The following is a 115343-nucleotide window of genomic DNA, read 5'->3' as shown; positions in this document are numbered from 1 at the left end:
GGATGTACTGCCTGCTAATATTTGTTGGTGTGCTCATTATTTTGTCTACCTTATTTACAAAACAGCACGCCTTTGTAGATGTGGTAGCAGGTGTCGTACTAGGAAGCTTCCTCTATGCAGCCATGCACTATGTATTTGAATCACGTGAGCAAAAGATTACTGTGCAAGCCGGCGTATAATCTATAACAACAAAAGCAGACTGTGGCTTCTTCAGTCTGCTTTTCTCTATGTAAGAGGAGATTTTCAAATTGGCATATTTTAAAACACTCTTACTAGTCTTTAAGATTGTGGTACAGTCATGTCGCCAGGTTTAATGCGACCTGTTTTTTTCAAAATCATATACAGTATATAAGAAACAGCTACTGGAATTACGATATAAGTAATCATCATCGCTGGAACAACGCTCAATCCTTTGCTTGAAATCAAATTAATTGGTGCGATTAAAGAACTAAGTCCAAGACCTGCAATTTCTTTCCCTGCTGTGATTTGGAAGACAAGCGCTGATACAGGACCTACAATCGCACTCGCAACAACAGTTGGTACAAGAATCATTGGATTTCTAGTGATATTCGGAAGTTGCACTTTCGGTGTACAAAGAGCTTGCGCTAAAATACCGCCTAAATTATTTTCTTTCGCAGAAATAACAGCGAATCCAATAAATTGAGCGACGCATCCTGCAAGTGCCGCACCGCCTGCCACACCATCTAAGCTAAGTGCAATTGCTAGAGCTGCTGATGACGCTGGAGACATTAATAACAACCCCCAAACAACTGCAAGTACAATAGACGCGATAAACGGGTTACCAGCTGAGCTATCTTTAATAAATTCCCCAACTGTATTTAAGACAGGCGTAATATTTTGAGATAACCAAATACCGACTAAACCTGAACCTAATATTGACGCAAACGGAACGAGCATCATATCTAAAGCTGTTTTTCCGCTTAACCGTTTACCGATATAAATCGCTAGCGTCGCTGTTAATAACGCACCGATTGGTTCGCCAGTTTTAATCATTAAACCGGCTGTAGTAATCGAAATCGCTCCAGCTCCAATCGTTCCTGCAACCATCGCTGAGAAAATGACAAGTCCATTTGCTCCGAGCATAAAAGCAATCCCTGCTCCAATTGCCGGCGCCATAAGTGATTTCGCAACAATTCCGATTGTAATTAACGTTGGAATATCGCCAATTCTTCCTATATTCTCAATCAGTAGGCCAATTCCAAGAGATACGAAAATACCTTGTGCAATTCCTGCAGACCCTTTAAATATACGAGGCATGATATATTCCTTCATCTGTTTTACCTTCATCTAATCTAGCAACCAATTATTTTCATATAGTCACGTAAAATATCATTTGATTGTGCAAATTGACTTTCTTCAGCTTCTGTTAAGCTCAGCTCAACAATCTCTTTTACACCATCTCTTGTTATGATAGCTGGGACACCTGTACAAATTTCATACTCACCATATTCACCATCTAGAATTGTTGATACAGCCATAACACGATAATCATCATTAAAAATAGAACGTGCAATATAAGCTAAGGAGTTCCCGGTGCCGTAATAAGTTGTTCCTTTTCGTTTAGAAATTTCTAAACCCGCTTTTGCAGTTTGTTCAACAATCGAATCTAAATCAATATCTGCAAATCGTTCTTTTTGCTCTTCTAAAATTTGGAGAATTGGTTTTCCGCCAACTGTTACGTGAGACCAAGCAACCATTTGTGAATCGCCATGTTGTCCTAATGAGTAACCGTGAATGCTACGCGGGTCCACCTCAAATATTTCAGACAAAATTGTTCGTAAGCGAGAAGAATCTAAAGATGTTCCAGTACCAATCACACGGTTTCTCGGAAGACCGGATAGCTTCCAAACTTGGTAAGTCATAATATCAACTGGATTAGAGGCAATTAAGAAAATACCTTGAAATCCGCTGTTCATAACCTCTGATACGACACTTTCCATAATTTTCGCACCTACTCTTAAAGTATCAAGACGACTTTGTCCTGGTTTTGGAGTAGGTCCTGCTGTAACAATAACAATATCCATATCCTTACAGTCTTCATAAGTTCCTGCATATACTTTTGTTCTTGTATTTGTAAAATTCATGCAGTGTGACAAATCCATTGCTTCGCCAACTGCCCGTTCATGATTAATATCAATTAACACTAATTCTTCACAGATTCCTTGATTCACAATAGAATACGCACAGCTAGATCCAACTAACCCAGTACCTATAATTGCAACTTTTCTTGTACTTCTATTCATGATGATCTCCCCTGCTTCCTAATATAGCCTTCTTTGTTTTATATAACTCACACGTTTTATTATAGAAGCTTTTACCATAGAAACCATGTACAACTTGTGAAAAGTATCACAAATAATATAGACATTTTATGTCCCTTTGCACATAATTCCGACAAAGTTCCGAATGTTTTATTTTCACAAAAAAAGCGGGTAACGTCTCGATTACGTTATCCGCTTTGAAATATTTCTGTTTTTATCTCGCTATTTGCGGGCCGTATTACTGCCCGTAAAAGCCCAATTGATGAGGGCTGATAATCAGCGGGCGATGAAGATAACCCCCACTGATTAAAGTTTCACTTTATTGTGCATTCAATTGACTTTTTAACTGCTGTACAACCATTGGATTTGCTGCAGCCGCTGGTTGATAATAGCCTTTTTGCATCGCATATTCATATAAATTACGTTGTCTTACTTCATCTTGATTACGAATTTGAATTAACGTTTGATGTAATTGTTCGTTATTCGCTTGCGCAATGTAATTTGCATAACCCGTTAAACTTGCATTTAACCCGGCTAAGTAATCGTTCACCATATCTTTTTCATTCATATTCTCTGCACTCCTATCCTAGAAACGACATTAATCGCTGTTTCGTATTTTGTGCATCTTGCACATCTTTTTGTAACATTTGCTTCAGCTGCGGGTCCGTACATGTCTGTGCATACTCTTGTAATTTGTTAATAACTGTTGCATGCCCGCCAATCAGATGACGCAAATTTTCTACTTCAAGTTCAGTTAAATTTTGCATTGTGACGACCTTCCTTTCTTTGTTCATTCACGATTTAGTATTTATTTCTTTTGAAATTGTATGCACGAAAAAACCTTAGAATCGCTTCTAAGGTTTTATCCTTTCATCACATACAGTCCTTTAATAAATGTTTCCAATAATAACTGTAAACTCACATCTAAATCCAGCGGCAACCCAAATCCGCCTTGTTGTTCAATTGACGCAAATCCGTGACAAATACTTCTTAGTCCGCGCGTCGCATGAAGTACATTCTCTCCTTCTAAGCCGTATTGCTGTAAAACCCGAAGACAAAGCTCTACAATTCCGTCTCCTGCTTGTTGCACTTCTTCATCCCGTAAAAAAGTTGCTTCATACAATCCAGGATGTTTTCGGACAAATGATACGTACGCTTCTCCTAATGCATGAATTGCTTCGTCCATACTTTTATCCTCAACCGCCTCTTTCAGTGCCCCGTGTAGCTGCTTTATTCCGTAAATACCAAGATGCTTTCGGACATCTTGTAACCCTTCCACATGATTGTATAGAGAAGGAGAACGTATTCCCAGCCTTTGCGATAATGACGCTAATGTTACTTCTTGTATGCCATTTGTATCTGCGATTTCTGCCGCTGTGACTACAATTTTCTGTAATGTAAGTCCGATTCTCGGTGACATAAATTAACCCTCTTTCATACTTTCTATATTTCGCTTTGCTTCCTCAATGGCACAGTCTATTGCAGCGCCTGGATTATTTATCATTTTTCCATGCCCTGCCGCGAGTAAGGAAGGCTCATATTCTCTTAGCCTTTCTGCACTCTGTAATGCTACTTCTTTACTCCACGTTGCCATTGCAGGAAACGGAAACCAAAATTTCATTTGTCCCGAAACAGCTGTGCCCCCTCTTGTTTGAAATACATCTCCCACAATAAGAGCGTTATTTCGCGTATCAAGAAACGACATGGAGCCTGGTGTATGTCCAGGTGTCATAATCGCAAGAAGCGATCCAATTCGGTCTCCATCCTCTAATAAAACATCTGGTCTCGTCTTCACCTTTTTAGGTACACCGCCCTTTATCGGCGTATTCGGTTCATCTCTTTGTAATGTCGTATCTCCTTCTAACAGCCTTGCGTCCCGCTTAGAAATATAAACTGGAACATCAGGAAGTACTTCTTTTAATGCGTCTAGTGCACCGATGTGATCATCATGCGCATGCGTTAATACAATATTAGTAATTGGTTTCCCTATTTTCTCAGCCGCTTGTAAGATGCCTTTTGCGCTATATGGCAAAGCCGCATCAATTAAAGTTAAACCATCTTCTTCCTCTACAAAATAACAATTCACAGGAAACACTCTTGGTAAAAATGACAATTGATATACTGTTTTTTCGTGCATCATTCTCATATTTCCAACTCCCTCCCCAAAAACTAACGGTATTAGTTTCATTATACTAATAGCATTAGTTTTTGTCACTGAAAATTCCATTTTTGTGCAAAAAAAGAAGTAGCCGTTTTATATTAAGTAGTTCCGATAACGTGAAGAAACATTAGAAATAGCATTGTAAATCAAGGAGAAAAGTCGTACAGGTTTTATTCTCGTTTTTTATTTTTATATAAGATTTTATTGAGTTTTAACATGCTGATATTGGCTATTGTCACACAAAAATTTCAGGTGTAATTTTTGTTGTTATTTGAGGTTTTAAGGGGGTGAAAATCCGAAAAATAAGGTAATTTATGTTAAAATAATTATGGAGGTTATGATGTTGCTTAATTTAATTAAAGGGCAGGTTTGTGGTAAAAACTAAATTAGTAATTGATTTATGAGAGGGCTGTTGTTTTTGAAATATTACCTATTACTAGCAACTAATATTACATTGTTGATAACGTTTTTTGTTGATGTGTTTAATGATTGGAATAGTGTATGTGGAATAATAGGTTTCTTTTGTCCATTTGTTTCTGCTTTTTCACTTAGTTATATGATGGCTAAAGATTGGAAAAATGATATTCATATAAAGATTAATGTTATTGGTCAGACATTAGTAGGTTTTATTTCAGTTGGATACATAGCATTTATATTTTTTATTCTTTAATTTCTCTTTATACAACTATCGAGTGCGTCAATATATTGTCAAACGCGAAAGAAAGAGCTGCCTCAAAGGCAGCTCCTTCTTATTTATTAAACTGTATAACGCTCATCCTCTAACACTTTCGCTGCAATTTCACGTTTCTTCGGAATAACGTTAATTGGTGTGTGACGTGTTAGCTTACGAAGTGCAGATAACATCATGCGCAGCATATCGCCATTTTCAACAGCGATAATTGTTTCTTTTGCATCTGCTTCGATTTGGTTGAATGCTTCTTGGCAAAATACTTCTGTGTAAAGAACTTTTTGTTTGTTCTTCTCAAGGCCAGTTACTTTGATTGCTTTTTCTGTACGAAGAACAGCTGATTCCATTGCGTATAAGTTATTTACGATATCCGCAATGTTCACAAGAACTTCTTGTTCTTTGTCTAAGCCTTTACCGTATTTTTGAGCAGCTAAACCAGCAACCATTAAGCCAATTTTCTTCGCATTTTTCACTAAATGTTTTTGAAGCGCTAATGGCTCATCGCCTACTTCTTCTGGCATCATCATCATTAACTGTTCTTGTAATTTTTGTGCTTCTTGTAAAAGTGGTAATTCACCTTTCATTGCTTTACGCAAGAACGTACCTGGTACGATTAAGCGGTTAATTTCGTTCGTACCTTCGAAAATACGGTTAATACGAGAGTCGCGGTACATTCTTTCAATCTCGTACTCTGCCATAAATCCGTAACCACCATGGATTTGGACACCTTCATCCACTACGTAATCTAATACTTCAGAACCGAATACTTTGTTTAAAGAGCACTCAATTGCATATTCAGCAATAGAAGCTGCAACAGCTTTTCCGTCTTTTACTTCTTCTTCCGATAATGTGCTCATACGGCTTTCAAATAAACCAACTGTACGATATACAGAGCTTTCAGCTGCATAAATTTTCGCTGCCATATTTGCAAGTTTCTCTTGAATTAATGGGAAGCGAGCAATTGGTTGTTTAAATTGTTGACGCTGATTTGCATATTGCGCTGAAATTTCTAACGCACGTTTTGAAGAACCAACTGTACCAACACCTAATTTATAGCGACCAATATTTAAAATGTTAAAGGCAATAACATGACCTTTACCAATTTCACCAAGTACATTTTCTTTCGGTACTAATGCATCTTCTAAAATTAATGTACGAGTAGAAGAACATTTAATACCCATTTTCTTTTCTTCCGGGCCTGTAGATACACCTGGGTATTCTCTCTCTACGATAAACGCTGAGAAATGTTCGCCATCTACTTTCGCATATACAACGAATACATCAGCGAAAGCAGAGTTTGTAATCCATTGTTTCTCACCGTTTAATACGTAGTGTGTACCTTCCGCATTTAAGCGAGCCGTTGTTTTTGCGCCTAATGCATCAGATCCAGAACCTGGCTCTGTTAATGCGTATGCAGCTAACTTTTCACCTGTTGCTAACGCAGGTAAATATTTTTTCTTTTGCTCTTCGTTACCGAATAATACGATTGGTAACGATCCAATCCCAACGTGAGCACCGTGTGTAATTGCAAAGCCGCCTGCAAGAGAAAACTTCTCTGAGATTAATGCAGAACTAATTTTATCAAGACCAATACCGCCGTACTCTTCCGGTACATCAGCACCTAATAAACCAAGCTCGCCAGCTTCTTTTAATAAGCGAACAGAGCGATCAAACTCATGTTTCTCTAAATATTCAAGCTCTGGTAATACTTCATTTACAATAAAATCTTCTGTCGTTTTCGCAATTAATTTATGCTCATCGCTATAATCTTCCGGCGTAAATACTTGCTCGATTGTAATATCATCAATTAAAAAGCTACCGCCTTTTACTGCACTTCCTACTGTTTTTTCCATGAAAAATTCCTCCTTCATATTTTCATAGGCTGCTTCTCTTGTTATAAGAGAAGCTAGCCTTCTTTTTTTGCATACCCTCTTTATTTATCTAAGTCCGTTTTTATATTATCTAGTTCCAGCGGCTAAAACAGTCGGTGGCTTCGCGTCTTCCGCCGAGGCAAAAAGCTCCTCTTTGTCAGAAGCTCCATCCCCCCTCCTGTTCTGAGCGAGCCGCTTCCACTTTTATTACAGTAGTTCAAACACTCCAGCAGCACCCATTCCGCCGCCGATACACATTGTTACGATACCGAATTGTTCGTTGCGGCGTTTCATCTCATGAATAAGAGATAATGTTAATTTTGATCCTGTACAGCCAAGTGGATGTCCAAGGGCAATCGCTCCGCCGTTTACGTTTACTTTTTCTTCATCTAGTCCAAGTTCGCGAATAACTTGGATGGATTGCGATGCAAATGCTTCATTTAGTTCAAATAAGCCAATATCAGATAACTCTAAGCCCGCTAATTTTAATGCTTTCGGAATCGCTGCAATTGGACCAATTCCCATTACTTCTGGCGGTACACCAGCTACTGCGAAGGAGCGGAATTTCGCCAGCGGCTGTAATCCGTCGCTTACTGCTTTTTCACGATCCATTAGTAATACTGCCGCTGCGCCGTCACTCATTTGTGAGGAGTTACCAGCAGTTACAGTTCCGCGCACATTAAATGCTGGACGCAGTTTCCCAAGTACATCTAACGTCGTATCTGCTCTTACGCCTTCATCTTGTGAGAACAAAATAGTCTCTTCTTGCAGCTTGTTATTTGCCCCAACAGTGCGAAGCGTTACATCAACAGACACTGTTTCATCTGCAAATTTCCCTTCTGCTAATGCTTTTGCCGCACGCTGATGGCTTCTTACTGCAAATGCATCTTGCTCCTCACGGGAAATACCATACTTTACAGCAACTTGTTCTGCAGTATGTCCCATGCCCATATAATATTCCGGAGCCGCTTCAACAAGGCGGCTATTCGGACGAACAACGTGCCCCATCATCGGCACTAAACTCATTGATTCAGCGCCGCCTGATAATACTGCCTCTGAATGACCAAGCATAATGCGCTCTGCACCGTAAGCGATACTTTGCAGACCTGAAGAACAGTAACGGTTAATGGTAATAGCCGGAACGTCATAAGAAAGCCCTGCTAACCCGCCGATATTACGTGCCATATTTAAACCTTGCTCTGCTTCTGGCATCGCACAGCCAAAAATTAAATCGTCAATTGGACCGTCATAGTTATTTGCACGTTTTAACGTTTCTTTTACAACTAATGCTCCTAAGTCATCAGGACGCACTGTATTTAATGATCCTCTCTTCGCTTTCCCGATAGGCGTTCTTGCCCCTGCAACAATAACAGCTTCTCTCATGAACAATCTTCCTCCTTAGTTACGTAATGGTTTTCCTTTTACAAGCATGTGCTGCATTCTTGCTTGTGATTTCATTTCGCTCACTAAACTAATAAACGCCTCGCGTTCAATATCTAATAAATATTGCTCATCCACTTCTGTTCCGTATGGGACTTTTCCGCCAGCAATGACATATGCGAGTTTTTTCGCAATGTGCAGATCATACTCGGAAATGTAGCCAGATAAATGCATTGCTTCTGCTCCAAGCGCAAGCGTTGCATATCCTGTTTCCCCAACAACTGGAATCTTTTTACGAATTGGTGCTTTATAGCCTGCTTCATATAAAGTAAGTGCTTTTTGTTTTGCATCGTATAGTAAGTGATCACCATTGACGCTAATGCCATCTTTATCGCCTAAGAAGTTATGAGAGACTGCTTCTTGCGCAGATGTTGAAACTTTCGCCATCGCTACTGATTCAAACACTTTGTTTGCGACTTTTTGCAGATCAAACTCAACACCATTTGCCATTTTGTTTAGATGCTTAATGTATAGCTCTTTGTTACCGCCTCCGCCAGGGATTAAACCAACACCAACTTCTACTAGTCCCATATACGTTTCACTAGAAGCTTGAATGCTAGCTGCTGGTAAGCAAACTTCTGTACCGCCGCCAAGTGTCATACCGTAAGGCGCTGCCACAACTGGTTTTGAGCAGTACTTAATTTTCATCATTGCATCTTGGAAACTTTTCACAACCCACTCAATTTCAAAGTAGTTGTCGTCTTGTGCTTCCATTAAGATCATCGCAAGGTTTGCACCTACGCAGAAGTTTTTCGATTGGTTTCCAATAACAAGCCCTTTATAATTCTTCTCTACTTCATCAACAGCGTAGTTAATCATTTGCGTAATATCCATACCAATCGCATTGCTCTTAGAATGGAACTCTAAGCAAAGAACGCCATCTCCTAAGTCAATTAAGCTTGCACCGCTATTTTTCTTTAGTACGCCATTTTTCTCTTTCAATTGTTTTAGAGAAATTGCTTTTTTATTACGAACGATTTGTTTGTACTCACCGTTATCATAGTAATAACTCTCGCCATTATCTTGTTTATAAAATGATGTAACACCGTTCTCAATCATTTCTTTTACCCAATTTGGAACAACTTGACCGTTCTCTTCCATCTTCTGAACGGACTTCGCAACACCAATTGCATCCCAAATTTCAAACGGACCTTGCTCCCAGCCGAAGCCCCACTTCATCGCATTATCAATTGCAACAATATCATCAGCAATTTCTTTCGTAAGCTTTGCTGCGTATAGAAGAGTCGGTGTAATAATGTTCCATAACAATTCACCAGCGCGGTCTTTTGCATATACAAGCGCTTTCAATTTATTCGCTAATCCTTTTTCTTGTTTACTTATCTCAACAGAAGCTGCCTTTAATTTTTTACGTGCTTCGTATTCCATCGTTTCAGGATTTAACTCTAAAATCTCTTTTCCTTGTTTTAAGAAGAAGCCTTGACCTGTTTTACTTCCAAGCCATTTTCTTTCTAACATGTCATGCATGAATGCTGGTACTTTAAAGACTTCGCGCTCTTCTTCTTGTACATTTTCATATACGTTATTTGCAACGTGAACAAATGTATCTAATCCGACAACATCTAATGTACGGAACGTTGCACTTTTTGGACGACCAATTAACGGACCTGTTACAGAATCTACCTCTCCAACGCTATAACCGCGTTTTACCATTTCTTGCAGCGTTACAAGCAGTCCGTACGTACCAATGCGGTTTCCAATAAAGTTTGGTGTGTCTTTTGCAACCACAACACCTTTGCCTAGTACATCTTCGCCAAATAGTTTCATGAATTCTAACACATGTGAATCTGTATCTTTTGTTGGTATAATCTCAAGAAGTTTTAAATAACGTGGTGGGTTAAAAAAGTGCGTTCCTAGGAAATGTTTTTTGAAGTCATCTGAACGCCCTTCGATCATCTTTTCAACGGAAATACCCGATGTATTTGAGCTCACAATAGAACCTGGTTTACGAACAGCTTCTACCTTTTCAAATACTTTCTTTTTAACATCTAAATTTTCAACAACAACCTCAATAATCCAATCAACATCAGCAAGGCGTTCCATGTCATCTTCCATATTGCCCGCCTCAATTAATGCTAAGTTTCCTTTTACTGTAAGAGGAGCTGGTTTTTGCTTTAACAACTTTTGCAACGCTCCGTTGCTGAAACGATTTCGTACACTTTTATGTTCTAATGTAAGTCCCTTCGCTTCTTCTTCCTTCGTCAGCGATGGTGGTACAATATCAAGCAATAATGTCGGTATACCGATGTTAGCTAAATGTGCAGCAATCCCAGAACCCATTACACCAGAACCAAGAACTGCAGCCTTTTTAATTTGGAACATCCAATTCTCCCCCTTATTCTTGAATGAACGCTCATTCAATTTTTCGACAAACGTCGCAATCTATGAATGAGCCTCTACTAATAAATATATGCTAACGTTTAAATTTTCGCAATATATTTAAAAATAAAATTTTCTGAACTTATTTCTTTTTTCATATTTTGGACATGATATGTAGTGAACTTCCTTTCTTAAAACACTTGATCAAACGGAGGCATAACTTATGGCTAAAATTAAAAAAAATCCATCAAAAGCAGGTATTAGTTCAACAAGCGTAACAGGAAATGCTGGCCCAGTTGATCGCGGCATCGAAAAAGGCCGCCAAGGAAATAATCAGCAATATAAGAAACACAATATGGGTGAAAAATAATAGTACAACTATAGGCAGCGAACATGGCATAATGAAAAATGAGCTATATCGCTGTCTATTTCATACATAAAAGAGGGTACATAATGAAACGAACCATTACACTACTTGTTATTTCAGCTACATTATTTATTGCAATGATTTTTTCTTTATATGCGCATAGGCAAATAGTTAAGGCCAATCAGCCTGATATATCTGGAAAGTACGGCGTGACGATTGATGCAAAAACAGGAGACATTTTATACGGAAAACGTGAACATGATCGTTCCTATCCAGCGAGTGTAACGAAAATGATGACCACTCTCCTTTTGCTGGAAAATGTAAAAGAAGATGAAGAAATTACTGTGACAGAATATGCGATAAAAACAGAAAACCAAAGCAAAAAAATTACACTGCATGCCGGAGAAAAATTAAAGCGTGATGAAGCATTAAAGCTCATGCTTGTCATTAGTGCCGATCCAATTGCCGAATCGATTGCAGAGCATATCGCCGGTTCCAAAGAAAAGTTTGCAAAAATGATGAATGAACGAGCAAAACAACTGGGAGCAACACATACAACGTTTAAAAATGCAAGCGGAGCTGATGCGCTTAGTAATAAAATTTCACCATACGATTTGGCACTTATTACAAAAGAAGCATTAAAATATCCAATAGTGTTGCAAGATATGAATACCATTCATACAACAGTGCACACATCTATGCAAACGAAAAAGATCGCAAACTATGGACGTGAGGAATTGTACGCTGATCCACATGCGATTGGAAGTAAAAGTGGTCTTTCAGCATTAGCAGAATATACGGTCGTTACAATAGATGAAAAAGACGGGAAAAGAGTGATTACCGTTGTCCTCTCTACTGGCCGCAAAACAGTTTATCCCGATGCCAAAAAGATGGCAGAATATGCTTTTGAGCAATTAAAATAACCAAGGAAGTTTACACTTCCTTGGTTATTTTTTAACCATTCCTTTTAATACGAATGCTACGTTAGCTGGACGTTCTGCTAAGCGGCGCATGAAATAGCCGTACCAGTCGTTTCCATATGGTACATATACACGCATTTTATATCCTTCTTTCACAAGCTCAAGTTGACGCTCTGTGCGAATGCCGTATAACATTTGGAATTCAAACTGATCACGCGGAATGTTGTATTCTTCAGCAAGTTTTTTTGTATATTCAATAATTGCATCATCATGTGAAGCGACTGCTGTATAATTGCCATTTAATAAGTGCGTTTTAATAATTTTTTTATAATTTTCATCTACATCTTTCTTTTCTGGAAATGCAACTTCCTCGGGCTCTTTATATGCCCCTTTTACAAGACGTAAATTTGGCGTATACGCATTCAAATCATCTATATCTTTCTCTGTACGATATAAATATGCTTGAATTACTGTACCAACATTGTCATATTCTTCTTTTAACTTCTTGAAGATATCAATTGTTTTTCCGCAACGTGAATAGTCTTCCATATCAATTGTTACAAACACACCGTTTTCTTTCGCTGCGTCTAAAATACGGCGCATATTATTCATAACTAAATTTTCTGAAATGTCTAGACCCATAGATGTCATTTTTAATGAAAGCTGAGAATTTAGCTTTTCACGGCCAATTGCACGAATTGCTTCAATCGATTCATCCGCCATCTCATTTGCCTCTGCTTCGTTATCAACAAATTCCCCCAAATAGTCGATCGTAACACAAAGGTTTTGTTTGTTTAAATCTTTAATGGCAGCTACCGCTAAGTCAATTGTTTCTCCCGCAACAAAGCGCCCTGCTCCAAAACGTAAGCCGTACTTTTTCGCTAGTTTTGTTAGCGCTTTATTTTTTGATAAAAACAAAAAAGAATTACGCATTAATTGTTCCATGTCTTTCACCCCTATGACTGTACTTTGTCTGTTTTTTACCCCTCTTCTAAATTATATCACTGTTTAAAATTATTTGATACAAATAATTATTTAGATAATTAACATAATAATACGAGAATGTTTGCACATCCGAATTCTAAAAGGAAAAATCATATAAAAAATTTTTCGACATCCCGAAATGTTAAGAGATGAAAAGCCAGTTACATCTCTCAGCAGTAAATTCGACAAATGTTTTGAGTCTCTTATCCTATATCCAAGACGAAAGTATCACTTCTATATCATATGACACATGAACATTATATAAAAATAATTCATGGGCATTATCGATTTCTCCCCGCATGTGACAAAAAAAGCCCTGACCACTTCTCCGCACGGCCAGGTACTTCATCTAAAAAGAAAGATTTTTTATATAAATCCATTCTAATTTTTCGTCATCTTCATCTAACTCCAGCGGCTATGCAGAATACCGTATGACCGCTACTTGCTTTCTCCTTTTGGTTTAAACCTTGCAGGCCCTGACCGCTTCGATGCTCTCGCCCGTCTAAAAAGAAAGAGGATTTTTATGTCGATTTTTTAATTTGTATTTATATCGTTTTTCTTTTTCACTTCTTTTGTCTATGCTCGTCATTCAACCTTTTGATTTCTCCAATTAACTGTATCATCTCTTCTTTCGCATCCGGATACGTTTCATTCCAATGCTTTACTAGAGCTGGCATCGTTTTAGCGACATACGAATATAACGCCCACTTCTCAACCTTTTGCTTGTATTCTTCATTGCTCTCTCCTAATAAGAGCTCTGTATACTTCTCTAACAAACCATCAAACTGTTCTTGAAATTTTTCGCTCATCCCTCTTATCCCTCCTTCATGTTTCTTTATAGTTGATGATAAACAAATATCCTATCCTTCGTCAAAAAAGAAGCAGCCTAATATAACTGCTTCCCTCACACTTTATAACTTCGATTGTACAGATTGTAACTTCTTCTCCATTGAGCTGACTTTATCACGGCGATCATCAACGCGAATATTTGTTGCTACGCGGCCTGCACCTTTAGAAAACGGAACTTCATGCATTTGTTGAATGACTTCAAATAATACCGGAAGTTCTCCTTCAATAATTGTATTCATTGGCGTTAATTGATACTTGACGCGATCTGCATTTTTCTCAAGTACTTTTTGTATTTCTGCTACATATTCACTTACACTTGTATTACCTGTTCCAACTGGAATAATGGTAACATCAACAATTGCCATATTTGTTCACCTCTTCTATAGATTCTTTACTATTGTACAAGATTTTTTTCCTCTTTAAAAATATATCGGCGATTCGACATAGAAAATAGCTGCCGGGAAAATCCCGACAGCTTGAATCTCTATTTGTCTATTTTAAATTGTTCTACTACCTTTTCTAAATCGTTCATTTCCACTGTTAATTGCTTCATCGTTCCAGATACTTTTTCTAGATGAGCTACTTGCGTTTCTGTTGCTGCATTCACTTCTTCTGATACAGCTGCACTCTCCTGACTCGTTTCGGCGATAGTTTGCATAACTTGTGTAATGTCTTTCTGTTCATGTCCAATCTTTTGTACTTCTGTGGAAATTCTCTCAACAGAAGTAATGATTGTATTTACAACAGAAATAACAATTCGGAATGATTGTTCCGCATCTTTCGTTACATGATCTTGCACGTTAGCGATATCTTTTAAATTCCCAATCACTTCTACGACGCGAGCGACTTCTTGTTGCACCTCTGCAATAATAGAAGCAATGTCGCCAGTCGCTTCTTTGGACTGTTCTGCTAATTTTCGTACTTCTTCCGCAACAACAGCAAAACCTTTTCCTTGTTCCCCTGCACGCGCTGCTTCAATAGAAGCATTTAATGCTAATAAATTTGTTTGATCAGAAATTCCTTTAATGAGCTCAACGACATTTTGAATAGACTGTACACTATGGTCAAGTTTCTCAGCTGCTGTTTCTGTTTCCGACACAATCGAAGAGGATTCCTTTCTTGTATCCACTAAACGTTGCATCGTCTGTAAACCCCTTTGCGACGCTTGTTCCGCCTGACTTGTTACCTCTTTTATAGAAGTTACTGAGCCATTTACTTGTCCTACAGACTGTTCCATATTTTCTAGCTGCCCTGAAATTTCCTCCACACTATTCGCTAATGTTGACGCACCGCCCGTCACATCATCCATCGCACTAGAAACTTCCTTACTTGAAGCAACAGTCTCATTTGTTAAATAATGCAAGTTATCCGCTGACTGTTGCACTGATGATACGTTATGTTTAATACGGCTAACCATTTCATTCATTTGTCCAACCATATCGTTAAAGTGCTTTGTGAGTACACCCACTTCATCGTTCGTTTGCACTTTCATTTGTAGCGTTAAGTCTCCTTCCGCTACTTCTTGCACTTGATTCGTTAATGATTGAAGTGGTCTTATTAACCTTCTTGCAAAGAAATAGGATACAACAATTGCAGCAAGTACACCTACACACCCTAACCCTATAACCATATTTCTTATTGTTGCTAATAAACTATCCACTTCTTCTTTCGGATAGACAATTCCAATTTTCCATGGCATAGATCTCATTAGCTGGCTGTATGCAATGACATCTTTCCCTTTTAACTTAGTTACAACAAAATCATTTCTATCTTGTTTTAAACTTTGAATCAGTGGTTCTTTTGACACATCTTTTCCAACTTTATCTGGATACACTATTCCCATGTTTTTATCATTTACAACAAACATTTCTCCGCCATAGTTGTACTGGATGTTATGAAGTAGCTTTTGAATTGTGCCTAATGACACATCCATTGCTACAACACCAAGTACTTCTGAACCATCTGGAGATAAAAGTGCTTTCGAAACACCAACACTTAATTTTCCTGTTGTAATTTCATATTGCGGCTGTCCCCAATGTACGCTTTTCGTATCACTTAAAGCGGTCTTATACCATGCTCTTGTTGTTGGGTCATATCCTTCTGGTATTTTTCCACCATCCGCAAGATTCGCACTTAATGTCTGCTTATCTTTCGTGCCAATATAAAGGTCTAAAATATCTGGGTGATTATTTTTAAACTCTAAAAAATCCTTCGTTATCACCGATTCTTCTTCTAGTGTAACCCCGTCTTGTAGCATTTTAACAATTGCTCCACTACTAGAATAGTATTTCATATCCTCCCCAATACCATTAATAAACTCATTCATTTGTTCTGTTAACAAATCCATCGTATTATGAGAATATTGATCAAGGATACGAGACTCTTTCGCTTTTTCTAACTGATATACAGTTGTCCCAAAAATAGCAAACATCATGGAAATAAGTACTGAAAATACAACTGTTACTTTCCAACGTAAACTTCTCATAACTCTTACTCCCCCTAGCCCCTTCTTCATTAATTCCACAAGCTTATATATTATTATATTAGGAATATGTGATATTTGTAAAACGTTAATCTTCTATCTTCTTATTTAAATTTTCATACAACCATTTCTATGCCCCATTACAATAACAGTACTTGTATTCCAAAGAAGAGTTCTTTATTCTTAAGACACAAGAATTTTTCGTTCGGGAGGAATTATGTTACAGAGATTCGGTTTTTCACAATATGAAAGTCAAGCATACGAAGTTCTCGTTTCAAGCGAAGAACCGCTTGATGCAACGAGCATCGTCAAGTATTCTGGTGTTCCGAAAGCAAAGATATATGAAATATTAGTACGCCTTGTCGACAAAGGCATGGTGATGGATTCTGTTTCGGAAAAGAAAAAGCTATATACGGCTCTGCCGCTACAGCTTGCCATTGAAAAATTAACGGCAGAATTCCAAGCAAATGTTGAAGAATTACAAAACAACGTATCGAAAAAAAGATTTACAGATGACCGTGTATGGAGCTTAAAAGTACAATCTTCTATTCACGCGCAAAGTAAACAACTTGTGCAAAGCGCGAAGAAATCCATTCGTATGTCTGCGTGGAATGATACATTTCTAGAGTATGTGCCGATTCTAGAAGAAAAGAAAAAACACGGTGTTGAGATAGAAGCACTTGTTGTAGGAAACCTTGATACATCATTAGAAAACATCCATCTTCTCATCCCAACAGAAGAGCACCATGCACTTGAACGCTTTTTACTCATCATTATTGATGATCGTGAAATTTTATTTGCGGGCACTGAGCAAAACTCATGGCAAGCAATGAAAACAATGTCCCAGCCATTCGTTAAATTTTTCACAGAATTTTTCTATCATGACGTTGCCCTTGCAAAAATTACCGAGAAACATCATGATTTATTTATGAATGACGAAGAAATCCGAAACCTCTTAATGAAACTGCGCTATTAAAAAACGGACATGTATCCCTACTCATGTCCGTTCTTCATTTTGCTTCTTAATATCCGATAATAATGAAATGATTTGCTCATTTTGTTTTATTTGTTCTTCTGAGTTTATATAAATAAACCGAATCTAGCGAAATACAAAAACAAGCACAAATATAGGGAGTATCGTAAATAGAAAACCAATGATAGATGGCACCATCCTAATTTCCATCTCCCTTTGTTTCAAACATCACACGTGGTAGAAATAGGCACTGCCCGCTTCCATACACAGCCAGATGCTCTCGTCCCCCCATTTTTACATTTCGCACCCTCTTCCCATATCCTTGCACAAAAAAATAGACACCTTCAAAAGATGCCTATTTTCAAAACCCTATTTATCCACTTACTTTTTATTTAAATACCAATACACTGGTAATCCTGTTAACACAATACCAATTGACCAGAAACAACTAATTGGATCATTAATAATTGCACTTCCGATTACAAATAGTGATCCTAAAATTGCTAATGCTGGTACGATTGGATATAAAGGTACACTATATTCACGTTTTTGTCCTGCATTACGCTTTCTTAAAATGAACACTCCGATAAATGTCATAACATAGAAAATATAAATAATAAATACGGAAATCTCAGATAGTTCATTTGGATCACTAATCAGCATTAAAATAATACCGAGTAGAATCTCAACAAAGATTGCGTTTGCTGGCGTTTGAAACTTATCGTTAATTTTTGAAATGAATTTTGAAAACGGAAGTTGACCACGCTCTGCCATTGATACTGGGATACGCGGGAATGTTAAAATTTTCCCATTTAAACATCCAAATATTGAAACGATAACACCTATACTAATCAATTTCCCGCCATATTGACCTAATAACATATCAGCTGCTGTCGCTGTCGCATTCTCACTGAGTGTAACAATTTGCGGTGCTGGTAAAACTTTCAATAATGCCATATTAATTAACACATATGCCGCTGTTACAACAAGAATCCCAACTGTTAATGCTTTTGGTAATAGCTTTGTTGGATTTTTCATTTCACCGCCGATAGATGCGAGTAAAATCCAGCCATCATATGCAAATAATGTTGCTAAAATTGCCATCCCTATACTTTGATTTGCAGACTCTGGTACAACAACGTTAAATACATCGCTGCTCCCTTTCCAAAATCCCATCACAATAATAAGCACGATTGGGATCATCTTCCCGATTGTTGTTATCGTTTGAACAATGCCCCCATACTTTGTTCCTACACTATTTATCACACCAAGGAATACAACTGTTCCAATTGCAATTGGTAAGTTCCACACTTTATCAATATGAAAAAAGTTTAACATTAATGAGCTAAAATACAATCCCAATGTCCCAATAATTGCTGGCCCATATACAAGTGTTTGCATCCAGCCAGATAAATAACCCCAAAACTTACCATAAATCTCCTCTAGATACGTGTACAAACCACCATTTTTCGGAATTTGCGCTCCGATTTCTGCAACCGTTAAACCACTTGCTAAGGTTAAAATACCCCCTACTACCCAAGCAAAGATTGCCATGTTAGAACTTCCGGCGTAATCCAATACCTTACCTGGCTTCATAAATACGCCAGACCCGATAATTGTTCCAACAACGATTGATAATGCGACCGTTAGGCCAATTTTATTTTTGTCATCGTGATGCATAACTGTGTGTCCTCCCTCTAACCCTAGTTTGATTTAAATAAAAAACACTCATCCCTAATAAAAGGGACGAGTGTTATATTCGTGGTTCCACCCTTGTTCCAATTGGCATGAAGACACAAATCACCAATTTCTCAAGTTTCAGATAACGGAGATTGCCGGCAAACAATTACTAGATATTCGTTCACTGCTGCAGTTCAAAGGTGGTAAACTATTCATTCGTATTAGGAAACTCACAGCCTAAGGCTTCCCTCTCTGAAAATCGTAAAAAATAGCTCGTGTCCTTATCAATACTTTTATAATGTCGAAATTTGTTATTAATATTCATTATATTGAATTTTTTCAAAAAAGCAAGTGTGTTTTATATTACATATAAAATCATCCCAGTATAGTATAACAGTTATATAAAATAACTATTAGCGGTGCTTTTCTTATTCTCGTACTCGCTTTTTCACTCTATATTTATAAAGAAAGAGTTAACCAAAATCCCGCTAGAGCAGTATTTGAGGATAACTCTTTCTTTATATCATAACAACTATCTTTCCTTACGCCTCTTGTAGTTGTCCATCTTCACGATCCATTACTTTCTTTAATAATACAGTTTGAACGACAGTAAATAAGTTACTTGTAATCCAGTACAAAACAAGTCCTGACGGTGCAGCAGATCCCATAAACAAAATCATTGCTGGCATCATAAACTGCTGAACTTTCAATACTTGACTTTGTTCTCCTGTCATATTGGTTTGAAATACTTTCATTTGCAGGAATGTTGTCACAGCAGCAAGGACAGGTAAAATGTGATAAGGATCTGGATGTCCTAAATTTACCCATAAGAAAGTAGCTGAACGAATCTCTTCTGTATGACTAATGGCATAGTACAATGCTGAGAAGACTGGCATTTGTAGTAAGAGTGGTAAACATCCCATCATCGGGTTCACACCGTTCGTTCTCATTAAAATCATCATTTCTTGTTGGTATTGCTTTTGTTTCTCCGGATTTTTCGTCGTATCGCCATACTTTTCCTTCAACTTCTGAAGCGCTGGCTGTATTTTCTTTGTTTTTAATTGACTACGATATTGCGTAATCGTCAGCGGCAATAATATCGTACGAACTACAATCGTAATGATGATAATCGCAATCCCAAAGCTATGATTCGGCAAATGGTGCGCCACAAATTGCAGCATAACAGAAATTGGATATACAATATAGTGATTCCAAAATCCAGGACTACTCGCATCAATCGGTGCTGCACTTGCATTCGCATTTGCATTACCACACCCTGATAAAACAACAACAAGTAATAATGATAAACTTACGAGCCAAGCTCGGTATGATTTAAACATAATATATATTCCTCCAATGTTTCATAATTCGTTAGCGAAACATTGGTATATACGGACCTACATCATCACTCTCTCCGCTTGCTTCTTGCCTACGGACTGAGCGGGCCATTCCATGTTTATAAAAGACAGAGAAAAACGAAGTATTCCCTATATGCTGCTCGCACGTTTCAACACATGCGAAAGCCTTCTGTCTCCCTCTATATGTTTGTTGGCGTACAAAACGCGAAACATTAGTGAGAAACAAAACTTCTAATAAACAAAGTGCCGTTGTTACAACAGATATATATAACATTGCATCTTGCAACAGAAATTCCATCTCTTCACATCCTTATGACAGGATTATAGCATACTAATTCAATATGTAAATTCCTTATATTTGACATATTCATGTTTTTATACTCGCATGTAAGTTGTTAAAATTTTATAAAATTTTTGCATAATAATAAAACTATTGTCAGTTGTTGAAAAAAGCATTATTCTCTTCTTGTAATCAAAAATAAATATGGAGATGAAAACAGACATGGGCCAACTAGGAGACGCCGATTACGTTCCCGATACCGCCTTTTTATCATTCCCAGCTGCAAAAACATGGCATTTAGAATTTATAATTCAGCTGATTGTTGTTTTAGTTGCTTCAATTTTTTATGCGGTTTCAATGAATATGTTCTTTATTCCACATCACATGATCAGTGGCGGCTTTACGGGCGTTGGGATGATTATCGGTTATTTAATGCACTACAACATTGGTGCACTCATCTTTTTATTAAACATTCCACTTCTCTTTCTTAGCTATTTTTACTTAGGAAAGAAAACAACTTTTTTAACAGCATATTTCGTTACTATATCGACGCTTGCGATGAACGTTATTCCCGTTCATAAAATCTCAGATGATATTTTATTATCTTCTGTCTTTGGCGGTGTGCTGTGCGGAGCTGCAACAGGAATCATTTTCCGTTTTGCTTCTTCAACGGGCGGATTCGATATTATTGGGTTAATCGTTGCAAAACATAAAGATATTTCAATTGGGTCTATTATTTTTGCCTTTAACCTTATTCTACTTGTAATCGCTGGTTTTATTTTCGGATGGGATATTACACTTTACACACTAATCAGCCGATTTGTAGCAAGTAAAGTAATCGATTCCATTCATACGAAGCACATTAAATTAACAGTGATGACTGTTACCGAAAAAGGGGATATGGTGAAAAGCGCATTGCTCCAAAATGGAATTCGCGGTGTAACAATGGTTGATGCTGTCGGTGGATATACAAATCATAAGAAAAAAATGATTTACACAGTTGTTACGCGCTATGAACTAGGAGAAATTAAACGTCTGATAAGGCACGTTGATAGTCATGCCTTTATTAACATTACAGAAACAGTAGAAGTAGTCGGACGATTTAAACGTGTATAACAAAACGCAAGGATGATGTCCTTGCGTTTTTATTTTTCACTTTATCCCGCTATCCGTGGGCAGTAAGCCCCCCACTGACGGAAGTTTCACTTTATGATGTCATTGGATAACGCATACCAATATTCAAAATATCTGATAATTATTTTTATTCGAATCTAAAACATGTTATACTATGTATACATTATAAAAGTAAGCAATACATATAGCGCCTTATTTCATATATAAATCTAGATTAGGGAAACGACGTCGCTGTCACAAGCAAGGCTAAAATGGATTTATATATTGGTTCTCCTATTCAAATTATGATGATAAAGGAGCAAAACATATGAACAAAAAAATGAAACTTATTATTGCAACATTATTTGCCATAGCAGGCGGTCTCTTATGCTTTTGGACAAATGCTCATATTGGTGAAAATGTATATATTAATGGGATTGATTCCTTTGTAAGCGCTTCCGTCATTGGTTCATTTATTTTTTTCAGTTCAGCAGAAAATGCTAGAAAAACGACGCTTTTAACAATGATCGGTATCGTTGGCGCTTGCATCTCATTTTCAACAACGAATTATGATTTACCGCTGCAAATTAGCACAGCTTTCTTCCACGGTCTATGGACGTGGTTTATCGCATTTTGCATGGCTGATATCTTTCACTTACTACAAGATGACAGTCATGTTCAGGTAGAAAGCAATTCATAATCATTTCTCTTCATATCAACTAACTATTAATTAGAGAAATAATAGAAGTAAAAACAAATGAAAGACCATCCTTATTCACTTCACTTTGAAACAGGATGGTCTTTTTCTATTATTTTCTTAACTTCAGCGCTATGAGTACAAGTTCTTTACAGTTCCACTTTATGACAATGTAAAGCGCTTCGTTTGTTCACTTAATTCATGAATTTGCGCTGCCATTTCTTGCACTTCTTGTGTAAACACATTCATATGTTGTGCCACTTCTTCTATAGTAACACTTACTTCCTCAGTAGCTTCAGCTGTTTCTTCACTTGCAGCCGTAACAGACAATACTTCCGTATGAATCACGCCTTGCTGCTGTTTCATCGTTTCCATTTTTTCGATCACATGCTGCAGTGACTGATTTAATTCGTTTGAAATATATTGCAGTGCCGTCATTTGCTCTGCTACGACGCTTACTTGATTGAACTGCGCATCATATTGCTGCAACGCTTGCGACAGTTGTTCTGTCGTACCAGATGCTTCTTGTTGCATCTTAGAAATTAACTGACGAATATGCCCTGTTTGCTCTGCGGTACGATCTGCTAACAATTTCACTTCTTCTGCTACAACCGCAAATCCTCGGCCCGATTCTCCCGCTCTAGCTGCTTCAATAGCCGCATTCAAGGAAAGCATATTCGTTTGCGCCGCAATATCTTCAATTGTATATAAAATTTCTCCCGTATGACTTACTTGTGTTAATAAAGAATTGACGGTATCTTCAAATTGATAGAATGTCTCTTTCATTTCTTTACCTTGCATAACCGTATTTTGCAACATTCCCTGGCCTTCTTCGCCCGCTTGTGCCATCGCTTGAGAAATATTTTTCATATCACCTACCGCATGTTCAACACCATGTATTTCTTCTTCAAAGGAATGCATCGCACTCGAAACTTGTTCCATCGAAGAAACAGTTTGTGCATTACTATTTGTAATTTCTTGACTCGATAATAAAATGGTCTGGTTTTGTTCTTTCATCACATGCGTAGAAGAAAGCAACATTTCCGATGTTTGCGTTACAGAGTGTGTAGCCTTCTGTACACCATGCAATATTCCTCTCAAATTCTCCATCATATATCCGAAAGAACCAATCATATGTCCAATCTCATCTTTTTTACGAGATGAAATGCGAAGTTCTCTTAAATCCCCTTCTGCAATCCGTTTCGTTTCTTCTTTCAACGTATGAAGTGGCTTTAAGCCTCGATAAATAAAATAGAACAGACATACAAAGGCAGCGACAACAACCCCTATATTAATAAGAGCGAGTTTCACCATTCGATCTGCCAACAAGTTATGCATAATCGTATCGACAACAGAAGCTTTTATATCCATTCCAAGCGCTCCATACACTTGGCCCTTTCCGTCTTGTAACGGTACAAGAACGGACATATATTTCCCGTATTTTTCATCATTTATAATGGGACTGTACACCCATTCACCTTGCTTAAGCTTTTTGATTTCTGTTGGACTACTATCAGACTTCTCCCCAATCGGTGAAGCTTCCTTTGAAGTTGGTTGCCCATCAATCATAATAACCGCTTCATCCTTCTTAAAATTCATCGTATATACATATAATGCGCCGTTATGTTCACGCATTTCATTTAATGTAGTTCGCAGCTTTTCATATGTATCATTTTTTTGGGGATCCTTTATCCACAATTCATATGTATCTTTATCAAATTGCTTTTTCATTGCTTCAACTTGAGTCTTCCCTAATTCGCCAATTGTTTGTTCCCCAGTGCCTTTTGCAGTAAAGTATAAAAATACACAATTCATACTCGCCAGCCCCAGGAGGACTACAAATACAATTCCTAAAATTCGTGTTCGTAAGTTCATAGTAGTTCCCCTTTTCATTATTAAATTTCAACGTATGAAATATAAGATTTAAAAACTTTAAAGTGCCCTAGCATCTTTAAAGTGTAAATATGTAAAGCTTAAAATATTCAATAATCTTTCTAATCAAAACTTAAAATATACTATATTATGTATATAACATAAAAGTAAACACTATATAAGTGCAAATTGAAAAAACGATATAAAAAAATAAGTAATGAAAAAACTACCGAATTATCTATATAAAAAGGCAGTGCTTCTCCTTAAGCACTGCCTTTCTCAACATGAAATGGATTATTTTAATTTACTGTTTGTGCAAACACACGTTTAATTTCTTTACGGAAGCACACAGCTACACTTACCGCCACAATTACAACAACACCGATAATAATTTTTCCGATATGATCCTCAAGCAATCCAAAAATAGCATCAATGTTGCCACCTAACCAATAACCACCTATTAAGAAGAACAATACCCAAAATAGCGCCCCGCAATAAATTGTTATCGCAAAGCGGCGAAATGGTAAATTAATAATCCCTGCAAAGTACCCTGTAAAATGACGCACACCAGGAATAAAAAATGCAATAAATACTAGGAAATATCCATACTTATCGAACCACTTTCGTGTTAAATCAATTTTACGCTGCGTTAAAAAAACATATTTTCCGTACCTTTGAATAAACGGCATACCGAGCTTGTTTCCTACAAAATATTGAATTGTCATCCCAACACTTGTCCCTAAAAAAGAAAAAAAGATTAATAGTGGTAAATGTAACTCACCTGTATGCGCTAAATATCCTGCATAAGCTAATGTTGGCTCTCCCGGAAACGGAAGTGCAATATATTCTAACAGTAATCCCACAAGTACAACATAGTATCCGTACTGTTGAAATAATTCGTGAATCCATTCCATGTTGATCTCTCCTTTTCTTGCTGATACGCAATCTATTATAACGTTCTTATCTCTTACTTTTATTGTATAAAAACTTCTAGCAAACTGCTATTGTAATAACTTACAATAAACTTACATTTTTGTAAGGAGATTATTTTCTATATATAAATTAAAACCCACTTCTCATATACCGTTGAAAAATCCGTTCAACTTTTCCACTTCTTCCTCAATTTTCTTCACATCAATCCGTTCAAATAACGGTGATACATTCAAAACATGCACTGGGATTTCAACCTTATAAGACCACCCGCTCTTTGAAACTCCTAACATTTGTTGTACTCGCGCGGACGAAAACGGAAGAAACGGTGCTAATATTTGTGCAAAATTCACGATAAGGTGAATACAGTTTCTTATCGTATCACCACATGCTGCCTTATCCTCTTTTATTTGTTTCCACGGCTGCCTTTCGTCAAAATATTTATTTGCATAGCGGATGTATTCAAAAATCAGCTCCAGCGCTTGTTTAAAATGTGCTTTTTCAATGAATTCCCCTACTTCAATGTATAGTTCTTTTAACTTTTCTCCAATTTCTTCATTCATTTGACCAGTTGGTACAGTATTCTCATAATATTTTTCAAGAAACTTCAGCGTTCTATTTACAAAATTCCCATACGCTCCTAACAATTCACTATTATGACTATAAATGAATTCCCGCCATGAAAAATCTGTATCTCGATTTTCAGGAGCATTTACAGTTAAAAAGTAACGAATCGAATCTGGATGGTACTCTTCCAATATATCAGGAACCCAAACAGCCCAATTTTTACTCGTCGATAACTTTCTTTTTTCAACTGTTAAATATTCATTCGAAACAATATATTTAGGCAACGCTTCTGATTGTATCCCCTGCAAAATAGCTGGCCAAATAATTGTATGAAACGGGATATTATCTTTACCGTGCACATAATACGTTCGGGTATCCTTTCGCCAAAACTGTGAATTATCACTATTTGTTTCTTGCGCCCATTGCTTACTTGCTGAATAATATCCAGACACAGCTTCGATCCACACATACACCTTCTTATCTTCGTATCCGGAAACAGGAACACTCACGCCAATTGGTAAATCTCTTGAAACAGCACGGTCTTGTAAACCTTCTTGTAAATAGCGCAGCGTTAATTGGACAGCATTCTCACGCCACGTACCGCTTTGCTTTACTGTTTTTATATATTCTTCTAGCTTCTGCTGTAATGACGTTAACGCAAAATAAAAATGCTCTGTCTCTTTAATTGTCGGTGCAGCGCCGCACAATTTACATGCTTTCCCAAGCAAATCTATCGGATCTAAAATAGCAGAACACGCATCGCACTGATCACCACGCGCCCCCGCACCGCAATGCGGACAAAGACCTTCCACATAACGATCCGGTAAAAATTGTTCGCAAGTTTCGCAGTATGTTTGCTCCACTGTCTTTTTATAAATAAACCCCTTTTCTAAAAGCTCTAAGAAAATATTCTGAACAACTTGATGGTGAGTAGCAGCGTCAGTACGAGCATAATAATCATATGAAAACCCAAGTTCCTGAAAACATCGTTCAAACTCTTCATGATAGCGATCTGCAATTGTTTTAACACTTACCCCTTCCTGCTTAGCACGAATCGTAATCGGTGTACCGTTACAATCGCTTCCCGATACATACAAAACATTGTCCCCTTTTAGTCGATAATAACGAGCTAAAATATCCCCTGGCAGTAAACTAGCAATATGACCAAGATGCAACGATCCATTTGCATATGGCCAAGCGCCTCCAATAAAAATATTCATCCTACATTCCTCCTTTAAAAATGAAAAAGCCCCGCCCTTATCTTCTAAAAAGATAAGGACGAGGCTGTATATACAGTCGTGGTACCACCTTATTTCGTCAATAGCTCACACAATTGACCTTTGCAAGTACGGAGCAATCATTGCTCGTATACTGTGACTTTGATAACGAGAGCCAACGCTCGTCGCCGCCTACTATTATCAATTGATAAGTTCAGGACGAAGCTCAGAGGCCATTGTTCAAATGATCATTCTTGCTTCTTTTCAGCTCCCGAAGCTCTCTGGAAAGAATGGGGTCATTCTACTTTTCCTCTTCAACGCTTTTCATATGTAATATACATTGTATGCAAATCATGCTGAAAAATCAAACTATTATCAGATCACAAGCAGGATTCTCTAATTTTCATAAGGAAACTATATACCTTCACGGAAAGGAGAGATTGTTTTGAATCAAGAGCAATTAAGTGCAACAAATAAAGATAGCTGGAGTAAAGCAGCTTATGAAGCTTGGACAAATCGCCACGGAACACCTCAGTCTTACGGCAAGCAAATACGAAAAAACCCCGCTGCGGAGGTCACTCATTATGTACCTTATATCGGTACAGTACATGGAAAACGAATTATAAATCTAATGGGATCCAAAGGAAGTAAAGCGGTTGCACTTTCTCTGCTCGGAGCAGATGTAACAGTTGTCGATATTTCAGAAAGCAACGCAAAATATGCAAGAGAACTTGCCGAAGCCGCTGAAACACATATTGAGTACATCGTGTCTGATGTACTCAATATACAAGAAGCAATCGGTTCATTTGACGTAGTATTACTTGAGCTTGGTGTGCTCCATTATTTCATAGATTTAAAACCTTTATTTACAATCATTTCTCAATTACTAAAACACGGTGGCACATTTATTTTACGAGACTATCACCCCATGTATACAAAACTGCTACAAGTAGAAGATAACAAAGTAATTGCAAGCGGAGATTACTTTCAAAAAGATGTAATTGAAATAGATGTAGCCTATAGTATACTCCTATCAGAAGCAGAGCGTAATTCTTTACCTAAAAATATGATTCGCAGATGGACGTTAGGAGAAATCGTAACAAGCATTGCACAAGCAAGCCTTCATATCGAGGAGCTCACAGAAGAATGTGGCGCAAAGCAAAAATGGGTCTTTCCTGTCCTGAAAGGAATTGAAGATCGTATCCCTGGACTATATACACTCATCGCCAAAAATATATAGAAAAGCTCTCTTCAAAATGAAGAGAGCTTTTCTTCTGTGTATAGTATAAGTTGAGTTGAGATAAGAGATTACCAAAATATTGTTAGATAGGACAATTTGTTTTTTGACTATACAGCAAAAAAGGTATAATAACACACATGCCAATAAACAAGAAAAATGATAATCATCATCGATTATTTAGGATTATACAGTATGTTTTTTATAAATACAATACTTATTTTTATATTAGTAAACCTTTTTTGAAATCCCCCTATATATAAATGTATATTTTTTTCGAACAAAAGCCTCTTTCTATATTTCTCCTTTATACTGTTTGTTATAATTTTTACATACATACTTTTACAATGATATTTGACTTGTTACTTGCAAGATTACTGCTTTGTTTCATGACAATGCCTTCCCAGTAATATGAGATAAAGCATTTTTTCTAATTATATGAAAAAATCTTAATAAAAAAATATTACCTTACTTTCCATACTGTTGTCTGCTATAATTCCTAAAGGAAAGAAAAGTGCTTTATTTCGAACGAAATCGAAATATAGTACTTTTTAACCATAATATTAATTAATCTTTATAAATCAATTATTAAAAGGAGGATTTATCATTATGAAATACGTGAGCATTCGTAAAAAATTTATGTTTATGATGGGAACAATTTGTGCTTTATTTGGCATTGCATTAGCTTGTATTTTTTTCTTTGCCAACAAAGAAAACAATATAGCAACAACATTACAAAAAGATGTTGCACCGAAAGCAACGGTGTTAAAAGAGCGCAGTGATGCATATCAAGTACAAATCTCAGCGTTACGAGGCTATCTATTACAGCATAACCGTTCCGAACTAGATAAATTTCACGAAATGGAAAAACTACTAGAAGATACAAAAGGAAAACTACTAAACGATTCAAATACTCCTCAAAATATAAAAGATACAATTGAGTTAGGATCACAATGGAGTCGTTATATTAATGAAAAAGTGATTCCTCTCATTGACGAAGGGAAATGGGACGAATCACTAAAAGCGACTGCTGAACAAAACGGAACTGTTTATAAAGTAATCGGTGATTTCTCAAAATATAGTAACGATGAAAATGCGAAGTGCGATCAGCTTGTCCAACAATTGAAAGATTCATCCGTGTTTGTTGAGGGGGTTGTCCTTATTTCTCTTGTTCTTTGTACAATTATTGCAATCGTCATAGCTTGGTTGTTCTCTGGTAAACTTGTGAAACCAATTGAAGAAATTGATACAAAGCTAAAAGAACTCGCTTCCCAAGACGGCGATTTAACAGCACGATTACATGTAAAAAGCAATGACGAAATCGGCGAAATTGCCGCTTCCTTTAATCAAATGCTAGAAAATCTACAATATATTATTGGACAAGTGCAAAAAACATCTTTAAATGTACGCACTGCTTCTGAAAACATATTAAAAGAAACGAATATTTCTATGGATGCAACAGCGAGTATCCAAGCAACAATGTCCGAATTAGAACATAGCATTCAAGTGCAAGTTTCTAGCATTGAAGAAAGTTCTACTGCAATGGATGATATGTCAGTTAGTGTACAGCGTATTGCCCAGTCTGCTTCCGATGTTGCAGAACTAGTTGTAACTACTTCTGACCGTGCAAGTGAAGGTAGTCAAGTAATCGAAAAATCAATTACACAGATGACAACAATTCATGACGCAGTGAATGCTACATCCCAAGTCGTCGAACGTCTAATCACTCATACAAAACATATTGATACAGCTGTCCAATCTATCTCTAATATCGCGGAACAAACGAATCTTCTTGCATTAAATGCTTCCATTGAAGCAGCACGAGCTGGAGAGCAAGGAAAAGGATTTGCCGTTGTTGCGGATGAAGTGCGTAAGCTTGCAGAACAATCAAAAGCCGCTGCAACGGGTATTAACCAGTTGCTTCATCATATTCAAGATGATACGAAAACTGCAAATTCGATGATGGAACAAGGTCAAGTAGAAGCTGCCCAAGGAATTACAGTAATTCGCGAAGCTGGTTCTTCTTTCGCAACCATTGTCGAACAGATTAATGCAGTATCTTCACAAATGCAAGAAGTTTCAGCGACTGCAGAAGAGATGGCTGCAAGTGCAGAAGAAATGAATGCTTCTCTTAATAATATTGCTTCGATCTCGGGTGAAGTAGCAGCAGAGACAACACAAACCGCAAACTCTGCAGGAGAGCAAGTACACATAATAAAAGACATGTCTGGTAAATCACAGCAGATGAAACATGTTGTAGAAGAACTTGACACACTTGTTTCCCGTTTTAAAACAGAGTAGTAACAAAAGCATTCCTTGTTATGGGGAATGCTTTTTTCTATGTAAAAAATACTGTGAGCTAGATCACTGCACCTTTATTGCAAATCCGTTATAATGAGAATAAATATCAATCATGAACAGAGGTGCTACTATGTCTCAAACTTTAGAAGATAAAGTATATGCCAACTTGGAGGCTGTTATTGATCCTGAGCTTGGCGTCGATATTATAAATCTTGGATTAGTATATGACGTTACAACTGACGAACAACAGAATGCCGTCATTACAATGACAATGACTTCTATCGGTTGTCCAATGGCTGGGCAAATTGTATCTGATGTCAAAATGGTATTAGCAACAAATGTTCCTGAATTAAATGAAATTGAAGTAAATGTTGTTTGGAATCCACCATGGACAAAAGAGCGCATGTCCAGGTTTGCTAAAATCGCATTAGGCATTCGTGATTAAATGAGAAAAAAGACCTGATATAAGTCAGGTCTTTTCGTTTCTCACTTTACTCCTACTGCATCATATGCTTTCTTTACAGCTTGTACTTCTTTAGAATTTTGTCCGTATAAATCTGTAGCCGCTTGAATTGCAGCTTGGCGCATCATCTTAAAGTTTGAGTTTGCAGTTAAATATTTTGAAAGAGCGCGGTAATAAATTTTTTCTGTCGCTTCGCGGCCTACGCCATTTACAGTAACACCGTAATGCGTACCACCTTCAGAAATTAAATACGCCGCTTTGTTGTTAATGCTGCTGTTAATATGAACACCGCCATTATCAACCCTTCCTGTGTAACGCTTACTATAATGATCTGGATAGCCTTCACTTGGTTTTAATGGATTTGGAATAGAAGCTGGGTTGCTTAATGAGCGCAGTACAGTTCCTCTCATCTCTGGTGTATAAATATCTTCTCCTAGCTCCCAATCATCACGGTCAGCCATTGCACCCATAATATCAGATAACGATTCATTTAATGCACCAGACTCATTTTTATACTCTAGATTTGCAGTGTACTCTGTCACTGCGTGAGTAAGCTCATGCGCAATAACATCAAGTCCTGCTGAGAATGCAACGAATTCTTTTCCATCACCGTCTCCGTACATCATTTGGACACCGTTCCACGCTGCGTTATTCCACCCTTCTCCTACATGAACAGTAGAAATCAACTTCGCTCCCTCGTTATCAAATGAATTACGGTTGAATGTTTTCTTGTAATAATCGTATACTTTCTCAGCATTAGCGTGCGCATCAACAGCTGCTTTATCCTCGAAGAATTTATTTTTACTTTCTATTTCCTCACCGGTATATCCAAGCCATTGTGAGAATAAATTGAACCAATTTTCATCCATATTTTTTGCATCAAATGTATGAACACCTTTTCCACGTTTTCCATCGAATAAATGAAAAGCCCCAGTTTTTGAGTCCTGTGCAATTTCAAAACTTGTTCGCTGTCCCGCTACACCGTAACCAAATCCAGTAATATGATCAATGGCATTATACTTCTCAATTACATTTCCGTTTGTTGCATCAATAAAGTAATGCCAGTATCCTGGTGCCGGCTTAGAAATAGATGCTTTTACAAGATATGAAAGATAATAGTTTCCATCTTTTTCATATACATATAAGTCTTTTTTAATACCATCATATTTATCTACTTTGCCAATTTCTTTCTCAATATCAGCCTTCGCAGCATTTACAGCCTCATCTTCTGAAATGCTCGCATTCGCTGGAATATTTTTATCTTCTAAATTCGGGATAACTTGTCCGAAAAACGCTTTTACATTATTATCTTTATCCAGTGCTACTGTTTGATCAGATCCATAAACAGGAACACCGTTATGTTTTTCAATAAGCTTCATATGTGTCGTTTCTGCTTGTGCATCTTTTTCTTCACCAACGATTTCAAAATGTTTCTCCATATTTCCTGCTAATTTAAACATGTCTTTTTTACCATTTAAATACTCAAACACCGTTTCTTTTTTATCTAGCCCTTCCGGTGCTTTCCACTCTTCTCCAATATAAGATGGTGTCTGAAACTCTTGGTTGTACTGAATTTTTTGCTCATCTGCATATGTACTTGATGTACCTAATGTCGTAAATGCTCCTAAAGCCATAGACAAAGCTACCGTTGAAGATAGAACTTTCTTTTTCAAAAAACAACACTCCCCATCCCTATTTTTTACACTTTTATACAGTTCTAGGATAATTAGCAATATCCTTTATTTAATTTTTTAGAAAATTTCGACATAATATTCAAAAAAAATAGTAGCGTCCTATTTAGACGCTACCCTTGGAAGATACTTATTGTTTCTTCATCTCAATTACTAAATAATGAGCTGTTTCCACTGCTTGAATGCGAATATCTTCTTCAATTGCTTCTGCTGCATCTCTCATTACTAGCGTTTCACCATTCACAACACCACTTCCTTCAATTTGAACCAAATAAGCTTGGCGTCCTTCACCAACTGAGAATGTAATCTCTTTTCCTTTTTCTAAAGCAAGAGAGTACAAGTTTGCATCTTGATGAATTTCAATCGGTGCACCGCCATCAATTGGCGAAACCATGTGGAACCATGTATTCTCACGTTTATTCCAATCAAATTTAAATTCACCGTAATTTGGTGTATGACCAGCACGGTCTGGTAAAATCCAAATTTGCAAAAGGCGCAATGTTTCATCGCCTAAGTTGTGCTCACTATGGAAGACACCTGTTCCAGCACTCATATATTGCACATGTCCACGCTCAATTGTTCCTCGGTTCCCCATACTATCTTGGTGTGTTAATGCTCCGCCCACTACGTAAGAAATAATCTCCATATCACGGTGCGGATGCATCTCAAATCCGGTTTGCGCTGCTACTAAATCATCATTAATAACGCGAAGTGCACCGAATCTCATATTACTTGGATTATAGTAATCTGCAAATGAAAAATGAAAATGTGTATTTAACCAAACGTGATTTGCTCTTCCCATTTGTTTATGATCAACTTTATTAAACATAGTATTCACCTCATATTATCTCGAATTCGAGATATTTATTTAAAATTTTTTGAACTGTACTTAATTATTCCAACAGTTGCTTCTGCTTCTCGCGAATGAGCTTTACTTGCAAGAGGAACTACTTCTGTATATTCCCCTATCTGATTTGTATGAATGTATTAAATTGTGCTGCAGACAAATCTCATTATTTTTAAATGTTGATTCGTCTTGCTTAGCATCGTAACTACAGTTTAGAACTAAACTTAATAATTGTCAATTACTTTATTTTAATAAGTTATGAACTAAAATATAGCAAAAATATATTTTAGTTCATATATCTTCTCCTATATTCTCTCAGCTTTCTCTTCGCAAACACTCTTGCATCTTTTTCAATCCAACGCTTTTCATACATTTCATCTCCAACGTACAATAACTTACGTTCATGCTGCATATCGTGCCGAAACTCATGCAACAATGTTTCTAATACGCTCTCATACTTCTCCCACATACAAACAAAAATAAGTCGCTTTTCTTTATGATAAAACCCGCTTAAAGGAAATAAAAACTCTTCTTCCTCTTCTCCTAATCGTATTAACACATCATTCGTTTCACACGTATCACAGAAAATAACAGGCACCTCACGTCGTTCAATTAATGAGAAAACATCGCTCTTCACTTGGTGTATATCCCACGGAAAATCGTCATCAAGTACATACCAGTTCCCAGCTTGTTGATAGATCCTTTCAAATGGGAGCTGCATTTTCATTCTCCTTTCTCTTTACTCTCTGTTACTTGTATGTCACATTAGCTCTTATTTTAAACATCCATGTGGGTCACAAAATGTTTAAAATTATATATGCAAAAAGGATTGATTTTATACCTGTTATTAGATTATAATAATTATAAATTAACAAATAGTATAAAATAAAAATTTAAAGGGGATTGATCACATGAACACACGAGTAATTGAAACATTAAACAAACAAGTAGCAAACTGGAACGTTTTATTCACAAAATTACACAATTTCCACTGGTACGTTACAGGACCTCAATTCTTTACACTTCATGAGAAATTCGAACAATTTTATACAGAAGCAGCTACGCACATCGATGAAATTGCAGAACGTATTTTAGCAGTTGGTGGCAAACCAGTAGCAACAATGAAAGAATATTTAACATTATCTTCTATTCAAGAAGCAGCTTACGGAGAAACTGCAGAAGGGATGGTCGAAACAATTATGAAAGACTACGAAATGATGCTAGGGGAATTGAAAAAAGGCATGGAGATCGCCCAAGACACAGACGACGAAATGACATCTGACCTACTACTTGGCATCTACACAGAACTTGAAAAACACGCATGGATGTTACGCGCATTCTTGAATCAATAAGAAAAGCGGAGCTGGACAATTAGAAAAGCAGAAGCCACTCGCTCAGAACAGGAGGGCGCCCACGCTCCTGGACATAGAGACGCTTTTTGCCTCGGAGGAAGGTGCGAAACGACCGACTGATCTAGCTGCTAGAGCTAGATCATTAGAAAAATCTCTGATATATCGACGTACATGCACCATTTATCGACAATTTTCACAGTATATCAGCGATTCGACACAACTTTAAGACCCTCCAACAATATTCGATGCACAACACATACAAAAAAACCGAGCGGGACCCCCCACTCGGTTTTTATCATGTTAATTGCTTCCACTTGTTCCCCATAACTGGTCGTTTATAATTCTTCATTTGCACAAATAATTCATTAGCCGTTTGTGCAGAGACAAGTAATTCTTTATTTGATGGATTCATAAATCCTTCTTCTGCTGCACGGTCCACCATTTGTAATAATGGTGTATAGAATTCTGCAATGTTGAGCAATCCAACAGGCTTTTCATGAATCCCGATTTGCGACCAACATACAACTTCGAACAGCTCTTCAAATGTTCCATATCCGCCTGGCAATGCAATAAATGCATCAGCAAGTTCACTCATTTTCGCTTTTCTTTCATGCATTGTTTCTACTTCAATTAATTCTGTTAAACCGTGATGAACAATTTCTCCTCTAAATAATCCCCGCGGCATGACGCCTGTTACACGGCCGCCTAGCTCTAATACTTGATTTGCAACTTCTCCCATTAATCCAACGCAAGAACCGCCATATACAAGCTCTATATTATTTTGAACTAATATTTCCCCAAGCTGACGAGCTTCATTTTGAAACTCTGGACGTTCCCCAACATTTGATCCTGCAAACACACAAACCCGTTTCATTCTGCCACCCCAAAACCATATATTGTTATGCTACAATGTAATCATACTACATATTGAGAGGATGGGGAAAGGATGAATACGAATGAATTTCAAAATTGGGTGGAACAATTTTATCATGAACGCGGATGGGCCCAATATAATTCTTTTATTCGCGTTAATTTTTTAGCAGAAGAAGTTGGCGAAGTTTCTCGCGTTATACGCGCTATCGAAATCGGTCGTGATCGCCCAGATGAAACGGCGAAGAACGAAGAAGAACTAATAATAGAATTAAAAGAGGAACTTGGAGATGTACTAGGAAACCTTATTATTTTAGCACAAAAATATGACCTAGACTTGCAAGATATTATGGAAGCACATGTAAAAAAACTTTCCAAACGATTTGAATAATAAGTGAGAATTATTTTCAATTATGCTATGATTACATTGTACTAATATGAAAGGGGTCTTTTTATGTTATCTCCAAAATTACGCGACGCATTAAATGATCAAATGAACTTTGAATTTTACTCGGCCCATGTGTATATGGCAATGGCAGCATACTGTACATCAGAAAGCTATGATGGATTTGCAAACTTCTTTCTTGTACAAGCAGAGGAAGAGCGTTTCCATGCTATGAAGCTGTACAATTACATTAACGATCGCGGTGAGCGTGCAATCATCACTGGATTTGAGCATCCAAATAACGAATACGAATCGATTTTATCTGCTTTTGAAATTGCCCTTGAGCATGAACGTGAGGTTACAAAACGTATTTATAACTTATCTGATATTGCATGGGATGAACGCGAACATGCTACCATCACCTTCTTAAAATGGTTCGTTGATGAGCAAGTAGAAGAAGAGGCGTCTTTCGATAGTATCATTCAAAAATTAAAACGTATTACAAGTGATTCAAACGCATTGTTTATGTTAGATGCAGAATTAGAAAAACGCACATTTACTCCGCCTGCTGAGTAAACAAAAAAGCGATGAGCCCGATGCTCGTTGCTTTTCTTATTTTAGCCCGCTATTCGTGGACAGTAAGACCCCCACTGATTAAAGTTTCACTTTATAACATAACCCCAGCGATAATCGTTGATAAAACACTTACTAATGTAGCACTGTATACAAGTTTTAATCCGAAAGAAGATACATTTTTAAAGGAAAAAATGTACAAAAAAATCATAAATCAACCACTTTCGTCGATTTATGATTCTTACATTGTAAACTTGGAATAAAACAACAGGTATAACGCCCTGTAAGTTCGTAGATTATAGTCATTAAAATCGAATGCTTAATAATCATTTTTATGTTAACATAGGTGTATTGTAGTATATAATATACTCAGTTCGTAGACAAAGTCTTTTACTGGACAAGTCCATAAGCTAGAGGAAGCAACTAGCCTTTTAAAATTTACTATTTCGGATTCGGTGATTACTTATAGTTCATTCGAATGTTGCAACGATTTGAAAAGACATATTCACGGGCAATAGTAACTTTAAGAGCATCTTGCTCTAAATCTTTGTGTAAAATTTTACAAATTTCCTCGAGTTGTTACGGACGAAGAAATCTTATCTGTAATGGGGGATCTTCTTTCATTCCCCCAAAATTTAAGAAGTATTGCTATCGTAAAGGAGAATTGGAGATGCCAGAAACAATCACTCAAACAAAGCCTGAACAAGAATCATTACAAACTTCTGCTAACCTAGGACAGCTTGATGTACTTGATCAGCTATTAAAGCCTGAAATTCAAGAGTCTTTAACTACATTAGTAGATCAACTTCCAAAATTAACTGAGCTCGTTAACATTTTAACAAAGTCTTATGATTTCGCTCAAGCAGTCGCTACTGATGAAGTATTAAAAAATGATACTGTTGGCGCAATCCAAGAACTTGCAGAACCTGTAAAAGATACAGTGAAAACCATTGCTGCAACTGCTATCGAAGCGAAAGATCGCGCTGAAGAAAGCAACGAAGTTATCGGTCTTTTTGGCCTTTTAAAAATGCTAAAAGATCCGCAAGCACAAAAAATGTTTCGTTTTGTAAACGCTTATCTTCAAATTACTGCAGAACGCAATCATAAATAATTCTTTCTTACACAACAATTAGTAAAGACGGGGGATATCATACTATGTCAAAACAAATTGTCATCTTAGGTGCTGGTTATGGCGGACTTCTTGCAGCTTTAAATGTACGTAAACATTACAGCAAATCAGAAGCACAAGTTACAGTTATCAACCAATATCCAACACATCAAATTATTACGGAACTACACCGCCTTGCAGCAGGAAATATTGCTGAACAGGCAATTGCTATGCCATTAGAAAAACTTTTCAAAGGCAAAGATATCGATCTTAAAATCGCAACAGTTGAGTCATTCTCGGTAGACAAAAAAGAAGTAAAATTAGCTGATGGCAATATTTTATCTTACGACGCTCTTGTAGTTGCTTTAGGAAGTAAAACAGCTTACTTTGGCATCCCAGGATTAGAAGAAAACAGCATGGTATTAAAATCTGCAAACGATGCAAACAAAATCTTCAAACATGTTGAAGAACGCATTCAAGAATACGCGAAAACAAAAAATGAAGCTGACGCAACAATCGTAATCGGCGGCGGCGGATTAACTGGCGTTGAACTAGTTGGTGAACTTGCTGATATTATGCCAAAACTTACAAAAAGCCACGGCGTAAATCCGAAAGACATCAAACTATTGCTTGTTGAAGCAGGTCCAAAAATCCTTCCAGTATTACCGGATGATTTAATTGAACGTGCAACTACTAGCTTAGAAGCACGTGGCGTTCAATTCTTAACAGGCCTTCCCGTAACAAACGTTGAAGGCAATACAATTGATTTAAAAGATGGTCAAAAAATCGTTGCAAATACGTTCGTTTGGACAGGTGGCGTTCAAGGTAACCCTCTAGTAGGTGAATCAGGTCTTGAAGTAAACCGCGGCCGTGCAACTGTTAACGAATACCTTCAATCTACTTCTCATAAAGACGTATTCGTTGCAGGTGACAGTGCAGTTGTCTTCGGTCCAGAAGGCCGTCCATATCCGCCAACAGCACAAATCGCTTGGCAAATGGGCGAACTAATTGGCTACAATCTATATGCACATCTAGAAGAAAAAGCATTCGAAGAGTTTGCACCAGTAAACTCTGGAACACTTGCAAGTTTAGGCCGTAAAGATGCGGTTGCTATCATCGGAGCAAGCTCAACTCCACTTAAAGGCTTACCAGCATCTCTAATGAAAGAAGCAAGTAACGTTCGTTACTTATCACACATTAAAGGTCTATTCAGCTTAGCTTATTAAGATGAATGATAACCCGAATCATGTTTATTTATGATTCGGGTTTTTATTTGATCAAAATTCTCTATATAAATTATTCGACAAGAAAGTGATATACACCTTTTGAAATTTCTAAATATACCGTCTACTTTGTTACAATTTTGTGTATTGTAAATAATCTATGTACTCCTCTTTCTTTTTAAACGGTAAAAAGCAGTTCGCCATGCCTAGGCGAGCACAGAGGCAGTAGAGTAGAAAACTGAAACGGATGATAGCTTCCCCTCATCAAACCGTACGTGAGGCATACCATCCTCCTTACCCGAAGGGATTCTTCGATGTTGCATTTCCAAGTTCTTCACATCTTCCATGGTCTTCACCTATTAACTCCAGGCTCGACTTTCTCCTATTGCTAGGGGGCTCTGACGAAGCTGCAAGCTTCACTTTATGTTACGGCCTGCTAATTCGCTCGCACTTCTAGTAAGAAGTTACTTTTCCGCAGGACTTCAATCTCATAATTTCTCCCTCGATTGCCTGTCAGCTACTAGGTAACTTGGTTTTCTTACCTAGACTGGACTTTCACTAGTGAGCAGCGTCCAGTTTAGCTGGGCACGCAACAAAAAAAAGCAATGAGCCCGATGCTCATTGCTTTTCTTATTTTATCCCGCTATTCGTGGGCAGTAAGACCTCCACTGATTAAAGTTTCATCTTATAACATAACCCCAACGATAATTGCTGATAACACACTTACTAATGTTGCACCGTATACAAGTTTTAATCCGAAAGAAGATACAACATTTGCTTGTTTTTCATCGATACTCTTCGTTGCACCTGCGATAATTCCGATAGATGAGAAGTTCGCAAATGATACAAGGAATACAGATAAAATACCAATTGTACGAGGTGTTAAATGAGCTGCTGCCTTTCCTAAATCAAGCATCGCAACGAATTCGTTTGTTACTAATTTTGTTGCCATAATTTGTCCAGCTGTTACCATCTCGGATGATGGAATACCCATGATGAACGCTAATGGTGAGAACACATATCCTAAGATTGTTTGGAATGTAATACCGAAAATAGAATCAAATAGACCGTTAATTGCTGCCATCAATGCGATGAATCCGATTAACATTGCTGCTACTGTAACTGCAATTGAAAATCCTAACATAATGTACTCGCCTAGCATTTCGAAGAACGTTTGGTGCTTGTCCTCTTTCAACTCTAAAATATCTTCCTCTTCACTCACATCATAAGGATTTAAAATGTGAATGATAATAAATCCACTAAATAAGTTTAAAACAAGTGCTGTTACAACATACTTAGGGTCAAGCATTTTCATGTAAGAACCAACGATTGACATGGAAACTGTTGACATAGAAGATGCACAGAGTGTATATAAACGATTTTTTGGTAACTTACTTAGCTGATCTTTTACTGTAATGAAAACTTCACCTTGGCCAACAATTGCCGCTGCTACTGCATTATAAGATTCTAATCTTCCTAAACCATTTACTTTACTTAATAAGAATCCGATTGCTTTAATAATGACTGGTAAAATTCTAAGATGTTGCATAATTCCAATTAACACCGCTAAGAAAATAATTGGAAGTAATACAGAAAGGAAAAATGTGAATTCTCCTTTATTTACCATTCCACCGAATACAAAGTTAATTCCAGCATCCGCAAATTTTAAAATTGTACTAAATCCATCAGAAATTCCTTTAATTAAATAATATCCAATCTGTGTATTTAGTAAGAAATATGATAATCCTAATTGAATAATAAGCATAATAGCAATTGGCTTATATTTAATTTTTTTCCGATCGCTACTTACAAGAAACGCTAATATAAATACAGCAATTAATCCGACAAGAAACATGACAAATTTCATACCTGAATCCTCCATTTTGTAGTCTAGTCTACCATGATGTACCAGTCGTCTAACGATAGACGTCTGACAATTTAGATTAAAAAAATAATTCCCTTAAAAACAATTTGCCGCTCACATTAGTAAGCGTTTGCATTAACCGAAATTCTATACTGAATAATTATTCTGGCATATGAGAATGATATCATTTAATTTCATCCATAAACTGATTGTAAGCGTTATCTTTGAAAAAAGCAATACATTTTTAACGGGAAAAATAGACAAAAAAAGGAACATAGAGTCCCGCCTCTATGCTCCTTCGCGTTACTAACCTACTTGTTCTTCCTTTTCACTCACTGGATTTTCCCAGCATTCTGCATTTTTTAGTCCGGGGATAGAACTTGCATGGAATACAGGATCTTTCCCTTGTTTCTTCTGCTTCATATAGTCTGTAAGTGCAGCAAATGCATATTTACCAAGAAATGCAATCGCAATTAAATTTATGATAACCATAAAGCCCATAAATAAATCCGCTAAATCCCATACAAATTGGATCTTTGCAACCGAACCGAATACAATCATAGCTAACACGCTGATTCGGTATACCATCAACCATACTTTACTGTTTTTTAAGAATCGAATATTTGTTTCTCCGTAATAATAGTTACCAATTAACGCACCGAATCCAAATAGGAAAATAAAGATAGCAAGACACCCTGATGCCCAAGAGCCTACATGTTCACTTAATGCTGCTTGTGTAAGTGCAATACCATTTAGCTCTGGTTGTTTGTATGCATCAGAAAGTAAAATAATAAATGCTGTGCTTGTACAGACAATCAATGTATCCGTTAATACGCCAAATGCTTGAATAAGTCCTTGTTTCACCGGATGGCTTGTTGTTGCCGTTGCGGCAACGTTTGGCGCACTTCCCATACCAGCTTCATTTGAGAATAAACCACGTTTAACCCCATGCATGAGCGCTGCACCAATTGAACCGCCTGCTATTTGTTTAAAGCCAAATGCGTTTTGAACAATAAGAGAAAGAACTTCCGGCATTTTTGTTATGTTTGTAATTATAACAAATAATGCAATACCAATGTATAACACCGCTAGAAACATTACCTTGTATTCAGCTATTTTTGCAATACGCTGCACACCGCCAAAGATAATCCCAGCAAAGGCAACAGCCATAATAATTCCTAAAGTGAAACGATCTGTACCAAATGCATTCTCAAAAGCAATTGTGACGGTATTTGATTGGACAGAATTGAATACAAGACCGAAAGTAATCGTAATTAAAATAGAGAACAATACTCCCATCCAACGTTTGTTTAATCCTTTTTCCATATAATAGGATGGACCACCGCGGAAACCATTTTTATCTTTTACTTTATATATTTGCGCTAACGTACTTTCAACAAAGCTTGATGCCGAGCTAATAATAGAAATAATCCACATCCAAAATACTGCTCCCGGACCGCCTAATGCAATCGCAATTGCAATTCCTGTGATATTTCCCGTTCCAACGCGAGCAGCCATACCAATACAGAACGCTTGAAATGGGGAAACTTCATCTTTAGAACCAGCTTTCCCTTCCATTAACACACGGACCATTTCCTTTAACATTCGAAACTGTACAAATCTCGATTTAAATGTGAAATAAATTCCGCCAGTAACAAGCATAATAATTAACAATTTAGACCATAGAAAATCATTTGTTACTCCCAATAGATTCGTCAAAAATTGTTCCATATCATCACCTCATATCAAAATTTAGTAGCCTAAGCCATATAAAATAATCTTATTTTTCCGACATAAATAAACTCGCCTCATATACACATGTAACCGTACAGCTAACAACTGCACCATCATGCTTGTTCTGTATGCCGAATTTTTAAATTGGACTTATATATAAGCTCAAGTCCAAATGCATTCTTAATTCTTACAAGCAACTGTAACTGTGTTTGCTTGTACAGAGTTGAAAATTAGTCCATAACTAACTGTAATTAAGATGGAGAATAATACTCCCATCCAACGTTTATTTAAACCTTCCCCCATATAATAAGCTGGACCTCTCATGGAAATCGCTAATGCTACCCCTGCTAAGTTCCCGATCCCGTGCAGGCTGCAGAACTCATACAAAAAGCTTGGAAAGAAAAATAAAGGCCTAAGCCAATTAACATCGCAATAATTACATAAGTCCATAGAATATTATTCGTTACTCCAACGAGTTTTTCTAAAATGCTAATCATGTTGTCCCTCCCCTTTTTTCTTACACAGATTTAATTGTAATTTAAATACATTCAAAAATCAACAATTTTCGACAAAATAACAATTTCATATCATATTATCTCTTTAATACTCTGTTTTCCTTCAAAATACTCGAAAATACAAACGCTTACAACAAATTGTTCCATGTCACAATTTCTAACACGGAAATATAATCCATAAAAAAAGCACAATCCCCCTAACCGAATTGTGCTTTTTGGTATGAATTTATATAAGTTACTGCTATGCAGAACAAAATACGACCTGCGATTCTTCTCTCTATAAATCGTTTAACAGTCTAATATTATATTTTAGAGTCTACAATAAAATATTAGACTGTTAAAAAACGTAAAAATACCATCATTTTCATTTAAATAATATTAGCTACAATCTCTCGCGCGCGATTGTCCACTACTTCATAATAAATTTCTAACCCTTTTCGAGTGCCCGAAACAACTTTCGCAGCTTTTAATTTTGCTAAATGTTGGCTAACTGTACTTTGAGGCATTTCCAATTTCTCATGCATCGTTGTTACATTCGTAGGTCCTTTTGTAATTAATGTTTCAACTAAATTTAAACGCACTGGATGTGCCAATACTTTTAATACCTCTGCAATATCTTCATATCTTTCTACTGTTTCAACCATATTCCATTTCTCCTTTATATATATATAGTGATTATGATGATTCATTATATTATTCGAAGAGACCTATCATTTTATGTCCGTCGTTTGAAAAAATTTTAAAAAAGGTTTAAAAAAGTTCAAATTCTTTTTAGAAATGAAATTAACAACGGTTATTTTTGGCTCTGAAACGAAAATCGCTATAATAAAGAAACATAGTAATGATTGCGCGTAATTGGGTGAAACTAAGAGACATATACAACAGTTCTTATTGCAGATGAAACGGAAGGTGATCACAAATAGAACAGCACTTAAATTATGTCATTTCGCACTATGGATATTTCGGACTAATCATGGCATTAGTTGGGGGAATTATTGGATTACCAATACCAGATGAAACGTTATTAACTTTTGTAGGATATTATATATTTCAAGGGAAAATGCACTTCTCTATCGCCTTATTAAGTGCATGGTTTGGCTCGGCAGTTGGTATTTCCCTTAGTTACATATTAGGAAAAAGACTTGGGCTTCCCTTCTTAAAGAAATTCGGTCCTAAAATGCACATTACAGAAAATAAAATTGCTCGGACACAAACCCTCTTTCAAAAAATCGGTCCTCCCTTACTGATTTTTGGCTACTTCATTCCAGGTGTGCGGCATGTTACTGCCTATTTAACCGGCATTTCCAGTCTGCGTATTCGGACATTTTGTCTGTACGCTTATCTAGGAGCATTCATATGGAGCTTTACTTTTATTCAATTAGGATTAGTATTCGGGAAAGATTGGCATCTAATCAACCATTATGTTCACCGTTATGGGCTTATTTTATTAGTTGTATTAATTATTTTTGCCGTTCTTGCCGCTTTGGCTTTTCTATACATCCGCAGAAAAAAAACAAATGCAACACAATGAAATCAAGAAAACCCACCTTCAAAAAGGTGGGTTTCTTCTTTATTTATGCGTTTTATTCGGCTTTTTTTTGCCCGGGTTTCCGTTGCCTTGACGCTTTTTATTACGCTCTGCTTTCTCCTGTGTATCGTGCAGTTTCTCTACAAAATTACTACTGTTATCCATTGTTGTAGCCTCCTTGGTTATCGTTCTTTTGTTACTATAACCAATTGCACATAAAATCATGAAGTGTCGCTTTATTTCACTTTAATTTGAACAGGGAGTAATGACTTTTCTGCGTGATACGATGACATCTCCACTTCTAGTACATAATCCTTTAAGCTGAAATTTTTCACACCATATTTTCCATCCAATTGAAATGTTGCTTGAAATTGGAGTTTCTTCTTATCTAAAACTTTCACAGTACTTCCCTTTACAACATGACCAATCGGTGCAAATTCCTCATCCATATACGCAGAATCATTAAGGTTCATAATTTCACCACGATTAATTAACTCATCCATAGATATATGTTTTGTATCCACATTTTGAAGTTTGTAATCCACAATTAGTCGCTGATTTTTATGCTGAATTTTATTAATGATTATTTTGAAACCACTACGCGTACTCTTTATTTCAAATGGTGTTTTTTCATCTAGCTTCATAATCACTGGTTTTTCAGACAATCGGACAACAGGATACATTGTAATAAATTCCGCACTATCAGGAATCTTCTCGAAGATAGAACGTTCTGCTGATTCTACACGATCGCCTACTTTTTCTCTTCCAAATTCAATCCCTGAAGTGGACATATGAATTTCTTTTCCTTTATCATCTGTAATTTTTTCAATTCGTGCTAAGTCGTTCTCTCCTACAAGTGGATAAATTGCTTTGTAGTCAATCGTCGTTGCCCCTTTACCAATTGTAATATTTTCAAAGTTAAATGTATGTTGCTGATCCTCACTACTAATGGACTGCTGCGGGTTAACTTTTCTATTCTCTAGTTGCTTTACCGGAATATCAAACTTCCAGAATCCTTTCGTTTCGCCAATAGATGTAATGGTAATTGGGAGCGTTGTATTTGGAGGTAATTCCTTTTCAGGATAATCAATTTTAATATTACCCAGCCAACCATTTTCTGTTCTCTTCCCAATAAATGAAGTGGAACTCTGCCACTTCCGACTCCCATCAAAAAGTTTAAAATCATAATAAAAGTCATTAGCAAAAGTCTTTTTTATTCTTACTTGTTCAGGATTATCCACTTTAAATACAACACTAATCCGTCCACCATCATAATAGACGCTTCTCATCGTTACACTAACTCCATTACTCACTGCTTGTTGATTCAACTCCGTCACAAGCTTGCTCTCTGTAAGATCTTGCCCCATCGTATCATGAAAATAATCATACACTTTCCCTATAAGCGGAACTTCTGCTAATACACGATTCATTTGCGGGAAAACAAACCCCGAACCTAGTACACCTACACATACTGATGCAGCGGCTAACCATGCGATCTTTCTTCGTTTATATTTTCTTTTTGTTGGTTTTTCTTGCTTTGCTCTATTCATACCATTTTTTATCGCGATCTGTAAGTCTTCCTGTGGAACTTCAATTTTGTTTATTTCATCATTAACCCACTGTTTATCCAATTTCCATCACTCCCTCCTAATAATTTCTTTAACGACTTTCTTGCCCGGTGTAAATACGTTTTGACAGTTCCTTCAGGCACATTCATATGCCACGCAATTTGGTTTATCGGAAGATCATAATAATAATGTAGAATAATAACAGTTTGATAGTTTCCATCTAGTTTTCCAATTGCTACTTGTAAGTCAATGTTTTGCTCAATTCGATTTGCTACGTTTCGTAGATCTCTACATTCTCTGCTATCTTCTAATTGTTGAACCTTCTTCTTCTCATTTAGTACTTGATAAGCATTATGTATTAAAATACGCGTCAACCACGTCAGAAAAAAGTTTGGTTTTTGTAATTGCTCTAAAGATACGTACGCTTTATAAACTGTTTCTTGTACGATATCTAAGGCATCTTCTTTATTTTGCACATACATGTAAGCTGTGCGATATAATTGGTCTTGATAAAGGCTAATGAGTTGTTCAAACGCTGCATCATCACCTTTTTTCGCTTTTTTCACTAATTTTATTTCATCCATCTTATCCCTCCTTCCACTTATTAGATAGAATATGGAATGTTTTGGTTTCAAAAATTTTTATTTCTTGCATAAAAAAACGCCCCAACAAAGCTTGAGACGTTTCTTAAGACAAATCTTTTCATCTATTTCTCTAAAATTGCTTCTAACTGTTTCACTTGCACCGCTACAGTATGTAACGCTTCAACAGACGTTTCATTACGTCTTCTTTCTTTTTCCACACTTACGAGTACATCCTCTGTCGCAGTAGATGTTTGTTGAATGACAGTAGACGCGTACGTGACATCTTGAACGATATTCGTCGTTTTCACCTGGAAGCTTTCTTGATGATGAACAATTTCTGTCATTAACCGATTAATAGAATCAATAAATGTACCAAGGCTGCTTACATTTGCTAGAACGTCCGACAACATTTTATTACACTCTTCTTGCACTTTTTTCCCTTTTCCGACTTGCTCTTCTACCTTACTTGCTTGATTGCTAAAATCTTTTAAAATGCCTTGAATACTTCCAGCCGACCGATTTGACTCTTCTGCAAGTTTTAATACCTCATTTGCTACAATCGCAAAACCTTTTCCATGCTCGCCCGCTCTCGCTGCTTCAATATTGGCATTTAGCGCTAATAAACTCGTTTGATCTGAGATTCCTGTAATTACGTCTGCAATCTCCGTAATCCTTTTCGATTGCTCTGTTAATTCTCCAAATATAAGTCCTGACTGTGTAAGAATTCCACTTAAGCTCCGCATATGTTGTTCAAAGTTTTGCAGCGTGCCCACACTTATCTTTGAAGCTTCTAAACTTTCATCAACGTTTGTCGATACTTCTCTTACCTGTGAAATAATATGTTCAATATTTGTCTCCATATCATTCAGTACTTCTACAGAGTGTGACATCATCTCTGATTGAGAATGTGCCCCCATAGCTACTTCTTGAAAGGCAACATTAATTTCTCCCATCGATTCCATTGAAGTATTTACATTATTTTTTAAGCTATTAAAATTTTGATCTAATTTTAGAACAGTTTCTTCAATCAGCTTTTGCGTGTTTTCTAATTCCACAGCTTTTTTCATTACTTCTTGCTTTTCTTTATTTAGACGTACAAGAAGACTTTTTCCGATTTTCGTGACGCCCCACATCGCCAGCGTCACAATCGCCAGTAAACTTGCGAAATTAGCTGCTTCCGAAGCCGCAGTATAAGCAAAAAACTGCTTTGGCCAGTAGTTACAAAGGATAAATGTCGTAATAACAGCGACTCCTCCAAGCATTAAAATAAGGCGCTCACTTAAATAAATTAAGGAAACCGCTAATGTAAAATAGACCATTTGAAAAATAGCCGGACTTTCATTAAACGTTTGAATCATAATATACGACATCACTAATAACATACAGGTCATAATATATTTATACATGTATACCATTTTCGGAACGAAATTAAGAAGAATCCCCACTATAAACACAGTGGCACCGCATACCCAAAACGGGATTGCTCTAGCCGTGAAGATATATCCGTAATAACTAATTGCAGCGATTCCTAAGAAAAAACTGAACATGCTAATGAACAGTAATAAATGATTTTTTTGTGATTCTTGCTCAAGATTAGAAAAGCATTTTCTCTTTAACCACTCCATATACGAAACTTTCCTTTCAAAATAAAAGTGAACCGCAAAATAAAGATTATTTTAATTTGAATACTGCACTTACCGGATTATGATCGCTATTTTCAAACTTCAGATCATTTCCATGTACATTTACGACTTCTACATTTGGCGAAACTAAAAATCCATCAATAATTGTAACGAAATTTTCACCTTCTACATATTTTTTCACATCATCGCGAACAGTCCAAACAGTCGGGTCTACCGCCCACTGGAACCCACCGTCTGTGAAATCTTTTGGCAACTCTACTAACCATTCAGGCCATACTTTTTGAAACTTCGGATCTTTTAGTTGTACATCAGAGACTAGTTGATTCCAATCACCGCCAAGTATCACATAGTCGCCGTTTTTATAGTGTTCGTTCATATACTCTTTCAAATAATCAACTTGCTGCCTTCTTATTTTTCCGCCTTTATCATAAGCAGATAAATGAAGATTGACGAGCCTTAAATATTTCCCATTACTCACAGGGATTTTATGCTCAACGATTGCTCGGTCTAAATCAAATAATTGTTTTGGCCAAGGCTCTTTCCCCGGCAGTTGAAATCTTGTTGCTGTATCAATCTTATACTTCGAAAATGAACTCATTCCTGAATTCGCATATCCCATTGGATTAGTAACCGGAACAGGCACCCACTGTGCATGATAGTTATATCCGAAAGAAGATTCATAGTTTTTCAAGCCACTCTTAAATACGTCATACTCATTCACATCAAATGATCTCGAAGATTTCGTATCCACCTCTTGCAATAAGATGAAATCAGAACCTTCTTTTTGTAAAAAAGATAGCATGTTTTTCAGATTTTTTTCTGTTTGTTCTTTACTACTAGAACGAGAACCTTCTCCCCCGTCCATAAAAAAGTCTTGATTTTTATCCAAACCAGCATAGCCTATGTTAAAAGTTGTCGCTGTAAATGTGTCTCCCTGTTTTAAAACTTTTTCATTTTTATTTTCTACATTTAATTTCAGGACACTAACAGGTTTCTCATCCGTAATCATAATATAGGCTAAAAATATAGCTACACTACCAACCACTAATGCTACTAGTAATAAAAGCGTTTTTAATATTTTCTTCAAATAAATAACCCCTTTTTATATCAAAATAAATGTTCCTCAAAAAATATACTGTAAATACCTCCTTTTTTCAATAAATAAAAATAATTCAAAATATTCTACTTTATATTATGGTAAATAAATATTACTTATTTCATAAGAAAACAAATTTATTTTACCACATTAACAATTTTATATCATTATATTATAATTAATAAATACAAATGTTATCAATGTTTTTTAATCATTATATAAATATAAAAAACGTCTCTAATATTTGAGACGTTTTTTCTTTAAGTATAGTCATAATCCGGTTTTTAAGTTGAATCCATTCCCCATAATAATTGTGTGTTCCCTATTCAGGAAATCATTCGCTTTTCTTAATAGAATTTCACCACATCTTCATAAGGTAACAATGTTCTTTCACCTGGCTGCTCATCTGGTTCACCAAATGGCATTTGTGCCACTAGGCTCCACTCTGCTGGAATGTTCCAAGTTTGTTTTACTTCTTCGTCAACAATTGGATTGTAGTGTTGTAGAGACACCCCAATTCCTTCTGCAGATAAAGCCATCCATGTTGCATATTGCAGCATTGCACTTCCTTGATGAGACCAGAATGGGAATTGCTCTTTATATAATGGTGCGTTTTCTTGCATTGTCTTTACAGTTTCTTGATTTTCAAAGAATAGCACTGTCCCTACTCCATCACGGAATCCTTGCAGTCTTGCTACAGTTGCCTCAAAATTTTCTGCTGGAACAAGGGCGCGAAGTGTTTCTTTTACGATATCCCAAAACTTTTCATGTTCTGCATCCATTAATACAACGAGGCGGCCACTTTGCATATTAAAAGCTGACGGTGCGTATAAAGCGGTTTTTAAAATCTCACTAATTCTTTCTTTCGTAATATTTTCGTTCTTTTTCACTTTACGGATAGAACGGCGATTCATAATTGCATCTTTTAAATTTGTTGTAGTAACTGACATGTTTCATTCCCCCAATATTTTATATGTTGATCTGCATCCAATCTCTTATTAACAATATCCATCTACATTACATTGCATTCCATCTAATTCATTTTCTTTACTTTTTGCTAGCTCTTGATCGATTGCTTTTGCTAATCTTTCTTTGCTCGCTAATCCCTGAATCACTTCATCACCAATGACAAATGTTGGAACAGCCATAATTTGTGCTTCTTCGTAAGCATGTCGTAATGCTTCTTCTTGTACGTCTTTATACTTTCTTGATACTAATGCTTCTTTAAATGCTTCTTTAGGGAGTCCAACTTCCCCTGCCAATTTTGTTAATACTTCGATATCTTCAATGTTTTGTTCTTCTTGGAAAAAAGCAGCAAACACTCTATCGTGAAACGCAGTTCCTTTTCCATGTTCCTTCGCAAAATGGTATCCTTCAAAAGCAAGGTTTGTATATGGATGCGGAGAAACACGAGGTAAACGCATTTCTACTCCTAATTTTTTTGCAGTAGGAACAATAAATGAATCCCATGAACCTAACTTGTCAGGTTCTTTCCATGGATCAATTTTCGGATATGGACTCGGGCGTAATTCAAATGGCATCCATTCTACTTCTACATCTTTCCCCTTTACAATCTCATCCAAAGGAGCTTTTCCTAAAAAACAAAATGGACATATAAAATCAGAATAAGCTTTAATTTTTACAGTCATGTTTATGTTCCCTCACTTTTTATTTAGTTGTAATCAATAAAGTTACAACATATTTAAAAAAAATTACTTTGCAGAATGTATTTGATTTACTAATGATGTAACTAATTTCTCCATTGTTATACTTTCCAATACGAGCTCAAGCGCTTCTTGTGCCTGAACTAAAATAACCTCTAAAACAGTTTGTATATTTGCTCCTACCGGACAATCAGGATTCGGCTTTTCATGAAAATGAAATAACTTTTCCTCTTCCACCACATCTACGGCTCGGTACACATCTAACAAGGTAATCTCACACAATCCTTTCACGAGGTAAGCTCCTCCTGCGCCGCGACGTACTTGAACAAAACCTGCTTTTTTTAAATACGATAGTACTTTCCGAATAATTACTGGATTTGTATTCACACTTTCCCCTATATACTCTGAAGTACAAATAGAAGGTGGATTAGTTTTTAGGAGAGATAAAATATGCACAGCAATTGTAAAACGGCTACTAATTTTCATATTTATCACCGCCCCGTTGTAATCATTATAGTTACAACAAAGATAGAAGTCAAGCAATCTAAAAAAGATTTTTTCAACTTGTATATGTCGTTTATTTCAATGCTTAACAAACCTTACGAAACTGTCATCTTTATGTAAGGTTCTTAAATAGTTTCCGTACTGTTTCCATGTAATAATAAGAGCATAGAAAATAATACATCTTTAGAGATTATAGGAGCGTGTTAAAAAATGATCGTAACAACAACTAATACGATTCAAGGAAAAGAAATTATTGAGTATGTAGACATCGTAAACGGTGAAGCAATTATGGGTGCAAATATCGTACGTGACATCTTCGCTTCTGTTCGTGACGTTGTAGGCGGCCGTTCTGGTGCATATGAAAGTAAATTAAAAGAAGCCCGTGACATCGCAATGGAAGAAATGAAACAACTTGCAGCGCAAAAAGGTGCCAATGCAATCGTTGGTATCGATGTAGACTACGAAGTGGTTCGCGACGGAATGTTAATGGTTGCGGTAAGCGGTACAGCTGTACGTGTGTAAATAAATAGAAAAGGAGCACCTCAATTGGATTGAGGAGCTCCTCTTTTTATAATGGATGGTATTCAATAACCTGTTCTATCAGTCACATATGCAAAGACCAGTATCAAATCATATACGCAGAATACAAATAACAATATGGAAAAGATATAACACTTGACATAGCTGAAATCAGATTCTTTTACAATTAGGCTGATCTAATATTATTGTTGCTGCCCTTTTTCTCGGTTCCCTACAGCCCAAGCTAAAAATAAAATCGCACTAGTTACTGCAACCGCTGTGAACATTCCCATTACCATTTCCCCTTACTTTAAGTAGTATTACCTATATAATACCATTACATCATTTTGCAAATCATTATCAAAATCGATATATTTCTAATAAATGCTACATTCTTCATAACACGTCACTCCGCCACAACCGGTAATACAATAATAAACTGAACTACCCCGTTCTTATATTCCGCTCGAATTTCTCCGCCTTCTAGTTCCACAATACTTTTGGCAATCGCAAGTCCAAGCCCTGATCCTTCTGACACTCGACTTCTTGATTGATCTTTTTTATAAAAGCGTTCAAATAAGTTCTCTAACTCTTCTTTTGTAAACTCTTCACTTTCGTTTGCAATAGAAATGCGAATGTTACGTCGCTCTCTTTGAAGCGAAACGATAATTTCTCCCTCATCTTTACTATACTTAACGGCATTCATTAATAAATTATCAAACACGCGGACCATTTTTTCTGAATCCAAGGAAGCGTATAAACGATCTTCGGGAAATTCTTTCACAAAGGAAAGATCATGTTCTTCTGCTTGCGGTACAAGTTCTTCAATTAATTGATCAAGAAGTTCATTTATGCATACTTCTTGTTTTTCTAATGTAATCTTTTCATTTGTTAGCTTCGTGTATTCAAATAAATCTTCTATTAAATTCTTTAATTGCTCTGACTTTGAGAATGCGATTCTTACATACTCATCGTATTGTTCTTTATTTTCATATTTCCCATCACGTAATAAGCGTAAATATCCCATAATTGAAGTAAGCGGTGTTCGTAAGTCATGCGATACATTGGTAATTAATTCATTTTTTTGCTTTTCAATTTTTCTTTCTTTTTCAATATTCACCATAAGCTCTTCTGCCATATGATTAATATTCTCTGTTAATAAAGCCATTTCATCTTTGCCCTTTTTTTCAATCCGATAGGCTAAGTTCCCCTTGGCAATCTCTTTCACACCTTCTGCCATCGCTTCAATTTGCTTCATCTTTCGCTTCGTTATATAGAAGAAAGAAAAAATAAATACGAGAACCCCAATAAAGAATGGAACAGGACCTTCTTCCTTGCTATATTTTACCTGACCAGTTGGAATGCCGCTTACAAACATGTATAAATTTTTTCCTTCCAGTGTAACTGGGTAAAAAGTAATAAATTCTTTGTGCAAATCTCTGATTTCTCCTAAACCTAAACCATTGTAATCAATCGGTTGATTACTAGCAAAAGACATCACATTACGAATTGTATTATGCAGATTAATTTGCTCTTCTTCTGCTAGCTTTGTTTTATATAAAACCTTTCCTGTTTCATCTGTAACTAGCACTTTTAAAGCATGCCGTTCATGCTCAGCATTTTGATTTTCCATATCAATCATTCTTTGCAATGCATCTACTGTATTTTCTCTCACTATCATCTCAGCTGTTCGCTTTGCTTCATTATTGATTTGCTCCATACCATCGCTATAATCAATGATGGCATGTTGATTTGCTTTTTCAAAAAACGGAACAGACAATCGTGATACGAAAAAACCTAACAGAGCACAGAAAATAAATGTCGTAATTAATTGAATTCTAATACTCTTACGAATGTAATTAATAGGTCTACGTAACAATCTTTTTATTTTTTGAATCACATAATAAAATAGTTTAAATATCTTTTTCAATCTTATATCCCACTCCCCACACTGTTTTTATATAACGAGGTTTCCTTGGATTTTCTTCTGTCTTCTCGCGGATTTTTCGAATATGTACCATGACCGTATTATCAGATTGGAAGGCAGGTTCTTTCCAAACGCGTTCATAAATTTGATCCGCACTAAATACCATCCCGCTATTTCTCGCCAGTAACTCTAAAATAGAGAATTCCCTCGGTGTCAGCTTCACTTCATCTTGTCCCACAATCACTTCATGCGTCGCAACATTTATTTTCATATCGCCAATTTCAATTTCATCTTCGTTTTGGATTAAACCGCCACTCATTTTCATATACCTGCGAAGCTGCGATTTAATTCGCGCAATCAATTCTAATGGATTAAAAGGTTTCGTTACATAATCATCCGCTCCGGTTGTTAACCCTAAAATTTTGTCCATGTCTTGCGTTTTAGCCGATAACATAATAATTGGCATCTCAGCTATTTCTCTTACTTTCATACACATATGAATACCGTCTAGTTTCGGCATCATAATATCTAATACAACTAAATGTACTTGCTGCTTTTGTAATATTTCTAACCCCTCTGTACCATCCCCGGCCTGGAGCACTTCATATCCTTCATTCTTCAAATAAATCGCAATCAAATCACGAATTTCTTTTTCATCATCTACGACAAGTATTGTTTCTCGGCTCACAATCTCTCCTCCAACATTATCAATCTATTATAGGAATATTTTAACAAATAAATTTGAGATTTTGTTACATTATCCTTTATTCTCTCTGCCTATGTAGTACACACCGAACATTAACATAAGGACACTCCCAAAAATGAAACCATACTTCGTTGTGAGTTCTACAATGTAATTAATATTGCCTCCAAACATATACCCGAGCATAAAATAGCATAACGTCCAAACAAACCCTGTCATATATGAATACAAAGCATACGTTTTAAATGACATATTGTTGATTCCAACTAAATAAGGAATGATATGTCTTACTACTGGTATAAAATAGCTGATTACTAATGCATAATGTCCATATCGATCAAGCAATACTTGTGACTTCCAAAGATACTTCGCCTTCTTCTTTTTCATCAATGCATCCAGAACTTTCGAACCTACTGTCTTTCCAAGGATATACCCTAAAGAAAGTCCTGATACAACGCCGAAATACGTTAACAGAAAGGCTGGAATTGGCATTAATATATGCATGGATGAAACCAATCCGCCGCTCATCACGACCATTTCATCAGGGAGTGGCATACCAACAATTCCTAACCATAAACAAAAAAACAAAGCACCGTAACCGTAATGCTGAATATAGGATAACAGCTCATGTAACTCCATACATGACAGCACTCCCTACTTCTTTTCTACAATCTAGCACATAAGCTGGCGGGAAATTAAACCAAACCTTTGTAACAGATACTTTCGGGAAAAAAGTTTGTATAAACGATTTCCGGGTGAGCGAATATTGAAATGTAATAAACTCACCATGTTCTTGTAACACATCCATCACATTGCTTAAAATACGTGATGATACTTCCAGCGGTAACGAGGTAAATGGTAAACCGGATAATACATAATCGACTTTGTCTATCTGTAGCTTTCTCATGTATGTTTGTATATTTTCTGCCGATCCGTGGATAACGAAAACATTTGGATCATTCCCAAACTGTTTCTGCAAATCCCTCACAAAAACTTCATTAACTTCAATCAGAATAACCGTGGTGTGTTTCTGTTTTCGCCTCATAATTTCTCTTGTAAAAACCCCTGTGCCTGGCCCTAATTCCACAATGTATCTTGCATCTTCAAAATTAATTGCATCCACCATTTTTTTCGCTAATAGTTTCGAACTCGGTGCAATCGCTCCAATGTGTTTAGGATGCTTGATAAACTCAGCTAAAAATGTAATAAGTTGCATGAAACATCACCTCGTTTCATCGGTATTGTATAGGTCTCAGTATAAATTGCATTTCTTAACAAATAATGGGGAGGTTTCTTAAGTTTTTCTTAAGAAACCTCCCCTATAAGAATTCCCTTTATCTACTGCTTTACGCTACCGATTCACTCCTCCCAAATGAAAAAAGGGCAGTCATTTGAATCATACAAATTGGCAACTAAATTCACACCAAAATCAATTCCTACAACTTCATAGCGTCTGTCCATTATCAATTGTAAATATCTGCCCCGTAATTGATTCTTGCGTCAATTGAAACAGGATTGCCTCAGCAATTTCATCAGGTGTTGAAATTCTCTTCAGTGGTATGTTCCCAGCAAGTTGATGCATCTTCTCTTCATGATCCGCCCACCATCTTGTATGAACTGCACCAGGAGCGATACTATTTACTCTAATTTGAGGTGCAAGTGAAATAGCTAACGATTTTGTCATTGTATGAATGGCCCCTTTTGTTACTGCATACGGAACAGACGAGCCTAGCCCTGTTGTCCCAGCTACGCTTCCTATATTCACGATCGCACCTAATCCTTGCCTCTTCATATAAGGAACAACGGCCTTTATACAATGAAACATCCCTTTCACATTTACGTTAAAAAGAGTATCCCACACTTCATCTGTTACAGACTGCAAATCATCCATCGGTATTTGCGCTGTTATACTCGCATTGTTTACTAAAGCATCTACTGTTCCAAAAGACTTCACAGTTTGCAGGACCATATCTTCCACTTCTGCTTCTATTGCAACATCAGCTTTTAAAACGAGCGCTGTACCTCCGCGCTTTACAATTTCGTCCCTTGTTTCTACTGCTTCTTTTTCCGAACGGCTGTAATTGATGACAACTTTCGCCCCTGCATCTGCTAGCTTCAAAGCCGTCGCCCTTCCGATACCAGTACCGCCGCCTGTTATCATGACTACTTTATCTTTTATCTCCATTGTCCCTTCTCCTCTTCTTATCTTATTTGTTATCACTCATTGTATCCTTACTCTTGCGAAAGGTATAATACTGAATAATAAGGTTGGTATCATTTCAAATGATATCAGTGGAGGGATCTATTTTGGAAAGTCATGACTTATGGATTTTTAAACATGTTGCCGAATTACAATCTATCTCTAGAGCCGCCGAAAAACTCGGATATGTGCAGCCAAATATTAGTCAGCGCATAAAAAGCTTAGAAGAAGAACTAGGCGTCAAATTACTGGAGCGTAATAATAGAGGGGTAACGTTGACTGAAGAAGGACAAATTTTATTGAATTATACAGACCAAATTATGATGTTAATGGACGAAGCAAAATCAAAATTAAACCCTAAAAAGTGGCGAGAATCTTTAATTATCGGAGCGCCACAAACTATTTCCGCTGTGAAAGTTCCCAGACTACTCGCTTCTTTTTTACAGTCCAATCACAACATGAATGTAAAAATAAAAACGGCTAATAAACCCCAATTACAAGAAATGCTTGCCTACGGGGAGATTGATGGGATTTTCATAAGCGGTCCATACAACGATTCGCAGTTCGAAAGTGTTTATCATTATTTTGAAGACATCGTACTGATTTCTTCAAGTGAACAACCACAGCCATCGCTACTTATAAATAGCGATCCAAGTTGTGTATATAGAAATAAACTACTCGATTTCGCCGAGAAACAGAATTGGATTCACCCAGCTATAATGGAATTTGATTCACTTGAATCCATGCTCCAAGCGGTTCATGCCGGGCTTGGGATAACAATTCTACCAGCGGATGTGATAAAAGAAACGAAAGCCATTCATCATAAAGAACTACGTGACAAAATGCAGATTGATTTTATTATGAAACGCGGAAAACAAAGGTCGCAAGGTTTGGAGAAGTTCAATTTGTTTTTGAAGGAATTATAACGTTTACTCTTTTCTAAATTTGGAAACAATAAAATACACAAGGCGAAAAGCGATTGTATACCCTAGTTATCCTAAAATGTGGTCATTTATGATTACTGCTGTATATATACCTAACTAACAAGTGAAACAAAAAAAGAATAACAATAGCTCCCATGCATTCTAGTACAATTCCAATCAAAAACGTTGAATTTCTTAAACACAAGAATTCTTACAATAATGTAAGAAACTTGTTAGGAAATTCGATGTTTTCGCTTCTTCATTCCATATAAGCTAAAGTTAGAAAATATGACAAAGGAGCGGATTCCCATGAACGAAAATCAAGATTTAGTATTTACCCAAATTGTTACTGGTTCTTGCTTAGGCGGCTTTGTATTATTATCTTGTCTTGCTGGTTTAATCAAGGTCGTTCATCAATTTTTTATGTAATGATAAAAATTGCTTAAAGGAGTTAAACTTCGATGTTTAGGGAAAAGAAAGCAGATTAAAAAGGATTACCTCTTATAAATATACAAGGTAATCCTTTTTAATTTCTATAAATACTTTATGCCTTTTTCACAAATTCAGATTTTAGCTTCATCGGTCCGAAACCATCGATTTTGCAATCAATATCATGATCGCCATCAACTAAACGAATATTTTTTACTTTCGTACCGATTTTTACAACTAATGAAGTTCCTTTTACTTTTAAGTCTTTAATTACTGTTACAGAATCACCGTCTTGTAATACATTTCCGTTCGCATCTTTAATTACTTTTTCATCTTCACTATTTCCCGCTTCTAACGTCCACTCATGTGCACATTCTGGGCAAACAAACAGAACTCCATCTTCGTAAGTGTATTCTGAATTACACTTTGGGCAATTTGGTAAATTTGACATCAGTTTAGTTCCTCCACTCGTTATATATACTTTTATATACTGCCATAGTCTTCTTTTATTGACAACCCTACCCGAGCATAACAAAAAAAGGAAGCCAAAACCCGCTTCCTTTTTGTTAACTCCAAAAGAATTGAACGATCTTCATTCCCGCCCATACCCCAACGATGCCCATAATTGCTGAGAAAACGGGAGGTGCAGGAATTGGGAGTTTTAATAACGTAAAGATTACTCCTACAATTAACCCTGCTAACGTTGACATAAAAATTTCATGCATATTGTCTTCCTCCTAGATGCTTTATTTTGTTAATTTATAAAGTGAGGGCTTTTATGGACAGTTACCCCCCGCCTATCTTCTTTTGAAATGCCAAAGCAGCTCGCTCAGAATCGCAGGACGCCCACAAATAGCGGGATAAATCCCGATAATTATAGCGCAGCTTGTATTAGCATTCCCTAAAATGGGATATTTTTTTACCATAAAAAAAAAAAGATAGAACAGGCAGTATGCAACTGCTTGTATCTATCCTTTTCTTTCTCTACATCTTTAGGTAAGGATCTTACTGTCCGTTAATGCGGGATAAAAAATAGTGCATTCCAATATCTTATTCTGCACTATTTTTTATGTTTTAATGTTTCTTCAGATCCCTCATATTAGATATATATAGGGCTATTACTAAAATGAGAATAGCTCCTGCGTATAATAGTGTTTCAAATGGTTCGTCATGAGAAACAATAATTAACCGAATTAAAGCTGTAATTCCTATATAAATAAAATATCGTAACGGGAAATGATAATTTGATTTAAAATATTTAATAATTAATGCAATAAATTCAAAGTATAAAAAGTAAACAATAATACTTTCAACTAATTTATAGGATGTGTATTTTTTTGCTGAAAATATGTATTCTATAAATGTAATTGTTTCATTAATTAAAAAGATAGATAGAACAAGGGATAATATGATAAGGGCTATATTCAATACCCATTGTAAAACACTGGAAATGAATTCATCAACATTAAATGATCTCATTTCTTCTAGCACCCCCTCTATTGATAAATCATACTAATACATTATAACAAAAGCGCCTCACTGTACAAATGATAACAATTTAGTAATCACAATTGGAAAACTGTTTTTTAACGATGCTATTTTAAGAACCATAAAGCAAACAAATAATCTTGCCGTCAGTTCATATTAAGTACTTTTCATCATAGCCTTTATAGAAAAATCACCTTTTCATAAAACTCAAAAGGTGATTTTTTGTGACACTATTAATGAATATCATGTTTTTTGAAATTACCGCCCTTTACTTCTGCTACGTCATATACCGTAACAAAGGCATTCCCATCAATCTCATGAATGATTTCTTTCATTTTACTTTCTTCTAAACGGTTAATGACACATGTAATTTCTTTAAATTGTTCATGTGAATAACCGCCGTAAACTTCATTATATGTTGCACTTCGACCTAAACGATCTCGAATTGTCTCTACCATTAATTCAGGTTCCTTTGTGATAATTTTAAATGTTTTAGAACCACTTAAACCTACTTCAACGATGTGAATGACTTTAGAAGCAATAAAGTAAGCAATTGCTGAAAGAATGGCCCCTTCAAGACCAAATACTGCGGAGACAAAAATAAAGACAAACATGTTTAAAAATAAGATGAGGTCACTTGTCCCAAAAGGTAATTTTCGAGAAAGTAATACAGCTAACATATCAATTCCATCTAATGCACCGCCATTACGCAATGCTAATCCCATACCAAAACCGATAATAATCCCCCCAACAACGGTAACTAACAATGTATCACCGTGAATAATAGTTGGTATTCCGTGCATAAGAACCGTACCAATTGCTAATGAAGCAATACCGATAATCGAATAAATAGCAAAATTTTTACCAATTTGCTTATACCCTAACCAAACAAAAGGGATGTTAATGACTGCAATGAGAAGGCCTAATGGTAGCCCAAGTAGTTTTGAACTAACGATACTTAACCCTGTCACACCACCATCTGACACATTGTTTGGGATTAATACTGATTCTAGTCCATACGCTGTTATAAATGCCCCAATAATAATCATTAATACTCGTAAACCGATTTTTAGCTTATTTGGCTTGTGTTTTTTGATTATGCTCATGTAATTCCTCCGTTTCGAACCTTTTCTCTTCTCATGACTACCCATTTTTCAGTCAACTAGACTATTCTTAATAATTATTCTAACATATTATCACCAAAATACTTCTTGATACGCCTTCCCTCTTTAAACAGAAATCTTAACAATCGCTCCTAAAATATGAAAATGATATCATATTTACCTCAAATATCCATAAAGGTTTAGTTTTTAAACATATTTCCATTATTTCTAATGCAAATGGAAGTATGAGCTTATCGTTAGTTGATACATATTTGGTATAGAATGTTATTTCCAAAAATTGAAATCACAATACGAAATGTATTTTCACAAGTATATATATTCTAAATCGCCCAACATTTAACTTCTCCGTGATGGTATAATTAGGGAAAGGAAGGTGAATGACCTATGAAAAAAAATATAGGTTGGAATAATGTGGTACGCCTAGCTTGGTTAGGAGTTTTGGGGGCACTCTTAGCAGGTTTTGCTAATTTAATTCCTTACAGTACTGTGTCCTGGGGAATCCTTGCTGTTGGAGTTGTAATTACACTTTTCTCTTCTCTTACAGGGCTTTACTTTCTTAAAAAAAATAGGGTGTAAAAACAGATACTAATTGTTTCATATAGGAAGCATAAGATTGCCAAAACGACAATCTTATGCTTATATATATATATATAAATTACAATAAATTAATAAAGTCACCCAAAATCCATTGGGCATATTAATAACTAAACATATAGCACTGCGCCAAAATATATAGTAAATCCAAAAGAAATAATTATGCATGAACTAGAAAAAAAAAAAAAAAAAATACAAACCCTCCTATCAGAGAGTTTGCTCCCACGTACATTGCTTTTGAAAAAACAGCTTAAGGGGAACTGTTTTTTCTATTTTATCATACAAGTAACAGAAGTAATGTTGAGAAAGTTTTATTCTAGTTAAAATAACCGGGAAAATTGTACGCTAAGGACTACAAAACCTTATCATTACAGCGTCTTTTTTCTTATGATTTGACTAAAAAGTCCGCTTTTCAGTATGATTCAGCTCAGCGAATCAACTACTTTCATGTTGAATATCATCGAGGAATCTTTATATCATGTCGAATCGCCAATATAACGCAAAGAACGGTCGATAACGAAAAAAAACAATGATCCCAAAGGCACTTATGTGCCTTTGGGATCATCTTCTTCACTTTTACCTAATGACTAATATTAGCACTTGGGTATAATGTTGTTCCTCCAATTGAAACTTTTATTTCATTTGTTAATGGAACATTTTGTTCATTAATAACTGTTCTCCACCATTCCCATGCAAGACCTGTACATTCTTTTGCTACGACTTTTACATTTTTCGAATTCGCTGGAAGTGGTATCACTGTATTGAAATGAGCAGTTCTGTCTTTGCCATTTCCATCCCAAGTTTTATGAGTTAATACTTCTTTTCCATTTTGATCATATGAGAATTCATCCCAAGATACATCAAATTGAGCAACATATCCACCAGTATGATCAAGCGTCATTTTCGCACTAGAGTATTCTGTAGTTGTAGTCTCGATATAATCTGTATTGTTATGAACAGCAGCAGTTGCGTTATCTTTTAAGAAAGTGCTTGTGTATGAAATTGGGTATGCCGGATTTTTAGAACTTAATTCTGCATTATCTTTAATAATATTTCGGATTTCATTAAAATCTTTTGTAACAACCTTGTTATGCTCTTTTGCATCTCCGCCTAATACTACAGCAGTAAAGGTACTGTCTTCAAAAATATCTTTGTACTGTCCACTCGCTTCAACGCCTTGACCCTTAATTAAGGCTTTAAAAGCAGCTTGTACATCTTTGCTTTTAGATGATGTTTCTAACTTCACATAAACTGTTCTACCATAAGCTACATTTGACACCATAACAGGCGGAGCCTCATTACTTACCCCTTTACGAGTTAACTCATCAAACGTAACACTATTATCAAAAAGGTCAGATGGATTGTTTGGTAGTTCTGCACTTACTGTATAAAAGATTTGCTTATATGCCGCAACCATCACTTTTTTCTCTCCATTTGCAACAGCATTAAAGTCAATATTCAGTGCATTGTCAAGATATTTAGCGTTAACATTAAGAGCACTTGCGATTTGAGATTTACTATACACCATAGATTCTGTATACTGCATTCTTGCAGGTAACGTATTTGTTTTTGAATACTTTTCATTCCAAGTAGATACTAACTCATCTACTGCTCCAGACACATTACCATATGTAGGATTTTGGACAGTAACTGTATTTTCTTTTCTCATGCCAGGTAAGTCGATACTAATATTCAAAGGTTTTCTCTTAGCCACTAATAAACTAGGCTGATTATCTGCAAAAGCTTTATTTGCAAGTTGTACTGCCCCTGGATAAGTACGATTAGCCACAGAATCAATAATTGAAATATCGACTGGTGAAGTTGTAAGTGATTTTTTCTCACGTTCAACTACTACGAATTTACCATTTGAATTTGTACCTTCTTTCGGAACAAAACTCTCTACTTTATCACCATTTACTGCTAAAACCTCTTGATTGTTATACTTTAGATTTGCTATACCAGTATCAATGCCACTAGCATTTTTTGCCTGATCAGCTGAAGTACTTTTAGGTGTTTCAGCGAAAGAAATAGATGAATAATTAAAAGTGCATAAACCAATTGATAAACATGCTAGTAACTTTATTCCTTTAGTGTTTTTTCTAATTTTCAAAAAAATCAACTTCTTCCTTTTTTGCGTATTTAGGTATAATAATTATTTATCTATAATTGCTAAATAGTAAACTCACATAAATGCTTTTAAAAGTTCTTGAACGAGTGGAAGTACTCCACCTAGAAATTTTAAAATTGTCATTGCGATTGTCATAGTATTGCCTCCTCTTTCGTTGTTGCTAAGATGTGATTTATCTTTATATCCCTATTATAGTAAGCGCTTACATTTTTATCAATACATTCTTGTATGCAATGTTGCATATGAGAATGTAGCAAGTTCCCTTTGTATGGAAAATCCTAATCTATTAGCGCCTCCACTTTGTTTTTTATCTTTTAAAATTAGAAACACTCCATATTTAAACTAGTTTTTGAATCCTACATAGAAGTACATCCACATTTTAGAATTATAATTTCACCGCAAACAAAAAGAACCATAACCTTGCCGATATGGCAAACTTATGGTTCAAATCATGCATATCACTTTACCTATAAATCGGCCGTGAATTCTACAAAACAGCAAATAAAAATACCTATTAGCTACATAGGATATTCAAAATTAATAGCTTATTCACTAGGACCTTTACATGATAAACCCATTAATTCTAACAATGGTGTCCTTGTATAATAACTTAATGATAGAAGAGCTTGTAACGGTAGCCTTTGTAACTCCCTTAGAATAACTCTTAAAGAAATGGGATGTATACCTGTTATTAAGCAAAATTTTTTGTGATTCCCTTGAAAAAATTGTCTCATGTTCCCCTCAACAAGAGAACACACTAGTTCTCTTGTGGGTGGAATAAAGATTGATTAAATTAACTTAATAAAATTTGATACAAGAGGCATATAGGAAAATCACGGAAAATTTCCCCGTGCTTTTCCTAACATATATTTTATTTCGGAAGATTTAGTTGCCACGAGACACCGAACCAATGGTGTACTTACCCTAACTGGCGTTTAAATGCTTTACTGGCGAAGAAATAAGCGATGACCATGATGCCGATGCACCAAACAAGTGCGACCCAGATATCGTTGCCAACAGACCCTTCATACAAGAGGGCACGAATCGCATTCACGATTGAAGTCACGGGCTGGTTCTCAGCGAACGCACGGACAATTTTAGGCATGGTTTCGGTGGGGACAAAGGCTGAACTGATAAACGGCAGGAAAATCAGCGGGTATGAGTAGGCTGTCGCACCTTCCATAGATCTCGCTGTCAATCCAGGAATGACAGCCAGCCATGTCAGCGCCAGCGTAAACAGCCCGAGTATCCCAGCTACCGCGAGCCAATCTAGGATATCAGCGCTGGAACGAAAGCCCATCAAGAGCGCGACGAGGATAACCACCACGAGAGTAAGCGCATTGGAAACAAGCGAGGTCAATACGTGAGCCCACAATACCGACGAGCGTTTGATGGGCATGGTAATGAAACGCGCCATCAGCCCGCTCTTTACATCCGTAAACAGCCGCACGGAAGTGTAAGCGACGCCGGATGCGATAGCTATCAGCAAGATTCCCGGCAATAAATAATTGATGTAGCTGTCCGTTCCTGTCTTTATGGCGCCGCCAAATACGTAGACAAACAGCAGCATCATCATAATCGGCGTAATCGCCACTGTGATAATCGTATCCGGGCTGCGCATGATGTTGCGCATTAAACGACCTAGTAATACCCCTGTTTTGCTTTTCATTTACATCTCCTCCTTTTTGCCGATGATTGCGAGGAAAATTTCCTCTAATGTCGGTTGCTTCTCGATGTACTCCACTTTCGCTGGTGGGAACATCTCTTTGAGTTCGGTAAGGGTACCGGTCGTGATGATTTTTCCGCCATGCAGGATGGCAATACGATCTGCCAGTTGTTCAGCTTCTTCCAGGTACTGGGTTGTCAGCAAGATGGTTGTGCCGCCGCTGGCAAGCTCCTTGACGGTATCCCAGACTTCAATCCGCGCTTCGGGGTCAAGCCCTGTCGTCGGTTCGTCGAGAAAAATGACTGCTGGCGTCCCGATCAGGCTCATGGCGATGTCAAGCCGGCGCTTCATCCCGCCGGAATACTGATCTGCCCGGCGGTTGGCCGCATCGGTCAGGCTAAATCTTGTAAGCAGATTGTCGGCAACTTGAGCCGGATTGGAGACTTCACGCAACTTGGCGATCATCATCAGGTTTTCCCGCCCGGTGAGCATGCCGTCTAAAGCTGCGAACTGCCCTGTCAGGCTGATGCTCTGGCGAACATGATCCGGTTGACGCTGGACGTCAAAGCCGCAAATACCTACTTCTCCGCCATCAGGCTTCATCAGCGTCGAGAGGATGTTGACCGTCGTCGTCTTGCCCGCTCCATTTGAGCCCAGCAGTGCGAAAATTTCGCCACGCCGCACCTCAAAATCCACCCCCTTTAAGACTTCCTTGTCTTTAAAGAATTTTTTTAACCCTTTTACAGAAATCGCTACATTGTTCATACTTTTTTCCTCCTTATAAAAAGCGCTTTGCGGAGCTAGATTTCCTATACTCTTCTACTTAGTCTGACCGATAATCTGTATTACTTAGTACCGAGTTAAAAATATAACTGAATAGCGATGGCAGCAATTCACATTTGTAACCAGCTAATCAGTCGGTACCGCTTATTAAATTTATTTTTTTCTCAATCGCTTCATGATACTCTGATTCAAATCTTCGCGATACTTTGCGACATATGTTTTAGCGTTTGCCACTAGTTCGTCAGCAAAGGATGCCACGTCTTCCCCAGTGATTTCCAGCACTTGTCTACCTTCCGCCGCACCGGCCTCGAACAAATCGATTAATTCATACTGTATGTGTAGCATATCCATCCCGTTGCCCGCTGAAAAATTCCACATGTAGTTTTGAATTTTCTTAAATACAAACTGGTAGTCCTCTGGCAGGGCTTCAACCCGTGCCATCATCATCTTATATTCTTTTTTATCACCAATTATTTTTTTGAACATTTCCATCATGTTATTTTTCCTCCTTTTTATAAAGTTGAACAAGATACTCCAAAAATATCGGATGGAATATCTTATCTTATGAAGCTAGTTTGACTTCAAGACGTTAATTTTTGATGATACAAAATCCCATTTTTTCCAAAACAATTTAAGCTCCTGGCGGCCAGCCTCATTTAGTGAATAAAACTTGCGGGGCGGCCCCATATCTGACGGTTTCTTTTCAATATTCACAAGTTTTTTCTTCTCTAATCGCACAAGGATGGTATAGACCGTCCCTTCCACGACTTCGGTAAACCCAAGCTCATTCAAGTGGCGGGTAATCTCATAGCCATAGGTTTCATGACGGCTGATAATTTCCAGCACACAACCTTCCAGCGAGCCCTTCAGCATTTCAGTTAAATTTTCCATGTTCAGATCCTCCTCTACCTCCTCTATTCTGTCTGACTTATATTCAGTATTACAGAGTACTAAGGGGGAATTTTTACTGAATAGCTTTTGAGAAAACACGCTATTCAGTGTTACTTATTACACGTACATTGTATCACCGAGTAGTAGGGGGTGTCAACTGGATTTTCTAACTATTTTTAAAAACAGATATCCCCATTGGATACAGCCGATTTTCTTTATGGAGCTTTTATTTTCTCCTATGCTTCTTTCACAATGATTACACCGCTGATCATTCCCATCCAGCAGTTGTACATGTGAATATAGTAATTCTATCCCTCCATTATTTTTCGATTAGCTTATTCACTACTTTACTCATTAACTTTTTTAAGTAAAAAGCCGTCTTCTGTTTCAATGAACTCACCGAATAGATCTAGAAATTTATTGTTCATTTGAACTGTACCCCGAATCGTGGACACTAAAAAAAAGTCCATGATTCGGGGTTTTTGTGTATGTTTATAAGCAATCCTCGTTATAATGGAGAAAATGATATAAGTAAGGTACGGAAAATGATTAAAACGTTTTAAGATATGTTACTTTATTCCATCGAGATGGAAAATACACGTAATCAGTATACTCAATATGGTTTTTTAATTAAAGATTGGACAAAAACAGAAGTTGTTGCTAATAAACTTATGAGTATAATGCCTTATGATAATACACAAGCAAACCCTCCGTATATATTTGAATCACTAATGTTAAAATGGTTGGAAGGAAAACAAGTAAATGGGTTATTATCTATTATTAGTGTATTAATAGGGATTGTATTTTTTGTTTTTGCCATTAGCTTTTTGTACTTCCGTTTATTCACAGATCTAGATCGAGATAGAAGACAGTATCAAATGCTTTCTAAAGTGGGGTTAACGGAAAAAGAATTGAAGAAGGTTGTAACACAACAAATTAGTATGTTATTTTTTGTACCAATTGTAGTAGCAGTAGTTCATAGTGGTGTAGCATTTATGGCACTACAATATATAGCGCAGCATAAACACGTAGATTTGTCAGTTGCTCAAAATTCCATTTTTGTTTTTACAGGGTTTATTTTTGTGCAGATTACTTACTTTTTGTTGATTCGAAGAAATTACTTACGTCAGTTACTTCGCTTTGTGGGCTGAGGTTCTATATGATTTTAACAGTGTAGGCTGGTTATTGGCTTACACTACTTTTTTATACAAATTTACAAGCATGCTCTTGAGTAACAGTTTTTTTAGAACAATACTGTTAGCGTGGTTTTTCCGAAATGCTGGCGGTATCTCATCACCATCAAGTTAAGAAATCGGTTGTTCCCCAAAATGAAAAAAATGAGCTGCATTGTCATAAATAGCTGTGGAGAGATAAAATTTTCGTTTTAGGGATACTTCAAAATATCAGCTTGATGGGCATGTGATGGTTGTTACGAATCGCGTTACGCTTTTCTTATCCGAGGGAGCTACAGCTAGTTTCGTCTACCCGTCCCGATATATTAGCGTTGCCGACTTTTTTGAAAATGTGGAATCGGTCATCATGGTCATGTGGGTGGTAAGAGCATTCGTTAAAATCACCGTATTCTATTTTGTTTCTGTACTTAGCACGGACAGAAAAGCTGATAAACTTGATGTAGTTTTGAAATTTATCAAGACCTAATTCGTAAAAAGTCATATAAGATAGAGTTTGGTATATATTAGTCATGATTATATGTATCAATCTCTATCTTCTTTTTCAATAATCGCGCCCGTTTGCTGAATCAGAAAAATCCTGCATCTCAGTACAGGATTTTTAATCAAATTTTGTTTTAAAGGGTTCGAATTTTTCAAAGCTACAGAAAACCATTCCCTTCTTGACGACATGTCAATCTTATTTAACGTTCTTTAAAAACTCAATTTTGGTTTAAGATTACCTTTATAAGGTTCATGTTCAACGAATACAGTTATGTCGTTACCATCTTTGTCTTTACCAGTTCTTTTATACGTAAATTTATTGTTATTAAGTTCGGTAAGTTCAAGAGCTGCCCCATACTTTCTATCTCCAATTGAAACATGGGCTCTTATTTTATTTCCGTTTACAACATCGAAGTAGCCATAATCACCGCGGCTTTCGCCTGTTCCAGCATTAAAAAACTCATATTTATTAGACTTGTCATCAAATTTTGCCAGACTTATAAAATTCAAATTATACTTTGTTACATCATTACCAGCCTTATCTAATACCTTTGTTCCGTGCCAAAGGGTGCTGCCTAAAATTCTATCTCCATCAATGTCTTTAATAATATCTCCTGTAACCGTGTCCAACTGCTTGTCCGGATCAGTAAAAGAAAGCTCTTTTTCTTTATATGGAACATGTTCAACGAATACCTCTACATTGTTACCATTAGCATCTTTTCCCACTCTTTTATAAGTAAAAACATCTTTATTTAGTTTTGTCATGTCAACAACAGCTTGATAATTCATTGATTCTGAAATCAATATTCTCTTCTTCCCATCATTTGTGATAAAGAAAGTTCCTTTATCGCCACGACTTTCACCTGTCTTAGCATCAAAAAATTCATATCTTCCTGACTTCACATCATATTTCGCAAGGCCAATGAAGTTTGCATTCTCTTTTGTTAAGTCATTATTATCTTTGTCATACACTCTTGTACCTTGCCAATTTGTACTACTAAGAATGTTAGCCATTTCCTGCCCTTTGGTTAACTTATTTTCCTTTTTAGTCTCTTTAACAACTTGTTCTTGTTTTTGTTTACTATAATTTTCTGCGGCTTTAGTATCAGCACACCCTGTTAATACTAATGTGAATCCGAGCAGTATTGATGATATTGCTTTTGCTTTTTTGTTCATTTTTTATCGTCTCCCCATTTTATGATTGTAGTGTCATGACTCAGATTCGATCAATGAACTTAGTTACTACTTTTATTATATTAATATTCAAATATAAACTCCCTCTAAATAAATCCTTAAAAAAAGATAAACTTATTCCTAAAACTTCTTCATGTTTATAAAAAAATAAAAAGAAACTAGTGTCTTTATCTAGTTTCTCTTTATTTAGATAAATGTATACAAATGATGCAATTAGTATGGCAACAATAATCAAAAAGAGAAATATGAATATTACCTTTTTAATCCACAGATTCTAAGAATTTCATTTTGCTGTTTGAACATAATCTTTTCCTCTTCATCTGTCTGATGATTATAACCAAGAAGATGTAAAAAACCATGTACTGTTAGAAAACAAATTTCACAATCAAAGGAATGAACATACCTTTTAGCCTGCTCTTTTGCCTTTGAAATAGAAATGATAATATCACCTAGTACACAATGTGTTTTGCACTTAATAATTCTTGTTTCATCTAGAATAGATTCTTCCATTGCAAAAGAAAGAACATCAGTTGGCTGATTGATTTAACGATACATGTAATTTATTTCTTGCATACGTTTGTTATGAACAAATGTAACAGAAATCTCAGCTTCTTCTATGAACTCTTGCTTTGCTACTCTTTCTAATACTTTTCTAATGAGATTAAAATATTCCTCTTTTACTGTTGCAGTTTCATCTGAAAAATCAATTAGTAAAGCCGAATACAGAATATACATTAACATTTGATGTAGCGGGAAGTATAGGTTCTCCAGCAGAAGTAACAGTAGGTAATCTGAATGCCACTCAAGAAATAGTTCCATTAACAAAGAAGCAGTATACAGGATTTAAGCCGGAACATCATGAGATGAAGTTTAAAACAGGGGAAGATGTGTCAAACTTTGCTGTCAAACTTGCTTCTACAGCAAATGGGAGGGTTAAGTTTGATAATGTACAATTAAAGAAAAAGGAGAAACCTTATATTTTAAATATTGATTTTGACCACAATTCAAGTTTAGAACCTCTTAAACCATGGGGCAATATAAATTACAATATTGAAGAGCATGCAGGAGTAAATAATTCTAAGGGACTTCATTTAAACGCATCATACGGTGGATATATTAGTGGATTCATAACTTTGAAGCCTAATACTACATACATACTGTCCGTATCTGGAAAAGCAAATATTCCTGGTTCAGAAGTAGTGGTATCAGTAGGGGTTAATGGAAGCGGCCAAGCTAATTTGGAATTTACCTCCTCACAGTATGAACAAAAATCGCTCGAATTTACTACTCCAAATTCTATTAAGTCAAGTGATTTCTACATTTATAATCCTTTCGGGTTCAGCTTTGATGCCTATCTTGATGATATCGTACTAGTTGAAAAGTAGCCATAATAAAAAATATATTTCTATCATTGACATATGAAAAAAATTCTAGAAATGAGCCGCCATATGCCTATCGACTTGAGACTTTGAAATGTATCCAAAACGACGTTTGTTCTTTCTACATTTATTTATGAGAATTCAGTTCGTTTTTCATTTTGAGGAACAATGAATTTCTTAAATTGATGGCAATGTGATGCTATCCCTAAAAGTCGCGACTTTATTTAAAGGCGACATTAAAAATATTCTTCAAATCCTGAAAGCGTAAGTCGGCCGTAAACTAAAAGAAGCATAAGTTGGCCAAAACGGCCATCTTATGCTTCTTGTTATAAAAATAAAAAACCACCAAATATGTATTGGTGGAGACGGTGGGAGTCGAACCCACGTCCAAAAGTATCGGCACTTAAGCTTCTACGAGTGTAGTCGATATATTAGCATTTCGCAAACTCTTCGGCCTATCGACAGGCTTCCAAGTTGCTAGTCTGGTTATGCTCTTCCTTTGCCCTCAGACGGCGAACTCCGGCGTAGCCCACTTAGAGTGAGTCCGCTACCCTACCACATGGGCGATGGAGGGGCGAACCGCTAAAAGCTGTTATTAAGCAGCTAAAGCGAAGTTGTTTTGTTGTTTGCCAGTTATAGGCTTTGACGTTTTAACGAGGCCGATCCCCTCGACTCGCAACCTAAGCTCGAACTACCCCTGTCGAATCCGTAACGTCCCCATATAAGAAATGGAGCATACGAAGTATATTCGTGATAGCTACTATTGAGCTGTTTTTCAATGTTCAACTGGCCTTACATTTGTTATTATAGCACACGATCGTCATTTTGCAATTGTAAATTTCTGTATTACATCTTTTGACGATCGCGGAATACACGTGCAATTTCACGTTTTGCTTCTTTTTCTTTTAAATCATGGCGCTTATCATATTGCTTTTTACCTTTACCTAAACCAAGTGCCATTTTCGCAAATCCATTTTTCAAGTAAATTTTAAGCGGTACAAGCGTATAGCCTGTCTCTTTCGTATAACCGATTAGCTTTAAAATTTCTTTTTTATGAAGAAGTAACTTTCTTGTGCGAAGCGGCTCATGGTTAAAACGATTTCCTTGTTCATATGGACTAATGTGCATATTATGTACCCATACTTCACCATTTTGCACACGCGCAAAGGCATCCTTTAAGTTTACACGACCTGCACGAATCGCCTTAATTTCCGTTCCTTGAAGGACAAGACCTGCTTCATATGTTTCTTCAATAAAATAATCATGGAATGCTTTTTTATTTTGTGCGATGACTTTCCCTTGACCTTTTGGCATCTCTTTGCTGCCTCCCTTCATTTGTATCATTGTAACAAAATATGAAGAAAGAAGCCATATACGGCTTCTTTCTTACTTACGTTTTTTCTTTTTCTTCTTAAAGCTCGGTGCATTTTCAAAGAATGACTTTTTCTTTTTGTTTCCATTTCGTTTTTCATTGTGATTTGATCCTTTTCCTTGCCCTCCGCGATTGTTATCACGATCACCGCGTTTTTTTCTATTTCCTTTTGGCTGGTCAATGACAACTGGACGATCTTTTCGTTGTCGTTTCACACTGCCTTTCATACCGACAATTTCAAAATCAATTGCACGTTCTTCTTTGTTTACGTTCATAACGCGAATTGTAATTTCATCACCAATACGGAAGATGTTTCCTGTCCGTTCGCCAATCATCGCAAAATGCTGTTCGTCATAACGATAGTAGTCATCTGTTAAATAGCTAACATGAACAAGACCTTCAATTGTATTTGGAAGTTCTACGAATAAGCCGAAGTTTGTTACAGAACTAATAATCCCGTCGTATTCTTCACCAATTTTATCAAGCATGTACTCAGCTTTTTTCAGCTCATCTGTTTCACGCTCTGCTTCAACAGCGCGGCGCTCCATATTAGAAGAATGCTCCGCAATATCCGGTAAATTTTCACGCCATTTTGATTGTGTTTCATTGTCCACTTTTCCATTAATTAAATATGTGCGAATTAATCTATGCACAATTAAATCAGGGTAGCGGCGAATCGGTGATGTGAAATGTGTATAAAACTCTGTCGATAAACCGAAGTGACCTAAACTATCTGCATCGTAGCGCGCTTGCTTCATGGAACGAAGCATAACTGTTGAGATCACAATCTCTTCTGGTTGACCTTGTACCATTTCAAGAATTTGTTGCAGCGCACGTGGATGTACTTCATTTCCTCGTCCTTTTACCGCATACCCAAAGCTTGTAATAAACTCAAAGAAACGCTCTAGTTTATCTTCTTTTGGATCTTCGTGAACACGGTACATAAACGGTACGTTCATCCAGTGGAAATGCTCTGCAACGGTTTCGTTTGCTACTAGCATAAATTCTTCAATAAGCTTTTCAGCAACAGAACGCTCACGTAATACAACGTCTGTCGGCTTTCCTTCTTCATCCACTAATACTTTTGCTTCTTTGAAGTCAAAATCAATAGCCCCGCGGCGCATACGCTTTTCACGTAAAATAGCAGCTAGTTTCCCCATTTCTTGGAACATTGGGATTAGCGGCTCATAACGTGCCATTAATTCTTCATCTTCATCGTCCAAAATACGCTTCACATCAGAGTACGTCATACGCTCCGCTGTTTTAATCACACTTTGGAAAATTTCATGCTTCACTACTTCCCCTTGCTCGTTAATTTCCATTTCACAAGATAAAGTTAAGCGGTCTACCTTTGGATTTAATGAACAAATTCCGTTAGATAAACGATGCGGAATCATTGGGATAACACGGTCTACAAGATAAATACTCGTTCCCCGCTCAGCTGCTTCGCGGTCAATTGCTGAGCCTTCTGTCACGTAATGACTTACATCGGCAATATGTACACCAAGCTTGTAATTGCCGTTCTCAAGCTTCGTTACTGTAACCGCATCATCTAAGTCTTTCGCATCCGCACCATCAATTGTAACAATTGTTTGATCTCGTAAATCGCGGCGCCCTTGTAAATCGTTCTCATCAATTGTTTCTGGTACACTGTTCGCATGCTCCATTGCATCTGCCGGGAACGCAAGCGGTAAGTTATGCTTATGAATAACGGATAAAATATCCACGCCTGGATCGTTTTTATGACCAAGAATTTGAATAACTTCTCCTTCTGCACTTAAACGATCTTGCGGGTAGCTTGTAATTTTAACAACAACTTTATGCCCTTCTACCGCACCCATAGAAGCATTTTTTGGAACGAAAATGTCGCTCGTCCAGCGTTTATTATCAGGGAGCACAAATCCAAAGTTTTTCGATTCTGTATACGTACCAACTAATTCTTTTGTTCCACGCTCTATGATACGAACAATTGTCCCTTCCTTGCGCGAACCGCTTGACTCTGAACTAATACGCGCTAATACTGTATCACCGTGCAGGGCGCCTTTTAATTCTGTTGGCGGTATGAAAATATCATCTGTCCCTTTTTCTTCTGGTACGACAAACGCAAAGCCGCGGGCATGTCCAATGAGTTTACCGCGCACTAAGTTCATTTTCTCTGGAAGACCATAGCGATTACTTCTCGTCCGCACAACAAGTCCTTTTTCCTCCATAATGACAAGTGCCTTCACAAATTCTTTAAAATCCGCCGCATCTTCAATACCAAACGCTTCTTCTAACTCTTGCACAGTAAGCGGTTTATATGCTTCTTCTTTCATAAACGATAACAATTTATCGATATTTTTTTGAATAATTTCCTCCAAGTACAAAAACCTCCTTCTAAATCCTCGTATTTTATATTGTATCCGAAAAGATAATCATATATAAATGATGCTGTCTTATATAAAGTGCAACTTCCATCAGCGGGGGGCTTACTGCCCGCGAATAGCGGGATAAACCCATTTTGTTTTTTCACATATACATCACTGTCATCCTAAACAATACAGGACCTGCTCTGGCTTTCTACCTTTGTTTCAAACCTCGCACGTGGCACAAATGGCAAATTGCTCTCACCAACCCTAAAAAGAAATGGATTTTTATATTGTTATATATGTAAAAAAGAGGCAACTAGATCTTACCAATCTAGTTGCTCCAAGAAGTTATATACATCTTCATGCAGCTCATCACGCTGCTTATCAAGCGTAATTACATGTGTAGAATCTTCGTACCACTTAACTTCTTTCACATTTGATTCTACTCCATTATAAATAATGTTCGCGCTATCTGTATTAATCATTTCGTCATGGCGCGCTTGCACAACAAACGTTGGTGCATAAATCATATCAATGTTATTGCGTACATCCCGAATTAAATCTTGCAGTGCTCTTAATGTGTTCATCGGTGTTTGCTTAAACGCAAACATCTCTTCTTCAATCTTCTCTGGTGATTTACGCTCACGTTTTTTATATTCGCGTGCGTACGCTAATATACCTTGGTACATCGTTTCTTCGCTTTTAATGTACATTGGGGCACACATTGGTACCACTCCGATAATCGGCATTGTATAAGCAAGTTTTAATGAAAAGACACCGCCAAGCGATAAGCCAACAGCTGCAATCTTTTCATATCCTTTATCTTTTAAATGTTGATATGCTTCCATTACATCTTTCCACCAGTCTTCTGGACCCGTGTGCACAAGCTGCTCTGGTGGTACACCATGGCCTTTATAAATCGGAGCATGACATGTGTAGCCTTTTGTCTCTAAATAACGTCCAAGCATACGAACATCAGCAGAATTTCCTGTAAAACCGTGTAATAGTAAAACTGCACGTTCTCCCGCTTCAAATGTAAATGGTTTTGGGGATGCTAGTTTCATTTCTGTTTCTCCTTCTCTTTCTATAATGTAATCCTCATATATTGTCTATTCATAGTGTAACATAGTTTCTTTTCCATAATCTAATCAGAAATTTCCTCCGGAGAAATAAAAAAAGATTCAACCCGGGAAGGTGAATCTTTTTTTATTATACTTGTAAATACGTAACAGCAAATGTTAACACGAAGAATAATACAGCAAGAACAATTGTAATGCGGTTTAATACAGCTTCTACTCCGCGTGCTTTTTGCTTACCGAATAATTGCTCCGCACCGCCAGAAATTGCACCGGATAAACCAGCACTCTTACTAGATTGCATTAATACAAGTACAATTAATAACAGCGATACAATAATAAGTAAAACTGATAAAAACGTATGCACTTTACATGCCTCCTAAAGTTTCAATTACTTTAAATGTAACATAAAATAATTGGAAAAGCGAGAGCGTCTCATACACCTAATACTTCACCAGATTAAATAAAAAAAGCTGCAAATAACGGTCCTAATAGACATGTTAAGATTGCTGTTAATGTCATTGTCACCGATCCAATTACGCCCTCGTGCTCATTGTTTTTCATCGCACGCATAACGCCCATAATATGCGATGCACAGCCAAATCCTATTCCTCTTCCAACAGAATTTGTCACTCTGCTCCATTTTAATAAAAGCGGACCAGAAATTGTTCCAGATATCCCGGCAACTACTACGAAAGCAGCCGTTAACGATGGAACACCGCCAACTTCTTCTGACACACTCATAGCTACTGGCATCGTTACTGACTTTGGTAAGGAAGATAAAATTAAACTTTTATCCGTTCCCATAACAGTTGCAATGATCATATCACTTGCAATGGCAACGATTGTTCCTACCAATACACCGCCAGCAATTGGGACAACATACTTCTTCAAAACGCCGCGTTGTTTATAAAGAGGGATCGCAAACGCTACTACACCGGGTCCAAGTAATTTCGAAATCCAGCCCCCGCCGCTTTGCATGTATTGTTGATATGGTATATCACATACGATTAACAAGATAATCATCAAAGCTGTTGCGACAAGCATGGGAATCGTAAACGGTGTTGGAAACCACTTATAAATCTTCTTTGCTAGTTGATACAATAACGCTGTTAACATAACCCAACCAATTCCAATTACTATACTCATTGTGTCTCTTTTTCCTTTCTATTCGCCAAGTATTGTCCTGTATGCCCTGCTACAATGATAATTAAAAACGTACTCGCGACAACAGTAATGAACAGCGAAATACCTTTATTCATAAAAAAAGAACCATAATTCATTAAACCAATAGTTGGAGGTATTAGTAAAAATGGCATAAGAGCAACTAAAGTTTCTGCTCCTAATTCAAACCATTTCACTGGAAGGACTTTCAATCCAAGCGATACAAGTAACAAAAACATTCCTATTAAACTTCCTGGAATCGGAAGATGAAGTGCTTCTCCTATCCACGTTCCAATCATATTAAACACGTAAAGCGCTGCTACTTGGACAATAATTTTTGTGAATTTCATCTGCCTATCATCCTTCATTATGCGATTCTTGACATTTTCTACATTTATCATAGTACAAATTGTAAAAACCTGCAATTTATCTGATTGACAAATAAAACACAATATGGTATGCGCTTTCATTACTATTTTTACTGTATTTGTAAACGTTATTAGCAATTGGATTTTTTTATTGTTATATAAAGTTTATATTTTCAAAATTTTCGAGTGACAAAAAAAAAAAAAAAAAAAAAAACAATTGCTTCACTTCGCAATTGTTTTTCGCAAGAAACGCTTTTAATTTCCTTCTGGTAATTGAATTGGATCGAATTTTTCATCATAAGAAATTTTTGTATCCCCTGTAATTTGAATCGTGTCTTTACCCGTTTTCATCTCGGCATTTGTCTTAATAGATTCAACTTTAAATTCTTTTGTAATAACATACTCCGTATGCAGTGAATCAACAGTTGCCTGTTGGCGTTCAAATGTTGTTTTCGCACTTTCATTCACGCTGATTAAATAGTCCTTCGCTTCTTGTCCATTCAACTGAAATGAAAGTTTATATTTCTCTCCATCTTTCTCCACTTTCATCTTATCTGTCAGTTGTAATGTTTTCTCAAGCTCTGCTATCGTATTTTTAGATGTTTTGAAATCATAAGCTTTCATTTGATTTAATTGATTTGCTGGAACTGAGATAAACTTTCCTGAATTCGGATCTTTCACTTCAGCTGCAATCTTCCCGCCTACATCAAAGACGACAAAATCTGTCCCATTCATATTCATTTCAGTTCGAGAGTTTCCTTTATTCGGCTCAGACTGCGCTTTTACTTTCGTGTCTATTGATATATTGGCAGCCTTCGTATTCAAATCACATGTCATAGTAACGTGTTCTGCTTTTTTGAAATAATCAGTAGCCTTCGTAAAAATATCTTTTGCCGTTAGTTCTTTAACTTTCTCTTTCTCTTTTTGCACTGATACTGTTTTAGGTTCTTCAGTCTTTGTAGTTTTTTCACTGCTGCATCCCGCTCCTATAAGAAGTACAAAACTGGAAACTGCAATAATTTTTTTCATAAACCCTTCCTCCATTACCAACTTTACTCTTAGTTATATAAGAAATCGAAATCATTGCCAAGTGTTTTTTCATTTTCCAACAGTTTCTATATATAATAAAAAACCTCCTATTACTGTAGATATCCCACAGTAATAGGAGGTTAAAAGCAATACCTATTGTACTACCTTACAGAAATTACTTCTTAAGGTTGTAGAAAGATTTTAAACCATCGTAAACAGCGATTTCGCCTAGTTCGTCTTCGATGCGTAATAATTGGTTGTATTTTGCAATACGGTCAGTACGGCTCATAGAACCAGTTTTGATTTGGCCAGCGTTAGTTGCAACTGCGATGTCAGCGATTGTAGCATCTTCAGTTTCACCAGAACGGTGAGATACAACTGCTGTGTAACCAGCACGCTTAGCCATTTCGATTGCTTCGAAAGTTTCAGTTAAAGTACCGATTTGGTTAACTTTAATTAAGATTGAGTTAGAGATACCTTTTTCGATACCTTCAGCAAGTTTTTGCGTGTTAGTTACGAATAAATCGTCACCAACTAATTGAACTTTTTTACCAAGACGGTCAGTTAATAACTTGTGGCCATCCCAGTCGTTTTCGTCTAAACCATCTTCAATAGAGATGATTGGGAAGTTATTGCAAAGATCTTCGTAGAAATCAACCATTTCTGCAGAAGTCATGCTACGGCCTTCGCCTGTAAGATCATATTTACCAGTTTCTTTGTTGTAGAACTCAGAAGAAGCAACGTCCATTCCTAAGAATACGTTCTCGCCAGCTTTGTAACCAGCTTTTTCGATTGCTTCAATGATTACTTCTAATGCTTCACGGTTAGAACCAAGGTTTGGAGCGAATCCACCTTCGTCACCTACTGCTGTGTTAAGACCTTTATCATGTAATACAGCTTTTAATGCATGGAATACTTCAGCACCCATACGGATTGCTTCTTTGAATGTTGGAGCACCAACTGGTAAGATCATGAACTCTTGGAAGTCTACGTTGTTGTCAGCGTGAGAACCACCGTTGATGATGTTCATCATTGGAGTTGGTAATTGTTTTGCATTGAATCCACCAAGGTAACGGTATAATGGAAGACCTACATAGTCAGCTGCTGCATGAGCTACTGCCATAGATACACCAAGGATAGCGTTAGCGCCTAATTTACCTTTGTTTGGAGTGCCGTCTAATTCAATCATAGCACGGTCGATTCCAGCTTGGTCAGTTACGTCGAAACCAACGATTTCTGGAGCGATAATTTCGTTTACGTTATTTACTGCGTTAAGAACACCTTTACCAAGGTAACGAGATTTGTCACCGTCACGTAATTCTACTGCTTCATATTCACCAGTAGATGCACCACTTGGTACTAATGCGCGTCCGAATGAGCCGCTTTCTGTGTATACTTCTACTTCTACAGTTGGGTTACCACGAGAGTCTAAAACTTCACGAGCATAAACATCTAAAATTGCTGGCATATTATTTCTCTCCTTTTATATGAGTAATTATTTAATAATTGTTTTACCTGTCATTTCTTTTGGTTGTTCAACGCCAAGAAGTGTAAGCATTGTTGGAGCGATATCTCCCAAAATACCGCCTTCACGAAGCTCAATACCTTCTTTTGTAACGATGAAAGGAACCGGGTTCGTTGTATGAGCTGTCATCGGTGTGCCTTCTGGAGTTAACTCCTCGTCAGCATTACCATGATCAGCAGTAATAAGTGCTACACCATCTTTTGCAAGAATTGCTTCTACAACTTTTCCTAAACATTCGTCAGTTGCTTCTACTGCTTTAATTGTTGGTTCCATCATCCCAGAATGGCCAACCATATCACAGTTTGCAAAGTTAAGAATGATTACATCATGCTTATCATTTTCAATTTCATTTACTAAAGCGTCCGTAACTTCGTAAATGCTCATTTCAGGTTTCAAGTCATAAGTTGCAACCTTAGGTGAGTTAATTAAAATACGCTCTTCTCCTGGGAATTCAGCCTCACGACCACCGCTAAAGAAGAATGTAACGTGCGGATACTTTTCAGTTTCCGCAATGCGAAGTTGTTTTAATCCCGCTTGTGAAACAACTTCACCTAACGTATTATCCAAGTTCATTGGCTTGAACGCTACGTAACCTTTTACCGTTTCACTAAAGTGTGTCATACAAACGAATTCTGGAATGCGAGGTACTTTTTCACCACGATCGAACTCACGGAAATCTTCGTTTGTAAACACACGAGCAATTTGAATTGCACGGTCTGGACGGAAATTGTAGAAGATGATTGCATCATCATCATTGATTGTTGCAACTGGCGTTTCATCTTCATTTACCATTACAGACGGCAATACGAATTCATCATAGATACCATTTGCATAAGAGTCATCCACACACTCATATGCTGTTTTGTAAGTAGGGCCTTCGCCGTTCACCATGGCACGGTAACATTTTTCAACGCGATCCCAACGCTTGTCACGGTCCATGGAGTAGTAACGACCGGAGATTGTCGCGAACTGTCCTACTCCTGTTTCTTTGATTACTTCATTTGTTGCATCGATATAACCTCTTGCTGTTTGCGGACCAACATCGCGGCCATCTAAGAACGCATGGAGATATACTTTCTCCACACCTTCTTTTGCAGCTAAGCGAAGAAGTGCAAACATATGGTCAATGTGACTATGCACACCGCCATCAGAAAGTAAACCGAATAAATGAAGAGCTGTACCTTTTTCCTTTACGTGTTTCATTGCACTTTGGAACGTTTCGTTCTGATCGAATTCACCTTCACGAATTGCAACGTTAACACGTGTTAAGCTTTGGTATACAACGCGGCCGGCACCAATATTTAAGTGACCTACCTCAGAGTTACCCATTTGACCTTCTGGAAGACCTACCGCTTCACCGCACGCTGTAAGCGTTGTGTGAGGGAACTTGTTCCAGTAACCGTCGAAATTAGGTTTCTTAGCTTGTGCTACAGCATTCCCGTATGTTTCTTCACGTAAGCCGAAACCGTCAAGAATGATTAAAGCTGTTGGCTTTCTCATTTTACCGCCTCCAAAAGACCTAGGAAGGAAGCAGGCTCTAAGCTAGCGCCACCAACTAAAGCACCATCGATATCAGATTGTGCCATATATTCTTTAATGTTTTCAGGTTTTACGCTGCCGCCGTATTGAATACGAACTGCTTCTGCAGCTGCCGGAGAAACAGCTTCAGCAACAACTTTACGGATGTGCGCACATACTTCGTTTGCATCTTGTGCAGAAGAAGATTTACCTGTACCGATTGCCCAAATTGGCTCATATGCGATAACAGTCGCTTTTACTTGCTCGTCTGTTAAGCCTGCAAGTGCTTTCGTCACTTGACCTGCTACAAGATCAAATGTTTTTCCGCTTTCGCGCTCTTCTAACGTTTCACCACAGCAAACGATTGGCGTTAAACCATGCTCAAATGCTGCAAGAGTCTTTTTGTTTACTGTCTCGTCTGTTTCAGCAAACATTTCACGGCGCTCAGAGTGGCCAAGTACTACGTAGCTCACTTTTAAGTCGCTAAGTGCTACTGGGCTAATTTCGCCAGTGAATGCACCGTTTTTCTCGAAGTGCATGTTTTGTGCACCTACTTGTAAGTCAGTTCCTTCTGAAGCTGCTACAAGACGCTCTAAGAAAAGAGCTGGTGAGCAAACAACTGCATCAACAGCCGCCGCTGCTGGGATTTGACCTTTTACTTCCTCTACGAAGCTAACTGCTTCAGATAGAGTTTTATTCATTTTCCAGTTACCTGCGATAATTGGTTTACGCATGCTTTGCACCGTCCTTTTTCTTGGCTGCTAATTATTTGTCGTTAAGACAAACTACACCAGGAAGTTCTTTACCTTCCATAAATTCTAATGACGCACCGCCGCCAGTAGAAATGTGGCTCATTTTATCAGCCATACCGAATTTTTCAACAGCTGCTGCAGAGTCACCACCGCCGATAACAGAGTATGTACCTTCTGCATCTGCTAATGCTTGTCCTACTGCTTTTGTACCTTCTGCATATGGAGCCATTTCGAATACGCCCATCGGTCCGTTCCATACAACAAGCTTAGAGTTTTTAATTACATCTGCATAAATTGCACTTGTTTTTGGTCCGATATCTAAACTTTGCCAAGTAGCAGGAATAGAATCGATATCTACAACCTGTTGGTTTGCAGTTTCAGAGAAGTCATCTGCAATGACGCAATCAACTGGCATGTAGAAGTTTACACCTTTTTCTTTTGCAAGTTGTATAAACTCTTTTGCTAGTTCAATTTTGTCGTCTTCACATAGAGATTGTCCGATTTCATGACCTTGTGCTTTTACAAATGTATAAGCTAGTCCACCACCAATGATTAAGTTATCAACTTTATCAAGTAGATGACGTATTACACCGATTTTATCTTTTACTTTCGCACCACCAATGATTGCTGTAAATGGACGATCTGGATTAGAAAGTGCTTTACCTAGTACTTCTAATTCTTTTTCCATTAAGAAACCTGATACTGCTGGTAAGTAATCTGCAATACCTGCAGTAGAAGCATGAGCACGGTGAGCTGCACCGAATGCATCGTTTACGAAAATATCAGCAAGAGCTGCAAATTCTTTCGCAAGTTCTGCATCGTTCTTTTCTTCGCCTGCATAGAAACGTACGTTTTCAAGAACTAATACGTCGCCTTCTTTCATTGCTGTAACCATTTCTTGCACAGCAGGTCCGAATGCTTCGTCCGCTTTTTTCACGTCTTTACCAAGAAGCTCACCTAAACGTACCGCTACTGGAGTTAGACGCATTTCTTCTACTACTTGTCCTTTTGGACGACCTAAATGGCTTGCTAAAATCACTTTCGCACCTTGCTCTACTAAATATTGAATTGTAGGAAGAGCTGCACGAATGCGAGTCTCGTCTGTAATTTTGCCTTCTTTCATTGGTACGTTGAAGTCAACGCGGCAAAATACTCGTTTACCCTTTAAATCTACGTCACGAATTGATTTTTTATTCATTGGATTTCCCTCCGACTAGTTAGGATTGACAAAACCCATTCAAAAGCTTATCACATTTGCTTCTAAAACGAAAGAAGAGAGAGGGAACAAACCCTCTCCCTCGTTTTGTCATTGATAACTGATAAACTTAAGAATTAAAGACCTTTAGAAGCGATATAGTCTACTAAGTCAACTACACGGTTAGAGTAACCAGTTTCGTTGTCGTACCAAGAAAGAACTTTAAGCATGTTGCCTTCCATAGTCATTGTAGATAATGCATCGATTGTAGAAGAGCTTGTGCATCCATTATAGTCGATAGATACTAATGGCTCTTCGCTGTATCCAAGGATACCTTTTAATTCGCCTTCAGCTGCTGCTTTGAATGCTGCATTTACTTCTTCAACTGTTACTTCTTTCTCAAGCTCAACAACTAAGTCAACAAGAGATACGTTAGCAGTTGGAACACGAACTGCACCACCGTTTAATTTACCTTTAAGTTCTGGTAATACTAAAGCTACTGCTTTCGCTGCACCAGTTGTAGTTGGAATCATGCTCATTGCTGCTGCACGTGCACGACGTAAATCTTTATGTGGTAAGTCTAAGATTTGTTGGTCGTTAGTGTAAGAGTGAATAGTTGTCATCATACCACGTTTTACACCAAATTTTTCGTTTAATACTTTAGCAAATGGAGCTAAGCAGTTTGTAGTACAAGAAGCGTTAGAGATTACATTATGGTTAGCTGCATCATATTGCTCATGGTTAACGCCCATAACGATTGTGATATCTTCGTCAGAAGCTGGTGCAGAGATGATAACTTTTTTAACTGATCCACCTAAGTGTTTCTCAGCGTCTGCTTTTTTAGTGAAACGGCCAGTAGATTCTACTACTACTTCTACACCGTAGTCGCTCCATGGTAATTGAGCTGGGTCGCGCTCAGCGATAACTTTGATTTCTTTACCGTTAACGATAATGCTGTCGCCGTTTGCAGATACTTCTGCGTTTACTGTTCCGTGAACAGAATCATATTTCAAAAGATGTGCTAATGTTTTTGCATCTGTTAAGTCGTTAATTGCTACTACTTCCACGTTAGGGTTGTTAAGAGCTGCGCGGAATACCACACGTCCGATACGGCCAAATCCATTAATACCAATTTTAGTCATTTGAATTTCCTCCTTGGGGGATGTATATTAAGGGTTATTTACCCTTTACTAACTCTTTTGCTGCACCTTCATCGGTAATTAGTAATGAAGTGTGCCCTTGCTTAATTACTGCTTGAATTGCTTTTGCTTTTGATGAACCTCCAGCAACTGACACGACATGAGACACATGCCCTAAATCTTCAAGCTGCATGCCAACTGTTTGTACTTTATGAACAACTTCACCTTTTTCATTGAAGTAGTATCCAAAGGCTTCACCGACTGCTTTGTTCTCTTTAATTTTCATCCAATCTGCTTCTAGAGTACTTCTTCTCCGCGCCATTGTTAAGGCATCACCGATTCCGTGAATGACAATGTTGGAAGATCGAATCAACTCCAGAATTTCTTTCACAGAAGGTTCTGTCACAATGGATGCGTATGCCTCGCTGCTTACGTGGTCTGGAACATACAATAAGCGATAATTACTCGCTGTATTTTGTGCCATTTTCGCACAAATCGTGTTTGCTTCTAGCTCAACACTCTCTCCAATTCCACCGCGTGCTGGGACAAATAACATATGTAGATCCCTGCAATCAATTTGCATCATATCAGCTACGGCAGCTATCGTGGTTCCTCCAGTCACAGCAACGATATTATTTGCTGTCAGACGATTTTTTATACAAGAGGCACAAGCGCGGCCCATCTCCAGCTTGACCCAAGGTGATTCATCACTATCACCAGGGACAACGAAAACTTCATCCAAGTCTAATCTTTCCTTAAGCTGCTTTTCCAAAACCTTCAAACCAGAAATTTCTTTCATAAAGTCTTCCAAAGCAAGAACAACAGCTGTTCCTTCTTCTGTTAATGTCATTCCAGAAGAGGCGACGTGAACCAAGTTCTCATCTTTCAAAACTTGTACTTCACTTCGTAATACTCGTTCTGTCATACCAAGACTTGCAGATAAATTTCTTCTACCAATAGGTTGTGTTAACCTGATGTACTGAAGAATTTGCATTCTCTTTTGCATAACAGGTAGCAGATCAGGTAATAATTTTTTTGTATACTGAATCCATGAGCGCATCATATTGTATCTCCTCACCACATTGGTTCATTCCCTATGTGGTCATTATATGTCCCGTAGTGACATATTGTGTCCCGCATAGAGTAAAAAAATAATCCCTGCTACATTTATTATTGTAACAGGAGATCTAAAGTTATTCAACTCTTATCGCGCGAATTATGCTGTTTATTATGACATCTTTGTGAATAATTCCATATTCTACCTCTTCCCCTTCAATTTCAACGACGGGGATCATAAGATGATACTTCTCTAACAGTTTTTCATCCTCATATATATTTATTTCCTTCAAATCAAATACGTATTCATCTTTCAACTCTTGCAGAAGTTTTTTTGCCTTTTGACAAAGACCACATTCTTCTTTTGTATATAGAATAACCTCCATATTCATCACCTATACAATCGTTTTTCGCAGCGAAGAAGCTGGAATATTTAACTGCTCGCGATATTTCGCCACCGTTCTGCGCGAAACAACAATTTCGTGTTCTTCTTCTAATATTTTTGAAATCTTTTGATCTGAAAGTGGTTTTTTCTTATTTTCTTTCTCTACAAACTCTCCGATAAGCTGCTTTACTCTCTTCGTTGAAATTGCCTCATCCTCTGTTGTTGCTACCGCATTGCTAAAGAACGACTTCATTTCAAATAAACCATACGGTGTTTGCACATATTTATTGCGCGTTGCTCGGCTAATCGTTGACTCATGAACTCCTAATATCTCGGCCACTTCTTTTAGTGCAAGTGGTTTTAAATATTGCGGACCACTCATAAAAAAGTCGCGCTGCTTTTCAATAATTACTTCCATTACATTTAAAAGCGTTTGTTTCCTTTGTTTTAAACTACGCATAATCCATTGTACATGCTGATATTTTTCCGAAACATAAGAAGCGACGTCACTTTCACTATTATGAAGAAGCTCACTATATTCTGAATGAATTTCAATTCTCGGCATATTACGTTCATTCATCTGAATCACCAAACGATTCTCTTCTTTTTTCACCGCCATATCTGGAACAATGTACATCGGCTTCTCCGCCGAAAACGCCAAACCTGGTTTCGGCTGCAGCGATGTAATCACATGAACAGCTTCTTGTAATTCTTCTGTACTACACTTCAATACGTTTGCTAACTTGCGCCAATCTTTCTTTACAAAATATGCAAAATGTTCATCTACAATCATTTCCGCTAAAGCACTCCTTTTTTGTAAGCGCTTTAATTGAATGGATAGACACTCTTGAATATTTCTCGCTCCTACCCCTGCTGGCTCTAGCGATTGAACAAGCTCCATACAGCTATTCACTTCTTCTATACGTACCGATAATAACGACGCTAATTCCTCATTCGTTTCTTGTAAATACCCGTTCTCATTCACATTTAATATAATGAATGAGGCAATTTTTCTTTGCTCTTCATCTATTTTGTAATACTGCAATTGGTTTACTAAATGTTGTTGAATCGTTGTGGAATCCACACTATAAATTTCCATTTGATTCTCAGTTTGTTTACTCGTTGTTTTACTCTTTTTCTTTTCCCTGTCAAAGCCACCTAGCTCGATAAGGGGATTTTCCAGCGATTGCTCATACAAAAACTCCGTTAATTCCTGCACATTGTACTGGAGCATTGTAATCGCTTGTCTTAACTCTTGCGTCATTGCCAAACGTAAACTTTGTTCTTGTAAAAGACTTGCTTTCACCCTAATCTCCCCCTCACTTCTATTGTACAATAAGTTTGTTAAAAGGAGAATCCTGCACAGACACCCATTCCAAAATATTGTTAACTTATATGTATTAATGAAATTTCCATCTTACAACCGAAAAATGAATAATATTGAAAGAAAATAATACCACATGTAAATGATTAATATATACTAAATACTAATATCAACTACTAATTTTAGATATAATAACATAAATTTCACTTCCATACTATTACTATAAAATTAAAAAAGCCCTAACCTACAAATGTAAGTTAGGACTTTTTGACGCGCCCAGAGGGATTCGAACCCCCGGCAGACGTGGTACCGGAAACCACCGCTCTATCCGACTGAGCTATGGGCGCATGATTATAAATTCTATGGCAAAAGGATACCTTTTTATTCTATCGCGCACTGTTTATTATACGATATCTTCGTTTTGGAAGCAATTACTTCTTATCTCGTAATCCCTGAATAATTCTCCATGCAATATGCGGCCCACATCACGTAATGATGTGGGCCGCTAATCATTAAACAATACTATTTATGCAAATGATATGGAACCGTTGTAATCACAATATCTTTATTGCGCATAAACCACATGCGCAGAAGAAGTGCACTTTGGTTATGCAACGCATTGTGCCACCATTTGTGCGTAATAAACTGCGGAATAATAATATGAATATGTCCCCCACCTTTTTGTTTCGCTTCTATTGTTTTAATAAGACGATTCAGCGGTTCAAGTATAGATCGATATTTACTGCGAAGAACTACCAGTCTACAAGGAGTTCCCCATTCTTTCCACTTCTTCTCCATTTTATTTATGGATACATCATCGAAACCAACGTATACAGCAATTGGATCAACATCTACACTTTTCGCAAAGGATATTGTGTTGTTTACAACACGATGAACACCTGACACTAAAACGAGCGTGACTACATCGCTTGCTTCTGGGCGTTCCGTTTGCATATCGATGCGCAATTCTTTTGCAACATCTTCATAATGCTTGTAAATGGACATTGAGATGAAAATAATAATCGGCAAGACAACCAATACAACCCAAGCGCCACCCGTAAACTTTGTAACAGCAAAAATAACGGCAACGATTGATGTAATTACAGCACCGACTGTATTAATCGTAAACTTGATTTTCCAATGCGACCCTTTTACTCGCTTCCAGCGGCGCATCAAACCAATTTGCGCTACTGTAAACGAGAGGAACACACCGATTGCGTATAATGGAATTAACGCATTCGTATGCGCATGAAACGCTATAATCAAAATGCATGCTAGTGATGCTAGCGCAATAATTCCATTCGAATATCCTAAACGATCTCCGCGATTTGTTAAACTTCGAGGCAAAAATCCGTCTCCCGCTACAATCGCAGCAAGCTGAGAAAATCCTGTAAATGTAGAGTTTGCCGCTAAAATTAACACAATAAACGTAAACCATATAATTACTTGATATAAAATTCCATGGCCAAAATACATGCCGGCTAACTGTGACAACATCGTGTTGTGCGGGTCTGGCGTAATACCTTTCGCATACAGATGAAACGAAAATCCTAACAGTGTCACAGCTGTAATCGAACCTAAAGCAATATACGTTCTAATTGCGTTTTTTTGCTGTGGTTCTCTAAAAATAGGAACTGCATTTGAAATCGTCTCAATTCCTGTAAGTGCTGAACAAGCTGAACTGAACGCTTTCAAAACTAGTAAAGTTGTTAAGCCCTCTGGAACTGTTCCAAAGCTTGGCGTACTCGGTTGAATAAACCCGTGACGAAGTTCATCAAAAAAGCCTGTAAAAATTAACATTAACATACAAATCATAAATCCGAATGTCGGCCAAGCAAATACGCGAGCTGATTCTGCTACTCCGCGTAAGTTTACAAGCACTAAAAGAACGACGCATAAAATGGCCAAAATCGTTTCATAAGGAGCGACTACAGGATACGCTGAAGAAACAGCTTCTATCGCCGCAGATACAGATACAGCTACGGTCAACACATAATCAACAAGTAAAGAGCTGGAGGCAACAAGAGAAATCCAGCGTGGCTTGAAGTTATCTTTCGCAATCGCATACGCTCCCCCGCCGTTTGGATATGCCAAAATCCCCATAATATATGAGACAATCAAAATTGCCAAAAGAACGATAGTAGAAATGGTAATCGGCAGAATTAACCATTTCGCATCAGGACCAAGTCCTACAAGCTCTGTCATTCCTGATTCCGGTCCATATGCAACAGAGGAATACAAGTCTGCTGACAGGATTGGCAGCGCGATTAACCAAAATAACTTGTTATGTTGCGCATGAAGCTCTGACGTTCGCATCGGACGACCAATTAAAAAACGCTTCACACTACTGAAATTACTTGCAGAAAACCAAATTGCAATTAATGCGAATATAATTAACATCGCTTCCAACCATCTAACTAAAGTGTGATGATCCATAACTCTTTCTCCTTTTAATCGCTATTTACTAATCTTTACTCTCCTAATTTGAATTGATACATGATATTTTGAACAACGAATTATAAAATATGTACCTCCTGAAAAGACCCTCAATCAAAAGCCTATAAATTCATACATAATCGTTATTCTTAAATATAACTACGGATATTATAATTTGTCACCATAAATCTTTATAATTCCAAATTACATATGGATAAAATTCACACTTAAAACGAAACCTAAAATTGGTAATTATATTTCAACGCACATTCACAAATTCTAATGATTGAAATTCAATTCAATCAGAGGAGGAATTACGTTATGACTGTAATTACGAAACTTAAACAAACTGTTTCAGGATTAAAAAGCGCACAAGCGAGTTTAGAAGGATTCGCTCTTGATACTGATAACCAGCAAGCGAAGCAATTATTCCAAAGCGCAGCGCAGCAAACGCAATCAATCATTGATTCTTTATCTCCGCGCGTTCAAGAGGTTCAACAAGAAGAACCTCAATATACACAGCAGTAAAGGGCATTTAAATCAAACAATGATACCCACTTTATGCTGAACCGAAAAAAGGGTGATACAATATCATCCTTTTTTCACCTCGAATTACATAGAGCTATAGAAATGGAATGATACAATGAGAAAATTTAGGATCATTACTTTGTTATTCCTTCTCTTCTTCAATTTCCTAAGCGGCTGTAACAGTCCACTAGATAAAAAAGTTAAAAAAGAAGCAAATGAGAAAGAAGAGCACAAAACAACTAAAAAAGATACACCTTTAAAACAAGTCAGTATGGAGACTGTTGATCAATCCATAGCAACTCAAGCGAAAGATAAGATTTTTAATATGGAAGAAATGATTGACGTGAAAGCGGTGAATTTAGATAACCAACTGTATGTAGCCGCGAAACCAGAGCACCACGAACGCTTTCAACTAAAGAAATTAAAAAAGGAAATGAAACAGACATTAAAAAAAACGTATCCCAATTTAAAAATTTATGTCAGTACGGATAAAAAAATTTTTATGTTGCTAGATAAATTAGAAACGAAGATTAAAAACAAAGAAGCAGACAAGAAAGAAATAAAGAAGCAACTAAAAGTAGTCAAAGAGGAAATGCATTCTGATACGTAATGAAGTGAAACTTCCATCAGTAGGGTCTTACTGCCCACGAATAGCGGAATAATACTTTTCAACATAGAAAAGGATGGATTCATATGTCGAGCCAAAATAAAGACTTAACACCAGTACAACAAGAATATAAAAAATTCGAACAGCAGCGCGAACCAAAGCGTCCTGTTCTAAAAAATTGTATCAAAGCTTTTTTTGTTGGCGGATTCATTTGTTTAATCGGTCAACTTATCTCCACATTTTATATAACTTATTTCGATTTTACTGAACAATCTGCAGGGAATCCAACTGTAGCAACAATGATCTTTATTTCTATGCTCCTAACAGGTTTTGGTGTATACGATCGATTAGCCCAGTTTGGCGGGGCAGGTACAGCTGTTCCTGTTACTGGATTTGGAAATTCTGTCATATCAGCTTGTATTGAGCACCGTACGGAAGGTTTTGTTCTTGGAGTGGGCGGGAATATGTTTAAATTAGCCGGATCTGTTATTTTATTTGGTGTATTTTCCGCTTTTGTGATTGCACTGATTCGAACGATTCTAATCCAATGGGGAGGGTTTTAAATGTTACAAGGCCACCGAACATGGGTATTTGAAAACAAACCCGTGATTATCTCAACTGGTGTTATTGGCGGGCCATTTGAAGCGAACGGCAACATCCCTGATGATTTCGATACATTGCATGATAATTTATGGTTAGGACAAGACTCCTACGAAAAGGCACATCGAGTTTTATTCGAAGAAGCTTGCAGCAGGGCCACCGAAAAAGCAAAACTACGAAAAGAAGATATTCAATTTATCCTGGCAGGCGATTTAATTAATCAAATTACGCCTTCAAGCTTTGCTTGCCGGACACTCGGCACTCCCTATCTCGGATTATTCGGTGCCTGTTCTACTTCAATGGAGGGACTCGCTTTAGGGGCAAGCATTGTAAATGCAAAAGGAGCGAAATATTTATTAGCAGGAGCATCAAGCCATAATACTGCTGTAGAAAAACAGTTCAGGTATCCAACTGAATACGGAGGACAAAAGCCCCCTACCGCACAGTGGACAGTAACAGGAGCCGGTGTTGCCTTATTAAGCGATCAAGGAGATGGACCTTGCGTAACATCAGCAACAATTGGAAGAGTGATTGATATGGGATTAACGGATCCATTTAATATGGGAGGGGCTATGGCTCCCGCCGCTGTCGACACGATAGAAGCCCATTTAAGAGAACGACAAATCGACGCATCCTACTACGATTTAATTGTAACGGGCGATCTCGGTCATGTAGGACGTGAAATTGCCTTCGACTTACTACGTAAGCAAGGAACATCTATACGAAGCGAACAATTTCAAGATTGCGGATTACTCATTTACAGAGACGACCAACCTATCTTAGCGGGGGCAAGCGGCCCGGGTTGTTCAGCAACTGTTGTGTATGGGCATTTACTAAACCGGATGAAAAAAGGAGAGTTTAGCAAAATACTTGTAGTTGCTACCGGGGCCTTACTTTCCCCATTAACTTTTCAGCAACAAGAAACGATTCCTTGTATCGCCCATGCAGTATCCATTGAAGCTGGAGGTGTATAATACATGATCTTTTTTTGGGCTTTTGTAATTGGTGGCCTCATTTGTGTCATTGGACAAATTATGTTCGACGTCTTCAAACTTACTCCTGCTCATACAATGGCGACACTTGTTGTCATTGGCGCTATATTAGATGGATTTAATTTGTATGAACCATTAATTGATTTTGCCGGAGCAGGTGCAACGGTTCCTATTACAAGCTTTGGGAACGCTCTCGTTCACGGTGCAATGGCAGAAGCGGCTGAGCATGGCATCATTGGCGTTATAACAGGAATGTTTAAAGTAACAAGCGCTGGTGTATCCGCCGCAATTATCTTCGGATTTATTGGAGCTTTATTATTTAAACCAAAAGGATAAGAGGTGTTCTCATGACCGTTGTTGCAAGCGTAAAAACATGCCTTGCTAGTTTGAAAGGTGCACAAGCAAGTTTAAGTGCCCTTTCACAAAACTCTGCTGATCAAGAAACAAAGCGCGTTTTTCATGAATGTATGTTAGAAATGGATAGTATCATCGCTGATATACAAGGGCGAGTTTCAACATTAGAACGAGAAGAGCCACAATATAAAGGATTTTAGGAAGACTGGAGGGAATATACATGCCTAACATTCACATACCAGAATGGCCACTTGTCATTATACGTTCTTTATGTGTCTTAATTGTTTTATTCGCCATTACGAAATGGCTTGGCAAAAGACAAATCTCTCAACTTTCCTTTTTTGAATACATAGCAGGTATGACGATTGGTGATATCGCTGCAGAAGTATCGACAGGGTTGGAACAAAACTTCTTCCACGGTATTTCCAGTATGCTGGTTTTTGCTATCATACCCTTTTTCGCAGGACTAATTTCCTTAAAAAATAAGACGGTACGAGATTTTGTAGAGGGGAAATCCACTATTTTTATAAAAGATGGAAAAGTACTCGAAGATAATTTAAAAAAGGAAAAATATACAAGCGACGAACTACTAGAGCTTCTGCGAAAAAAAGATGTATTCAACATAACCGATGTTGAATTCGCTATATTAGAGCCGAGCGGTGAATTAAACGTATTATTAAAGAAAGACAGACAACCATTAACTGCAAAAGATATCGGATTAAAACTACCAAATGAAAAAGAAACGCACACAGTCATTATGGATGGAAACATAATAGATGAACCTCTTTCTGCAAGCGGTCATAACCGCGCTTGGATTCGTACTGAACTCGAAAAAATGGGGGTTGCAATCGACAACGTATTCATTGGACAAATCGACTCCTACGGTCAACTAACTGTCGACATATACAACGATAAAATTCAAATGTCTTCTCCCCAAGACAAACCGTTATTACTCGCTTCCTTAAAAAAGTGTCATGCTGATCTTGAACTCTTTTCTTTAGAAACGAAATCACATACCGCCGCGAACATGTATGTAAACAACGCCAAGAGGCTAGAGGAAATTTTAAATAAAGTAACGTATTTACTGAAAGAATAGTACGAAAAAGAACGCTTATATATGTAATGGCGTTCTTTTTTTATTTATTGTTACACCAACCGCTCCTATGCATGAACAGATGCTCCCGCCCACCTAAAAAAGAGGGGGTTTCATAGGTATGTTTAAATTCATACAATTCGGTTATGATGAGGAAGGTACAGAAGAAGGGAATTCCTTATTTATAGCGAATTAACATGATACACCTACATATTTTTTAAAACTGAAGTGGTTTCGTTTGACCTTTATTGACCATAATTGTATTATAAAACTAACAAATGTGTTAAAGGAGGAAGTTACACATGAATTTAATTCCTACAGTTATTGAACAAACAAATCGCGGGGAACGTGCTTACGATATTTACTCTCGTTTATTAAAAGACCGCATCATCATGCTTGGCAGCGCAATTGATGACAACGTAGCAAACTCAATCGTTTCTCAGCTTTTATTCTTAGAATCACAAGACCCAGAAAAGGATATTCATCTATATATCAACAGTCCTGGCGGATCTATTACAGCAGGTATGGCAATTTACGATACAATGCAATTCATTAAACCAAACGTATCTACAATTTGCATCGGCATGGCTGCATCTATGGGTGCTTTCTTACTTGCAGCTGGTGAAAAAGGAAAACGTTTCGCGCTTCCAAACAGTGAAGTTATGATTCATCAACCACTTGGCGGTGCACAAGGACAAGCGACGGAAATCGAAATCGCTGCAAAACGTATCCTATTCTTACGCGATAAGCTAAACAAAATTCTTGCTGAGCGTACAGGTCAAGATTTAGAAGTAATTGAACGCGACACAGAGCGTGACAACTTCATGACAGCAGAAAAAGCGTTAGAATACGGCTTAATTGATAAAATCTTTACAAACCGTTAATCGCGTATACAAAAGAGCTATCATTCATGATAGCTCTTTTTCATTTATCAGCGCTTTTCTCATTGATGGAAAGCTTGCCCAATCGGGCCTTTACGGGCAGTTTTCTTCCACGTGATTTCCCGGTCTTTACTGCCCACGAATAGCAGGATAAAGATCCTTCGACCACGTTCGACAGCCACAGACACTCCACGTACAGTAAAAAGCTATCGCACATTCGCGATAGCTTTTTACTGTTCTTTTTGTACATAAGCAACAAGCGCTGCTAATGCTTCTGTCTCATCTGATCCTTCTGTTGTAATCGTAACTTCACATCCGGATCCAACAGCTAAGCTCATAATCCCCATAATACTTTTAGCATTAACTGTTTTCCCATCTTTCTCCATAAAAATATCAGATTGAAAACGATTTGCTTCTTGTACAAACAACGCTGCCGGACGTGCTTGTAATCCAGTTTTCAACAGCACCTCTATCCGTTTTTGAACCACTGTCCCATTCCCCTTTGCCTTTTATTTTTTTACAACCGCTTCACCGGCGCGTAATTTCTCCGCAATGTCATCAATTTTACGCAAACGATGATTAATACCCGATTTACTAATGTTTCCCCCAGATACCATTTCCCCTAGTTCTTTCAATGTAACATCTTGATAATTGATACGCAGTTCTGCGATTTCACGTAATTTATCTGGTAAAAAATCAAGTCCAACAGTCTTTTCAATATAACGAATGTTTTCAATTTGTCTTAAAGCTGCACCAATCGTTTTATTTAAGTTTGCTGTTTCACAGTTCACAAGACGATTTACAGAATTACGCATATCTCGCACAATACGAATATCTTCAAACCTTAAAAGGGCGCTATGAGCCCCAATAATATTTAAGAACTCAGTAATCTTTTCGGCTTCCTTTAAATACGTAATGTACCCTTTTCGCCTTTCTAACGTCTTACTGTTTAACGCAAATTCATTCATCAGTTCACATATTGCATCATTATGTTCCTTGTATAACGAGAAAACTTCTAAATGATACGATGATGTTTCCGGATTATTAACAGAACCGCCGGCTAAAAACGCTCCGCGTAAGTACGAACGTTTACAACACTTTTTCTCAATTAATTCTTTTGAAATATCACGAATAAACGAAAAATCCTCTCGTACAATGTGCAAATCTAATAAAATTTCACGCGCTTTTTCAACTAAACGAACGATGTACACATTATTTTTCTTTAAGCGCATTTTCTTACGCACAAGTAGCTCAACTGTCACGTTATATCCTTTTTTTAATAATGTATAAATTCTCCGTGCAATCGCTGCGTTTTCCGTTTGAATGTCAATGATTACACGACGGTTTGAAAAGGAGAGTGAACCGTTCATACGAAGTAATGCTGACAATTCTGCCTTCTCGCAGCATTCCTTCATTTCGAGCTTTGTTAGCTCCTTCTTTGTTTCTGATGCAAAGGACAACAGTTTCACCTCCTAGCAATACTTACTACCCTAAATGAATTTGTAGCGCTACCTCAAAGAAGTAACGCCTTATACCATGCAAGCTTTTTCAAGCTTTGATTTTATATTAATGAATATAAAATCGAAGCCAATTTTATCGTATCATGACGAACAACGCGATCATCATACTTTGCTAAACAACCTTTAATCAACTTAATATTATGTGCGTCAAAACATTCTTCATCAATTGCAACCTGCTCCGACATTTCTTCTGCATAACGTCCTAATAGTTTAGATGGAATTAATTCATCGTTTACAATTGCTGTATCAATAAACGCTTCTCCAAGATGATCATGCAATGCTTTCACATGGTCAAACGCTGTATATCCCATTGTTTCACCAGCTTGGGTCATAACATTACAAACATATGCTTTCTTCGCTTTCGCTTGAAGAACTGCATCCCCGATTTTTTTCACCATTAAATTTGGCAAAATGCTTGTATACAAACTTCCTGGTCCAAATACAAGTAAATCTGCTTTTTGAATTTCCATTAACGTTTCATGAAGCGGTTCTACTTCCCCCGGTGTTAAAAAGACACGGTTAATTTTTTTACCATAATACGGAATTTTCGATTCTCCGCTTACAATTTGACCATCTTCCAATTCTGCATGCAAAACAACACTTTGATTTGCAGCTGGAAGTACACGTCCTCTGACATTTAACACTTTACTCGTTTCCGTAATGGCATGAAAGAAATCACCTGTAATAGCTGTCATTCCAGCTAACAATAAATTGCCAAGCGCATGTCCTGTTAATCCTTCTCCCGATGTAAAGCGATGCTGAAATAACGCCTCCACAAGAGGCTCCACATCTGACAATGCAACAAGTACGTTACGAATGTCTCCAGGAGGTGGAATTTCTAACTCATCACGAAGTCTCCCAGAACTTCCCCCATCATCAGCAACCGTTACAATCGCTGTAATGTCAACAGGATACTTTTTTAAACCACGCAACAAAACGGATAAACCCGTTCCGCCTCCCATAATAACGATTTTCGGCTTCCTCTCTTTTCCCATCTCTTAATGTCCCTTTCTCTTCTCCACATCACGATGAGATACATGAGTTGTATATTCTTGCTTCAAATGTTTCGTTAAATATTCTGCAAGTGTAACAGATCGATGTTGTCCTCCTGTACATCCGATAGCAATAACAAGCTGACTTTTCCCTTCGCGCTTATAATGCGGAAGCATAAAGGAAATAAGGTCTGTTAACTTCTCTAAAAATTTGTGCGTTTCATTAAATTTCAGCACATATGACGATACTTCCTCGTCAAGACCTGTTAATGGCTTCATATGTGGAATATAGTATGGATTTGGTAAAAAACGAACATCAAATACTAAATCAGCATCAATTGGAATACCATATTTAAATCCAAATGACATTACGTTTACACGAAATGCTTGTTCACCCTCAGTTGAGAATAATTGAATAATCTTTTCTCTTAGCTCTTTCGGCTTTAGTTCCGACGTATCAAGTACAATATTCGCACGCGCCTTCATATCTGTTAATAACGAACGCTCTGCTTCTATTCCTTTTAACGGGAGACCCGTTGGAGCAAGCGGATGTGAACGCCTTGTTTCTTTATAACGAGTTACAAGTGTACTATCTCTTGCATCTAAGAATAAAATATGCGGAATAATCCATGTGCGTTCTGTTAAATCATCAAGCGCTCCCCACAAGTGATCAAAGAACTCTCGCCCACGTAAATCAATACCGAGCGCTACTTTATTCATTTTACCTTTCGAGTCTGCCATTAATTCAACAAACTTCGGCAACAACATAGGCGGTAAATTATCTACACAAAAATATCCTAGATCTTCAAAACTCTGCAAGGCAACCGTTTTTCCCGCTCCGGACATTCCTGTAATAATAACCATTTTAATATCATTATGCGCGTCCATCATATCCCCCCTCATGATTTAACTTGGATCTAACCGATACGAAAGCAATTCAAAATCTGGTGTATATACAAATGTACCGTAAATAATACCATTTCCTTTAATTAAATAATCAATAATATGATGATCTCCCGGTGCCATTGGCAGCTCATCAATCTTATCAAATGTATGCCAGCCTATTATCCCTTCTTCGCTTTGCAGTTTATTTTCTCCTGCAAAATCTGTCGCTAAGAAAGAAAACATCATCCATTCGGAAACTACCTTGTCTCCTTCTTGGATTACGAAAGTGAAGACACCTTTTAATGCTGGATTTTTCAAATAAATACCCGTTTCTTCGCGATATTCGCGAACAACCGATTCTCTTACTGTTTCCCCGCGCTCCATCTTACCGCCTGGAGCAACCCACCAATTTCGACGAGGCTTTTGTAATAGGAGAACTTCATTATCCTTAATTAACACACAGTTTGTCACTCTTTGCAAACTTCTTCACCTCAGCTACTAACGGAGAAATCCCCATTATATACTTCCTTCATTATACTATCAAATACAGTTTGCCACAACGAAGGACCCCTACTCGCTAACTCCCTTTACTTCAAACCCCGCACGTGGCAGAAATAAGCCCTAACCGCTTCGATACACGGCTCGGCCTCCCCCAAAAAAGAGGGGGCATGACGGTTTCTCAACATACAAGTCGCTGCCATGTACAACAAAACATGACCTCTACTCGCTAACTCCCTTTTGTTTCAAACCACGCATGTGGCAGAAATAAGCCCTGACCGCTTCTATGCACGGCCAGTCGCTCTTGCCCACCTAAAAAAAGTGGGTTTTAAGTTTTTTAAGGTCTTTAATCTTTTACAAACAAAAAAAATAAGCGACCGAGGGCTCCCCCTCAATCACTTATTTCTTACTAAAATATGCTACAATCGCAAAACCAAAGATATAAACACTCTTCAATCAGCTCATCATCTTTTTTGTATAGTTGTATAAAGCATCAGCAATGTGAACACATTGTTCAAATGACTGGAGCTCTTGCGGAATACTTTTATGACTGTTAATTAATAAGAAATAGTGTGCGAGCTGTAAAAAAAAGGTACACCTTATAAATTCTATTGTGCTAGAAAAGGCGAATTATTTCATGCATTATTATAATCACATACGACCGTTTTAAAAATTTAACTACCTGTCCCCGATTGAGTATAGGGAACAGGTAGCATAGGTGTTTTATTCCTGTCTCACATCAGTGATCCAGTTCAAAAAGCTCTAAAAATTGGAGGTTTCTTATTATTCGACTACACTTGTCCCTTTTTGTTCTCCGATATATTTAACAATACTATTAATAGTCTTAAATACAGCCATGTCAACTGCCCCAATGTTTAATTCATAGTCTTTCTTAAGAATATTAATAAAGAGTAATACATCCATAGAGTCAAGACCGTAGGGAGATCCCTTTCCAAATAAAGGTGTGTCATTACCAATTTCCATAGGATCAATAGACATCTTATACATCTCTACAAGTTTCTCTTTTATTTGTAATTTAATCATTTTCCAAACCCCTTTTCTTCATTTTATATATATTTCAAACATATTGAACCCCAAAGAAAACCAGCTCCAATTGCGGAGAAAACTACATAATCCCCTTGTTTGATCTTATTTTCACTCATAGCCTTATTAAAGGCAGAGAAAATTGTTGCTGATCCAGTATTCCCCTGTTCTTGTACCGTAAGAGTCGTTTTATCCATCGAAGCTCCTACAGCATTCATCGCTTCTTTAATAATATTTAAGTTAGCTTGATGAATAATGAAGTGATCGATATCTTGTACCTCAAGACCCGCAAGCTCTATAACTGAACAGATAGAATTTGGAAGATTACTTGTAGCCGTCTTCCACACTTCCCTCCCATTCATTTTAATAAATTGACTTGTATAAATGTCTTCATTTTGTAATGACTTCGTTCCTCCACCAGTAATTTCCACTGCATTGGATAACCCGGAATTAATGTTCCAGGATAATATACCACTTCCCTCTTTCGTTTTCTGAAGGACCATCGCACCAGCTGCATCGCCCAAAAATACTCTTGTAGAACGATCTTCTGGATTCGTACAACGTGATAGCACTTCTGCCCCAATTACTAATACATTATGAATATTTTCATTCTGTAACAAATGAGATCCTAACATAATAGAGAAAATCCCACCTGCACATCCTGTTTGATTCAAATCGATGGGAATTGCATTAGTAGCACCCATTTTCTCTTTTATAATAAGTGCCGTAGAAGGCAATTTCTGATCTGGTGTAGTCGTAGTTAGAATGATAGCATCAAGCTCCCCTGCTGAAATTCCAGCATCCTTAATTGCCTGCTTGCTAGCATACACACACATATCTGATGTCACAAGTTCCTCTGGTAAAAACCGTCTTTCTTTAATACCTGTTTTCGTTTGAATCCATTCATCAGTCGTTTCTAAAGTCCTAGTCAGCATGTCATTTGTAATTACTTCATCTGGTACATAAGAGCCAATCCCTTGTATTGTCACAGGTGTAACCAGACCGCTTGCATTCTTAGCACCCCTTCTGTCCACTGTCCCCATTTCCAATTAAAATCCCTCCTTTTTAGGAAAGTCTCCATATATTTCTTTTAATGAATCTGGAACATCCTCAAGTTGAATCATACATTCTAGAATAACTGTTTTCCCTTGATTATATTGTTTATAAACATCTTTAAAGATATCTTCTACGTCATCTTTACTTCTCAAAGAGATTACCTCCAGTTGCGGATTCTCTATTCCTACCAGCGGAAGCCTTGGATTAACAAAAGAGAGTGGATTTTTTCTCTCTTTATTTTTATTTTGAAACTGTAACCAACCATATCCTCCATTTTTTAATACCACATAGATAACGGGTACTCGGTTATTGATAACAGTTTCTAATTCACTTCGAAATAAATTGAACGCACCATCACCAACGAAGGCTACAACTGGTTGATTTATCTTAGCCTTAGCTACTCCGACTGCAGCACTTACTCCAAAACCTAGGCTTGTTTGTTCACTTGGTACAATTGCATTTTGTCCTTCTATTAAGCTTAAATAAGGAAAATAATAGGACCACATATCTTGCAAGCCATTTTCATGAACATATATAGCATTAGAGGGTGTATACAATTGTAGACCTTCTAATACATGCGCTACACTTAAATAATTTGCATTTTGAAGATATTCATCCTTCTCTACTAATAGACTTTGTTTAAGATGTTCAATCCGCTCAATCCACTTTTCTTTTTCCAATGGTTCTTGAATTATAGAAATAAGATATTTTAGTGTCAGTCCAACATCTCCCACAAGTCTTAGTCCACTAAAATCCAAGTTAAAATCTTCTTCGACAATGTTAATTTGAATTACTTCTTTCGTTCGGAGTGCCTGTTCCCAGCCAAACAAAGCCGTTTCCTCTAATTTGCTTCCCACTGTAATTACAAGATCTGATTCCTGTACAATCGGAAACAGCTGTTTAGGACAATATAATCCTGCTAATCCACAAAACAGCTTTTGATTCTCATCATATGCTCCTCTTCCAGATGCAGTAACAAATACTGAAGCGCCTATAGTATTTGCAAACTGAGTAAGTAAATGATTATCAGTTAAACTTTTACTACCTCCTCCAAGTAACAAAAGAGGACGTTGTGACTCTACTAATTTTTCTTTCACTTTATCTAAACATTTCAAATTAGGTAAAGTCCTTGAGATAGGCATTGGTGAAAATTGTACTGATTCAAGATTTATATACAATTCACCAATATCTTCTGGAATCTCAATATAAATAGGACCAGGTTTTCCATTCAGCGCCAGAAATAATGCTCTTTTTAAAACCCAACCGATAGAATCAGGAGTTTCTACTCGATGACACCATTTTACTAACGGTGATACAAGTGACATCTGGTTCGTCTCTTGGAAAGCCCTTTGGCTTCCATATGTCTGAGTCCGTGTTCCAGATGCTATTATTAATACAGGTGCATTTTGAGAATGCGCCTCCAATAATCCTGTTACACAATTGGAAACGGCAGGACCTTTTCCAACGATACAAACGCCCAGTCTTTTGGCAGCTAATGCATACCCGGTTGCCATAAATACAGCATTTCTCTGATCTTTATTAACTAAAAATTCAATACCACAGTCTTCAATAGCATTCATCAATTGAAGATCATCACTTGGTAACCCATAAACCGTATCTATCTCATTTTCTTTTAAAACATTTGCAATTGCCTCATATACACTTACTTGCTCCATTTTTCACCTCTTTTTTTCCAGTGTTGATTAAAAGTTTGCGAAAGGAGAATTGGTTGAATGAATAATTCTCCTTGATAAGAAATATAATTGGCCATCGGTCCATATCCCCCAAAAGCTGTATTACCATCTTCTATATCAAATAAAGTCTGGTTGACCGAAACAGTATGTTTTTTCTGCAAAAATGTAATCAAATCATTTTGCTCTTCGCCATACACAGTTGCTCCCATAGCTCTTTCGAGGAAGTAACCCGTATCAAAAACGCCCTTAATTTCTTCCACGTTTTCGTAGCTCACAATATTAAAAATTGGTGAAAAGAATTCATCAATCTTAATCTGATCTTTTAAAGAACTAAGCAAAACTGTTGGTTCTATCACTTTCTCCTTATAATTGATATTGCCACCATGAATAATATAATGGCTATTTTGATTTAAATATTGTGCAATCGATTCTAACGTGGACGTATAATGAATAGATCCATAATCCGCTTCTTTATCAGAATTATCTCCGAATTTTAAACTACTTAATTTTGATTTTAATAATTGTATAAAAACTTTTTTAATCCGTTCAGGTACATAAACTACATCTGGCCCCATACAATCTTGTCCTGTATTAAACATTCTCACATCAACCAGATCTCTTACAGCCTGTTTTAAATCTGCAGAATCAGTCAATATAAATGGATTTACACCTTGTCCAAAGAAAATAAATAACTGATCTCTCGAAAGCTGAAATTTAATATTCTCTGCATTTTGATAAGTCCCTGTAAACAAAACCACATCTGCTTTTAAGACCGACTCCCTAATATATTTCCTATATGAATACTCTCTTAATTCTATTGGTAATTGATGAACTGGCTTAAATAAATTATGAAGTTTTCTAACCTGATTAATAACTAAACTAGAACCGCGAAATTCGATGTTCTTTACATATAATGATGGAACTATTAAATACAAAATATAAGAATACAAAATTACATTAGACGGCATAAAAACAGACATTTGATCAATAGTTGGTGGATGATTCTGGATTACTTCATCAATCGCATTTTCTAAAGCTTGTAACGAGCAATCAAACTCCTTCTCAGCTGTTTGATACGTACTGATTTCCGTCAAAATTTCTAAAATTTCCGACTTATTAATTTTCATATATTGTATACAAGAAATAATATTTTCTTTACGTTCATCTAGTAATGCAGGTGACTCGCTCGCCAGCATCAAACTTTGCATAAGCCTTCCTCCACTCCATTCTTTCTATATTCTGTTGCTTGAACTTCAAGTGCAACAAGATCTACTTTTCCATTAGGAAGATAAGGAAATTCCTCCAGAAAAATAACTTTATCTGGCCTTACTAAAGAATCGAGATTCTCAAATACCGCTTTCTTTACTTGGCTAGTTTCCTTTAAAGGAGTCTCAAGGAACAAAATTATATATGCTCCCTTCTTCTCATCTTGAAGACTAATAACCTTTCCTACTATTCCTAAGGTATCCTCTATTTTTTTTTCGATTGTTGCCGGATGAATAACATAACCTTTTCGAATAATCTCTTTCCCTTTTCTACCAACAACAAAAAGATTCCCATCATTATCTAAATAACCTAAATCACTTGTTTTAAACCAACTGTTAGCTAAAACCAAACGAGTTTCGTTAGGTCGGTTTAAATACTTTTCCATTACCTCTGGTGTTTTTACAACTACTTCTCCAATCTCCCCAGGGGATAACGGTTCGTCCATTGTATCTACAACTTTAATTTCTATTCCTTCAAGGGGCTTACCACATCCACCTTCCTGGCCTTTTACATTAAGTGCCACGTTTCCTAGTTCAGATAATCCATATCCATCTAATAAGGGCTTTTCTAACAAAGACTGAAACTCATCCCCAAGCCTTTTGGATAAAGGTGCTCCTCCAACACACCACATACGGACTCGTGATCGTTTTAGACTATTTTTTAGTTTCTCTCGATTCTTAAGAATATTAGCCAAAACATAATAAGTGGAAGGAATACCATCAACAATAGTTACTTGCCTCTCAGTAATTGCTTTTATAATTGAACGGATCTTTCTATAATTACAAAGAACTAAATCACATTTCATCATTCTCCACACAAACACAATAGATAAACCATAAAAATGAGTAAAAGGAATTAAAGGCAATAGCACGTCCTCATTTCGGTATTGCATGACATCCATTGTCTTCATTAAATTTGAAATAAAAGAGGTTCCAGATTTAACGATTCCTTTAGGCCGACCAGTTGAGCCAGATGTATATAAAATAAGAGCATCTTCCTTATTAATCCATGCAGGATTAATACGATCATCTGCTAAATCAAACGAGTTTCGTTCAATTAAATAGTTCAATTGAACTTTCTTAATTTCCGTTGATAGATTAACAGTGCGATCCGAAATATACACATGACTTCCAGAATCTCTTACAATCTCATCTAATTCTTTTTCACCTGTAAGACAATCTACCAAAACAATCGATGCCGCCAGCTCTGTTAGGGCAAAGAATGCAATTAGAAAAGTGTAAGAATTTTCGGCAGTAAGTAGAACCCTTTCTCCAGCAACAACACCGACTTCCTTTAGATAACTCGTGTAAGCTTTAGTATCTCTTCTAAATTCTTGTATAGAATAAACCTTTTCTGGTGTATAAATTTTATATACCATAACTTCCCATCTTTCATTATAAAGTAGCTATGTTTTCAATTTCGTCCGGACTAATCCTAACTATATTAAAATCTCGTTTTAGTAATTGTGCGAATAAATTCCTTGGTCCTACAACAAAGGTCTGGTCTAATTTCTGTTTCCTCATTGTATCCGTTACCAAATCCCACCGAACAGGGTTATCATAACCATCTAATAAAGTTTGTTTGAACAATTCAGAATCTGTTATCACATCTCCATTTACATCAGATATGATTGGTGTGTTCATCGGTCTAAACTTAATTTGATTAAACAGCTCTTGTTTCAACTGTACATTTAAATCTTTTAAAAGAGCACTATGAATTGGTTGCTTCATAGTATGTAATGAGGAGCACTTAGGTATCGTATTAACTTTCTCTTTAAGTAAATTAATTGTCTTTGCATCCCCACATAGACAGACCACCTTTTCTAAAAAACCAACTAACTCCAAGTACATCCCTTTTGATTGAAACTCCTTTATAATAGCTTGGGCTTCATTTAAGGACATGTTGTAAATAAAATGTGTTTGATAATCCCCTTTCATCTGCTTAAAGAACTCTTTTGACTGCTTTGCCGATTCATGTGTTAACCATACTGCTTCAGCATAAGTAATCGTATTAGTTTGTACCGCTGCACTCATTCCACCAAAACTTACCCCAATTGTTAAATCAGGCTGATAGTTATAACGATTATAAAAGTGGTCTAACAATGCAATTGAATTAGCAAGGAAGCAAACTTCATATACTTCTTGACTTGTTTCATCAGCTTCCTTAAAAGCATTTACAAGCGAATAACCCAATATTTCGCTTGCCTCTTTAAACCGCTGAATAGCAAAAGAGTCATTATTAATGAAAAATCCAACATCTTGATAACTAGACGGAGCTAGTCCTGGAAGAACGATCCCCTTCATTTTCTATTTCCCCCTCCCCTGTAATCCGCCTACTATTCCTTGCACATCTGCTAAGGTTACAAGTGGTACAATTTCAAATGGAATATCTGTAAACTTTAAAGACTTGTATACAAAATTTCCTGGTCCTAATACAAACAGTCTATTAATTCCACGTTGCGACAATGTCTGCAACGATTGATACCATTTCACACTGTTCGTATATTGCTCTGCCAAGTCATAAGCTACTTTTGACACATTAAAAACTTCTGTGGCATCAATATTACTTATTAATGGTGTAATTGGTTTTTTCAAATGAATGCCAGGCATAAAGTTTTTACTAAATTTTTCTTTTACATTTTCTAGCAAGGAACAATGCCCAGGAGGACCGTAAGGAATCTTAACAGCTAGCGCTCCATATTCTCGCACTTCTTCATTTAATTTTTCTAAACTCTCAAAGTCCCCATTGACAATCATTTGATTGGATGTAGCATGCATACAAGGCTCTAATATATATCCTTTTTGACACAAGTTATAAATGCTACGCTCCAAAATCCTAGTATCAATATTATAAAAAAAATATACACTATACATTCCCTTAGTAAATTCCATTTCCTCAAGTTCACACATAGTACGAACCATATTTAACGTATCTTTAAAATCTAAGCATCCGCTACAATGAAATGCTGTTACCTGCCCTAGACTTGGGCCAAGAAAATAATCAATTCCCTCTAATTGTTCCTTCAGCAATTCATATAATGCAGTAGTTATAGTCACGATACTAGGCCTTGCTATAATACCTGTATTTATAATTTGTTCATCCTCGGAAAAAAATTGAGTGGCAAGATCTATCCCTAGAACATCACTAGCTACTTCAAATTTTCTCTGTACATTTGGAATATGATCGTATAATTCACGAAAATCCCCTTTTTTCAATGTCATTAATGGTGGAAATAACAGTGCTGATTTCATTCTAATATTACCTCCATTTCCCTTTATATAAGGCCACCATCTACTACCAATGTTTGTCCTGTTATATAACTAGCTTTCTCAGATGCAAGAAATGAAACTGCCTCGGCCACTTCTTTCGTAGTTCCCAAACGTCTCATCGCAATTTTCTTTTTAAAAGCCTCCATCTGATCCTCTGGGATTCTATCTACCATACCAGTATCCTCTGTATACCCAGGAGCTACCGCATTGACCCGTACATTATAAGGTGCATATTCCTTTCCAAGAGAACGAGTTAAACCAATAACCCCTGATTTACTAGCACTATAAGCACTAAGTCTCTCCATTCCTGTAAGACCTGCTACAGATGAGATATTAATAATAGCTCCTTTTTGTTCTGTTAACATATGAAAAGAAACTGCTTGGATACAGTTAATAGTGCCCATCACGTTTGTATTAATGATTTCTTTCCAATTATCAAGAGAGTTACTTGGAATTAATGCTCCACCGTAGCTAACACCCGCATTATTTACAAGAACATCAATACTTCCATAATCATCTATAATCCTTTGTATGGTCTCTTGCACTTGAACGGACTCATTCACGTCAAGTTTTACATAAGTAACTTTTTCGTTCCCTGTTGTTTCTTTGATATATAACACCACACTTTGCACTTCCTCAAGGGAACTTCTATATCCTAAAACTACTCGACTTCCTAATTCTGCAAAATGATGTGCAATCTCCTTACCTAAACTTTTAGATGCACCAGTAACAAGTACGACCTTATCGTTCCATTCCATTTTTTTCACCTTGATTCATCAAATTCGGAAAACACTCATTTTTCCAATAATTATTTAGATACTCATATAATTCTGTTCGAATTTGCTCTTTTTCATTTTTAGGTATTACATCCTCCGGCTGCTCCCCTTCTCCACCAGCGTAATATTCATGTCTTAAAATAGAGGAGACAACTGCGTCATGATATTCACCGTCAAGGAAAAAATGATCCCGAAGAATCCCCTCAATTGTTACGTTATTTTTCATTAAGAAACGAACAGTTCTCTGATTATATAATCCATTTACAAATTGAATCTTGTGAGCATTTTTAAAATGAAAAAGATAGTCCATAATTAAAATAGATGCTTCTGCTCCATATCCCATATCCCATAAATCCGAATCGCCAATAACGCCACCCAAGACATAGCTACCTTCATACTTCAATGGCTGCCACGAAACAAAACCTATTTTCTTCCCTTCATGGGTCAATACTGTAGCGTAACGTGTGTTACCTGACTCAATATCCATCTTAATTTCTCGTACAGTAGCAAAATCTTGGGATCCTCTTGCCAAAGCACTTATTTTGGAAGGTCTAACCCACTTGGAAAACAATTTATAATCTTCTTCTTCTAAAGCTTGCAGCTGAACAAAATGCCCTTTCATAATATCCCCCTTAATATATCGAAATCTTATTTATAGCATAAACATCAGACTGTTTAAAAACACCCGTAATTCACGCAAATACGCATTATAAAAATATTTATCATGTTCTTTAAAAACACAACTAAGACAGGATAATTAGTTTCTTTTTCTACCATAAAAATCTGTAATAAATAATAAAGAGATGTATGGAAAGGTTTTCATACATCTCTTTATTTAAGGTATTCTTCTATTGTATTAATCAGACATTATATTCATATTGCTGTCCTCTTAATAAAATGGCTCTAGTAACTTTCACCGCTAGCCCTACCCGAGACTTCACTTCCAACTTCCGCATGCAAGCAGCTATATGATACTCAACTGTCCTTTTACTTAAATATAAGGTGTCAGCAATTTGTTGATTTGTCTTGTCATTAATTAATTCTCTCATAACACGAAGTTCCGTCTTAGTTAACAAATCAGACAGATCCTCTTTTTGGAAACTTAATTTATTTAGCAATACACTTTTTCTTTCCCACGAAAACAACAATCTAAATTCATCAGAAATATAGAACTCATTTTTTTCAATGGCGGTTAGAGCTTCTACTATTTCATGAGAATCCCCCTTCTTCACAATAGCTTCGACTCCCTCAATCATTGAGAATAAGTGCCTCTCTTTGCTACTTATAAGAACTATTAAATGAGGAGCTTTAATTACCATTCCCTTCAAAATATTGTAATTAGCGATATCTGCAATTACAATATCAAACGTACTCAAAAATGAAGGATCCTTCAACATATATTTATTATTAAGAATATGAGTCTGAAACCGCCCGCTGGCCGCTATCTCCGAATAGATTGAGGTACCTTTTACATTTTGAACAGCAACTAAAATCTTTTTTCTCTTCATATTTCTATACATCCTTAGTGATGCCCGCCAATTATGTCATCCGAGAAGAAGATAGGCTGTTCTACGTTAATTTTAGAATTTTCTACTTTAGCTCCAGTACTTCCTTCTGAATTATCTACCACTGGCATTACACTTAACAGAACACTTAAAATAGCACCTAGAAAAATCGACTTTTTATTATTCATATTTTTCCCTCCATATCCTTTTATTGCCTTTATTATAGTTGGATATTTTGGTAATATATATATGTATTTGCGCAATATTGAGACACAATTACATCCAAATTATTCACAGAATCTCGAAAAAAATGAGCGTAGCCGGTTTTATATCAAGCTTAAAATCCTTAATTTTATTGCACTTAAAAAGTGAAAAAAGAACCCATTTCTAATAAGGTTAAAGGTACCACCAAATAACCACAGAAGGGATTCTTATAGTGGCTACTTTACTGCAATTAACACTTAACTTCAATCGTCAAATTCAAAAACTTCAGCTTGAATAAGCTGCAACAGTATACCTTGATTAACTAAAAAAACAGTTATTTTAGTCCAAGGGTGAAGTCTGTCTAAAACAATAACTGAATTGACATAATATTCAGTTTATCAGATTTATAAATGCTAATTTTCACAAAAAAACACGAAATATCATTATACTTTTAGAAAATCGATTCATTTCGGGGGACTATGAATATTTCAGGTTATATAAAGTTCATGCATTTTAATCGATGAACGAATTTATGTACGAGACAACTAGAAAACTTATAATATTGCGTCTCATACTTTCTATTTAGCTAAAAATCCCCAAAAGGAATTTCCAGCTAAATGGTGATACCAATTTTCAAATTTGCTCAAAAAACATCAGAATCTACGAAAAAATCTACCCTGTATTATATAAATGTAAATCCCTTTACTAAAAATACAATTAAATTTTTTTAATACGATCAACAATCAAATACTTAGCTAGAAGCAATATTTATAACAGGAGGTTAGTTAATGAGTAATATAGGTAATAAAATCCAATATTTCCGAAAAAAAAGCGGTTATTCTCGGCAACAGCTTTCAGAAAACATTTGTGACACTTCTACGCTATATCGCATTGAAAAAGGACTACAGTCTCCAAGATTAGATATTCTACAAAACATTTGTATAAAACTTAATATACCTATTGATTACATCATGTCCCACGAGGATGAGAGTATAGTTGAATATATCAACAAAATAAAAATGTTATGTCGCGAGAATCTATATTACCAAGATTTCATCTCTATCCAGTATCTCATTGAGGAATGCGAAGCATTCCTCAGCAATCAACAAGGCATGAAAAATAGCAAACTAGCGAAACTTACCCACTGGCTAAAAGGGATTATATTCCATAAAGTTGAACATGATCTTATAAAAGCAGAAAAAACTTTCCGGAACCTCCTTCCAAATAATAGGATTCTCACAGAAATTGATATTAATATAGCAAATTCACTTTCCCTTATACTTATAGAGCAAAAGAAGTCGATACAAGCTATTCCCGTTCTCACAAATGCGATAAATGCTTTTGAAAACCTACCATTTGTAGAGGATAAGTCCCTATTTCCAAGGGTCGGGTATAACCTAGCCCATGTGTACTACTTAAACGATCAAGAAGATTTATCCCTTGATATTGCATACCGTTTACAATACTACCTTATTTCTAATCATCTTTCTTACTCAGCCGGGGAAATTAACCATATGCTTGGAATATTACATAAAAAGAAGAACGATCTAGTTAGTGCTAAAAAGTATTTAGAAAACGCTTTATCAATATTCTTTCTTGAATCTAAAAACCAATTTATCACGCAGACCGAGCGTACACTTATGCAAGTAAATGATCAATTACAAAGAAGTAAAGACGAAACAACAGGCTCAGGTGAAATATAAGAAGAACTAGTTACATACAGACGTAAAATTACATACCAAAAAAGGGGCTGTCCCATAAGTCGGTTTCACCGACTTATGGGTGGCCCTTTTTTGCGCACAAAAAAATCGCCTTATCCTGTATAATTGTAAGTGACCAAACCAACAAAAATAGGAGGCGATTTTTTATGAGTAACCATTCAGCTACTTTCATTCATTATAACATGGGTCAATTAATTCTACCAATGGACTATAGCGAACTAATTCCAGAAGATCATGTGGTGAGAGTCATCCATGATATGGTGGAACAAGTCAGTGACGAGTTATTCTTCTCTCGTTATCAAGGTGGTGGTCGTAGTTCATATCACCCAAAAATGATGACAAAGGTAATCCTCTACGCATATACGCAAAAAATCTATTCTTGTCGTGATATTGCCAGATCATCGCGAGAACACCTACCGATGATGTGACTATCTGGGCAACAGACGCCTGTTTTTCGTACAATCAATCGCTTTCGTTCCGAACGAATGAAAGATATGATTGAACCACTTTTCACAGAATTAATCCAACTCTTATTAAAACAAAACTACATATCTATGGAGGATTACTTTTTGGATGGTACAAAAATTGAAGCGAATGCCAATAAGTATTCTTTTGTACGGAAAAAGGCGACAGACAGTTATGAAGAATTAAAAGCGAAAGCAAAACAAAGCCTTTGGTCTGACGAAGGATCACAAATCTACGCCAAGCGAAAAGCGGAGGTAGAAAGCGCATTCGGTCATATCAAGGGCAATCGATCGTTCCGTCGATTCTCGCTAAGGAGATTGACGAAAGTAACAATCGAGTTCGGGCTGGTTGCCATAGCCCACAACTTCCTCAAACAGGCGGAAAAGAACCGCTCGTTTGAGGAAGAAAGTCTAAAAAACAACAAAACAATTATAACTATTTAATTACAGGGCTGTTGTTCAACAACTTCTCTATTATTTCAATCGTATATTCAATATCTTTTTCTGTAATATGTCGATGAACAACAGCTCTTATCCGACCATAACCCATTTCAGATAAAATGATACCTCTTTCCTCAGTTTCCTTTAGAAATTTTATCCAATTATAATTTGGATCTGTTACACGAAACATCACAATATTTGTTTGTACCTCTGATGCATCAAGCTCAATTCCGGTAATATTCGCCAATCCGGTCGCCAACTTCTTCGCTCTTCTATGATCATCTTGCAAACGCAAGGTCATTGTTTGTAAAGCTACAATAGCTGGTGCTGCAATAATTCCTACTTGACGCATCCCTCCCCCTAACATTTTTCTAATCCGTCTTACCTTCTCAATATACTTATGTTTCCCAACTACTATTGAACCGATTGGTGCTGATAGTCCTTTGGATAAACAAAATTGAAGGGAGTCTGCATATTGCGCGATCTCTTTAACTTCTATACCTAAATGAACTGCTGCATTAAATACTCGTGCACCATCCATATGAACTGGGATATTTCGCTTCATAGCAAACTCTTTAATCTCTTTTAAGTATGAGAGTGGTAGTACTTTCCCGCCACAACGATTATGAGTATTCTCTAGGCATATTAATGCTGGCAACGCAAACTGTGGATCTGTTTCATCGTTAGGGAAGGCAGCCTCTAAATCAGTCAATAGAAAGCGACCATCTGGTTGTGTCTTAATTGGCTGGTACATAACACCCCCACAAATTGCAGCCCCACCTGCCTCATAAATATAAATGTCAGATTCATCCCCAACCAAAACCGCAGTCCCCCTTGGGCAATGAGCTAAGATAGAAGCAAGATTAGCCATTGTACCACTTGGCATGAAACACGCAGCTTCCATTCCTAGCATATTAGCAGCTGATTCCTCTAATTGATTAACTGTCTTGTCTTGTCCATATACATCATCACCTAGCTCAACATTTTGAATTGATTTTAGCATTTCTTCAGTAGGTAATGTTACTGTGTCACTCAAGTAATTAATCACACTCTCCACACCCCTCAACTTCTATCTTTAAGGCATTCATACATTTATCTAAAAGGAAATTTAGTTCATCTACATTTGGTGATATCCCGATTATATGCCCTATTCTTCCATAAGCATTTTGAACTTTTTGTACGGATTCTCCCAAAATCGCACGGAATTTCACCTCTTTAATTCCTAAAGTATTCTCTATTTCCTCTATACCAACAATACTTTTTATTATCCCATCTCTAGGTGGGATAATAAAACGTATCCCTGCGTATAAGAAAGGATTCTGATATACTTCCGGCGCTATCCCTGTTACAACTTTTAATTGTTCTTTTAGCAAATCTACTCCAGTCGCATACCGAATCAATTCTGGTATCATTCCTCCAGCAAGTCTGCCATTAAACTCTACTAAAAATACTTTCTCTTCCCTTACCTTAATTTCTAGATGACAAGGACCATTTTGCCAGTTTATCTTTTCTATAATTGCAGTTACGCCTCTTTCAATAACTAACCGTATATCATCAGAAACTTGCGCTGGAAATGTGTGCCCACCTTCTATAAAATACGGTTCATACCCCACAATCTTCTGAGTAACTCCAACAATATGAAACTTACCATTGTGAGCAAAAACTTCCACGCTATATTCTTGCCCAGGTACATACTCTTCCACTAGTACATTTTGTATGTTTTTTTGAGATCGAACATTATACATATTATTCAAAATTTTCTCAGTTTGATTTCTTACTTCTTCATATGAATAACACTTCAATACATTATTAGAACCACTATCATCGACAGGTTTAACAATACATGGAAATCTTATATTATCTTTTATCTCCTCTAACCTTTCAGGCGATCCAATAGTATAAAACCACAGTGGATAAATATTGCACATATCTTTTAGTAGAAGACGCATTTCTGCCTTATTTCTGCATTTTTTCACAGTATCTATAGGGTTCCCTACAAGGCCTAGTTCTTTAGCTAGGACCGCTACCGTTTCAATGTAAAATTCACTTGTTGTTGTGATACCTTTTATTTCATCTGCTTCGAATTGCGACCGAATTATTGCTCTAATACAATCTAGATTATTCGTATCACATTCTAAGATTATACATTGAGTTTCTTCTAACCCTATATACCGCTTTGGACTACTTGTAAAAAGTACAGGTGTAAAACCTAGCTCTCTTGCTTTTATCAAAGCTAACATTCCTGTTCCAGTAGTATTTGACTCAATAAATAGTAGTTTCTTCATTTATACACTTTCCTTTGTCAAAATGAAAATAAGTCCAATGGTCGACATCTTGTATACTCCCTATTTCTATCGGATTTATATTTAATTTCCCTCTATTTAGTTTATGATGTATATAAAAACTATCATCATAGATCGTATTAGCATAACGATCTCCTCTATCAGGAAAAATACAAGCAATTACCTTATCTTCCTCAACTTGTGTACTTAACCATCTGGCAACAGCATATACACTACCTGAGCTATTTCCTGCAATAATTTTCTCATGGCGTGCTAATTCCAGTGTCCAATTAAAAGCCTCTTCATCATTTAGCCAGTGTACTTCGTCAATAACTGAGTAATCAACATTTGGCGGCTTTAAACTATTACCCAATCCACTTTGAAGACGATATGGTCTGTCCTTTTGAAAAAACACTGCACTTCCTACTGCATCAACGGCCAAAACTTTCAAATCAGGATTAGTAGACTTGAGTGCTTGGGCAGTGCCACATAACGAGCCTCCACTCCCTACTGCTCCAACTAAATAATCAACCTTTCCTAAATCC

Annotated in this window: 113 protein-coding genes, 1 tRNA gene, 1 other RNA gene, 6 pseudogenes and 2 other annotated features (2 of these 123 cut by a window edge); of the genes and pseudogenes, 32 read left to right on the top strand and 89 right to left on the bottom strand. The window is 36.9% G+C overall.

The annotated features are described in order from the left end of the window. Positions 1-179, top strand: partial view of a phosphatase PAP2 family protein gene (locus PLX19_RS13575; protein ID WP_272189163.1) — the 3' end only. It extends 463 nt beyond the left edge of the window; 179 of the gene's 642 nt are visible here — the last part of the coding sequence; its start codon lies off the left edge, out of view; its stop codon occupies positions 177-179. A gap of 100 nt (positions 180-279) precedes the next feature. Here PLX19_RS13575 and PLX19_RS13570 read toward each other — a convergent pair whose 3' ends face one another. The 6 genes from PLX19_RS13570 to PLX19_RS13545 all read right to left on the bottom strand — a co-directional run bounded on the left by PLX19_RS13570 (position 280) and on the right by PLX19_RS13545 (position 4428). Then, entirely contained in the window at positions 280-1293 is a 1014-nt protein-coding gene (locus PLX19_RS13570; protein ID WP_272189162.1) for a PTS transporter subunit IIC, read from the bottom strand. A gap of 20 nt (positions 1294-1313) precedes the next feature. Further along, complete coding sequence (locus tag PLX19_RS13565; protein ID WP_272189161.1) at positions 1314-2264, bottom strand: L-lactate dehydrogenase; 951 nt, start codon at positions 2262-2264, stop codon at positions 1314-1316. 337 nt (positions 2265-2601) lie between these two features. After that, a complete protein-coding gene (locus tag PLX19_RS13560) occupies positions 2602-2850 on the bottom strand; it encodes a spore coat protein (protein ID WP_272189160.1) in 249 nt (82 codons plus the stop codon). Positions 2851-2863: 13 nt separating this feature from the next. Beyond that, positions 2864-3049, bottom strand: a complete 186-nt coding sequence (locus PLX19_RS13555) for a hypothetical protein (RefSeq protein ID WP_272189159.1) — start codon at positions 3047-3049, stop codon at positions 2864-2866. A gap of 95 nt (positions 3050-3144) precedes the next feature. After that, positions 3145-3702, bottom strand: a complete 558-nt coding sequence (locus PLX19_RS13550) for a TetR/AcrR family transcriptional regulator (RefSeq protein ID WP_272189158.1) — start codon at positions 3700-3702, stop codon at positions 3145-3147. Positions 3703-3705: 3 nt separating this feature from the next. Then, positions 3706-4428: an MBL fold metallo-hydrolase gene (locus tag PLX19_RS13545; protein ID WP_272189157.1), complete on the bottom strand. Its 723-nt coding sequence runs from the start codon at positions 4426-4428 to the stop codon at positions 3706-3708. A 415-nt stretch (positions 4429-4843) separates the two neighbouring features. Between PLX19_RS13545 and PLX19_RS13540 the strand changes: the two genes are divergently transcribed. Further along, a complete protein-coding gene (locus tag PLX19_RS13540; RefSeq protein WP_272189156.1) occupies positions 4844-5113 on the top strand; it encodes a hypothetical protein in 270 nt (89 codons plus the stop codon). 86 nt (positions 5114-5199) lie between these two features. Here the strand turns inward: PLX19_RS13540 and PLX19_RS13535 are convergent, their stop codons facing one another. From PLX19_RS13535 to PLX19_RS13525, 3 genes are all read right to left on the bottom strand, one after another. Further along, a complete protein-coding gene (locus PLX19_RS13535) occupies positions 5200-6984 on the bottom strand; it encodes an acyl-CoA dehydrogenase family protein (RefSeq protein ID WP_272189155.1) in 1785 nt (594 codons plus the stop codon). A gap of 225 nt (positions 6985-7209) precedes the next feature. Further along, positions 7210-8385, bottom strand: coding sequence for an acetyl-CoA C-acetyltransferase (locus PLX19_RS13530; protein WP_020062326.1), 1176 nt, complete (start codon positions 8383-8385; stop codon positions 7210-7212). A 15-nt stretch (positions 8386-8400) separates the two neighbouring features. Further along, positions 8401-10782: a 3-hydroxyacyl-CoA dehydrogenase/enoyl-CoA hydratase family protein gene (locus tag PLX19_RS13525; protein ID WP_272189153.1), complete on the bottom strand. Its 2382-nt coding sequence runs from the start codon at positions 10780-10782 to the stop codon at positions 8401-8403. Positions 10783-11002: 220 nt separating this feature from the next. On the opposite strand from PLX19_RS13525, the gene PLX19_RS13520 reads away from it, so the two are divergent. Then, the gene (locus PLX19_RS13520; RefSeq protein WP_272189152.1) at positions 11003-11149 is read left to right on the top strand and encodes a YuzL family protein; all 147 of its coding nucleotides are present in this window, start codon (positions 11003-11005) and stop codon (positions 11147-11149) included. Positions 11150-11232: 83 nt separating this feature from the next. After that, on the top strand, positions 11233-12069 hold the full coding sequence (locus PLX19_RS13515; RefSeq protein ID WP_272189150.1) for a D-alanyl-D-alanine carboxypeptidase family protein: 837 nt from the start codon (positions 11233-11235) through the stop codon (positions 12067-12069). 24 nt (positions 12070-12093) lie between these two features. On the opposite strand, the gene PLX19_RS13510 is transcribed toward PLX19_RS13515, so the two are convergent. The 4 genes from PLX19_RS13510 to PLX19_RS13495 form a co-directional block, all read right to left on the bottom strand. Beyond that, positions 12094-13011, bottom strand: a complete 918-nt coding sequence (locus PLX19_RS13510) for a proline dehydrogenase (RefSeq protein WP_272189149.1) — start codon at positions 13009-13011, stop codon at positions 12094-12096. Positions 13012-13613: 602 nt separating this feature from the next. After that, positions 13614-13859, bottom strand: coding sequence for a YusU family protein (locus tag PLX19_RS13505; protein ID WP_272189147.1), 246 nt, complete (start codon positions 13857-13859; stop codon positions 13614-13616). Positions 13860-13961: 102 nt separating this feature from the next. After that, entirely contained in the window at positions 13962-14264 is a 303-nt protein-coding gene (locus tag PLX19_RS13500) for an MTH1187 family thiamine-binding protein (protein ID WP_251227684.1), read from the bottom strand. A 119-nt stretch (positions 14265-14383) separates the two neighbouring features. Then, on the bottom strand, positions 14384-16384 hold the full coding sequence (locus PLX19_RS13495; RefSeq protein ID WP_272189145.1) for a methyl-accepting chemotaxis protein: 2001 nt from the start codon (positions 16382-16384) through the stop codon (positions 14384-14386). 214 nt (positions 16385-16598) lie between these two features. Here PLX19_RS13495 and PLX19_RS13490 point away from each other — a divergent pair, with 214 nt between their 5' ends. Beyond that, the gene (locus PLX19_RS13490; protein ID WP_272189144.1) at positions 16599-17357 is read left to right on the top strand and encodes a TrmB family transcriptional regulator; all 759 of its coding nucleotides are present in this window, start codon (positions 16599-16601) and stop codon (positions 17355-17357) included. A gap of 378 nt (positions 17358-17735) precedes the next feature. Here PLX19_RS13490 and PLX19_RS13485 read toward each other — a convergent pair whose 3' ends face one another. The 3 genes from PLX19_RS13485 to PLX19_RS13475 all read right to left on the bottom strand — a co-directional run bounded on the left by PLX19_RS13485 (position 17736) and on the right by PLX19_RS13475 (position 20690). Then, positions 17736-19034, bottom strand: a complete 1299-nt coding sequence (locus PLX19_RS13485; protein ID WP_272189143.1) for an APC family permease — start codon at positions 19032-19034, stop codon at positions 17736-17738. 59 nt (positions 19035-19093) lie between these two features. Continuing rightward, positions 19094-19331: a binding site (T-box leader), on the bottom strand. A 245-nt stretch (positions 19332-19576) separates the two neighbouring features. Next, positions 19577-20374 carry a membrane protein insertase YidC gene (gene yidC, locus PLX19_RS13480; protein WP_272189142.1) on the bottom strand — a complete coding sequence of 266 codons (798 nt, stop codon included), beginning with the start codon at positions 20372-20374 and terminating at the stop codon, positions 19577-19579. Positions 20375-20405: 31 nt separating this feature from the next. Beyond that, a complete protein-coding gene (locus tag PLX19_RS13475) occupies positions 20406-20690 on the bottom strand; it encodes a hypothetical protein (protein WP_272189141.1) in 285 nt (94 codons plus the stop codon). Between the two features lie 204 nt (positions 20691-20894). On the opposite strand from PLX19_RS13475, the gene PLX19_RS13470 reads away from it, so the two are divergent. Together PLX19_RS13470 and PLX19_RS13465 are read left to right on the top strand one after the other, a co-directional pair. Continuing rightward, on the top strand, positions 20895-21788 hold the full coding sequence (locus PLX19_RS13470) for a YitT family protein (RefSeq protein WP_272189230.1): 894 nt from the start codon (positions 20895-20897) through the stop codon (positions 21786-21788). 325 nt (positions 21789-22113) lie between these two features. Then, positions 22114-22485 (top strand): DUF3938 domain-containing protein, encoded by a 372-nt coding sequence (locus PLX19_RS13465; protein WP_272189140.1) that lies wholly within the window; start codon positions 22114-22116, stop codon positions 22483-22485. Between the two features lie 159 nt (positions 22486-22644). Here the strand turns inward: PLX19_RS13465 and PLX19_RS13460 are convergent, their stop codons facing one another. From PLX19_RS13460 to metG, 3 genes are all read right to left on the bottom strand, one after another. Continuing rightward, on the bottom strand, positions 22645-23796 hold the full coding sequence (locus PLX19_RS13460) for a methyl-accepting chemotaxis protein (protein ID WP_442869052.1): 1152 nt from the start codon (positions 23794-23796) through the stop codon (positions 22645-22647). Positions 23797-24653: 857 nt separating this feature from the next. After that, positions 24654-25268, bottom strand: a complete 615-nt coding sequence (locus PLX19_RS13455) for a DedA family protein (protein WP_272189138.1) — start codon at positions 25266-25268, stop codon at positions 24654-24656. A 162-nt stretch (positions 25269-25430) separates the two neighbouring features. Further along, positions 25431-27071 carry a methionine--tRNA ligase gene (gene metG / locus PLX19_RS13450; protein WP_272189137.1) on the bottom strand — a complete coding sequence of 547 codons (1641 nt, stop codon included), beginning with the start codon at positions 27069-27071 and terminating at the stop codon, positions 25431-25433. Between the two features lie 51 nt (positions 27072-27122). After that, positions 27123-27395: a binding site (T-box leader), on the bottom strand. 118 nt (positions 27396-27513) lie between these two features. Here metG and PLX19_RS13445 point away from each other — a divergent pair. The 3 genes from PLX19_RS13445 to PLX19_RS13435 all read left to right on the top strand — a co-directional run bounded on the left by PLX19_RS13445 (position 27514) and on the right by PLX19_RS13435 (position 31051). Further along, positions 27514-28308, top strand: a complete 795-nt coding sequence (locus tag PLX19_RS13445; RefSeq protein ID WP_272189136.1) for a class I SAM-dependent methyltransferase — start codon at positions 27514-27516, stop codon at positions 28306-28308. Between the two features lie 606 nt (positions 28309-28914). Next, positions 28915-30606, top strand: coding sequence for a methyl-accepting chemotaxis protein (locus PLX19_RS13440; RefSeq protein WP_272189135.1), 1692 nt, complete (start codon positions 28915-28917; stop codon positions 30604-30606). A gap of 130 nt (positions 30607-30736) precedes the next feature. Continuing rightward, the gene (locus PLX19_RS13435) at positions 30737-31051 is read left to right on the top strand and encodes a metal-sulfur cluster assembly factor (RefSeq protein WP_272189134.1); all 315 of its coding nucleotides are present in this window, start codon (positions 30737-30739) and stop codon (positions 31049-31051) included. Between the two features lie 41 nt (positions 31052-31092). Here PLX19_RS13435 and PLX19_RS13430 read toward each other — a convergent pair whose 3' ends face one another. The 3 genes from PLX19_RS13430 to PLX19_RS13420 all read right to left on the bottom strand — a co-directional run bounded on the left by PLX19_RS13430 (position 31093) and on the right by PLX19_RS13420 (position 34328). Continuing rightward, complete coding sequence (locus PLX19_RS13430; RefSeq protein ID WP_334313765.1) at positions 31093-32742, bottom strand: M4 family metallopeptidase; 1650 nt, start codon at positions 32740-32742, stop codon at positions 31093-31095. Positions 32743-32890: 148 nt separating this feature from the next. Then, positions 32891-33589, bottom strand: coding sequence for a pirin family protein (locus PLX19_RS13425; RefSeq protein WP_272189133.1), 699 nt, complete (start codon positions 33587-33589; stop codon positions 32891-32893). A gap of 304 nt (positions 33590-33893) precedes the next feature. Next, complete coding sequence (locus tag PLX19_RS13420; RefSeq protein WP_272189229.1) at positions 33894-34328, bottom strand: DUF3920 family protein; 435 nt, start codon at positions 34326-34328, stop codon at positions 33894-33896. A 190-nt stretch (positions 34329-34518) separates the two neighbouring features. Between PLX19_RS13420 and PLX19_RS13415 the strand changes: the two genes are divergently transcribed. Further along, positions 34519-34959, top strand: a complete 441-nt coding sequence (locus tag PLX19_RS13415) for a Dps family protein (protein WP_272189132.1) — start codon at positions 34519-34521, stop codon at positions 34957-34959. 295 nt (positions 34960-35254) lie between these two features. On the opposite strand, the gene PLX19_RS13410 is transcribed toward PLX19_RS13415, so the two are convergent. After that, positions 35255-35833: a TIGR00730 family Rossman fold protein gene (locus PLX19_RS13410; RefSeq protein WP_272189131.1), complete on the bottom strand. Its 579-nt coding sequence runs from the start codon at positions 35831-35833 to the stop codon at positions 35255-35257. Between the two features lie 72 nt (positions 35834-35905). Here PLX19_RS13410 and PLX19_RS13405 point away from each other — a divergent pair, with 72 nt between their 5' ends. From PLX19_RS13405 to PLX19_RS13390, 4 genes are all read left to right on the top strand, one after another. Beyond that, positions 35906-36220, top strand: coding sequence for a MazG nucleotide pyrophosphohydrolase domain-containing protein (locus tag PLX19_RS13405; protein ID WP_272189130.1), 315 nt, complete (start codon positions 35906-35908; stop codon positions 36218-36220). A 63-nt stretch (positions 36221-36283) separates the two neighbouring features. Next, a complete protein-coding gene (locus PLX19_RS13400; RefSeq protein ID WP_272189129.1) occupies positions 36284-36790 on the top strand; it encodes a ferritin in 507 nt (168 codons plus the stop codon). Between the two features lie 667 nt (positions 36791-37457). Then, positions 37458-37898 (top strand): DUF1641 domain-containing protein, encoded by a 441-nt coding sequence (locus PLX19_RS13395; RefSeq protein ID WP_272189128.1) that lies wholly within the window; start codon positions 37458-37460, stop codon positions 37896-37898. A 44-nt stretch (positions 37899-37942) separates the two neighbouring features. Then, on the top strand, positions 37943-39121 hold the full coding sequence (locus PLX19_RS13390) for an NAD(P)/FAD-dependent oxidoreductase (RefSeq protein ID WP_272189127.1): 1179 nt from the start codon (positions 37943-37945) through the stop codon (positions 39119-39121). A 682-nt stretch (positions 39122-39803) separates the two neighbouring features. Here PLX19_RS13390 and PLX19_RS13385 read toward each other — a convergent pair. The 4 genes and pseudogenes from PLX19_RS13385 to PLX19_RS13370 all read right to left on the bottom strand — a co-directional run bounded on the left by PLX19_RS13385 (position 39804) and on the right by PLX19_RS13370 (position 43875). Beyond that, positions 39804-40985 (bottom strand): NupC/NupG family nucleoside CNT transporter, encoded by a 1182-nt coding sequence (locus PLX19_RS13385; protein WP_272189126.1) that lies wholly within the window; start codon positions 40983-40985, stop codon positions 39804-39806. A gap of 303 nt (positions 40986-41288) precedes the next feature. Further along, complete coding sequence (locus PLX19_RS13380; RefSeq protein WP_272189125.1) at positions 41289-42713, bottom strand: alanine/glycine:cation symporter family protein; 1425 nt, start codon at positions 42711-42713, stop codon at positions 41289-41291. A gap of 186 nt (positions 42714-42899) precedes the next feature. Next, positions 42900-43210: pseudogene (locus PLX19_RS13375) on the bottom strand (alanine:cation symporter family protein); the annotation flags it as partial. A 389-nt stretch (positions 43211-43599) separates the two neighbouring features. Then, on the bottom strand, positions 43600-43875 hold the full coding sequence (locus PLX19_RS13370) for an ArsR/SmtB family transcription factor (protein WP_272189124.1): 276 nt from the start codon (positions 43873-43875) through the stop codon (positions 43600-43602). Between the two features lie 329 nt (positions 43876-44204). On the opposite strand from PLX19_RS13370, the gene PLX19_RS13365 reads away from it, so the two are divergent. After that, a complete protein-coding gene (locus tag PLX19_RS13365) occupies positions 44205-44762 on the top strand; it encodes a DedA family protein (RefSeq protein WP_272189123.1) in 558 nt (185 codons plus the stop codon). 39 nt (positions 44763-44801) lie between these two features. Here the strand turns inward: PLX19_RS13365 and PLX19_RS13360 are convergent, their stop codons facing one another. The 8 genes from PLX19_RS13360 to PLX19_RS13325 form a co-directional block, all read right to left on the bottom strand. Beyond that, positions 44802-44924 carry a DUF4023 domain-containing protein gene (locus PLX19_RS13360; RefSeq protein ID WP_035433200.1) on the bottom strand — a complete coding sequence of 41 codons (123 nt, stop codon included), beginning with the start codon at positions 44922-44924 and terminating at the stop codon, positions 44802-44804. Between the two features lie 71 nt (positions 44925-44995). Next, entirely contained in the window at positions 44996-46390 is a 1395-nt protein-coding gene (locus PLX19_RS13355; RefSeq protein ID WP_272189122.1) for a DUF4179 domain-containing protein, read from the bottom strand. After that, positions 46360-46911, bottom strand: a complete 552-nt coding sequence (locus tag PLX19_RS13350) for a sigma-70 family RNA polymerase sigma factor (protein ID WP_272189121.1) — start codon at positions 46909-46911, stop codon at positions 46360-46362. The genes PLX19_RS13355 and PLX19_RS13350 overlap by 31 nt, the downstream gene beginning before the upstream one ends. A 122-nt stretch (positions 46912-47033) precedes the next feature. Beyond that, positions 47034-48536: a DUF4077 domain-containing protein gene (locus tag PLX19_RS13345; RefSeq protein ID WP_272189120.1), complete on the bottom strand. Its 1503-nt coding sequence runs from the start codon at positions 48534-48536 to the stop codon at positions 47034-47036. Between the two features lie 46 nt (positions 48537-48582). Then, positions 48583-49641, bottom strand: coding sequence for an endonuclease/exonuclease/phosphatase family protein (locus PLX19_RS13340; protein ID WP_272189119.1), 1059 nt, complete (start codon positions 49639-49641; stop codon positions 48583-48585). A gap of 356 nt (positions 49642-49997) precedes the next feature. Then, entirely contained in the window at positions 49998-50600 is a 603-nt protein-coding gene (locus PLX19_RS13335) for a nitroreductase family protein (protein WP_272189118.1), read from the bottom strand. Positions 50601-50648: 48 nt separating this feature from the next. Continuing rightward, positions 50649-51299 carry a DsbA family oxidoreductase gene (locus PLX19_RS13330; RefSeq protein WP_272189117.1) on the bottom strand — a complete coding sequence of 217 codons (651 nt, stop codon included), beginning with the start codon at positions 51297-51299 and terminating at the stop codon, positions 50649-50651. Positions 51300-51362: 63 nt separating this feature from the next. Continuing rightward, positions 51363-51800 (bottom strand): Rrf2 family transcriptional regulator, encoded by a 438-nt coding sequence (locus tag PLX19_RS13325; RefSeq protein ID WP_272189116.1) that lies wholly within the window; start codon positions 51798-51800, stop codon positions 51363-51365. Between the two features lie 228 nt (positions 51801-52028). Between PLX19_RS13325 and PLX19_RS13320 the strand changes: the two genes are divergently transcribed. Beyond that, a complete protein-coding gene (locus PLX19_RS13320; protein WP_272189115.1) occupies positions 52029-52340 on the top strand; it encodes a heavy metal-binding domain-containing protein in 312 nt (103 codons plus the stop codon). A 403-nt stretch (positions 52341-52743) separates the two neighbouring features. Here PLX19_RS13320 and PLX19_RS13315 read toward each other — a convergent pair whose 3' ends face one another. The 5 genes from PLX19_RS13315 to PLX19_RS13295 form a co-directional block, all read right to left on the bottom strand. Further along, positions 52744-54267, bottom strand: coding sequence for a sensor histidine kinase (locus tag PLX19_RS13315; protein WP_272189114.1), 1524 nt, complete (start codon positions 54265-54267; stop codon positions 52744-52746). Beyond that, on the bottom strand, positions 54251-54952 hold the full coding sequence (locus tag PLX19_RS13310; RefSeq protein WP_272189113.1) for a response regulator transcription factor: 702 nt from the start codon (positions 54950-54952) through the stop codon (positions 54251-54253). The genes PLX19_RS13315 and PLX19_RS13310 overlap by 17 nt, the downstream gene beginning before the upstream one ends. Positions 54953-55021: 69 nt before the next feature. After that, positions 55022-55606 (bottom strand): DedA family protein, encoded by a 585-nt coding sequence (locus PLX19_RS13305; protein ID WP_272189112.1) that lies wholly within the window; start codon positions 55604-55606, stop codon positions 55022-55024. Then, positions 55593-56183 (bottom strand): class I SAM-dependent methyltransferase, encoded by a 591-nt coding sequence (locus PLX19_RS13300; RefSeq protein ID WP_272189111.1) that lies wholly within the window; start codon positions 56181-56183, stop codon positions 55593-55595. The genes PLX19_RS13305 and PLX19_RS13300 overlap by 14 nt, the downstream gene beginning before the upstream one ends. A gap of 228 nt (positions 56184-56411) precedes the next feature. Next, complete coding sequence (locus tag PLX19_RS13295; protein WP_272189110.1) at positions 56412-57152, bottom strand: SDR family NAD(P)-dependent oxidoreductase; 741 nt, start codon at positions 57150-57152, stop codon at positions 56412-56414. Between the two features lie 122 nt (positions 57153-57274). Here PLX19_RS13295 and PLX19_RS13290 point away from each other — a divergent pair, with 122 nt between their 5' ends. Both PLX19_RS13290 and PLX19_RS13285 read left to right on the top strand, forming a co-directional pair. Continuing rightward, entirely contained in the window at positions 57275-58093 is an 819-nt protein-coding gene (locus PLX19_RS13290) for a LysR family transcriptional regulator (protein WP_272189109.1), read from the top strand. A gap of 306 nt (positions 58094-58399) precedes the next feature. Next, a complete protein-coding gene (locus tag PLX19_RS13285) occupies positions 58400-58519 on the top strand; it encodes a DUF4027 family protein (RefSeq protein WP_272189108.1) in 120 nt (39 codons plus the stop codon). 115 nt (positions 58520-58634) lie between these two features. Here the strand turns inward: PLX19_RS13285 and PLX19_RS13280 are convergent, their stop codons facing one another. The 4 genes from PLX19_RS13280 to PLX19_RS13265 all read right to left on the bottom strand — a co-directional run bounded on the left by PLX19_RS13280 (position 58635) and on the right by PLX19_RS13265 (position 61113). Then, positions 58635-58970, bottom strand: a complete 336-nt coding sequence (locus PLX19_RS13280; protein ID WP_272189107.1) for a zinc ribbon domain-containing protein YjdM — start codon at positions 58968-58970, stop codon at positions 58635-58637. A gap of 115 nt (positions 58971-59085) precedes the next feature. After that, positions 59086-59244: a XapX domain-containing protein gene (locus tag PLX19_RS13275; protein WP_098918943.1), complete on the bottom strand. Its 159-nt coding sequence runs from the start codon at positions 59242-59244 to the stop codon at positions 59086-59088. Positions 59245-59593: 349 nt separating this feature from the next. Continuing rightward, positions 59594-59998 (bottom strand): phosphate-starvation-inducible protein PsiE, encoded by a 405-nt coding sequence (gene psiE, locus PLX19_RS13270; protein ID WP_272189105.1) that lies wholly within the window; start codon positions 59996-59998, stop codon positions 59594-59596. A 242-nt stretch (positions 59999-60240) separates the two neighbouring features. Continuing rightward, positions 60241-61113: a YitT family protein gene (locus PLX19_RS13265; RefSeq protein WP_272189104.1), complete on the bottom strand. Its 873-nt coding sequence runs from the start codon at positions 61111-61113 to the stop codon at positions 60241-60243. A 402-nt stretch (positions 61114-61515) separates the two neighbouring features. Between PLX19_RS13265 and PLX19_RS13260 the strand changes: the two genes are divergently transcribed. Then, positions 61516-61707 carry a hypothetical protein gene (locus PLX19_RS13260; protein WP_272189103.1) on the top strand — a complete coding sequence of 64 codons (192 nt, stop codon included), beginning with the start codon at positions 61516-61518 and terminating at the stop codon, positions 61705-61707. Positions 61708-62305: 598 nt separating this feature from the next. Here the strand turns inward: PLX19_RS13260 and PLX19_RS13255 are convergent. The 5 genes from PLX19_RS13255 to PLX19_RS13235 form a co-directional block, all read right to left on the bottom strand. Beyond that, entirely contained in the window at positions 62306-63844 is a 1539-nt protein-coding gene (locus PLX19_RS13255; RefSeq protein ID WP_272189102.1) for a thiol-activated cytolysin family protein, read from the bottom strand. 928 nt (positions 63845-64772) lie between these two features. After that, entirely contained in the window at positions 64773-65522 is a 750-nt protein-coding gene (locus PLX19_RS13250; RefSeq protein ID WP_272189101.1) for an ABC transporter permease, read from the bottom strand. Next, on the bottom strand, positions 65523-66284 hold the full coding sequence (locus PLX19_RS13245) for an ABC transporter ATP-binding protein (protein WP_272189100.1): 762 nt from the start codon (positions 66282-66284) through the stop codon (positions 65523-65525). 171 nt (positions 66285-66455) lie between these two features. Further along, on the bottom strand, positions 66456-66797 hold the full coding sequence (locus PLX19_RS13240; RefSeq protein ID WP_272189099.1) for a DUF1048 domain-containing protein: 342 nt from the start codon (positions 66795-66797) through the stop codon (positions 66456-66458). A gap of 75 nt (positions 66798-66872) precedes the next feature. Further along, entirely contained in the window at positions 66873-67193 is a 321-nt protein-coding gene (locus PLX19_RS13235) for a PadR family transcriptional regulator (protein ID WP_272189098.1), read from the bottom strand. 602 nt (positions 67194-67795) lie between these two features. Here PLX19_RS13235 and PLX19_RS13230 point away from each other — a divergent pair. Beyond that, a pseudogene (locus PLX19_RS13230) lies at positions 67796-68344 on the top strand (ABC transporter permease); the annotation flags it as partial. Between the two features lie 732 nt (positions 68345-69076). Here the strand turns inward: PLX19_RS13230 and PLX19_RS13225 are convergent. Both PLX19_RS13225 and ybeY read right to left on the bottom strand, forming a co-directional pair. Further along, positions 69077-70042, bottom strand: a complete 966-nt coding sequence (locus PLX19_RS13225; protein ID WP_272189097.1) for a DUF4822 domain-containing protein — start codon at positions 70040-70042, stop codon at positions 69077-69079. 270 nt (positions 70043-70312) lie between these two features. Continuing rightward, positions 70313-70795: pseudogene (ybeY, locus tag PLX19_RS13220) on the bottom strand (rRNA maturation RNase YbeY). Here ybeY and PLX19_RS13215 point away from each other — a divergent pair. Beyond that, positions 70771-71445 (top strand): annotated as a pseudogene (locus PLX19_RS13215) (carbohydrate binding domain-containing protein); the annotation flags it as partial. The pseudogenes ybeY and PLX19_RS13215 sit on opposite strands and share 25 nt — an antisense overlap. 351 nt (positions 71446-71796) lie before the next feature. On the opposite strand, the gene ssrA reads toward PLX19_RS13215, so the two are convergent. The 18 genes from ssrA to PLX19_RS13125 all read right to left on the bottom strand — a co-directional run bounded on the left by ssrA (position 71797) and on the right by PLX19_RS13125 (position 90126). Continuing rightward, positions 71797-72158, bottom strand: a transfer-messenger RNA (tmRNA) gene (gene ssrA, locus PLX19_RS13210). Positions 72159-72285: 127 nt separating this feature from the next. Beyond that, complete coding sequence (gene smpB / locus PLX19_RS13205; protein WP_272189096.1) at positions 72286-72753, bottom strand: SsrA-binding protein SmpB; 468 nt, start codon at positions 72751-72753, stop codon at positions 72286-72288. 72 nt (positions 72754-72825) lie between these two features. Further along, a complete protein-coding gene (gene rnr, locus PLX19_RS13200) occupies positions 72826-75126 on the bottom strand; it encodes a ribonuclease R (RefSeq protein WP_442869051.1) in 2301 nt (766 codons plus the stop codon). 356 nt (positions 75127-75482) lie between these two features. Continuing rightward, the gene (locus PLX19_RS13195) at positions 75483-76223 is read right to left on the bottom strand and encodes an alpha/beta hydrolase (protein WP_272189094.1); all 741 of its coding nucleotides are present in this window, start codon (positions 76221-76223) and stop codon (positions 75483-75485) included. A gap of 145 nt (positions 76224-76368) precedes the next feature. Then, positions 76369-76602 carry a preprotein translocase subunit SecG gene (secG, locus tag PLX19_RS13190; protein ID WP_090915984.1) on the bottom strand — a complete coding sequence of 78 codons (234 nt, stop codon included), beginning with the start codon at positions 76600-76602 and terminating at the stop codon, positions 76369-76371. 92 nt (positions 76603-76694) lie between these two features. Continuing rightward, the gene (locus PLX19_RS13185) at positions 76695-77384 is read right to left on the bottom strand and encodes an LrgB family protein (protein ID WP_272189093.1); all 690 of its coding nucleotides are present in this window, start codon (positions 77382-77384) and stop codon (positions 76695-76697) included. After that, positions 77381-77749 carry a CidA/LrgA family holin-like protein gene (locus tag PLX19_RS13180; protein WP_272189092.1) on the bottom strand — a complete coding sequence of 123 codons (369 nt, stop codon included), beginning with the start codon at positions 77747-77749 and terminating at the stop codon, positions 77381-77383. Before PLX19_RS13180 ends, PLX19_RS13185 begins: the two co-directional genes overlap by 4 nt. 273 nt (positions 77750-78022) lie before the next feature. Further along, entirely contained in the window at positions 78023-78796 is a 774-nt protein-coding gene (locus PLX19_RS13175; protein WP_272189091.1) for a DUF6612 family protein, read from the bottom strand. Positions 78797-78971: 175 nt separating this feature from the next. Beyond that, positions 78972-80264 (bottom strand): phosphopyruvate hydratase, encoded by a 1293-nt coding sequence (gene eno, locus PLX19_RS13170; protein WP_090998036.1) that lies wholly within the window; start codon positions 80262-80264, stop codon positions 78972-78974. Between the two features lie 27 nt (positions 80265-80291). Continuing rightward, the gene (gene gpmI / locus PLX19_RS13165) at positions 80292-81821 is read right to left on the bottom strand and encodes a 2,3-bisphosphoglycerate-independent phosphoglycerate mutase (RefSeq protein ID WP_272189090.1); all 1530 of its coding nucleotides are present in this window, start codon (positions 81819-81821) and stop codon (positions 80292-80294) included. Beyond that, on the bottom strand, positions 81818-82573 hold the full coding sequence (gene tpiA, locus PLX19_RS13160; protein WP_272189089.1) for a triose-phosphate isomerase: 756 nt from the start codon (positions 82571-82573) through the stop codon (positions 81818-81820). Before tpiA ends, gpmI begins: the two co-directional genes overlap by 4 nt. A 31-nt stretch (positions 82574-82604) precedes the next feature. Continuing rightward, positions 82605-83789 (bottom strand): phosphoglycerate kinase, encoded by a 1185-nt coding sequence (locus PLX19_RS13155; RefSeq protein ID WP_272189088.1) that lies wholly within the window; start codon positions 83787-83789, stop codon positions 82605-82607. Between the two features lie 134 nt (positions 83790-83923). After that, a complete protein-coding gene (gap, locus tag PLX19_RS13150) occupies positions 83924-84928 on the bottom strand; it encodes a type I glyceraldehyde-3-phosphate dehydrogenase (RefSeq protein WP_020061700.1) in 1005 nt (334 codons plus the stop codon). Between the two features lie 34 nt (positions 84929-84962). Beyond that, positions 84963-85985 (bottom strand): sugar-binding transcriptional regulator, encoded by a 1023-nt coding sequence (locus PLX19_RS13145; protein WP_272189228.1) that lies wholly within the window; start codon positions 85983-85985, stop codon positions 84963-84965. A gap of 133 nt (positions 85986-86118) precedes the next feature. Beyond that, positions 86119-86367: a glutaredoxin family protein gene (locus PLX19_RS13140; protein ID WP_272189086.1), complete on the bottom strand. Its 249-nt coding sequence runs from the start codon at positions 86365-86367 to the stop codon at positions 86119-86121. A 9-nt stretch (positions 86368-86376) separates the two neighbouring features. Further along, entirely contained in the window at positions 86377-87672 is a 1296-nt protein-coding gene (gene rpoN / locus PLX19_RS13135) for an RNA polymerase factor sigma-54 (RefSeq protein WP_272189085.1), read from the bottom strand. A gap of 289 nt (positions 87673-87961) precedes the next feature. Next, positions 87962-88037 (bottom strand) — tRNA-Arg (locus tag PLX19_RS13130). Positions 88038-88212: 175 nt separating this feature from the next. Further along, positions 88213-90126 carry an APC family permease gene (locus PLX19_RS13125; protein ID WP_272189084.1) on the bottom strand — a complete coding sequence of 638 codons (1914 nt, stop codon included), beginning with the start codon at positions 90124-90126 and terminating at the stop codon, positions 88213-88215. 321 nt (positions 90127-90447) lie between these two features. Here PLX19_RS13125 and PLX19_RS13120 point away from each other — a divergent pair, with 321 nt between their 5' ends. From PLX19_RS13120 to clpP, 8 genes are all read left to right on the top strand, one after another. After that, a complete protein-coding gene (locus PLX19_RS13120; RefSeq protein WP_020061705.1) occupies positions 90448-90654 on the top strand; it encodes a DUF1657 domain-containing protein in 207 nt (68 codons plus the stop codon). A gap of 115 nt (positions 90655-90769) precedes the next feature. Then, on the top strand, positions 90770-91264 hold the full coding sequence (locus PLX19_RS13115; RefSeq protein WP_272189083.1) for a YhcN/YlaJ family sporulation lipoprotein: 495 nt from the start codon (positions 90770-90772) through the stop codon (positions 91262-91264). An 83-nt stretch (positions 91265-91347) separates the two neighbouring features. Next, on the top strand, positions 91348-91824 hold the full coding sequence (gene spoVAC / locus PLX19_RS13110; RefSeq protein WP_035430466.1) for a stage V sporulation protein AC: 477 nt from the start codon (positions 91348-91350) through the stop codon (positions 91822-91824). Then, a complete protein-coding gene (spoVAD, locus tag PLX19_RS13105; RefSeq protein WP_272189082.1) occupies positions 91825-92835 on the top strand; it encodes a stage V sporulation protein AD in 1011 nt (336 codons plus the stop codon). It abuts the gene before it with no gap. Positions 92836-92838: 3 nt separating this feature from the next. After that, complete coding sequence (gene spoVAE, locus PLX19_RS13100) at positions 92839-93189, top strand: stage V sporulation protein AE (protein ID WP_090915955.1); 351 nt, start codon at positions 92839-92841, stop codon at positions 93187-93189. Positions 93190-93200: 11 nt separating this feature from the next. Beyond that, entirely contained in the window at positions 93201-93407 is a 207-nt protein-coding gene (locus PLX19_RS13095) for a DUF1657 domain-containing protein (protein WP_035430469.1), read from the top strand. A 20-nt stretch (positions 93408-93427) separates the two neighbouring features. After that, positions 93428-94303, top strand: a complete 876-nt coding sequence (locus PLX19_RS13090; RefSeq protein WP_272189080.1) for a DUF421 domain-containing protein — start codon at positions 93428-93430, stop codon at positions 94301-94303. Positions 94304-94602: 299 nt separating this feature from the next. Continuing rightward, positions 94603-95184, top strand: coding sequence for an ATP-dependent Clp endopeptidase proteolytic subunit ClpP (gene clpP / locus PLX19_RS13085; protein WP_272189079.1), 582 nt, complete (start codon positions 94603-94605; stop codon positions 95182-95184). Positions 95185-95411: 227 nt separating this feature from the next. Here the strand turns inward: clpP and PLX19_RS13080 are convergent, their stop codons facing one another. The 17 genes and pseudogenes from PLX19_RS13080 to PLX19_RS13005 form a co-directional block, all read right to left on the bottom strand. Then, on the bottom strand, positions 95412-95669 hold the full coding sequence (locus tag PLX19_RS13080; protein ID WP_272189078.1) for an HPr family phosphocarrier protein: 258 nt from the start codon (positions 95667-95669) through the stop codon (positions 95412-95414). A gap of 21 nt (positions 95670-95690) precedes the next feature. Further along, on the bottom strand, positions 95691-96641 hold the full coding sequence (gene whiA, locus PLX19_RS13075; protein ID WP_272189077.1) for a DNA-binding protein WhiA: 951 nt from the start codon (positions 96639-96641) through the stop codon (positions 95691-95693). A 101-nt stretch (positions 96642-96742) separates the two neighbouring features. After that, positions 96743-97696 (bottom strand): gluconeogenesis factor YvcK family protein, encoded by a 954-nt coding sequence (locus tag PLX19_RS13070; protein ID WP_272189076.1) that lies wholly within the window; start codon positions 97694-97696, stop codon positions 96743-96745. A gap of 3 nt (positions 97697-97699) precedes the next feature. Further along, positions 97700-98581, bottom strand: a complete 882-nt coding sequence (rapZ, locus tag PLX19_RS13065; protein ID WP_272189075.1) for an RNase adapter RapZ — start codon at positions 98579-98581, stop codon at positions 97700-97702. A gap of 18 nt (positions 98582-98599) precedes the next feature. Continuing rightward, positions 98600-99058 (bottom strand): NUDIX hydrolase, encoded by a 459-nt coding sequence (locus tag PLX19_RS13060; RefSeq protein ID WP_272189074.1) that lies wholly within the window; start codon positions 99056-99058, stop codon positions 98600-98602. Positions 99059-99503: 445 nt separating this feature from the next. Further along, positions 99504-99658, bottom strand: a pseudogene (locus PLX19_RS26215) (tetratricopeptide repeat protein); the annotation flags it as partial. A 201-nt stretch (positions 99659-99859) separates the two neighbouring features. Beyond that, positions 99860-100120 carry an acyl carrier protein gene (locus tag PLX19_RS13055; protein ID WP_272189073.1) on the bottom strand — a complete coding sequence of 87 codons (261 nt, stop codon included), beginning with the start codon at positions 100118-100120 and terminating at the stop codon, positions 99860-99862. A 23-nt stretch (positions 100121-100143) separates the two neighbouring features. Next, complete coding sequence (locus PLX19_RS13050; protein ID WP_272189227.1) at positions 100144-101163, bottom strand: 3-oxoacyl-ACP synthase III family protein; 1020 nt, start codon at positions 101161-101163, stop codon at positions 100144-100146. A 6-nt stretch (positions 101164-101169) separates the two neighbouring features. Beyond that, the gene (locus PLX19_RS13045) at positions 101170-102852 is read right to left on the bottom strand and encodes a thiamine pyrophosphate-binding protein (RefSeq protein ID WP_272189072.1); all 1683 of its coding nucleotides are present in this window, start codon (positions 102850-102852) and stop codon (positions 101170-101172) included. Beyond that, positions 102840-104078: an aldehyde dehydrogenase family protein gene (locus PLX19_RS13040; protein ID WP_272189071.1), complete on the bottom strand. Its 1239-nt coding sequence runs from the start codon at positions 104076-104078 to the stop codon at positions 102840-102842. Before PLX19_RS13040 ends, PLX19_RS13045 begins: the two co-directional genes overlap by 13 nt. Then, the gene (locus tag PLX19_RS13035) at positions 104066-105514 is read right to left on the bottom strand and encodes a class I adenylate-forming enzyme family protein (RefSeq protein ID WP_272189070.1); all 1449 of its coding nucleotides are present in this window, start codon (positions 105512-105514) and stop codon (positions 104066-104068) included. The genes PLX19_RS13040 and PLX19_RS13035 overlap by 13 nt, the downstream gene beginning before the upstream one ends. A 16-nt stretch (positions 105515-105530) precedes the next feature. Beyond that, complete coding sequence (locus PLX19_RS13030; RefSeq protein ID WP_272189069.1) at positions 105531-106439, bottom strand: hypothetical protein; 909 nt, start codon at positions 106437-106439, stop codon at positions 105531-105533. Between the two features lie 3 nt (positions 106440-106442). Continuing rightward, positions 106443-107387 (bottom strand): ACP S-malonyltransferase, encoded by a 945-nt coding sequence (locus tag PLX19_RS13025; protein WP_272189068.1) that lies wholly within the window; start codon positions 107385-107387, stop codon positions 106443-106445. 23 nt (positions 107388-107410) lie between these two features. After that, positions 107411-108163: an SDR family NAD(P)-dependent oxidoreductase gene (locus PLX19_RS13020; RefSeq protein ID WP_272189067.1), complete on the bottom strand. Its 753-nt coding sequence runs from the start codon at positions 108161-108163 to the stop codon at positions 107411-107413. Next, positions 108147-108803 (bottom strand): GNAT family N-acetyltransferase, encoded by a 657-nt coding sequence (locus tag PLX19_RS13015; RefSeq protein WP_272189066.1) that lies wholly within the window; start codon positions 108801-108803, stop codon positions 108147-108149. Before PLX19_RS13015 ends, PLX19_RS13020 begins: the two co-directional genes overlap by 17 nt. Before the next feature lie 238 nt (positions 108804-109041). Further along, on the bottom strand, positions 109042-109689 hold the full coding sequence (locus tag PLX19_RS13010; RefSeq protein WP_272189065.1) for a response regulator transcription factor: 648 nt from the start codon (positions 109687-109689) through the stop codon (positions 109042-109044). A gap of 14 nt (positions 109690-109703) precedes the next feature. Further along, positions 109704-109874: a hypothetical protein gene (locus PLX19_RS13005; RefSeq protein ID WP_272189064.1), complete on the bottom strand. Its 171-nt coding sequence runs from the start codon at positions 109872-109874 to the stop codon at positions 109704-109706. Positions 109875-110678: 804 nt separating this feature from the next. On the opposite strand from PLX19_RS13005, the gene PLX19_RS13000 reads away from it, so the two are divergent. After that, positions 110679-111593 carry a helix-turn-helix domain-containing protein gene (locus tag PLX19_RS13000; RefSeq protein ID WP_272189063.1) on the top strand — a complete coding sequence of 305 codons (915 nt, stop codon included), beginning with the start codon at positions 110679-110681 and terminating at the stop codon, positions 111591-111593. A gap of 164 nt (positions 111594-111757) precedes the next feature. Next, a pseudogene (locus PLX19_RS26210) lies at positions 111758-112519 on the top strand (transposase). Here PLX19_RS26210 and ltaE read toward each other — a convergent pair. The 3 genes in view from ltaE to PLX19_RS12980 are tightly spaced (each overlapping or abutting the next) and all read right to left on the bottom strand, a layout consistent with a single transcriptional unit that may run on beyond the window. After that, positions 112512-113573 carry a low-specificity L-threonine aldolase gene (gene ltaE / locus PLX19_RS12990; protein ID WP_272189062.1) on the bottom strand — a complete coding sequence of 354 codons (1062 nt, stop codon included), beginning with the start codon at positions 113571-113573 and terminating at the stop codon, positions 112512-112514. The pseudogene PLX19_RS26210 and the gene ltaE overlap by 8 nt on opposite strands. Next, the gene (locus PLX19_RS12985; RefSeq protein ID WP_272189061.1) at positions 113557-114801 is read right to left on the bottom strand and encodes an ATP-grasp domain-containing protein; all 1245 of its coding nucleotides are present in this window, start codon (positions 114799-114801) and stop codon (positions 113557-113559) included. Before PLX19_RS12985 ends, ltaE begins: the two co-directional genes overlap by 17 nt. Continuing rightward, on the bottom strand, positions 114779-115343 hold the 3' portion of the coding sequence (locus PLX19_RS12980) for a PLP-dependent cysteine synthase family protein (RefSeq protein WP_272189060.1). Its footprint extends 491 nt past the window's final position; only the last 565 of its 1056 coding nucleotides appear in the window; its start codon lies beyond the right edge, outside the window; the stop codon is at positions 114779-114781. Before PLX19_RS12980 ends, PLX19_RS12985 begins: the two co-directional genes overlap by 23 nt.

It is taken from the genome of Bacillus sp. BP-3 (genome assembly GCF_028401955.1).
GTDB lineage: Bacteria > Bacillota > Bacilli > Bacillales > Bacillaceae_G > Bacillus_A.
The sequence above is the reverse complement of the archived record's forward strand: the minus strand, read 5'-3'. Positions and strand labels throughout refer to the sequence as shown.

What these genes read in the sequence shown, in the direction of transcription:
- PLX19_RS13095 (WP_035430469.1), top strand. Translation starts at nt 93,201, where the DNA reads ATGACCGTTGTTGCAAGCGTAAAAACATGCCTTGCTAGTTTGAAAGGT.
- PLX19_RS13540 (WP_272189156.1), top strand. Translation starts at nt 4,844, where the DNA reads ATGAGAGGGCTGTTGTTTTTGAAATATTACCTATTACTAGCAACTAAT.
- PLX19_RS13465 (WP_272189140.1), top strand. Translation starts at nt 22,114, where the DNA reads ATGAACAAAAAAATGAAACTTATTATTGCAACATTATTTGCCATAGCA.
- PLX19_RS13555 (WP_272189159.1), bottom strand. Translation starts at nt 3,049, where the DNA reads ATGCAAAATTTAACTGAACTTGAAGTAGAAAATTTGCGTCATCTGATT.
- PLX19_RS13380 (WP_272189125.1), bottom strand. Translation starts at nt 42,713, where the DNA reads ATGGAACAATTTTTGACGAATCTATTGGGAGTAACAAATGATTTTCTA.
- spoVAC (WP_035430466.1), top strand. Translation starts at nt 91,348, where the DNA reads ATGTCGAGCCAAAATAAAGACTTAACACCAGTACAACAAGAATATAAA.
- PLX19_RS13325 (WP_272189116.1), bottom strand. Translation starts at nt 51,800, where the DNA reads ATGAAAATTAGTAGCCGTTTTACAATTGCTGTGCATATTTTATCTCTC.
- PLX19_RS13425 (WP_272189133.1), bottom strand. Translation starts at nt 33,589, where the DNA reads ATGTTTAATAAAGTTGATCATAAACAAATGGGAAGAGCAAATCACGTT.
- PLX19_RS13000 (WP_272189063.1), top strand. Translation starts at nt 110,679, where the DNA reads ATGAGTAATATAGGTAATAAAATCCAATATTTCCGAAAAAAAAGCGGT.
- PLX19_RS13025 (WP_272189068.1), bottom strand. Translation starts at nt 107,387, where the DNA reads ATGAAATCAGCACTGTTATTTCCACCATTAATGACATTGAAAAAAGGG.
- PLX19_RS13485 (WP_272189143.1), bottom strand. Translation starts at nt 19,034, where the DNA reads ATGCATCACGATGACAAAAATAAAATTGGCCTAACGGTCGCATTATCA.
- PLX19_RS13500 (WP_251227684.1), bottom strand. Translation starts at nt 14,264, where the DNA reads ATGGCAATTGTTGATGTTACCATTATTCCAGTTGGAACAGGTAATACA.
- PLX19_RS13510 (WP_272189149.1), bottom strand. Translation starts at nt 13,011, where the DNA reads ATGGAACAATTAATGCGTAATTCTTTTTTGTTTTTATCAAAAAATAAA.
- PLX19_RS13320 (WP_272189115.1), top strand. Translation starts at nt 52,029, where the DNA reads ATGATCGTAACAACAACTAATACGATTCAAGGAAAAGAAATTATTGAG.
- tpiA (WP_272189089.1), bottom strand. Translation starts at nt 82,573, where the DNA reads ATGCGTAAACCAATTATCGCAGGTAACTGGAAAATGAATAAAACTCTA.
- PLX19_RS13515 (WP_272189150.1), top strand. Translation starts at nt 11,233, where the DNA reads ATGAAACGAACCATTACACTACTTGTTATTTCAGCTACATTATTTATT.
- rnr (WP_442869051.1), bottom strand. Translation starts at nt 75,126, where the DNA reads ATGAAAGAAGAAGCATATAAACCGCTTACTGTGCAAGAGTTAGAAGAA.
- PLX19_RS13565 (WP_272189161.1), bottom strand. Translation starts at nt 2,264, where the DNA reads ATGAATAGAAGTACAAGAAAAGTTGCAATTATAGGTACTGGGTTAGTT.
- PLX19_RS13140 (WP_272189086.1), bottom strand. Translation starts at nt 86,367, where the DNA reads ATGGAGGTTATTCTATATACAAAAGAAGAATGTGGTCTTTGTCAAAAG.
- PLX19_RS13030 (WP_272189069.1), bottom strand. Translation starts at nt 106,439, where the DNA reads ATGAAGGGGATCGTTCTTCCAGGACTAGCTCCGTCTAGTTATCAAGAT.
- eno (WP_090998036.1), bottom strand. Translation starts at nt 80,264, where the DNA reads ATGCCAGCAATTTTAGATGTTTATGCTCGTGAAGTTTTAGACTCTCGT.
- PLX19_RS13405 (WP_272189130.1), top strand. Translation starts at nt 35,906, where the DNA reads ATGAATACGAATGAATTTCAAAATTGGGTGGAACAATTTTATCATGAA.
- PLX19_RS13185 (WP_272189093.1), bottom strand. Translation starts at nt 77,384, where the DNA reads ATGAGTATAGTAATTGGAATTGGTTGGGTTATGTTAACAGCGTTATTG.
- PLX19_RS13370 (WP_272189124.1), bottom strand. Translation starts at nt 43,875, where the DNA reads ATGGTTGAAACAGTAGAAAGATATGAAGATATTGCAGAGGTATTAAAA.
- PLX19_RS13115 (WP_272189083.1), top strand. Translation starts at nt 90,770, where the DNA reads ATGAGAAAATTTAGGATCATTACTTTGTTATTCCTTCTCTTCTTCAAT.
- PLX19_RS13415 (WP_272189132.1), top strand. Translation starts at nt 34,519, where the DNA reads ATGAACACACGAGTAATTGAAACATTAAACAAACAAGTAGCAAACTGG.
- PLX19_RS13365 (WP_272189123.1), top strand. Translation starts at nt 44,205, where the DNA reads ATGGCATTAGTTGGGGGAATTATTGGATTACCAATACCAGATGAAACG.
- PLX19_RS13180 (WP_272189092.1), bottom strand. Translation starts at nt 77,749, where the DNA reads ATGAAATTCACAAAAATTATTGTCCAAGTAGCAGCGCTTTACGTGTTT.
- PLX19_RS13280 (WP_272189107.1), bottom strand. Translation starts at nt 58,970, where the DNA reads ATGTCAAATTTACCAAATTGCCCAAAGTGTAATTCAGAATACACTTAC.
- PLX19_RS13090 (WP_272189080.1), top strand. Translation starts at nt 93,428, where the DNA reads ATGCCTAACATTCACATACCAGAATGGCCACTTGTCATTATACGTTCT.
- PLX19_RS13545 (WP_272189157.1), bottom strand. Translation starts at nt 4,428, where the DNA reads ATGAGAATGATGCACGAAAAAACAGTATATCAATTGTCATTTTTACCA.
- PLX19_RS13350 (WP_272189121.1), bottom strand. Translation starts at nt 46,911, where the DNA reads ATGGATGAAATAAAATTAGTGAAAAAAGCGAAAAAAGGTGATGATGCA.
- PLX19_RS13455 (WP_272189138.1), bottom strand. Translation starts at nt 25,268, where the DNA reads ATGGAATGGATTCACGAATTATTTCAACAGTACGGATACTATGTTGTA.
- PLX19_RS13535 (WP_272189155.1), bottom strand. Translation starts at nt 6,984, where the DNA reads ATGGAAAAAACAGTAGGAAGTGCAGTAAAAGGCGGTAGCTTTTTAATT.
- spoVAD (WP_272189082.1), top strand. Translation starts at nt 91,825, where the DNA reads ATGTTACAAGGCCACCGAACATGGGTATTTGAAAACAAACCCGTGATT.
- PLX19_RS13035 (WP_272189070.1), bottom strand. Translation starts at nt 105,514, where the DNA reads ATGGTATATAAAATTTATACACCAGAAAAGGTTTATTCTATACAAGAA.
- rapZ (WP_272189075.1), bottom strand. Translation starts at nt 98,581, where the DNA reads ATGGACGCGCATAATGATATTAAAATGGTTATTATTACAGGAATGTCC.
- PLX19_RS13225 (WP_272189097.1), bottom strand. Translation starts at nt 70,042, where the DNA reads ATGAACAAAAAAGCAAAAGCAATATCATCAATACTGCTCGGATTCACA.
- PLX19_RS13020 (WP_272189067.1), bottom strand. Translation starts at nt 108,163, where the DNA reads ATGGAATGGAACGATAAGGTCGTACTTGTTACTGGTGCATCTAAAAGT.
- metG (WP_272189137.1), bottom strand. Translation starts at nt 27,071, where the DNA reads ATGAATATTTTTATTGGAGGCGCTTGGCCATATGCAAATGGATCGTTG.
- PLX19_RS13245 (WP_272189100.1), bottom strand. Translation starts at nt 66,284, where the DNA reads ATGAACAATGTAGCGATTTCTGTAAAAGGGTTAAAAAAATTCTTTAAA.
- PLX19_RS13070 (WP_272189076.1), bottom strand. Translation starts at nt 97,696, where the DNA reads ATGGGAAAAGAGAGGAAGCCGAAAATCGTTATTATGGGAGGCGGAACG.
- gpmI (WP_272189090.1), bottom strand. Translation starts at nt 81,821, where the DNA reads ATGAGAAAGCCAACAGCTTTAATCATTCTTGACGGTTTCGGCTTACGT.
- yidC (WP_272189142.1), bottom strand. Translation starts at nt 20,374, where the DNA reads ATGTTTAAATCATACCGAGCTTGGCTCGTAAGTTTATCATTATTACTT.
- PLX19_RS13120 (WP_020061705.1), top strand. Translation starts at nt 90,448, where the DNA reads ATGACTGTAATTACGAAACTTAAACAAACTGTTTCAGGATTAAAAAGC.
- PLX19_RS13395 (WP_272189128.1), top strand. Translation starts at nt 37,458, where the DNA reads ATGCCAGAAACAATCACTCAAACAAAGCCTGAACAAGAATCATTACAA.
- PLX19_RS13295 (WP_272189110.1), bottom strand. Translation starts at nt 57,152, where the DNA reads ATGGAGATAAAAGATAAAGTAGTCATGATAACAGGCGGCGGTACTGGT.
- PLX19_RS13360 (WP_035433200.1), bottom strand. Translation starts at nt 44,924, where the DNA reads ATGGATAACAGTAGTAATTTTGTAGAGAAACTGCACGATACACAGGAG.
- PLX19_RS13335 (WP_272189118.1), bottom strand. Translation starts at nt 50,600, where the DNA reads ATGTCAGTTACTACAACAAATTTAAAAGATGCAATTATGAATCGCCGT.
- PLX19_RS13490 (WP_272189144.1), top strand. Translation starts at nt 16,599, where the DNA reads ATGTTACAGAGATTCGGTTTTTCACAATATGAAAGTCAAGCATACGAA.
- PLX19_RS13005 (WP_272189064.1), bottom strand. Translation starts at nt 109,874, where the DNA reads ATGAATAATAAAAAGTCGATTTTTCTAGGTGCTATTTTAAGTGTTCTG.
- PLX19_RS13440 (WP_272189135.1), top strand. Translation starts at nt 28,915, where the DNA reads ATGAAATACGTGAGCATTCGTAAAAAATTTATGTTTATGATGGGAACA.
- PLX19_RS13305 (WP_272189112.1), bottom strand. Translation starts at nt 55,606, where the DNA reads ATGGAGTTACATGAGCTGTTATCCTATATTCAGCATTACGGTTACGGT.
- PLX19_RS13015 (WP_272189066.1), bottom strand. Translation starts at nt 108,803, where the DNA reads ATGAAAGGGCATTTTGTTCAGCTGCAAGCTTTAGAAGAAGAAGATTAT.
- PLX19_RS13525 (WP_272189153.1), bottom strand. Translation starts at nt 10,782, where the DNA reads ATGTTCCAAATTAAAAAGGCTGCAGTTCTTGGTTCTGGTGTAATGGGT.
- PLX19_RS13385 (WP_272189126.1), bottom strand. Translation starts at nt 40,985, where the DNA reads ATGAAATTTGTCATGTTTCTTGTCGGATTAATTGCTGTATTTATATTA.
- PLX19_RS13010 (WP_272189065.1), bottom strand. Translation starts at nt 109,689, where the DNA reads ATGAAGAGAAAAAAGATTTTAGTTGCTGTTCAAAATGTAAAAGGTACC.
- PLX19_RS13040 (WP_272189071.1), bottom strand. Translation starts at nt 104,078, where the DNA reads ATGCAAAGTTTGATGCTGGCGAGCGAGTCACCTGCATTACTAGATGAA.
- PLX19_RS13495 (WP_272189145.1), bottom strand. Translation starts at nt 16,384, where the DNA reads ATGAGAAGTTTACGTTGGAAAGTAACAGTTGTATTTTCAGTACTTATT.
- clpP (WP_272189079.1), top strand. Translation starts at nt 94,603, where the DNA reads ATGAATTTAATTCCTACAGTTATTGAACAAACAAATCGCGGGGAACGT.
- PLX19_RS13530 (WP_020062326.1), bottom strand. Translation starts at nt 8,385, where the DNA reads ATGAGAGAAGCTGTTATTGTTGCAGGGGCAAGAACGCCTATCGGGAAA.
- PLX19_RS13155 (WP_272189088.1), bottom strand. Translation starts at nt 83,789, where the DNA reads ATGAATAAAAAATCAATTCGTGACGTAGATTTAAAGGGTAAACGAGTA.
- PLX19_RS13300 (WP_272189111.1), bottom strand. Translation starts at nt 56,183, where the DNA reads ATGCAACTTATTACATTTTTAGCTGAGTTTATCAAGCATCCTAAACAC.
- gap (WP_020061700.1), bottom strand. Translation starts at nt 84,928, where the DNA reads ATGACTAAAATTGGTATTAATGGATTTGGCCGTATCGGACGTGTGGTA.
- PLX19_RS13520 (WP_272189152.1), top strand. Translation starts at nt 11,003, where the DNA reads ATGGCTAAAATTAAAAAAAATCCATCAAAAGCAGGTATTAGTTCAACA.
- PLX19_RS13460 (WP_442869052.1), bottom strand. Translation starts at nt 23,796, where the DNA reads ATGGTGAAACTCGCTCTTATTAATATAGGGGTTGTTGTCGCTGCCTTT.
- PLX19_RS13195 (WP_272189094.1), bottom strand. Translation starts at nt 76,223, where the DNA reads ATGAAACTAGCATCCCCAAAACCATTTACATTTGAAGCGGGAGAACGT.
- PLX19_RS13345 (WP_272189120.1), bottom strand. Translation starts at nt 48,536, where the DNA reads ATGGAGTGGTTAAAGAGAAAATGCTTTTCTAATCTTGAGCAAGAATCA.
- PLX19_RS13045 (WP_272189072.1), bottom strand. Translation starts at nt 102,852, where the DNA reads ATGGAGCAAGTAAGTGTATATGAGGCAATTGCAAATGTTTTAAAAGAA.
- PLX19_RS13260 (WP_272189103.1), top strand. Translation starts at nt 61,516, where the DNA reads ATGAAAAAAAATATAGGTTGGAATAATGTGGTACGCCTAGCTTGGTTA.
- PLX19_RS13550 (WP_272189158.1), bottom strand. Translation starts at nt 3,702, where the DNA reads ATGTCACCGAGAATCGGACTTACATTACAGAAAATTGTAGTCACAGCG.
- smpB (WP_272189096.1), bottom strand. Translation starts at nt 72,753, where the DNA reads ATGCCAAAAGGTCAAGGGAAAGTCATCGCACAAAATAAAAAAGCATTC.
- PLX19_RS13175 (WP_272189091.1), bottom strand. Translation starts at nt 78,796, where the DNA reads ATGAAAAAAATTATTGCAGTTTCCAGTTTTGTACTTCTTATAGGAGCG.
- PLX19_RS13420 (WP_272189229.1), bottom strand. Translation starts at nt 34,328, where the DNA reads ATGCAGCTCCCATTTGAAAGGATCTATCAACAAGCTGGGAACTGGTAT.
- psiE (WP_272189105.1), bottom strand. Translation starts at nt 59,998, where the DNA reads ATGAGATCATTTAATGTTGATGAATTCATTTCCAGTGTTTTACAATGG.
- PLX19_RS13250 (WP_272189101.1), bottom strand. Translation starts at nt 65,522, where the DNA reads ATGAAAAGCAAAACAGGGGTATTACTAGGTCGTTTAATGCGCAACATC.
- PLX19_RS13475 (WP_272189141.1), bottom strand. Translation starts at nt 20,690, where the DNA reads ATGGAATTTCTGTTGCAAGATGCAATGTTATATATATCTGTTGTAACA.
- PLX19_RS13390 (WP_272189127.1), top strand. Translation starts at nt 37,943, where the DNA reads ATGTCAAAACAAATTGTCATCTTAGGTGCTGGTTATGGCGGACTTCTT.
- PLX19_RS13560 (WP_272189160.1), bottom strand. Translation starts at nt 2,850, where the DNA reads ATGAATGAAAAAGATATGGTGAACGATTACTTAGCCGGGTTAAATGCA.
- PLX19_RS13235 (WP_272189098.1), bottom strand. Translation starts at nt 67,193, where the DNA reads ATGGAAAATTTAACTGAAATGCTGAAGGGCTCGCTGGAAGGTTGTGTG.
- PLX19_RS13240 (WP_272189099.1), bottom strand. Translation starts at nt 66,797, where the DNA reads ATGATGGAAATGTTCAAAAAAATAATTGGTGATAAAAAAGAATATAAG.
- PLX19_RS13435 (WP_272189134.1), top strand. Translation starts at nt 30,737, where the DNA reads ATGTCTCAAACTTTAGAAGATAAAGTATATGCCAACTTGGAGGCTGTT.
- PLX19_RS13470 (WP_272189230.1), top strand. Translation starts at nt 20,895, where the DNA reads ATGGGCCAACTAGGAGACGCCGATTACGTTCCCGATACCGCCTTTTTA.
- PLX19_RS13410 (WP_272189131.1), bottom strand. Translation starts at nt 35,833, where the DNA reads ATGAAACGGGTTTGTGTGTTTGCAGGATCAAATGTTGGGGAACGTCCA.
- PLX19_RS13125 (WP_272189084.1), bottom strand. Translation starts at nt 90,126, where the DNA reads ATGGATCATCACACTTTAGTTAGATGGTTGGAAGCGATGTTAATTATA.
- PLX19_RS13055 (WP_272189073.1), bottom strand. Translation starts at nt 100,120, where the DNA reads ATGATTAAATTACAAATAAAAGAGAAACTTGTAGAGATGTATAAGATG.
- PLX19_RS13265 (WP_272189104.1), bottom strand. Translation starts at nt 61,113, where the DNA reads ATGAGCATAATCAAAAAACACAAGCCAAATAAGCTAAAAATCGGTTTA.
- PLX19_RS13505 (WP_272189147.1), bottom strand. Translation starts at nt 13,859, where the DNA reads ATGAGCGAAAAATTTCAAGAACAGTTTGATGGTTTGTTAGAGAAGTAT.
- PLX19_RS13570 (WP_272189162.1), bottom strand. Translation starts at nt 1,293, where the DNA reads ATGAAGGAATATATCATGCCTCGTATATTTAAAGGGTCTGCAGGAATT.
- PLX19_RS13275 (WP_098918943.1), bottom strand. Translation starts at nt 59,244, where the DNA reads ATGCATGAAATTTTTATGTCAACGTTAGCAGGGTTAATTGTAGGAGTA.
- PLX19_RS13285 (WP_272189108.1), top strand. Translation starts at nt 58,400, where the DNA reads ATGAACGAAAATCAAGATTTAGTATTTACCCAAATTGTTACTGGTTCT.
- PLX19_RS13400 (WP_272189129.1), top strand. Translation starts at nt 36,284, where the DNA reads ATGTTATCTCCAAAATTACGCGACGCATTAAATGATCAAATGAACTTT.
- PLX19_RS13050 (WP_272189227.1), bottom strand. Translation starts at nt 101,163, where the DNA reads ATGGGGACAGTGGACAGAAGGGGTGCTAAGAATGCAAGCGGTCTGGTT.
- PLX19_RS12985 (WP_272189061.1), bottom strand. Translation starts at nt 114,801, where the DNA reads ATGAAGAAACTACTATTTATTGAGTCAAATACTACTGGAACAGGAATG.
- spoVAE (WP_090915955.1), top strand. Translation starts at nt 92,839, where the DNA reads ATGATCTTTTTTTGGGCTTTTGTAATTGGTGGCCTCATTTGTGTCATT.
- PLX19_RS13330 (WP_272189117.1), bottom strand. Translation starts at nt 51,299, where the DNA reads ATGACTGTAAAAATTAAAGCTTATTCTGATTTTATATGTCCATTTTGT.
- PLX19_RS13145 (WP_272189228.1), bottom strand. Translation starts at nt 85,985, where the DNA reads ATGCGCTCATGGATTCAGTATACAAAAAAATTATTACCTGATCTGCTA.